Source organism: Aurantimicrobium minutum, assembly GCF_002355535.1.
Classification (GTDB): Bacteria; Actinomycetota; Actinomycetes; order Actinomycetales; family Microbacteriaceae; genus Aurantimicrobium; species Aurantimicrobium minutum.
On the sequence record NZ_AP017457.1, the window covers coordinates 805,842 to 920,756 of the forward strand.

Consider the following 114,915-nt stretch of genomic DNA (forward strand, 5'->3'; position numbering starts at 1 on the left):
CGATCTTGGCTGGGAGCTGCTTATTTCACTTGCTGCTGGCGGTCAGGCCACCGAAGCAGATATTGATGCCTACCTCGCTGAGGACAACACCGCAACCGGAGCCCAGTCTGCCGCTCACGCCAAGGCTGCCCTGCCTGGCTTAGAACAAAAACAAGCAGCCTGGGACTCGGTCTGGGTTGCAGATGACAAGCCCAACTTGATTGTGCGCGCTACCGGTTTAGGTTTCAACAAAGCTCACAACCTCGACGTGTTGGAGCCGTTCGTCAAGCAATACTTCGACTCAATCGAAAAGATCTGGGCAAGCCGCAGCTATGCAATTGCCGAAGAGCTGGTCGAAAGCTACTACCCCGCTCCGCTGGCCAACGAAGCGCTGGCTGAGGCAACACGTAACTACTTGAACAACAACAACCCACCGGCTCCATTGCGCCGTTTGATAGTTGAAAATCTGGCTGGAACCGAACGCACGCTTGCTGCGCAAGCTCGTGACACGAAGGAATCTGCATGAACCTCGCAGAAACATTAGAAGCGATGTATAACTCCGCTTCAATCCCCATCAACATTGCGGTAACCTTCATCACTGCTGCGATTATTCGCTGGACTCTCTTAGCCCTGAGTCGCCGTGTGATTCGCCGCATGGTCTCCGATGCTCATAACAAGAACCAAAAGCACCAGCTTGCTGGTGTTCCCGCCAACATTTCTGCATTGCGTCAGGTTCAGCGCACCCAAACCATGGGAACCGTGTTCAGCAATTCCATTTCCTGGATGGTTATTGCTGTTGCAGCCATTGTTGTTCTTCAAGAGCTGGGAGTCTCTGTCACAGCGATTGTGGCATCTGCCGGTATTGGAGCTGCAGCTTTAGGTTTTGGTGCTCAGAACATTGTCAAAGACGTACTCAACGGAATGTTCATGGTCTTTGAAGATCAGTTGGGCGTGGGAGACCGCGTAGATGTCGGTCTGGCCGTGGGCGTCGTCGAATCGGTGGGTGTGCGCATCACCACCATCAAGGGTGATGACGGAACCATCTGGTTTGTTCGCAACGGAGAAATTACACGCGTAGGAAACATGACCTATGGCCAATCTGCCGAGCCTATTGCTGCTTTTGTGAAGCCCACCAAAAATCCAGCTGCAAAAAAATCGGCAGCCAAGAAGCCCGCTCGCGACACCTCAGCAATTCAGGCCTCTGAGTAATGGGCGACGAACTTCTTTCCTTCTACGAGGAGGTTGGTGGCGAAGCTGTGTTTGCCAAACTGGCACATGAGTTTTACAAAGGCGTAGCCAAAGACCCCGTACTCAAGCCCATGTATCCCGAAGAGGATTTGGGACCTGCCGAAGAGCGCCTCAAGCTTTTTCTGGAACAGTACTGGGGTGGCCCCACGACCTACAGCGACACCCGTGGACATCCACGTTTGCGGATGCGCCATATGCCATACAAAATCAACCCTGACGCCAGAGATCGTTGGTTAGGTCACATGGAACATGCTGTGGACAAACTGAACCTTCCACCTCTGCAAAGAGAAACTCTCTTGGAGTATCTCGAACGTGCCGCCTATGCGATGACAAACACGTTTGAGGATTAACTACTTCACCAGTATGTGACCGCGCTGGGTCGAAATACGCTTCCACGCAGCTGAGCTGGTGACGTGAGCTTCTGCAGTACCTAAGAAACCTAAGCCAAAGGCGGCAAAGGCAACACCAGCAGGGACACTCATTCCGTCTGAGCCGAGAACGTTAAGTGGCCTGCGCCACACCTCTTCGCGCACAGCGGTGACAATGTTTGTTCCCAAGCCGTTGGCCTTGGCCACTTCTTCTATTCCAGATTTGGCGGTGAGCTGAAGTTCTATCTCGCTCATACTTCCCACCGGAGCCCAATTACCTCGCGGTGGTGCAACTCCTGTCCAGGCAATACCTGCTTGCCCGACCGGAAGTGCAATGGCGAGTTCGTCGCGAGCTAATCGATCGAGCATGGCACGAACCTGAACAACCATGTCCAGGTGGTCTGTTTCCACCCGTTCGAAGATTCTTAATCCCAAAACAGTCGGAGCAACATCGAGCAACCCTTGTGGTGTTAACACAGCGACATAAGCGGCTAGAGCGCCACCGGCACCCACTAGCCACACATGTTCACATCCCAGCCGATCCGCTCGTTCTAGATAGGTCTTCAGATCAGCAGCGTCATGTTCGCTAGCAAGGGTCACCGTATTCGTCATCTCGCAACCTAAACTAGCGAATGAATCACTTCTTCACCTCACCGGGGACGATATGCAGCCAGAACATATGCACGAAAACATCGAAGCACTGCTCGAAACTCTTCATCTCACCCCAGAACCCAGCGTCAACGGTGAAGATGTGTTCTCTGCCCCCAACCAGTTCATGCCACATGGCCGGGTCTATGGCGGCCAGGTTCTGGCTCAATCACTCACTGCAGCTTCGTTAACTATTCCGACAGATCGTCCGGTTCATTCTTTGCACGGATACTTTCTGCGTGCCGGAGATATAACTAAACCGATTACGTTCTCCGTTGACCGCATTCACGATGGGCGCTCTTTTTCAACCCGTCGAACCCAGGCCTATCAAGATGGACTTCCCATCTTTTCGATGATTGCCTCTTTCCAGGACGAAGATCCCGGTGTGAATCATCAAATGGGCATGCCCACAGGACTACCTGAGCCAGAAAGCTTGCCCACCGCCGGTGAACTCTTAGGCCCAATTGATCATCCAGTGGCACAGTATTGGGCCACTCAACGCCCCTTTGATCTTCGCCACTGTGAATCACCGATTTACATGAGCGTTGAAGGAGAAAAGGTCGCACACCAGGCAGTGTGGATGAAATCTCTGTCAGCACTCCCGGATGACCCCATGCTGCACCGTGCGGCTTTGGCTTATGTCAGCGACTACACAATCCTTGAACCTATTTACCGCCGCCACGGCATCCCCTGGGCCACACCCGGCCTGAAGGCAGCAAGTCTCGACCACGCCATGTGGTTCCATCGCTTTGGCCGGGTAGACGAGTGGATGCTCTACGTACAAGAATCACCCAGTGCTCAGGGAGGTCGTGGTTTATCCTTGGGACGTATCTATTCTCGAGATGGAATACTTCTTGCTTCCGTTGCCCAAGAGGGCATGGTTCGCGTTCCTGGATTGGACAAGTAATGGCTGCACGTAATCTCACTCCCAAACTTTCCCGCCGTGAAGTACTCGGCCTGGGCGCAATTGGCGCTGCCGGTGTTGCTGTTGCCCTGACAGGGTGCTCCAATGCTGTCAGCGCTAGTGCCGGTGGAAGCGGAATGCTCCCCAAGGGGCTTGAGATTGGGCCCACATCCGATGTTCCCGTTGGCGCGGGACGCAACTTCGAAGTTGAGGGAACAAAGCTTGTCGTCACGCAACCTGTTGCCGACGAATTTCACGCTTTCAGCGCCATCTGCACCCACGAGGGATGTGTTGTGGGATGCCGCGAGAAAATCATCAAGTGCGACTGCCATGAGGCAACTTTCAATCCGGTAAACGGCGATCCGATGAGCGGCCCTGCAAATTCGCCTCTGCCCAGCTTTGCGATTGAAGTCAAAGACGGCGTGATCTATACCGCCTAGTTGCTAGCTAGCTGTTCTAGCTCCGACGCTTGAACTGGATGCCTTCCTCCACATAGGGCGCAATAGCTTCACGCTCGTCGTCAGTCATGCGACGAGGTTTGGTTGTTTTCGAATCCACCAAGACGATGGTTGTCGTTGCACGCGCAAACAGCTGTTGTGGATTTTCTTCCGTGGCAGTTTGTAGCGGGGAATAGATTTCGTAACAGACTTCCAGACTTGCCCCACCGACGTGCCCTAACCACATTTGTAAATCCAATGGTTCGCGCATGTAAGGAATGGGGGCTAAATACTCAATTTCTTGGTGCGCAATGAGCGTGAAGGTATCGGCATCGGGGCCACCCTCAAGAATTCTGGTGGCCATGTGGTCATTTCCATGGCCAGAATCTCCTGTCCAGAAAGCATGAATACGAGCTTCTTCAAGTAAGCCAAACATGGCTGCGTTGTTCACATGCCCGTAGGCATCCAGGTCAGACCAGCGGATGTTGGTGGGGATGTGTAAACGCATAGTGAAGTCCTAGTCGCGCGTGAGCTTGCGGTAGGTGCTGCTATGTGGCTTGGCAGCATCGGGGCCGAGACGCTCAATCTTGTTAGCTTCGTAGGATTCGAAGTTCCCCTCGAACCAGTGCCAGTAGCTGGGGTTCTCGTCGGTGCCTTCGTAAGCCAAGATGTGGGTCGCAATACGGTCGAGGAACCACCGGTCGTGGGTGATGACCACAGCACAACCTGGGAATTCCAGTAGAGCGTTCTCGAGGCTTCCGAGAGTTTCCACATCCAAGTCGTTTGTTGGCTCATCCAGAAGCAACAAGTTTCCACCCTGCTTGAGGGTCAACGCCAAGTTCAGACGGTTACGCTCACCACCGGAGAGCACTCCAGCCTTCTTCTGCTGGTCTGGACCCTTGAAACCAAAGGTAGATACATACGCACGGCTAGGAATTTCCACGTTTCCAACCTGAATAAAGTCCAGTCCGTCGGAAACAACTTCCCAAAGGTTGAGGTTGGGGTCGATGCCGCCACGGCTCTGGTCAACATAGGAAATCTTGACGGTTTCACCAATCTTGACTTCACCGCCGTCTGGCTCTTCGAGACCGACAATGGTCTTGAACAGGGTGGATTTACCCGCACCGTTAGGGCCGATAATTCCGACGATACCGTTGCGAGGCAAGGAGAAGGACAGCCCGTCGATCAGGGTGCGATCACCGAAGCCCTTCTTGAGGTCTTTGACCTCTAGAACAACCGAACCAAGACGAGGACCAGCAGGAATGACGATTTCTTCAAAGTCCAACTTGCGGGTCTTCTCAGCCTCGGCCGCCATTTCTTCATAGCGAGCAAGACGAGCCTTGGATTTAGCCTGACGCCCCTTGGCGTTGGAGCGAACCCAGTCGAGCTCTTCCGAAAGACGACGAGCAAGCTTGGCGTCCTTCTTACCCTGAACTTCAAGACGCTCACGCTTCTTCTCGAGGTAGGTGGAGTAGTTGCCCTCGTAGGGGTAAAGGTGTCCGCGGTCAACTTCAGCAATCCACTCAGCTACATGGTCCAGGAAGTAACGGTCGTGGGTCACGGCGAGAACAGCGCCGGGGTACTTTGCCAAGTGCTGTTCAAGCCAGAGCACAGACTCAGCATCGAGGTGGTTGGTGGGCTCATCGAGAAGCAGAAGGTCAGGCTTCTGAAGCAGAAGCTTGCACAGTGCCACACGACGCTTCTCACCACCGGAGAGCTTGTCTACAGGCCAGTCACCGGGTGGGCAACGCAGGGCATCCATGGCTTGCTCCAACTGGGAGTCCAAATCCCACCCGTTGGCAGCGTCGATTTCTTCCTGCAGGGTGCCCATCTCGGCAAGTAAGGTGTCAAAGTCTGCGTCTGGCTCACCCATGGCGGCAGAAATTTCGTTGAAGCGGTTGATCTTGCCCATGATCTCGCCCACACCGTCTTGCACGTTCTGCAGGACGGTCTTGTTCTCATCAAGTTCAGGCTCCTGCATGAGGATGCCGACCGAGTAGCCGGGGCTGAGCTTAGCTTCACCGTTAGACGGAGTGTCAAGACCTGCCATGATCTTGAGAATCGTTGACTTACCAGCACCGTTGGGGCCAACGACACCAATCTTGGCGCCAGGGAAGAACGACATTGTGACGTCATCAAGAATGAGCTTGTCGCCCACCGCTTTGCGCGCACGAACCATGGAATAAATGAACTCAGCCATGGCTTAATTCTAGGTGTTAGCCCAGGGTTTGAATTCCCGTCCCCAGTAAGCAGCCACCTGAGGCGAGTGCAGGCTCAACATCTGTCTTTACACCAGAAATCTTGGGGCCAAACTGGCCAACTAAACACTCCCCCGCAAAGGGAACCCCAATAAACATTGAGTCAGAGGCCAGCCCGACAGCTGTGCGATCCAGGGTGAATTGAATGCCCGCCGCTCCAAAACCTGAATCAGCAATCTTCTGCGCCATCGTGGTGGCATCAGTTGCAGGGTCAGCTGCAAGAGCTTGTTCCATAACCCACGAGAAGTAGTAGAGGTTATCTTTGGCACTTCCTTCGGGGAGGAATTGTGGTGCTTTCTTAGCCTTCGCGGTTTCACTTGCAGCTGGGCTAGAACTGGGTTTAGAGGATGAGGAAGATTCTGAGGCACCACCTGCACAACCACTCAAGATGAGCGCGCTGGCTGCGGCGAGCGCAAACGCAGCAAGTGCAATTCTTTTCTTCACGGTCATCCCTTTGAGCTTTCTTCTGCACAACACAGAACGCCCCCAAGTCTAAAGGGGGCGTTCTGGGTAGGAGCTGAGACAGGCGTTAGGCGGCAACCTTTTTGCGTGTTTTCGCTGCAAGCGGGAGTTCGTCGTCCTCGTCATTGTCACGGTCTGGCAATCCACCCCAGTCATCTTCGGAGATTGTTGTCACATCGGAGGATGTTGAGTTTCGGGTGTAGTGAGAGATTCCCCAGGTCATGTCATGCCCGAGGACATCTGCTTCAACTTCCACGGTCGTTCCCGAACGGTCGGTATTTTCCCAATCGCGAATGCGCAGCTTGCCTGAGACCACGACGCGGTCTCCTTTATTGACTGATACTGCAGCGTTTTCAGCAAGCTGTCGAAAAGCGGAGACGGTGTACCAATTGGTGTCACCATCTACCCAGCGAGAGGATGCCCGGTCAAAGCGTCGCTGGCTCGAGGCCAAACGAAAACTTGTAATGGCCAAACCTTCACTGGTGGTAAGATGGCGCGGAGTGGTAGCAACCAATCCACTGAGGGTAATCGTGTCAGTCATGATGACGTCCTTCCTAAGTGTGAACACGTCTAGGAAGGATGCTTGGATAGTGATGCTCAGTGAGCGGTTGATTCGGCTTTCGGGGACGAACCAGAGATCTACCCCCTGTGGAGGACTAGTCCTTGATGTAGCTGGCGAAAGACGCGCGAACCTTGTTTACCTTGGGAACAGCAACAGCTAGGCAGTAACCCTGTCCAGGGTTTCTGGCAAAGAAGTTCTGGTGATATTCCTCAGCATTGTAGAAAGCACCCAGTGGCTCTAACGTGGTGACCAGGCCCCCACCCCAATACTCGTTAGCGCGATCAATAGCGGCTTGGAAGAGTTCTTTTTGTGCTTCGCCGTCATAGAACATCGCCGAACGGTACTGCGTGCCAATGTCATTGCCCTGGCGGTTGAGTTGACGTGGGTCGTGCAGGGTGAAGAACACATCCAAGATGACCTCGGCAGGAATGACGTTCTCGTCAAAGACAACTTTCACCACTTCAGCGTGACCTGTGGTTCCCGTACATACTTCTTCATAGCTGGGGTTTTCACTAGTACCACCGGAATAACCGGATATGACATCGGTCACTCCGTTGAGGGTGCGGTACACCGCATCCAAGCACCAAAAGCATCCACCGGCTACTACGAAAGTTGTCATTCCTCTAGATTAGTAACTGACATGGGTTACATCATTGGCTTCCTGGCCGCAATCTTGTTCGGTTCGAACGGAAGCGTGGTCAAACTCGTACTCTCCGAGGGCGTCACTGCCGCGCAGATGACGTTCTTTCGTGCCACAGCAACCATGATCATTGCCGGCATTGTGCTGTTATTCACCGACCGCAGTGCCTTCAAAATAACCTTCAAGCAACTACTCACCATGGCCGCATTAGGTGTTTTTGGTGTGGCGATGCTGCAGTGGTTCTATGCGCTCGCTATTGCACGGATTCCCGTAGGTATTGCACTGCTGTTTGAATACTTGGCTGTTCTAGCTGTTGCCGTCATTGCACGTTTTGTTTTCAAAGAAAAAGTTCGTGCACGTTTATGGGCAGCTATTGCTCTTGTACTTGTCGGCCTGGCCGTCGTTGCCGAAGTATGGAATAGCTCAGTAGATGGCTTGGGCATGATCTTTGCCCTCATCGCAGCCGCTGCGTACACCGTCTACTTCCTCATTGGTGAGCAAGCCCTCAAGGGAATGAACGTCTTAGGGATGACGTTCTGGGCCATGTTGTTTGCCTCGCTGTTTTGGGCATTCTTCAGCGGTTGGCAAAACATGGACTATTCCGTCTTTGCCCACCAGATTTCCCTCTCAGGATCACTTGCAGCCATCTATGTTCCGCTGTGGGTGCCCTTCTTGTGGGCCATCACCATGGGTTCCTTCGTGGCGTTCTACCTTTCCTTCAAGGCCTTAAGCCTGCTCAAGGCGACCTCGGCAGGAATTATTGCGTCCTCCGAGGTGATCTTTGCCTTCATCGTGGCGTGGCTGTGGCTGGGCGAGGCGCTCTCTTTCATTCAGATCATTGGCGCACTGATTGTGACAGCAGGAATCGTGCTCGCTCAAACATCACGTCAAGGCAAGGTGGTTATGGATCTAGACCTAGCCGCAACAACGGGCACTGTACCTGTCACGAAAAACAAATTTCAGCCGTAGCGTAGTGATTTTGTGAATATGACAACTCCAATCACACATGAAATTCATTTCCTATATTTCTGAATGTTTACTGTGAAAAACTGGATTTCAATACAGACAAGTCCACACTTTTGGGAACATTGACAAAAGCTACCCAAACTCAAAAGGAGTGAGTAAAACACCCTCGTGGAACTATTTTTGCTCATCGCCCTATTCGTCGTTAACGGACTGTTGGCCATGTCAGAGGTGGCTCTCCTGACGTCTAAGCGATCAAAACTCAATACTTTAGCTAATCGTGGTAACAAATCTGCGTCGATAGCGCTTCGCATTAGCGAGGACCCAACTCAATTTCTCTCCACCATTCAAATTGGGATTACCTCAATAGGGCTCTTGAGCGGAATTGTGGGAGAGACAATTTTTGCCTCGCCACTTTCTAGTTGGCTGCAGTCTCTTGGCCTGCAACAAACTTTTGCTGATGTTTCTGCAACCATTGTTGTTGTCGTTCTGGTCACCTACCTCTCAATCACAATTGGAGAGCTTGTCCCCAAAAGAATTGGTCAAAGCCAGCCTGAAAAAATTGCCTCCTTGGTAGCAGGCCCGATGCTCTTCCTCTCAAAAATAACTGCGCCTTTTGTCTACATTTTGAGTATTTCTACAAACGCACTTCTTCGACTTCTTGGCATACGGCCCCACCACTCTTCATACGTCACAGAAGATGAAATTGAAGCCATCCTGGAAGAAGGACTAGTTGCCGGGTTGATTGAAAACCAGGAACGCGAATTAGTGAAAAATGTGTTCCGACTTGACGACCGCGCTTTAGGTTCGTTGATGGTACCCCGAACAGAAGTGGTCTTTGTCGATATCAACGACTCGGACGAAGAAAGTTTTGATCTGATTTCACAATCTGTGAGATCAAAGATTCCCGTCTGTGATGGGGATTTGGATTCAATCATTGGAATTCTGAGCGCCAAAACTGCACTCGCCACCGTTGCTCGAGGAGAAAGCCTGAGTCTACGAGAGAATCTCGAGCCAGCGATGTTCGTCCCAGAGACTCTCACTGGAATGGACCTGTTAGAACGGTTTAAGGAAACCAACACACACATCGCCTTTGTTGTTGACGAACACGGTGCAGTCACAGGCCTAGTGACTTTGCAAGACATATTTGATTCCTTGGTGGGAGAAATTCCCGCGGAGGGACAGGAGCAAACTTCTCCTGTTCAACGCGATGATGGCTCCTGGCTCTTTGAGGGCGACACACCAATCCCTGAGTTCAAAGATGCTCTGTCCATAGATGAAGTTCCTGGGGAAAATAAAGGCAAATATCACACTCTGAGTGGTCTAGTTCTGCTCGTACTTGAACGGATGCCTGAGATTGGGGACAGCGTTGAGGTTGATAGTTGGAAACTTGAAGTGATTGATATGGACGGCAAACGCATCGACAAAGTTATGGCTTCGCGGTTGCCCTAGACCTGAAAATAAGTCCATTGCTTCAAAAGGTAAACTAGCTATATAACCCTCCGTAGCTCAGTGGATAGAGCAAGAGCCTTCTAATCTCTTGGTCGCAGGTTCGATTCCTGCCGGGGGGACTTATTTATTCCGTGAATGCGCCGTGAACAGACACAAATCCCTGTTTCTATTCGTGCCCAAACAGTTAGTATCGAATCATCACCATTGACGCCACATAGGAGTGGATATGAGCAAGTACATCGTTACGAACCCTGCTACCGGAGAAAGCGGCGCACCATATGCGCAGGACTCTGACGCACAGATCAGCGCTGCTATCGAAGCAGCCCACAACACTTACCAAAACTGGTCTAAGAAGACCCCTGTTGCTCAGCGTGCAGCACTGATTGAAAAGGTTGCTGAACTTCACCGCGAGCGTCGTGAAGAACTCGCAGAAATCATCGTTCGCGAGATGGGTAAGCCTCTGGCGCAGGCTCTCGGTGAAGTTGACTTCACCGCTGACATTTATTCCTTCTATGCCACCAACGGTGAGAAATATCTGGCAGATGAGCCCATCGTGGAATTCGAAGGTGAAGGCGAAGCCTTCATTCGCCGTTCTGCTTTGGGTGTTCTACTCGGCATCATGCCGTGGAACTTCCCTTACTACCAGGTTGCACGCTTTGCAGGACCCAACCTTGTCTTAGGTAACACCATCCTGCTCAAGCACGCATCTCAGTGCCCCGAATCTGCAGCAGCGATGGAGAAGATGTTCCTGGACGCAGGCTTCCCTGCTGGGGCATACCAAAACCTGTATGCCGACAGCAAGCAGATTGAAACTGTTATCGCAGATGACCGCGTGCAGGGAGTTTCCCTCACCGGTTCTGAGCGTGCAGGTGCTGCTGTTGCCGAGACCGCTGGACGCTACCTCAAGAAGGTTGTTCTTGAGCTAGGCGGTTCAGACCCCTTCATTCTGCTGAGCACCGACGACATGGACTATGCCGTTGACGCTGCAATTGCTGGTCGTAACGACAACAACGCTCAAGCCTGTAACGCAGCTAAGCGTTTTGTCGTTATTGAAAGCCTCTACCCAGAGTTCTTGGAGAAGTTCACCGCCAAGATGATGGAGATGGTTCCTAGCAACCCTATGGACGAGGACACCTACTTAGGACCTTTGTCTTCTGCAGGTGCTGCAGACGGTCTCGAAGAACAGATCTCTCGTGCCGTGAAGCAGGGTGCAACTGTCCATGCACGTGGCGACCGCAACGGAACCTACTTCTCTGGTGTAGTTCTCACTGATGTCAAGCCAGGCATGGACGCTCACCACGAAGAGTTCTTTGGACCTGTTGCCATTGTCTACTCCGTCAAGGATGAAGCAGAGGCTATTGCTCTAGCTAATGACACTCCCTTCGGTTTGGGCTCCTATCTGTTCTCCACCGACAAGGACCAGGTTCTTCGTGTGGCAGATCAGATTGAAGCTGGCATGGTTTACGTCAACGGCGTTGGCCTAGATAGTCCTGAACTTCCTTTCGGAGGCATCAAGCGTTCCGGTTTCGGTCGCGAACTAGGGCGCTACGGAATTGAAGAGTTCGTCAACCGTAAGCTCATTCGTATTCTGAAGTAGAGCAGATAACTCATCAACCGATTCCCTGGCCAGCTGATGGCCAGAGAATCTTTGTCTGTGCTCACACCTAGAATTGTGAGTATGGGAACACCGAATGAGTACATGGTCTGGATCGACTGTGAAATGACCGGACTCAACCTCGATGTTGACGAGTTGGTTGAAGTGGCCGTCATCATTACTGACTCGGAACTCAACGCGGTTCATGAGGGCTTTGATGTTGTCATCAACCCAAGCCAGGCAGCATTGGACAACATGGGTGAATTTGTCACCACCATGCACACCACCTCGGGGCTGATTGACGAAATTCCCAACGGAGTTTCCCTTGCCGATGCCCAGGCTCAAGTTCTTGCTTACATCAACGAGCACGTTCCTGAAGGCCAGAAGCCCCCGATGTGCGGCAACTCCATTGGCACCGACCGCGCATTTATTGTTCGCTATATGCCTGAGGTGGATGCTCGCCTGCATTACCGCAACATAGACGTTTCCTCGTTGAAAGAGCTGGCTCGCCGCTGGTTCCCTCGGGTTTACTTCAACTCCCCCACGAAAGATGGTGGCCACCGCGCTTTAGCGGATATTCAAGAGTCGATTCGTGAACTTGATTACTACCGTCACGCGCTCTTGATTCCGAGCCCGGGGCCTTCCAGCGAAGAGGCCGGCAAAATAGCAGCCGAAGTCGTTGCCAAGTACTCGTAAACCAAGTTTTTCTCCCTGCGTCAAGCGTGTAAGATTATTGAGTTGACGGTTCGCCGGAAACACCCTTGGTGGGTATAGCTCAGTTGGTAGAGCACCTGATTGTGGTTCAGGGGGTCGCGGGTTCAAGCCCCGTTACTCACCCCAAAATCGAAGTCCCGGAAAAGATTACATTTTCCGGGACTTCGCTAGTTAACACGTAAAAACCCACTATTTGACAGGATTTATTCCCCAGTTGATAGGTGTTTTCCCCTATACTTTGAAGTGATTTATCTAGGGGAATAAACACTATGAATGCATCGCCTTCACCTGCGCCAGACGCACAGGATGCATTTGATGACCTCCTCAACGATTTCAAGAACCGCAACAAGGCACGCACCAGCCCGGAGTATGTTCTCGAGACGATGGATACTGAGTCCATCTCGAACAAATACATTCGCCTATTACGCAATCCTTCCGCCGTCAACGAAGATCTTGACGTCGGTGAGAATCCCGCTGAGGTCACTGAGACGGTAAGTACCGATACGGACAGCAACAAAGGCCTAGCTCTGCTATCTGAGAACTACACAAAATCGGCGAGGACCAAAGATAACGTCAGCGCCTTTTCAGGCTTTGCGGCGATAGCGGTATTGATAATTGGTGTTGTTGTTCTCGCCGTTATGGCACAGGCGCTGCTGATGGGCTTCACCCTTGTGGTGTGTGCTGTGGCGCTGTGGATTGTTCGAGCAGTTACTGCACGTCAAGCCCAGGCAACTAGAGAGATTGCTTCTGCGTTGGTGGAAACCGAAGAGAGCTAACTAAAGCAAAAAATAGCCCCAGAACTTTTTGTCCTGGGGCTACTTTTTTAGTTGGGGGAACGTCTATTCGTTCTCGTCTTCTGAGGTGTAGGTGTCGCTCGCTGGCTCGTTGAAGGTGTAGCGAACGTGAAGTTTGCCAGCAACCTCTCGGCTGTCTACCGCGAAGTAACGGAAGATTGACTCAATACCGTCGACGAGGGCGACCTCGCTGAGCTTCTCGTCGTGAGTGCCACGAACGAGGACACGTTCCTCAGCGGTACCTGCGAGTGGACCGTCAATGAACTCGGCGGTGAAGTAGACGTCGGTGTGATCTGGTGTAGTCATACTTCTAGGCTACTCGGTTGAGCGCACCTGAAGTGTCGCAATGGACTGCGGGTTGTGGATACGCACATATTCTTCAAATTGGGCATCCCAGTCACTCCAATGCTCGGCAAAGTTCTCACCCGTTCGAGAAAGAGCGCGTTCCCTGCGCAGTTCTGTGTCAGCATCGAGCCACAAGCGCACCTGTGAAAGGTTCTGTGCTCCTTGTGGCAGTGCCCCGCAGCCTTCAATAAGCAGTGGTTCACGGGCATCCACTGAATGCCACTGCGTGAGCTTTTCCTGCGACCAGTCATATTGCTGCCAGTGGGTGTCTTGCCCAGCTGAACGCTCATTAAGCATGCGGGCTGCTGTGCTAACTCCCTCGAGGAGACCATTCCAGCCTGGATACAAATCATCCATGTGCACAATTTGTAGTTTTACTGCCGAATTCCAGTGCTTTTCCAGCTCGGCAGAAAGTGTGGTTTTTCCAGCTCCACTAGGACCATCGAGTAGGAACGTGGGTGCCGGAGCACCACGAGTGTGTTTCACACTCTCGTTGTAGGCCGTGGAGAGCTGATAGATGTGAGCAATAATCTGCTCGATATCAGGAGATAACAAAATTCCACGCTCCCGTCATCACAGCAACAGTGACAGATATTCCTGCCACAAAGAATGCTCCAGCAATAAACCAACCATCTTGCACCCGCCACTCAGACTGTCTTGCCCAGGTTCTGGCAATCGGTGAATCAAATGCCCGAGCTTCCATAGCAGTTGCCAGCAGACTACCTCTGCGGATTGCCAAAGTGAGTAACGCCAAAGCCAAGCTCAACAACCGGGCACTTGCCCTGATTGACCCAACTCCATCAGCAACTCCCCGAGCACGGCGGGCAAGTCTGAGCATGTTCCAGTCCTGACGCATCAGACCCAACATGCGAATTGCCGCAAGCGCGCCTAGGACGAACCGAGCAGGAAGCTTCCATAACTGCGCCAGTGCATCAGCTAAATCAGTGGGGTCTGTTGTAGCAAAAAGCACAATTGCTGGAAGTGCCACAGCCAGAATGCGCAAAGTAATGGTTACTGCCAGAGCAACCTCGCCCTGAGTTATGTTCCATGGACCGATAACAACAAACGTGTTGCCTTCATCACGCCCATACAGCAAACCTGATAATCCTGCGAAGGGTGCAGCAATGAGTAACGGCGAGAGAATCTTGATGAGTTTCTTGGCAGGAACCCCAGCAAAAGGTAACAATGCACACTCAAAGATCAAAGCAACAACCGCTGAAACTGGATCGAGCGATAACAGCAGCACCACGCCAAGAATGGCTGCTGCACATAGTTTGGCAATCGGGTTAATCGAGGACATGCTCACCACCTACTCTCACAACCCGATCGGCAAGAGCAGAAACAAGAGCCTCATCATGAGTGATGGTAACGATGGCATGGCCCTCATCACGAAGCTCACTCAGCAGCTTCACCATCTGTGACCAGGTTGCGGCATCCTGGCCAAAGGTAGGCTCGTCCAAAATCAGCACCGCAGGTTGTGCAGCTAATGCAGTTCCTACAGATAGTCGTCGCTGTTGCCCACCAGAGAGCGTAAATGGATGCGCATCCGCCAGATCTGAAAGATGTAACCGTTGCATGAGCGAATCGACGAGAGTAAGGATCTGGGTCTCTGGAAGTTTCAGCGCCCTCGGCCCAGCCGAGAGTTCTTCTCGAACAGTTGCTGCAATAAATTGATGTTCGGGTGCCTGGAAGACACTGCCAATACGGCTCAAGAGTTCGCGGGAGCGCCATTGAATGGGTTCATCCGATCGTGCAGTTCCACGCAGCTGTGCAGTAGCAACAACCTTGCCTGATGGCGCGGGTATGAGCCCACCTAAAGTCAAGGCGAGAGCGGTTTTCCCAGCACCATTGGGTCCCATGATGGCCAAGACTTCACCGGCGTGAACATCGAGGTCCGCAACGGGAAGGGGGGCTGTAGAACCCGGATATCCGACCTCAAGTTGTTGGGTTATGAGGAGTGTTTCCCCTGTTGTACCTCGGCGCGGAACTGGTTTGGTCACATGCGGGAGCCAAATGCCAGTCTTCTCGAACTCACTAGCTTTCTCCTGGGGTAACTGTGCCGGCGGCCCATCCCACATCACACCGTTTCGCCCCAGCACAATAATGCGCGTGGCAAAATCCCACCACAGCTCCACACGATGCTCAACCATCACGATGGTTGCACCGGTAGCATCAACGACCTTGGTTAACGCATTCTTCAATGCGAGAGCTCCTGCAGGATCAAGATTTGCCGTGGGCTCATCTAGGGCAATGATTTCTGGTTGCATTGCCAGTACACCAGCTAATGCCAGTCTCTGTTTTTGACCGCCGGATAATGCGGAAGTTGAGTGGTTGAGTGGAACATTCAGCCCGACAAGATCACAGGCTGCCTCCACTCTCTGCCAGATTTCTTCACGAGGAATGCCGAGATTTTCACAACCAAAAGCAACATCGTCACCGACGCGTTCCAAAATGACTTGGTTCTCTGGATCTTGTAACACGAGACCAATGCGACCACGGGAATTGAGCGGGGGCAGCCCATTGAGTAGGACGGAACCCTGTTCTGTTCCCTCATCCTCACCGAGCACACCCGCGAAGGCCCTGAGTAGGGTACTTTTACCCACACCAGAGGCCCCAAGGAGCAGAACCCGCTCGCCCTGAGCAATCTCGCAAGAGATATTGCTCAGCGTAGGGGTAGAGCGGGCAGCGTACTGCCAGCCCCACTCCTGCGCTGAAAGAGTTGCCACCTAGCTGATACGCCCTGCAGCGAATCTGCTCAGTGCCCCAGCCCTGGCTAAACCTCGAACAATAAACCAGGACATCAATCCGCCGATGACGGCACCAGAAATCACCCCACAGATGACATAAGTGACCTGGAATCCGAAGTCGACACCGGGGTACCAAACAACTAAGTCATTGATACTCATCGCGACACCCGCTCCAGCACCAGCAAACACAGCTGTAAAAACAGACCAGTTGGCGTAGAGGAATAGGGCAAAGACAATCTCAGCACCGAGGCCTTGAACAAGACCTGAGATGAGCGTTCCAAAGCCCCACTGGCTACCCAACAGCGCTGAAACGGTTGCTGCAATGAGTTCGGTATAGATTGCGGCGCCAGGCTTGCGGATGATCAAACCACCCAGGACAGCGGCGAACAGCCACCCACCACCGAGTAGTGCAGTGAAGCCTGGTGTTGCAGACAGTGCTGCCGAGAGTGGCCCATAGGCCAAACCCCAGGCCCAGAAAATGATGCCGGATGCGACACCAATCACACTTGCGACGACGATATCGACAACGCGCCAGCGGTACTTACTTACAGTTGTTGCGTGCACTTGCGTGCCCCTTTCGGTTGAAATGAGGGCACGGGATTATTCGTTGAGAATGCCTCCCTGCGCTGGCATGATCCAGATCAGGTTCGACGGTCGAAAGTTACGAAACTTTCCTCTCAGCCCGGTGTACCGGACTCCCGTGTTCGTTCAATCTTACGCAAGAACGAGGCGGGACGAACACTATCGGGGCCAAACTTTTCTCCCACCTGATCCATCACAATCTCTGCTTCTTTCCAGGCGTCAGCCTCGTCGCCCCACAACGAGAGTTGTTGCGTACCTGCATCCACCAAGGATGCAGCGCGAACACCAATGAGACGAATCGCTCTGCCGCCGGTTTTGAGCTCGTCGAGAAGTTCACACACCACCTTGTGTATTTCTCGTCCGACACTGGTTGCTTCTGGCAGTGTGCGACTGCGGGTGAGCGATTCAAAGTCTGAGAACGTGACCTTCAAGCCGATTGTTCGAGCCTCGAGCTGCGCTTTGCGCAGCTGGGCTCCAACATGGTCGGCTTGGAACAACAGTGTGGCTTTGAGCTTCACAGCGTCCGTGACGTCCTCATTGAAGGTGTGTTCTTTGCCAATGCTTTTTTCTGCCCGCTGGGTTGATACTGGGCGCGGGTCCCGCGCCCACGACAATTCATAGAGGTGGGTCCCTGCGGCCTGGCCTAGTGCTGAAATCAAACTAGCTGGAGGCGACTGGGCAATATCTGCAACAGTGTGTAACCCTCGCTTGTGCAACACCTCAGCTGTTTTCTTGCCCACACCCCAGATTGCTTCAATTGGGAGGGGATGCAAAAAAGCCAACGTTTCTTCTTCTGGAATAACCAGCAAGCCGTTAGGTTTCGACTTTGTTGAGGCAAGCTTTGCCACAAACTTTGTACTCGCTACTCCCACAGAGCAGGGCAATCCCGTCTCATCACGAACACGATCTTTTATTTGCTGGGCAATCTGTTCTGGAGTGCCAAAAATTTTCTGTGCACCTGAGACATCCAAAAAAGCTTCGTCGATAGAAAGCTGTTCAACGACGGGCGTGAAGTCATAAAAGATAGACATCACTTTCTTGGAATACGCCCGATACTTCTCAAAGTGGGGTTCTAAAACAATGACATCTGGGCACAGCCGCTTGGCAGTGACTAACGGCATCGCCGAACGAATACCTAAAGCCCTAGCTTCATAGGTTGCACTCGTGACAACAGAGCGCGGCGAATCGTGTGCAACAACTGCAGGTTTGCCGGCAACTTCGGGTCGATCCAATACCTCCACGGACGCGAAGAACGCGTCCATGTCGATGTGAAGAATGTTAGGCGCGGTTCCACCTAGAAGCGAGACCGAATGCGAGGGTTGCACCGAGAACTCCAGCGGCGAAGATCCATGCGCCGTATTCGGGGTAAGCGAATGCCTGTCCCATGGTCCAGCAGGAGCCAACAGAAAGTGCCATCACGACGATAAACAAGAGAACTCGCATGGAAGCTCCTTCATATCAGGGCGTGTGCTCACGCCAACCACACATTTAGTTTAGAGCGCTTCGGCCCGTTCAAGCACGAGTTCACGAACGCGTGCCGCGTCCGCCTTACCCTGCATAGCCTTCATGACAGCACCAATAACAGCACCAGCTGCCTGAACCTTGCCGTCCTTGATCTTCTCGAGGACATCCGGCTGAGCGGAAAGAGCTTCGTCGATCGCGGCAATCAGTGCGCCGTCATCACTGACCACAGCAAGACCCTTGGTCTCCACGATCTCACGTGGCGAACCTTCGCCGGCAGCAACTGCTTCAAGGACCTGACGAGCCAAACGGTCCGTCAGAGTGCCCTCGTCCACGAGCTGCTGGAGTTCAGCAACCTGCGCAGGTGTGATGTCGATACCGGCATCTCCCTCAGCTGCGTTAGCCAAACGAGCAATCTCACCCGTCCACCACTTACGTGCTGCCTGAGGAGTAGCACCCGCAGCAACAGTCTCCGTAATCTCGTTAAGCAGACCAGAGTTCACCACATCCTGGAATTCCAGGTCGGTGAAACCCCACTCAGCTTTGAGGCGACGACGGCGCTCAGCTGGCTTCTCGGGAAGTGCTGCACGCAACTCTTCAATCAAAGCTGGGTCTGGCACTACAGGAAGCAGGTCAGGCTCTGGGAAGTAGCGGTAGTCATCAGCATCAGACTTGGGACGACCGGCGCTGGTTGCTCCGGTGTCTTCGTGCCAGTGGCGGGTTTCCTGAATGATGGTTCCACCATCAGCAAGGATCTGCGCCTGGCGCTGAATTTCGTAGCGCACTGCCCGCTCAACCGAACGCAGGGAGTTCACGTTCTTTGTTTCGGTGCGGGTGCCGAGCTTGTCGGATCCACGAGGACGCAGTGACACGTTTGCGTCACAGCGCAGGTTTCCGCGTTCCATCTTTGCGTCAGAGATACCGAGAGCCAGGACGATGTCACGAATGGTCGCAACATACGCCTTGGCCAGTTCGGGGGCGTCGTGTTCGGCGCCCTCAATCATGCGGGTCACAATCTCCACCAGGGGAACACCAGCACGGTTGTAGTCCACGAGGGAGTATTCCGCGCCCTGAATACGACCGGTGGAACCACCTACGTGGGTGAGCTTTCCCGCGTCTTCTTCCATGTGAGCACGCTCAATGTCGACCTGGATGATTCGACCGTTAGGCAGCTCTACTTCCACGTTTCCGTTAATCGCGATGGGCTCATCAAACTGAGAGATCTGGTAGTTCTTCGCGAGGTCAGGGTAGAAGTAGTTCTTGCGCGCGAAGGAAGAAGATTCTGCAATCTCACAGCCCAGGGCAAGGCCCAAGCTGATGGAGTAGCGCACAGCTTCTTCGTTCACGACAGGAAGTGAACCAGGCAAACCTAAGCAGGTGGGAGTGATGTTGGTGTTGGGCTCGCTACCAAAGTTGTTGGGTGCTGCTGAGAACATCTTGGTCTTTGTCGAAAGTTCAACGTGAACTTCAAAACCGAGCACGGGCTCGAACAGTTCGAGCGCCTTGTCATAGTCCATGAGCTTTGCCTGAGCCATTAGAGCGCCCCTCCCTTGAGTTCTGGTGCTTGGCTGATCAACGTGTGACCCCACTTCTGTTCCAGCAGAGCTTCGAGTGCGCCACCAACGTTATACAGGCGTGCATCTTCACGAGCGGGGGCAAGGAATTGGATGCCGACAGGTAATCCGTCCTCGTCCGCGAGACCAGCAGGAATGCTGATGCCAGGAATACCTGCCATGTTGGCAGGAATGGTCGCAACATCTCCACGCCACATTGCAACGGGGTCGTCGAGCTGTTCACCGAGCTTCCACGCCGTGGTGGGTGCAGTGGGCGAAGCCAGAACGTCAACCTTGCTAAACGCATCTGCAAAGTCGCGCTGCACGAGCGTGCGCACCTTCTGAGCAGAGCCGTAGTACGCGTCGTAGTACCCAGCAGAAAGTGCATAGGTACCCAAGATGATGCGTCGCTTTACTTCAGCACCGAAACCAGCTTCACGGGTTGCAGACATCACCTGCTCCACGGTTCCACCGCCTTCAGGGGTTACACGCAGGCCAAAGCGAACGGAGTCAAACTTGGCCAAGTTGCTGGATGCTTCCGCAGGAAGGATCAAGTAATACGCAGCAACCGCATATTCCAGGCTGGGCAAAGAAACAGGAACAATTTCTGCACCATTTTCTTTGAGAAGTTCCAGAGCATCGTGGAAACGAGCAAGAACACCAGGCTGGAAGCCCTCACCGTCGAGCTGTTCGATAACACCAATCTTGAGGCCTGCAACGTTGGCATTCTTGACTGCTTCCACAAAGGAAGGCCATTCGTCCTTCAGTGAGGTGCTGTCATGCACATCGTGACCCTTGATCACATCGTGCAGCAAGGCAGAGTCCATTACGGTTCGGGTAACGGGACCAATCTGGTCCAGGCTGGATGCCAGAGCAATAGCACCGTAACGAGAAACACCACCGTAGGTAGGCTTCACGCCCACAGTTCCCGTGATGTGTGCGGGCTGGCGAATAGAACCACCCGTGTCTGAACCTAAAGCGAGAGGAGCTTCATACGCGGCCACTGCTGCAGCAGAACCACCACCGGAACCGCCAGGAATACGGTCCAAATCCCACGGGTTACGTGTTGGACCATATGCGGAGTGTTCGGTGGAAGACCCCATAGCGAACTCATCCATGTTGGTCTTACCCAGAGGCACCAACCCTGCTTCACGGACTTTGGTCACCACGGTGGCGTCATAAGGTGACATCCACCCTTCAAGAATCTTGGAACCCGAGGTGGAGGGCATATCGGTAGTTACGAGAACATCTTTAATGGCGATGGGAACACCATCGAGAGAACTCAGTGGTGCTCCAGCAGCACGGCGTGCATCTGAAGCTTTCGCTGCTTCTAACGACACCTCAGCGTTGACATGCAAGAAAGCATTGAGGTCGCCATCAACTTCAGCAATACGGTCGAGGTGTGCCTGGGTGATCTCAACAGAAGTTGTGGTTCCCGCCGCGAGCATTTCTGCGAGCTCGGCAGCAGTTTTGTGAATGAGGTCAGACATGATTACTGCTCCTCCCCCAAAATTGCCGACACCTTGAAGCGCGAACCATCGTGCTCGGGTGCAGAGGCCAATGCCTTGTCGGTAGCAATCACATCAGCGACAACATCGGGACGGTAAACGTTCTTGAGGGGAATGGGGTGGCTGGTTGCAGGCACATCGGGAGTAGCAACAGCCTGCACAGAAGCAACAGCTTCCATGATCTGGCCCAACTCAGTGGTCATCGTCGCGATTTCCGCGTCGGAAAGGTCAATACGAGCCAAGTTTGCCAGGTGGCGCACTTGCTCGGCAGAAATGTCAGACATGATTCTCCGTGCACTACAAACGAACCTGAAAGTTCGGGTGATTGAGTATTTAGTCTACCGAGCCAAAGGCACTGGGTCCTTCGGCAAGAAGCTTCTCGAACCCTTCAGCATCCAGAACCGGAATACCCAGTTCTTCTGCCTTCGTAAGCTTTGATCCAGCACCTGGTCCTGCGGCAACAAAGTCTGTCTTCTTCGACACACTCGATGCGGGCTTGCCACCTGCAGAGATGATTGCTTCCTGAGCTCCCTCGCGAGTGAATCCTTCGAGAGATCCCGTGGCAACTATGGTCAGTCCAGAACAGGGGCCTTCAATCTCTGCAACAGCACCAGGGCCCGCGTGTCCAGGAATTGCAAACTGAACACCAGCTACCTTCCATTGCTCAATGATGTCCTGATGCCAGTCAACATCAAACCAATTCTTCAATGACTCAGCAATGATGGTGCCGACGCCATCGACAGCTGCAAGCTCGTCAATGCTGGCGGAACGAATGGCATCCAGAGAACCGAAATGATTTGCCAGTGCTCTCGCGGCAACAGGCCCAACGTGGCGAATATTGAGCGAAACAAGCAAACGCCACAGCGGCTTCGTTTTTGCTAGCTCCAAATTCGCAATGAGCTCCACTGCGTTTTTGGATTCAGTGCCGTCAGCATTAACGAAGTAGGGAACTTTTTTGAGATCTTCTAAGGTCAACGCAAACAGGTTGGCTTCGGTTTCAAGCGGGGGCTGTTCGCCATCTTTATGGTTTGTCAGTGCCGTTGCAGCTACTTCGCCGAGACCTTCAATGTCGAGGCCACCTCGTGAACCGATGTGTTCGACACGGCCACGAACCTGGGCAGGGCAACTCTTTTGGTTAGGGCACCGCAGATCAATATCACCCTCAGAGGCAGGTGCCAGCTTTGCACCACACTCTGGGCAGCCTTCGGGCATCACGAACGCACGCTCAGTGCCATCACGCAGTTCCAGCACGGGGCCGAGAACTTCAGGAATAACATCGCCAGCCTTGCGAATGACGATGGTGTCACCGATGAGCACACCCTTGGCCTTGACCACGTCTTGGTTGTGCAAAGTAGCGAACTCTACGGTGGAGCCGGCAACCTTGACGGGTTCGACGACCGCATAGGGTGTGGCCCGTCCGGTGCGACCCACGCTGACCCGAATATCGACCAGCTTGGTGTTGACCTGCTCGGGTGGGTATTTGTAGGCGATAGCCCAACGTGGCGCGCGAGAAGTGGATCCCAGCTCACGCTGAGTGGCCATGTCATCGACCTTGATGACGATGCCATCGATTTCGTGTTCTACAGAATCCCGAGCTGCACCCATCTCTCGGATGAAGGCGGCCGCCTCTTGTGCGGAGCTGACTACGCGGTAATGCGTTGATGTGGGAAGTCCCCAGCTCTTCAAGAGCTCATACACCTCTGACTGCGTGGGGACGGGAGTGTCTTCCCACGCACCAATTCCGTGCACCAGCATGCTCAGAGGGCGTGTAGCAGTTTTTTCTGGGTCTTTTTGCCTGAGGGACCCACTTGCGGCGTTACGCGGGTTAGCGAAGACCTTCTCACCAGCCTGAGCTAATTCCACATTCAATTTTCGGAATGCTTCTACGGGAAAGAAGATTTCTCCGCGCACTTCGACCAGTGCCGGGTGCCCTTGCCCGGCAAGACGCGTGGGAATGGACTTGATCGTCAACACATTCGCAGTGACATCTTCTCCAACAACACCATCACCTCGGGTTGCAGCAGAAACGAGCACACCGTTTTCATAGCGAAGGTTGATGGCCAAGCCATCTATCTTCAGCTCGCAGAGATAGTTGACCTCACGCCCAGTGTCTTTTCGAATACGTGCCGCCCAGTCCATGAACTGTTCCTCGGAAAAAACATTGTCCAGGCTCATCATGCGTGCGGCGTGGGCAACTGGAGCAAAAAGCTCAGTAGCCTTCCCACCAACAGACAATGTGGGGCTGTCTTGTCCCTGAAGCTCGGGATATTCGCGTTCGATTTCTTCCAGACGGTGAATCAGTGCGTCGTATTCAACGTCAGCAATAAGGCTTTCGTCTCGCTCGTAATAGGCGTCACGAGCATCCAAGATTTTGGAAGTCAGCTCTTCGGCTTCGTGTTGAGCTTTCTCGAACTCACTGAGTTCGGGAACGATTTCTAAATCATCACCGAACAGAGCGTCCCCACTCATGTGGTGGCCTTCTCGGTGAGCACAGTGTTGAGATCACTGACGGTGCGAGAAATGGTGAACTGGCCCAACACCCTCGTACCCACATAAATGACTGCTGTTTGCCCTGCTGCGACAGAGTTCAGTGGGGTGGTCGGACGAACGACAAGTTCGTCACCAACCAACTGAGCTATCGCAGGTACAGGATCTGCGTGAGCACGAATCTGAACATCAACCTCAAAAGCAGTTTCAGGGTTTTCTTGAGCTTGGCCACACCAGGTGTAACTGGTGCCTGCAATCTCAGTGATGTCCAGTGCTTCGCGAGGACCAACAACAACAGTGTTGGACTTGGGCCGAATTTCTAGAACAAACCGAGGCTGACCATCTGGGGCGGGGGTTCCAATGTGAAGACCCTTGCGTTGACCAATGGTGAATCCCGGGGTTCCTTCGTGTGTGCCTAGTTTGTTGCCCTCAGTGTCAACGATGTCACCCTCGCTGATGCCCACTTTGTCTGCCAACCAGCCTCGAGTATCTCCATCTGGAATGAAACAAATGTCATGACTGTCTGGCTTTTGCGCAACACTGAGGCCGCGCTGTGCAGCTTCTGCGCGAATGAGATCCTTGGACGGAGTGTCCCCGAGCGGGAACATGGCATGAGCTAACTGCTCACTGGTAAGGACCCCCAAGACATAGGACTGGTCTTTAGCCCAGGCACTTGCCCTGTGAAGTTCAAGATTGCCGTGGGCATCTGGAACAACATTGGCGTAGTGGCCAGTGCAGACCGCATCAAAACCTAAGGCCAGTGCCTTCTCCATCAGGGCAGCAAACTTGATCTTCTCATTGCAGCGCATGCAGGGATTTGGCGTGCGGCCAGCTTGATATTCAGAGATGAAATCTTCCACCACATCTGATTTGAAGCGTTCGGAGAAGTCCCACACGTAATAGGGAATGCCCAGCATTGTGGCAGCACGCTGGGCGTCCATCGAATCTTCGATCGTGCAGCAGCCCCTGGCTCCGGTGCGCAAAGTTCCGGGCATACGGCTCAGGGCAAGATGAACGCCAACAACGTCATGGCCCGCTTCAACAGCGCGCGCAGCAGCAACGGCAGAATCTACTCCACCGCTCATCGCCGCTAAAACTCGCATAAACCAAGTTTAAGCCGTGACCGGGTGCCCCAGCTGACCAAAGCCTAGGAAGTTGTGCCGGCCCTTCGTGCACGCTCATATGCCTCAGGCAGTGCGGCAAAGAATTCTTCAAGTTCTTCTTCGGTTGTGCTGTGACCTAGTGAGACGCGGATAGCAGAAGATGCTCCCTTTTCGTCATAGCCCATCGCCAGTAATACGTGGGAAGGCTGCGCCACGCCAGCCTGACATGCTGAACCGGTGGAGACTGAGACCCCCATGGCATCAAGCAAGAAGAGTAGGGAATCACTCTGGCAGCCCGGGAAGGTGAAGTTGACGTTGTTATCGAGGCGGTTGACGCGATCACCACTGAGAACAGCCTCAGGAACCAACTCTTGGATTTTCGAGATTGTGAGATCACGCAGTGTGCTCAATCGCCGAGTTTGCTCAGCAAACCCTTTATCTGTCATCAACGCGGCAATAGCCATAGAAGAGATGGCTGGAGCATCGAGTGTTCCACTGCGCAGGCCACGTTGCTGTCCCCCACCATGAATGAGGGGTTCCAGCTGGGCGTGCCTGCTGGCGATGAGCAGACCGACACCGGGCACGGAACCGAACTTGTGGCCAGAAAGACTCATAGCAACAAGACCAGTTGCTCCTTCTGCACCTGTTTCTTCGCGCAGCTGGGCAAAGTTGATGGGGATATGGCCAAATGCAGAAACCGCATCGATATGGAGAGGAACCTTGTATTGTGCGGCGAGCGCGGCAACTTCCGCCGCAGGCTGGATGGTGCCCACCTCGTTATTGGCCCACAACATGGTCATCAGAGCTACAGCACTACCGGCACGCTCGAGCGTCTCTTTAAGTTCAGTGACATCTATGCGTCCCAGGCTGTCGACGGGAATCCACTCAAGTACTGCACCCTCGTGCTCTTGCAACCACAACACGGTGTCTAAGGTGGCGTGGTGTTCTGCTTCAGGAACAATAATGCGGTTGCGCTTAGCGTCTTTCTCAACAGATGCCCGAAAGAGCCCGACGAGGGCGAGGTTGATGGATTCGGTGCCACCGGAGGTAAAGATGATTTCAATGGGTTCACACCCGAGCACGGTGGCCAGATATTCTCTGGCGTCTTCAACAAGTGCTCGAGCCGCTTGACCGTGGCGGTGAACAGAAGAGGGGTTTCCTGCCAGGTGGAGGGCATCTGTGAATGCTTGAGCTGCTTCGGGGCGCACTGGAGTGGAGGCGGCATGGTCGAGATAGGCCACGGGTGTTCTCCTCTCCTTCAAGCTGTTGTTGAACCAATTTTCTGCCAGGTCACCGCGTTCGAAACATACTGGCAATGTATCTGGATAGTCTATTTCGAGTGACTATCCCTCCTGCACTGAACAACCTTGGCGTGCGCCAAACCGGAAACGGTGGCGAGCTCAAGGTTTTTAGTGCGCATGCTGAGGGAATTGACCTACTGGTCTATGAGGCTCCCGGCAGCAACCACATAGCTGAACGCCACTCGTTGAAAAAGGGAAAGGCAGGGGTGTGGAGCACCACATCCTCCAAGCTCATTCCTGGTGCTGAGTATTCGCTGCAAGCATGGGGCCCTGCAGGTCCGCAAGATTCCTTCTCGGTTGAAGAACTCCTCATTGATCCCTACGCCAAAGGTTTGAGCAAGGTTGGTAACCAGTGGCGCAATGTCGTAGTAGACACCAGCTTTGATTGGGAAGACTCGACCAAACCACAGACCCCACTGGATCAATCCGTCATTTATGAGGCACATGTTCGAGGTCTAACCAAGATGCATCCGAGTGTTCCGCTCGAACTGCGCGGAACATATGCCGGTCTTGGTCACGAAGCGATGACGACCTACCTCACCGAGCTGGGCGTGACCGCAGTTGAGCTACTGCCGGTGCACACCTTTGTCTCCGAAGAACACCTTCTTCGACAGGGCCTGACCAACTACTGGGGTTACAACACCCTTAATTTCTTCACTCCCCACGAGGCGTATGCCACCCATGAATCTCGCGCAGAGGGACCATCTGCGGTGCTTCGCGAATTCAAACAGATGGTCAAGGACCTCCACGCTGCTGGATTAGAGGTCATTCTTGATGTGGTGTACAACCACACTGCTGAGGAAGGTAAGTTCGGCCCACGTCTGAGCTTCCGAGGCTTAGACAACGCGAGCTACTACCGCCAAACACCCGATGGTGAATATATCGACACCACAGGGTGCGGCAATTCTTTGAATGCCTCTGAGCCTGTTGTCCAAAAACTGATTCTTGATTCGCTGCGTTACTGGGCCGAAGAGGTTCAGGTTGACGGGTTCCGTTTTGACCTTGCTGTGACCTTGGGTCGCAATGAGGATGCAGAGTACGAAAAAGACCACCCACTGCTCGAGGCAATACGAACTGATCCTGTGCTCTCCAACACCAAGCTCATCGCGGAGCCGTGGGATGTTGGCTTAGGCGGCTGGCAGACCGGAAACTTTGCAGATGGCTGGCACGAATGGAACGACCGCTACCGCGATCGCATCCGTAACTTCTGGCTTCCTGATATTGCACAGGCTCGAGAGACCGGCATTGCACCCACCGGTGTGGGCGGTTTCGCCACCCGTCTGGCAGGATCAAGCAACACATTCTCTGCTGAGCGCGGCCCGGTCGCCTCCGTGAACTTCATCACCGCACATGATGGCTTTACGTTGAACGATTTGACGATGTACAACTACAAGCACAACATCGGTAACGGTGAAGATAACCGTGATGGAACGGATAACAACCGCTCCTTCAATCATGGTGTGGAAGGCCCCACAGATAATCCAGATGTGATTGCTGCACGCCGGCGCACGATGCGTAATTTGATGGGCACATTGCTTCTGTCCGCAGGTATCCCCATGATTACCGCCGGCGATGAATTCGGTCGCACCCAGCACGGAAACAACAACGCTTATTGTCACGACTCCCCCTTGACCTGGGTGAACTGGGAGCTCCAGGAGTGGCAGCAAGACATGCTCGCCACCACCAAACACCTTACAAAGATGCGCCAGGAACATCCGGCACTGCGTCCAACAAAGTTTGGTGTCTTCGGCGAGCGCATTCCCAGTGCCAGTCAGGTTGATTGGTACAACACCCAGGGCGAAATGATGGAGTTGGAGGATTGGGAAGATCCTCACAACCGCACGCTGCAATATGTTGCCGCGAGCACCCCAGAATCTGGTGATTTCAACCGTATTTTGATGATCATTCACGGAACCGAACAACCCACTTCTGTGGTGGTCCCCAAACATGAGGGGGTTCTCTTCTACGAGCCACTGTGGTTTAGTCCCCACCACACTCCTCGAGATGTTCCCGGCGTGCTTCGCCCAGGTGAGACGTTCAAACTCACGGGAACATCCATTTTGTTGTTCAACGCTGCAAACTCGTAGTTTCCAGAACACACTGCAAGAGAGTAGTTTTCGATTATGGAACCCTCATCCATCGGCCGCATTCCCATTCTCGACGTTCGCCCTGATCTGGGGGTGCCTGAGCTTTCTGCGAAATCGTTTGTCGGAGAAGTTGTCCCTTTCAGCGCGACATGTTTCCGTGAAGGTCACGACCTGATCGGTGTTGCACTGCATTTACGCAACCCCGAAGGAAAGTCTTCGAGGCTTCAGATGCACTCTGCAGGTCCTGGCACCGACAGGTGGATTGTTCAAGCACAGCCAGATAAGCCTGGTGCGTGGACTTTCACCGTTGAGGCCTACTCGGATGACTATGCAACATGGCATCACAACGCTGAGGTTAAGATTCCTCTAGGAATTGATGTGGAGTTGATGCTGACCATCGGCTCCGAGCTGTTCACTCGAGCTTCCAAGGAGCCCTCGAGGACCGCTACCCACCGCAAAAAACTGGCGGCTGTTGCAACCGCATTGGCAGATACAACTATTGACCCACTGATTCGTTTTGAAAAAGCCAGTGGCGAAGAAGTTGATGCCCTGCTTTCACACGCCCCGATTTCTAGCTTGGAAACCTTCTCCGCTGAATACCCACTTCGTGTAGAGCGCGTGCGTGCCGGGTTTGCTAACTGGTATGAATTCTTCCCCCGCTCCGAGGGGGCCAAGCTCAATGCAGATGGTTCCTGGACGTCGGGTACCTTCCGCACGGCAGCCAAACGTTTAACGGCTGTGGCAAAAATGGGCTTCAACGTTTTATACATGCCCCCCATTCACCCCATCGGCACCATCAACCGTAAAGGCCCCAACAACACCTTGGTCACAAACCCAGGTGACCCAGGCTCTCCGTGGGCTATTGGTTCTGCAGACGGCGGCCATGATGCTATCCATCCCGACCTGGGTGACTTTTCTGACTTTGCCTTTTTCCTCAAAGAAGCAAAAAAGAACGGGCTCGAGGTTGCATTAGATCTTGCCCTGCAAGCAGCTCCTGATCACCCGTGGGTAAAAACAAACCCTGAATGGTTTACCACCCTGCCCGATGGCAGCATTGCCTTCGCAGAAAACCCACCCAAGAAGTATCAAGACATCTACCCCATCAATTTTGATAACGACCCTGAAGGCATTCGTGCTGAGGTTCTGCGGGTGGTTTTGTTCTGGATTTCTCAGGGAATCACCACATTCAGGGTTGACAACCCACACACCAAACCAGTCGATTTCTGGGAATGGCTGATTGCTGAAGTTAACAGCAAACATCCCGAAGTTGTTTTTTTAGCTGAAGCGTTTACTCGCCCAGCCATGATGCAAACTCTTGCCAAAGTGGGATTCCAGCAGTCATATTCTTATTTCACCTGGCGCAACACGAAGTGGGAGTTGGAAGAATTCTTCCGCTCGATTTCGAATGACACGGCAGATTTCATGCGGCCTAACCTTTTTGTGAACACGCCAGATATTCTCACCGAATACTTGCAATTCGGGGGGCCTGCCGCCTTCACTATTCGCGCCACGCTCGCGGCAACAGCCGCACCACTGTGGGGTGTGTACACCGGTTTTGAGCTCTATGAATCTGTTGCCCGCCCAGGTGCAGAGGAATATATCGATAACGAAAAGTTCGAATATAAATTCCGCGATTGGGCTGCCATCGACAAGGCCGGGACCTCCCTAGCTCCCTATCTGACACAGTTGAACACAATCCGTGCAGAACACCCTGCTTTGGGACAACTGCGCAACATCACCATTCAGCGCACTGACGATGATGCAATCCTGTGTTACAGCAAACACTTGGATGCCCAATTTACGGGAACCGGAAGCTCCGACACCCTCATCATCGTGGTGAACACTGACCCTCACTCAGTGCGTGAAACCACCGTGCATTTGGATCTCACCACGCTCGGCGCCACACACGGTGACACCCTCACCGTAACCAACCTCATCACCGGCACAGAATGGACTTGGGGTGCAGATAACTACGTACGCTTGGATCCTTTCACTGAGCCAGTCCATATTTTGCATGTGAGCGGAGTGAACTCGTGACCGAGAAAAAGCCAGCCGTGAAAAGAGCTGCAGCCAAAAAAACTACTACGAAGAAAACTGCCCTCTCGGATTGGCACACACCCCAGCTCGATGACGGCCTGCTTGCGTGGGTTGCTCAGGGAAGCCATTACGACCCGCACAGTGTGTTGGGACAGCACCTGATTGCTGTCGAGGGCTCAACAGATCACGTCACGATTATTCGCACTCGACGCCCCTTGGCTTCTGAGGTCATCGCCATATTGGGCAGCAAAGCCCGTATCGAGCTCAGTCACGCCGGTCACGGCATCTGGGAGGGTGCACACACTCTCGGTTTGCAGGATTACAAAATTGAAACCCGTTACCCCGACGGCTCGGAGTGGATTGCAGAAGACGGCTACCGCTTTGCCCCCACCGTTGGTGAGCTAGACCTGCACTTGATTCGTGAAGGAAGACACGAGCGGCTCTGGGAAGTACTCGGTGCTCGCTATATCGGCCATGGCGGAGTCAAGGGGACAGTTCAAGGAACCGCATTTAGTGTGTGGGCTCCTAACGCTCAAGCCCTGCGTGTGAAAGGAACATTCAACAACTGGAACGGCGAAGGCCACTCGATGCGTTCACTGGGCTCGAGTGGCGTCTGGGAACTGTTTGTGCCCGATGTGCACCCCGGTGAGGTCTACAAGTTTGAAATACTCACCAAAGCAGGCCACTGGGTTGAACGTGCCGATCCAATGGCGCGCCAAACTGAGTGCCCACCACTGACGGGCTCCATCATTGCTCACTCCACCTACAAGTGGGGCGATAAGAAGTGGCTGACCAAGCGAGCAAAAACTGCTCAACATGCTGCCCCCATGAGTATTTATGAACTGCATGTGGGTTCATGGCGCCAAGGATTGTCTTACCGCCAGCTAGCAGATGACCTCATTGGTCACGTTCTTGAAACTGGCTTTACCCACGTTGAGTTTATGCCGTTGGCAGAACACCCTTATGGGCCTTCCTGGGGATACCAAGTCACTGGCTACTACGCTCCAACTGCACGCTTTGGCGACCCAGATGATCTGAAGTATCTCATTGACCGCCTGCACGATGCGGGAATCGGAGTGCTCCTGGACTGGGTTCCCGGCCACTTCCCCAAGGACGAATGGGCTTTGGCACGTTTTGATGGTCAGCCTCTCTACGAACATGCTGATCCTCGCAAGGGTGAGCATCCCGACTGGGGAACCTACATCTTTGACTTTGGTCGCAATGAGGTGCGCAACTTCCTCGTGGCCAACGCACTGTATTGGATCGAAGAGTTCCACATTGATGGTTTACGCGTCGACGCCGTCGCATCCATGTTGTACCTGGATTACAGTCGCGAAGATGGCCAGTGGCTGCCCAACCAATACGGCGGACGCGAAAACCTCGAAGCAATCAACTTCCTGCAAGAAGCCAACGCCACCGTTTATAAACACCACCCTGGTGTCATCATGGCAGCCGAGGAGTCAACTTCCTGGGGTGGTGTCACCGCCCCAACCGAAGGTGGCGGTTTGGGCTTTGGTTTCAAATGGAACATGGGCTGGATGCACGACAGCCTCGAATACATCCACACCGATCCGATGTATCGGGAGTATCACCACTGGGATATCACTTTCTCATTCCAGTATGCGTTTAGTGAAAACTTCATCCTGCCGATCTCTCATGACGAGGTCGTTCACGGTAAGGGATCACTTCTAGCCAAAATGCCAGGCGACCACTGGCAAAAGCTGGCAAATATGCGCGCATATTTGGCATTCATGTGGGGCCATCCTGGCAAGCAACTTCTCTTTATGGGGCAAGAGTTCGGTCAGCCCTCAGAGTGGAGCCAGGAACGCTCCCTGGATTGGTGGATTTTGGACCAGCCTGCCCACCAAGGTTTGCAGCGGATGGTGAAGCAGCTCAATAAGGTCTATCAGGACACCCCCGCACTGTGGCAGCGCGATAGCGAGCCTGAAGCCTTCCAGTGGATTGATGGTGCAGATAACGGCCGTAATGTTGTCTCATTTGTTCGCTATGACTCCAAGGGCAACGCGTTAGCTGTGGTATCGAACTTTGCGGGAAACCCTCACCATGATTTCCAGCTTGGTTTGCCCTCAGGTGGAGTCTGGACTGAGCTGTTCAACTCTGATGCTCAGGACTTTGGTGGTTCCGGTGTGGGCAACATGGGCAAGGTGACTGCAACCAAGGACCAGTGGAACAATTTCGAACACTCCGCTCGAATTACCCTGCCACCTTTGGGTGTTCTCTTCTTCTACAAGCCTGCGAAGTAGCTAGTACAGTAGGTTCGTCAGTCGCATCCGTGCGGCATTGACGACAGGGTCAGTCACACCGACAACCTCAAAAAGCTCAAGCAACCTGGCACGAACGACGTTCTTACCATCTTGATCCAAGGTGGGAAAAAGCACGAGAAGACGATCAAAAGCGTCCTCGATGTGACCGCCGGAGACGTCGAGATCTGCAACATCGAGCTGCTGCGCTAACCCCTGAGGGTTAGCTGCAGCTGCAGCACGAATATCTGCCATCGCTTTGCCTTGCAGACGGTGCAATAAGGAAATCTGGGCAAGCCCCGCCTTCGCATCTGCGTCGTTAGGGTTTTGCTTCAGAGCCTTCTCCCACGCCACGATTGCAGCTGGATAGTCTCCTCGCTCTGCAGCATCAAAAGCTTCTTGGTGCAATGGTGGCAGAGCAGGTGCTGGTGGCTCAACTGGAGCACCTGCTTCACCGGCAGGAGCTCCTGCAGGTTTGGCAATGCCCACAACACCGTTTTGTGCAGCAAGTTCCAGAACTTGTTCAAACAGGTTCTGAATGTCCGCTTCTGCGGCAACCCCAGCAAAGAGTGGAAGAGGTCTACCAGCAAGCACTGCAGCAGTCGTTGGAACGGTTTGTGCTTGGAAAGCTTGCGCCAGTTGAGGGTTCTCGACGGCGTTCACACGAACCAAGATCAGGCGCCCCTCAAATGCCAGTACAACCTTTTCCAGAATCGGAGAAAGTTCAGCACACTGGGGGGCTTCGTCTGCCCACAGGTCAACAATGACGGGTACTTGGTTCGACAGATCCAAGATGGCAGTGAAGTTGGTGTCTGTTCCTTCGAGAACCAATTGTGGAACTGGAACCGATGTTCCCGCAGAAACTGGAGCAGAGGGTTCGCCCGGTGCTCGAGTTCCACCAGCGGTGTTCACCGATCCAGGCGCTGGGCGGTTTACCAGTGAACTGAGGTCAACCGCGCCACGTAGGTTAGGAAGTGACGGCATCGACATTAGAGTCCCTTTGCTGCAATCAGGCCCTGGGTGTATCCCAGGAGGCGAATCTTTTCTGTGCTGCCCAATGGCGGAACGTAGAAGGCAAGTTGCAAGCCATAGGTGGATTCCACACCTGTAGGAGAAGAGGAAATACCGCTTAGTGTTTTAGCTTGGCCTTCAAGGCTGACCGATGCTCCTGCTTCGGTGGGCTTGACGGTTTCAACCTCGTTCAAACCGACGGTCACTATGGCACCAGAGTCGAGTGTTGCCAAGCCCATGGGAACTCCAGTTCCCGGTGACTGACTGAATTCAACCGATGCACGACCAGAGAGTGAACCAATCTTTTGGTCTTTGTATGTCTTACCCACCTGCGTTACGAGGGTGTCTGCAGTAAGGTCGAACAAACCGTAATAGGGGCTTGCTTCACCTTGCATCAGGACTGAACCATATGCGGCAGAAAGCTGGTCAGGTGAAATCATGAGCAGTTTGGAATCTGGCATGACCAAAGCGGAACCAACATTTGCTGGCGCAACGGTTGGTACGGAGGCATTTGGTTCCAGCGTGACCAAATACTCAATGTGGTAATTATCCCGAGGAGAATTCTGGATCATCATCAGCCCCATGGTGGGAACGGAAGGATCTTTCTCGTTTTGCACAACAGCGATGACCTGGCGGGGCCATGCGTTAGTTGCCTGAGGCATAACAAATGTAATGGGCGATGCTGCCAGAGCAGGCAATGCGGGAACACCGCCGTCAACCTTGCGGATGGCATAGTTAGCCGCGCGAATTTCCTGAGCAGGTCCAATCAATCGCGTTGCCGACAGGTTTGCATCGAGTGTGGAATCTGCCGAAGAAACGACGGTAGAAATCTTCTCCAGAATCACACCAAGCTGGCGTTCAGTCACAGCTGGGGGTTCACCTTCGATACCAGGAGTTGGCGTCGCTGAAGGAGTTGCTTGCTCAGCTGGTGCCTGTGGAGCTTGGAAAGGACTGCACGAGCTCAATCCCACCGTCAGCACACCTGCGAGGCCCAGAGCCACGAAGCTAGAGCCCCGTGGCAGTGCACGGCGGCCCTTGGCCGCGGCACTTACCAAAGATTTAGGTTTCGGCATGCTCAAGCTACGAGGCTTAGGTGGCTTAGGACCTGATCCCCGACGCCTGGGGCCTTGAGAGTTGCGGTCATGGCGCAATGCCCACAAATACAAAATCAAGCCCACCAGTGCCAACACACCACCGATGATGATGAATCCCGTGGCAAACGGAACAGCGCTCGGCAGTGGCCATGAAATTGTCACGTCACCTGGAGCATTAGCTGTCCCATCCGAAGCGATGATGACAGACATGCTCTTGTCCAGTTCGGTAGGCACGGTCGCAGCCTTTTGAGCGTTTGCTTCTCCAAGCCAGAGATCACTGCCAGCAGGAGAGATAACAGTCTGCTCAGGAAGTTCTGTCAAAGCAGGGTTTTCTGGATCCTCGACTAGGGGCTTGCCTTCAGCGAGAACAAACTTGCTCTGGTTTGTGGAGTACCCCAAGGCGTCAAAGTCATCTGAGCCGATCCAGGCTTTAACGTCATCTGTGCGACCGTAGCCAACAAAGTTTCCTTTACTGGCTCCAGAAACTGTGATGTAGGGGGTGTTTCCGTGGAGGGTAAGAGTCTTACCGTCGATGACCATGTAGGGAGTATTTGGATTTACTTCCGCACTGAGGGTGATCATTTCGGGGCCGGAGAAAAAAAGTTTCTGGGTTACACCGATGCCAAGCAGAATGGCCGCTACGACGAACACGCCAATAGCAATAATGAACCGCACGATTTGTCTCCTAGTACGTATGCACGTTCATGACACCAGATTCGGTCACCAACGTCACGTTAAGTCCTAATAAAGATACCCGAAACACGTGAGGGAAACCTGTGAGGGGCTTTTTCCCCTTATCCGGCGCAGATTATGGCTTCACACCTAGGTAGACTCACAGGGTTGCTTTCTCCCGAAAGTCGGGAGTATGGAAGGGAACAGTGTCTTCTGAATCCTCGTTTTCTCGCGTCTTGCGTGGATACGATCCTCAGCAAGTAGACGCGTTAGTGCAGAAACTTCGCCGCGAACTGCTCGCCGCCAAAACGCTGCACGATGACACTCTCAATCAACTGAAAGCCCTAGAAGAGCGGGTAGCTGAGCTCGAACTAGAACTCAACAATCAGGCAAGCCCCACGCCAGCCGGACTCACAGCACAACTGGCCAAGAAATTCGCTCAAGCAGACAAACAAGCACGCCAGATTATTCTCAACGCGGAAAGTGATGCCCTGCTGATTCGATCAGCGGCTGAGAAAACCTCAAGCCAATTCATAGAATCTGCGCGCGAAGGGTATGAGCAGGTTCGAGCTGAAGCTCTTCAGAATGCTCACGAACTTCGCGAGGAAGCAACTGCTGAAGCTGAAGAAATTATTTCTTCCGCACAAGCTGAAGCAGATCGCATCATTGCCGAGGCCCAGGCTGAAGCAAAGAAAATTCATGGTGACAGTTCAACGCTGAGCGCAAAAATGCGTGCTGAGTCACGCAATGAAGCAAGTCGGATCATTGCTGATGCCCAGCGTGAAGCTGCCGAGTTGCGTTTGGTCCTCGTAGCTGGCCGAGACAAAGGAGTCACGGTCAGCGACGAGATTATGCAGATTCTCAAGCTCAACGCTGATGGCGCTGCTGTTCGCGCTCAGATGGAACACGATATTGAACAACGACACCAAGAATCTGTTTTGCAGACAGATAAGTACCTCGCCTCTGCAGAGGCACAGCTAGCGATTTCGAGAACCGCACAGCGCGAACTGGAAGCACAGTTAGCTGCACAAGAAAACACTGCTGATAAAGATGCACAGCACATTATTGAGCAGGCACGCAAGAAGGCAGCTGCTACCGAGGATGCGGCCACTACTCACGCCCGCAAAATCATTGCTGATGCCGAAAAGTATGTTGCTGCTGTTCTTGCCTCGATTTATACCCAGCTTGAAGACATACGTCTTGAGCGTGAATCCGTCGCTTCATTCTTTGACGCGCTACGGTTGGAGTTAGAGAAAACACTTCCGGTGGCACCGCGCCCCACGAAGCGTGCCACGAAAAAGGAGCTTTCCCAGTGAAAATTCAAAACGCATTCCGCGCCGGTCTGATCGGTAGCTTGGGCGTTGGTCTAGGAATCATCCTGATGACTGCAGTGCAGTCCTTGGCAACAGTTCTCACCTACATCTTTATTGCCATGTTCTTATCTTTGGGTCTTGACCCTGCAGTGAAGTGGCTTGAAACCAAGAAATTCCCTAAGTGGGCCGCAATTGCCACCGTAGTCGTGGGAGTTCTGGGCGTTTTCGTCGGTGTCTTATTCGCCATTGTTCCCGCGATGATTGACCAAATGGTCTCATTGTGGACCCATTTGCCAGCAGAAATAACTCAACTGCGAACTCAGGATTGGATTGCTTTCCTCGATAAGCAGTTTGGCGATGTTGTCGACATCAATGCGGTAATTGCTGAAATAGGGAAATTCTTTAGTGACCCAGCAAACATCAGCAAGATTGCCGGTGGTGCATTAGCTGTAGGAGTTGGCGTAGCTAACGCAATCAGCGGAACGCTGATTGTGGTTATTTTGACCTTGTACTTCACCGCTTCACTGCAGCTGGTGAAGGACACCGTTTACAAGTTTGTTCCTAAGAGCCGTCGCGACAACTTCATTCGCATGAGCGAGGAAATTACCGGCGGTGTCGGTAAATATGTTGTGGGACAGATTTCGTTGGCTGTCCTCAACGGTTTCCTCGCATTCTTGGTGTTGACACTCATCGGTGGAAAGCAAGCCCTGCTCTTTGGTTTCCTTGCGTTCTTGTTCGCACTGATTCCTCTCGTTGGTACAGTGCTTTCCTGGATCTTGGTGACCTCCGGTCAGCTTCTTTTGGCCGGACCTGAAACAGCCTTGATTATCTGTATCTACTTCTTGATTTACATGCAGATTGAGGCCTACGTGCTCAGCCCACGCATCATGAACAAGGCCATTTCTATCCCTGGTTCCATCGTCGTTATTGCCGCACTGGCTGGTGGAACATTGATGGGAGTTCTTGGAGCACTTGTTGCGATTCCTATCGCAGCGTCAATTGTGCTGGTGGTCAAACAGGTCGTTTACCCAGCACAAGACCAGATCTAACCTCTTTATTTCGCTGAGCCTTCGAACTCGCCTTCCCAGAACTCTGGCAAAGGCGCGGCAGAGGGGTTGACTCTTTCGACGATTTCGTTGAGGACACGCTTTGTTTGGTTCTCGCCCACCCACAGGTGCTTTCCGCCTTCAACCTCAACGATGTCAATGTGAGAGACCGTAGAGAAGCGCTCACGCGCTTCAGGTCCCTGCAAATAGTCATCATGCTCGGGGACGAGGGCAACAAGCTGACGGTGGTCGTTATTCCATGCAGCTACTTCCTCTGCTGTAGCACGATGCAATGGCGGGGACAGCAAAATGGCGCCATCGATAGCGTGCTCCCGGCCATATTTCAACGCCAGCTCAGTTCCAAAAGACCAGCCGACAAGCCAAGGGTGTGGAAGTCCTCGCTGGTGAACAAAATCCATTGCGGCAGCGACATCAGCGCGTTCATCAACGCCGTGGCCAAATTCGCCGTGGCTGTGTCCGCGAGCAGACTTCGTGCCACGGGTGTTGAATCTCAATACGGCTAACTGCGCTAGCGCGGGCAGTCTGCCAGCAGCTTTACGCAGGATATGGGAGTCCATGAAGCCACCTGCGGTAGGCAGAGGGTGCAAGGTCACCAAAGTTGCAACCGGGTCACCTTCGAGAGGGAGCGCTAACTCCCCCACCAAGGTCAGCCCATCACTGGTGTGCAGTTCAATGTCTTCTCGACGTGCGGGCAGGTTGATCCCGCCACGAATTTCAACAGCCATAACTAACTCATCTTCCAACATGCCTGGTGCCAGTGGCGCCGTGCTTCCACATCTGCTTTGTCACCCAAGATTCCATCGTTACGCCACGCAACGAGGTGGGCTACGCCCTCCTGGATCATTAGCGAGCATCCTGGGCAGGTATAGGTCTTGTTTGCATTGAGGGCTGAAATAGGCTGTACGGTCCATTCACGCCCGTTACGCACCTCTGTACGACGAAATCCCGTTGTGAGACGTTCAACGTCTAAGGGCTCATACTCCGCATCCCGTTTGCGGGAACGGTTGTTCTTGGCCATTAGTACCAGTGAACGGCTTCAGAGTGAGCCCACGCACCGCAGGGTGAACCGTAACGACCCTGGATGTATCGAAGTCCCCACTCAATCTGTGTTGCCGGATTGGTTTGCCAGTCATCTGCCACGGTTGCCATTTTTTCGCCCGGCAGAGACTGTGGGATGCCGTAGGCGCCACTGCTCTTGTTGTGTGCGTAAACATTCCAGTGGGATTCGCGGTTCCACAGTGCAACGAGGCAATCAAACTGTTCCATACCCCAGCCACGTGCCAACACGGCCTGGAGACCAATCGCCTGTGCCGTATCAGGATCAGGAATTCCAGCTGCAGGTGCAGAAGCAGAAGCAGCCTTGGCGGCAACTCTGGCACTGATACTCACACCATCACGGCCTGCGGCAGTGGTGTAGGTGCCGTCGACATCAATATCTTGACCATCTGGAGCCACGATGGTTGCCGGAATGTAATATGGCGAAGCCACAGCACCAGAATAAGGATCAACTACGTTGACCAGCAGCAAACCGATGGTGACAAGAAAGGCTGAAGAGAACAGCTTGAATGAACGCTGAGATGGGAACAGCTGTGGGCCTGAGAAGCGTGGCAGGGCAAGCGAAAAACCTCTGCGCGCCGATGAAGCTGAGGCTGCAGAGTCACCCGTGGCGCGTGGAACCGAACGGTTCGACGCGCGAGTTACTTCTGAATGTCTACCCACAGTGCTCCAATTTTAGCCCAGAAGGCTGAGAATCAGCCAATAGAGAGCCTCTGAACAGGGGTTTTAGTTGTTTCCGAGGGCTAACAGCAGCTCAACAAGAGCATCAAGGACAGCATCAACCTGTGCCTCGTCGTATCCCCCACGACCAGGTCGGAAGGTAACCGAACGCACATCAGCAACACTCAGAGGTTCGCCAGTTGTCAAGAATGCATTGACCCGCTCGGCAAACGCATCCACGTCCTTGACCTTGTAACCCTGGGCAAGGAATTTAGCTTTGTTAAATCGCTGTCCAGGCTTGCGTGCAAAACGTGACGTGAGGGCAGCAGAAAGCTCGCTGGTTTGTTGAAGCCATGCAGCTTCACCCATCGTGGCCAATGCAACCGCTCGTTCACGCTCTGCAAAGGCTGTTTCTAGTCTCTCTAGAGCACCATCAACATGACGGGTGGAGTACCCGCCCTTTTGCAACGAGAAAGCAGTGTTGCGAATATCTGTTGAGGTCAGAGTCACCGCCCCAGCAATGTTGCTGTCATAGGCAACGCGTGCTTGCGCAATAAATGCATCGACTTGCTCTGCGTTGTATCCGCGGGCGCCGCGCTTGACGCGGGGAAATGACATACTCACAAGACTTATTGTTTCAGAGAATTATGTGCCTTAGTGCACAACCAGGACATAGATCACATATGTCACCAGCGCTGAAGGCAAAATCGAGTCCAAACGATCGAGAAAACCACCGTGGCCCGCAAGCCAGGAACTCATGTCCTTCACGCCGATCGTGCGCTTGATGTGAGATTCTCCCAAATCACCCAAGGTTGCAGTCACGAGCAGGATGGGGCCCAGAATCAAACCAAACCACCACGGCTGTCCGAGCATAAAAATACTCAGCAGCACTGCAGCAATAATCGCTGCTACACCAGCACCAGCAAAACCTTCCCAAGTTTTCTTGGGACTAATCTTGGGCGCCATGGGGTGCTTGCCAAAGTTCAAACCGCTGACATAAGCACCAGTGTCCACCGAGACAACAATAATCAAGAAGGCGAGGGTCCACCATTGACCGTTAGGTTGTGACACCAATGCCACGGCAAAGCTTCCCAACACGGTGACGTAGGCCTGAACAAAAGCAGCAGCCTTGAAGTCCCTAAATAAGCTCACATCCGCTATGGCGTGAACCCCACGCTTGATTTCGAGAGCTCTCCAGGCAGATACAAAAACCACGCCGATGATTGCCACCCCAATGGCAGCGAAAACACCGAAGTAATAGGCGACAGGAACGGCAACAACTGCGGTCACTGCGGTTGGAATGCGGGGAACCCGACGGCCCATCGCGCGAAGCGCAGTAGAAAGTTCGACCGAAGAAATCCCCAACAAAACTGCCGCAAAGAGCATGAACAAATCTTTGTTGACCAACAGGCTCAACAGCAGAATTGCTCCTAGAGCAACACCGATTCCAATAGCACCTAGGAGATTACGGCCGGATTTTTGCTTGATTTTTTCGTTCGTTTTTTCGAACTGGAGACGCCGAGCTTCAAGTTGGCGCTCAAAATCTGCCCGGGTAGCCCTTAATTGGGCATGTAATTCTCCAGCAGGATTTCTCTTGCTGTGTTCATCGCGATGTGGATTCTCGTTCATGGCAGGAACCAGAGCTCACTAAACCTTGAGTAGTTCAGCTTCCTTGTGCTTGAGAGCCTCATCGATAGCGTCAACGTACTTCTTAGTGAGCGCTTCGAGTTCCTTCTCGCCACGAGCACGCTCGTCATCGCCGAGTTCACCCTTGAACGCATCAATGCCGTCCTTGGCACTGCGTCGGATGTTCCGCAGAGAAACTTTGGCGTCTTCAGCTTTAGCCTTCACAATCTTGACGTATTCCTTACGTCGCTCTTCAGTGAGCTCCGGCATGGTCACACGAATGACATTGCCGTCATTGGTGGGGTTAGCATCCAGGTTTGGTACGTCGCGAATGGCCTGCTCGATGTCACGCAGTGCGCCCTTATCAAACGGGGTGATCAGGAGCGTGCGTGCTTCAGGGTTCTGCATAGAAGCCAGCTGAGCTAGAGGCGTAGGGCTTCCGTAGTAGGTCACCATGACCTTTTGAAACATGGCTGGGTTAGCGCGGCCAGTGCGAACGCTCGAGAAATCTTCCTTGGCTACTTCAACAGCCTTGGCCATACGCTCTGAAGCATCTGACAATACATCCGCAATCACGGTAACTCCTTGAAATTTGGTGCGAGAATGCCAGTCTAGTTGGTGACCAGCGTGCCGATCTTTTCTCCCAGGATTGCCTTGGTGACATTTCCGGAAGGTTCCATACCAAATACTCGCATGGGCATCTTGTTATCCATGCACAGGCTGAAGGCGGTGGAGTCAACCACTTTGAGTCCACGCTTGAGTGCATCCCTAAAGGTGACTGTCTCGAGTTTTTCAGCACTGGGGTCTGTTTTGGGATCTGCAGTGTAGACACCATCGACGCCGTTCTTTGCTACGAGTACCTCATCAGCGTGAATTTCGAGTGCACGCTGGGCCGAGACGGTATCGGTAGAGAAGAAAGGTAAACCAGCACCGGCACCGAAGACGACAACGCGTCCCTTTTCCAGGTGGCGAATAGCTCGCAAGGGCAGGTAGGGTTCAGCAACCTGACTCATTGCGATAGCAGATTGCACGCGGGTAGCAGCACCTGCTTGCTCTAGGAAGTCTTGCAGCGCGAGGGCATTCATAACTGTTCCGAGCATTCCCATGTAGTCAGCTCGCGCACGATCCATACCTCGCTGAGACAGCTCAGCTCCGCGGAAGAAGTTTCCACCACCGACGACAACCGCAACATCTACCTTTTCTGAGGCAACGGCAATCTCTCTGGCAATGGCGCTGACAACGTCAGGGTTGACGCCAAGTCCACCGCCACCAAAGGCCTCACCCGAAAGCTTGAGAAGTACTCGACGGCGGGTGTTTGTCGGCATGAGAATCCTTATCTAGTGAAGTAGCGCTGGTACTAATTTACTCTGGTGCAAGGTGGTGCCCACCACGGCACACATGAAAGAAGCCCAATCCAATGGGATTGGGCTTCTTTACGAATAGTGCGTGTGACTATGCGCCAACCTTGAAACGTGCAAAGCCGGTGATGGTCAGGCCAGCGTTGTCAACGACCTGCTGAACCTTGAACTTGTTGTCGCGAGAGTATTCCTGCTCGAGCAAAGCAATCTGCTTGATGTAGGCGGTGATACGACCGTCAACGATCTTCTCCAGCTGCGCTTCGGGCTTGCCCTCGTTGCGGCTGATTTCGGTAACGATTGCACGCTCCTTCTCGATGTCCTCTGCAGGAACATCTGCGCGGCTGAGGTACACAGGGTCAGCGAAGGAGATGTGCTGTGCAATTGCACGAGCAGTTTCTGCGTCATCACCGGTGTAGGCAACAACAACACCAACCTGTGGAGGAAGGTCCTGGCTGGTCTGGTGCAGGTAGATAGAGAACTTGTCGCCGCTGAATGATGCGAGACGACGAAGTTCAATTTTTTCACCAAGAATTGCTGCTTCATCTGCGATGAGTTCAGCAACAGTCTGTGAACCGGCAGGAGCTGCCAGTGCTGCTTCAACACTGGTTGCGCCAGCTGCGGAAACTGCGTCAAGAACCTTCTCAGACAGAGCAACGAACTTGTCACCCTTGGCCACGAAGTCGGTCTCGCAGGCGAGCTCGATCATGGTTGCGGTGCCATTTTCTTCCTTGGCAGCAACGAGACCTTCGCTGGTGGAGCGGTCGGCGCGCTTAGCGTTACCCTTTGCTCCCTTGAGGCGAAGAATTTCGGTTGCCTTTTCCAAGTCACCGTTTGCTTCGGTGAGGGCATTCTTGGTGTCGACCATGCCGGTGCCGAGGCGCTCGCGCAGGGTCTTGAGGTCTTCCATGCTGAAAGATGCCATAGTTTTATCTCCTATTTAAGGATTGAGTGTCGGAAATTATTCGGCAGCTGGCTTCTTGGCAGCTGGCTTCTTAGCGGCAGGCTTCTTTTCTGCAGCGTCAGCCTTGGGAGCAGCAGCCTTCTTTGCAGCAGGCTTCTTCTCTTCTGCAGCTACTTCAGCTGCAACTTCTGCTGCAACCTCTTCTGCCACAGCTTCAACAACTGCTGCTTCAACTACTGCCTCAGCGCTTGCTTCGAGGAGTTCGCGCTCCCACTCAGCCAGTGGCTCAGCAGATTCGCCCTCAGCAGGTTTCTGGTGACGCTGAATCAGACCCTCAGCAACTGCATCTGCAATCACACGAGTGAGCAGACCAACAGAGCGGATTGCATCATCGTTACCAGGGATGGGGTATGTCATCTCATCTGGGTCACAGTTGGTGTCGAGGATACCGATAACAGGGATACCAAGCTTCTTAGCTTCCTGAATAGCCAGGTGCTCTTTCTTGGTGTCAACAACCCAGATAGCGGAAGGGGTCTTGGTCAGGTTGCGGATACCACCGAGGCTCTTGTGGAGCTTGTCGAGTTCACGCTTCTTGATCAGAAGTTCCTTCTTGGTGAAGCCACTCTTTGTGGTGTCTTCGAAGTCGAGCTCTTCGAGCTCCTTCATGCGAGCAAGGCGCTTACCAACGGTGTTGAAGTTGGTGAGGAGGCCACCGAGCCAACGCTGGTTGACATAAGGCTGACCTACGCGAGTTGCCTGCTCGAGGATTGCTTCCTGAGCCTGCTTCTTGGTTCCTACGAAGAGGATAGTGCCGCCGTGTGCGACAGTTTCCTTGACGAAGTCGTAGGCGTTGTCAATGTGTGCCAAAGACTGCTGCAGGTCGATGATGTGGATACCGGAGCGCTCTGCGAGAACGAAACGCTTTACTTTAGGGTTCCAACGACGGGTTTGGTGTCCGAAGTGAACACCGCTGTCAAGCAGCTGGCGGATAGTTACGACGGCCATGGCCATCTCCTTTTCTTGGCATGTTTTGTGCACAGCACAACACACCGCTTGCGGTTTTGTCGCAGATAACCGGTTGGTTTCTGCCCTAGTGCCCGATGCAATTCCCGCGAATCTGATTGCTCAGTTTCGACCGAAGGGTTTTGTCATACGTGGTGGGCACGCGAAGTCACCCCATAAATGGAGTGCTACCCAAGCATAACAGGCACAATAGGGGTATGGCATCTTCAGCTCCCGTTACACTACCCACCAGCACTTCCCCAAAGAATGCTGCCCTCATCCTCACCGCCCTCATTTTGGGTGCTGGCGTTGCCAACATGAACTTGTCGGTAGCTAACGTTGGGCTTCCCGACATTGGTCGTGACCTGGGAGCATCTCAGGCCGGACTTAACATCGTTGCTGTCGGCTTTTCTTTGGGTCTTGCTGCCACAGTTCTGTATTTAGGTGCTCTCGGTGACCGCTACGGCCGCAAGGGAATGCTGTTACTGGGTTTAATCATTGGCATTCCGGCCGCGTTAATGTCGTCCCTGTCCCCCACGATTGAGATGTTGGCACTTTCTCGCCTCATCGGTGGTTTTGCTGCAGGTATGGCATATCCCACGACTTTGGCTTTGATTACAGCATTGTGGTCTGGTCCGGCCAGAACGAGGGCTATTGCACTGTGGTCTGCCATAGGCGCAGCAATGTCCGCCTCATCCACACTGCTTGCAGGCGCTGTTCTGCTCGTTCTCCCCTGGGGATACAGCTTCCTCATTGCAGTTCCCTTTGCCGTTGTGGCTATCTTCATGGTGTGGCGCTTAGTGCCTGCCCACGTCAATGAGACCGACGACAAAGTCGATCACCTTGGCGGTGTGCTTTCTGCTTTGTTTATTGGTTCATTGGTGCTGGGAATCAATTACCTCGCCCTGGATTCTCAAGAAGGCATTGCCCTGGGCATGCTCGGTTTTGCTGCGGTGATGGGAGTTCTCTTCTTCTGGCGACAAAAACGTGCTAGCGAACCCCTCTTTGACCTGCACTATGCCGCAAGGCCACCTTTCTGGGTTGCGGCGGTGTCCGGAATTATCGTCTTTGGTTCACTGATGGGCGCAATGTTTGTTGGACAGCAGTTTCTCCAAAACGTTTTGGGATACAACACGCTAGAAGCCGGTGCTGCGATCTTGCCCTGTGCAATTTCGATGGTCATGGTGGCTCCATTTTCAAGCCGCATGATTGAGCGCTATGGATCACGCACAACTCTTCTCATTGGTTTTGTTGTGTGCATGCTTGGCTTCGTCAGCATGCTCCTCTTGTGGAATATCCACACCCCAGTTTCCTTTGTCATGCTCAGCTACATACTTGTCGGCATAGGAGTGGGCTTTGCCGGAACACCCGCATCTCACGCACTCACCGATTCTGTTCCGGTTACCAAAGTGGGTATGGCATCGGGTACCGGTGATCTACAACGCGATCTCGGTGGCTCAATCATGCAGTCGTTATTGGGCGCGATTTTGGGTGCTGGCTACGCTTCAGCTATTTCCACAGCAATCGCTGATGCTCCAGAAGCAACAAAGTCACTCATCACCTCGGATGTCAGTCAGGCATTACAGAAATCTTTTGGAAGTGCCGAGGATGTTGCGAAGCAATATCCCGACTATGCCACTGCAATTGTGGATGCAGCTCAAGCATCTTTCCTCGCAGGTGCTAACTGGGCTTATGCCACAGGCATTTTCGTCATGATTATTGGCATGTTCATCACGTTCTTCTTCTTCCCCCGCAAGAACCAGGAACGTGAACTGTATGCCGAATACGCCAAGCAGTCCTCAACAACCAACTAAATGTGATGTTGTGCTCAAAGAATGCTGAGCACCACCTTATAATGTCGACATTCCCGCATGCTCGTGCGCATGTGGAATGTCAAAGCAATTCGTTTACTCGCAACAAGCCTGTTAGCTATCACTGTTGCGGTGAGCTTCAATGCACAAAGCGCACAAGCCTTACTATCAGGAACGTGGTCGTGGCCACTGTCTGGTCAGCGCTCAGTACTGCGACACTACGAGGCGCCTGAGCGCTTTTATGCACCTGGTCATCGCGGCATTGACCTACCTGCAGTCACAGGCCAAGAAGTTGTAGCCCCAGCAGACGGCGTTGTGCACTTTGTGGGACATGTGGTCAACCGCGATGTCATCTCTGTTCAACACGGGCAGTATCTCTCCAGTTTTGAACCGGTCAGCTCAGGGTTGAAAAAGGGAGACCTGGTAGAACGCGGTCAGGTTATTGGGACGGTTTCAGCAGGGTCTCACTGTGAGTGCCTGCATATGAGTGCCCGTAAAGGTGAGAACTATCTCTCGCCCCTCGCTCTTTTGGCAACCATTCCACCCGCCGTGTCACTTCCCTGGGATGACTAGCTACGCAGGATTGGCTTTGTGGAGAGAGATTGCAGTTCGAATAGCATGACGAGCTCGCTTGCGATCACCCGAAGCGTCATAAGCCATTCCCAGTTCAAACCAGGCGCGCCAGCTTTCTGGATCCTTCTCCACCGCCGCCGCATAGCGAGGAAACTCCTTATCGGCATCCTCGCGAAGAGGCCGCCCACTGGGGCGGTGACGAATTACTTCTCCGGGGAGAGAACCTTCAGCCTGCAAGATTTTGACGAGTTTGCTTGTGGTAAACCCAAATGCAAGTTCTCGCCACAAACCCCAGGCACCCACCAAAGGCAACACAATGAGGGCATACCCCATCACGACTGCCACAGGCACTCCGGTGGAAATCAAGATGATGCCTTGGTAGAACGCAGCCCATAAATACAGCACCAGCAGCGCTGCCATCAGGAGTACTCCGAGGAAAGTGCGCACGTTATTAGAGAGAAATGACGCGGTCGAGGCCGACGATTTTTCCAGAAAGCCCAGGAAGTGCTCGGATTGCGGCCATGATGCCCGCCTCATAGGAACGGTCCGAAAGCGTGGTGTGCGTGATGGTTACCGTTTCACCGTTGCCACCAAAGATCACATCCTGCTTGGCAACAACACCCTCCATGCGCAGAGAGTGCACAGGAACACCGGCAACGAGCTGGCCACGGGCACGCTGGTCAGCATGAGGAGCTTGGATGTCCTGGTCTCGAACCTTGCCGATTCGCTCGGCGGTGCTCACTGCGGTGCCCGAAGGGGAATCAACCTTGTGAATACCGTGGGCTTCGATAATTTCAATGGAATCAAAGTGCTTGGCTGCAAGGGTTGCCAGGTGAGCAGAAAGAGCTGAGCCGAGGGAGAAATTGGAGATAAAGATCACGCCAACCTCTGGGTGCTGATCAATCAACGGCTCAACCTGGTTGATCCGCTCGGCAGACCACCCTGAAGTTCCGATCAGAATTGACTTCCCGTTCTCCACAGCGAATTCGAGAACCTTACGGCTAATGGAAGGAAGTGACACATCCACCACGATGTCTGCAACAAGCATCTCGGACAGATCACTGGAGGAACCCAGCTGAGCTGCAAGTTCAAAATCTTCTGACTCAGTGATCAGACGGCATACCAAAGACCCCAGTTTGCCTGAGGCGCCAACAACAGCAACAGAAGTAGTCACGAGATAAGTCTAGATTGTGTAGGCGTCTGGAATACCCGAACGCAATTCCACAGGCAAGTGACCGAGGTCATTGTGCGAGACAAGCGCCCAGGGGCGACCTGGCCGCTGCTGCAGAACAGTAATGCCGCAGTAGGCCTGGTTCAAGGTGACCCACTTCCAGGCAGGTGCTCCTAGTGCTTCGAGAACAAACCACGCAATGACGTTGTTGTGTGTCACGAGAAGATCTGTTTCACCCTGTCGGCCAGGAGCAAGGAACTCGGCAACAGCATCCGCCATTTGAGCAGAGCCTGCTTCAATATCTGCTTCGGTGACAGACCCAAAAAAGGGATCAAACACCGAGGGCGTTTCCTCGCTCTTGCCTGCCGGAATGCAGTCCATGAGAAGTGCTGAAGGTTCTGTGGTGACGCCCTGCATCTGTTCGCTCATGACGCGCACGGTTTCCCATGCACGCTCCAAAGGTGAGTGCCATACGTGGGAGAACTCAACGTCAGCAAGGCGACGCCCCACTGCTTCTGCCTGTGCGATACCGCGAGGTGAGAGCGGACCGTCAATAACGCCGTGTTCGGCGTCGAGTTGTTCGCCGTGACGAACCAAGATGATGTTATGTGCCATGAATTACCCCTGAGCAAGGATACGCGATAACGCGGCCTCATCAGCGTGCCCAACAGAAACCACAGAGAGCCTTCCTGCTGCGAGTTCCTGTGCAAGTTCTTGAACTCGCTCAACAGTGACGGCATCAAGGAGTTCGAGGGCCGCGTCGTAATCGACGAACTCTCCAGAAGAAATTTCAGACTTACCTAGGCGTGACATCCGGGTGTCCGTGTCTTCGAGTGCCAAGGCTGAACCCCCGGCAAGTTGTCCTCGAGCCCTGGAAAGCTCATCCGCAGTAACACCATGCTCTGCAAGCTTGTGGAATTCACCAATCAACAGCTCGGCGACCTCGGGTGCTTTCTTTGGTGACGTTCCAGCAAACAGCCCAAAGGCTCCAGCATCTGAATAGGACGATGCAAAAGAGAAGACCGAGTAAGCCAGGCCACGTTTTTCGCGGATTTCCTGGAAAAGACGCGAGGACATTCCACCACCGAGAATGGAATTCATGACCGTTTGCACGACACGACGTTCGTCCGTGGCAACAATACCCGGGACACCGACCATGATGTTTGCTTGCTCAATGGGGCGTTCGATCACCTGCAGCGGTTTTCCCTGTGTAATCAGAGCGGGGGTAGTAGAACGACGAGGAACAGGGGTTGCCTCCACACTCAAGTCCCAGCCAGCTGCCTCAAGAGTGCGTTGCACCTGTGCGACAAGTTCATCATGATCAAGCGAACCTGCAGCCGTAATCACAAGGTCATTGGGGCGATAGTTGGCTCGGTAATGAGCTACAACTGCTTCTCTGGTTGCAGAGCGAATAGTCTCGGGATTTCCACCGATTGGACGCCCAAGCGGGTGATCTCCGAGCACTCCTTCAAAGAATCTTTCCTGAGCAACATCCGAAGGATCATCTTCTGCCATGGCGAGCTCTTCGAGGATTACACCACGCTCAGTTTCAAACTCGTCTGGATCAATCACGCTCGAGGTGAGCATGTCGCTCATCACATCAATAGCCATGGGAAGATCCTGATCGCGCACCTTGGCGTAGTAGCAGGTGTACTCCTTGGCGGTCGCGGCGTTGTGTTCACCGCCAACGGAGTCGAAAGCAATCGCAATATCTAAAGCAGAACGAGTGGGGGTTCCCTTGAAGAGCAGGTGTTCCAGAAAGTGAGTGGAGCCCAAGCTGGCAGGGTGAGCGGCAACACCATCGTGTGCTGATTCTGCAGGCACCTCATCGCGTGAGCCGACGGCAACCCAATACCCCAGGGTCACACTGCGTGCACCGGGAACACGTTCGGTCAAAATACGGACACCGGAGGGTAAAACGCTACGGCGAACTAAGGCATCACCGGAAGCAACGAAGCTCAGTTCTGATTGGTCTAAAGGAAAAGCAATGGGTTTATTCATACGGTGCTCAAGCCTAGAGCACAGCACTGACTTTGTGCCGGCCTATTACGAACGAGTGAGGGAAGGAAGCCAGTTCCGCCCCTGCTCAACAGAAGCACGATCAAGGTCAGCAATCTGCTGACGAGAAAGCTGAAGATGTGGTGCATGCATGAGTGCCTCGAGCTCACGAATAGATTCAGCACCGATTGTGGGAATTCCCACCGCTGATCTGCCCAAAACCCAGGCGACCGCGACAGTAGAAATATCAACTCCCTGAGCCATAGCAACGTTGTCTAAAACTCTGAGCACGTGAGTGCCGTGTCGACCACCGTGTTGGGCAGCACGACGTGAGCGGGTGTCATTTGGGTTAAACGATTTAATATTGCGGTGTCGCCCTAAGAAACCATTTGCCAAAATGAAATAGGGCATGATTGACATCTGCTGTGCAATAGCCATCATGGTGATGTTGCCTTCCACGATGTCTCGTCGAAGCAGTGAATATTCCAAAGCAACTGCTTCAAAACGCGGTAAGCCGCTTGCCGCAATGATGCGGGCCTCGAGCAAACGATCGGCAGAAAAGTTGGAAGCGCCTAAAGCTCTCACCTTGCCGGCTTGGATGAGGTTCTCTACTGCAGAAAGGCTTTCTTCCATCGACACGTCAGGATCTTCAGCATGGAAATACAGAAGATCGATGTAATCGGTCTGTAGTCGCTCCAACGAAGCATTGACTGCCTCCACGATGTTGGACGCAGACAAGCCAGAAAAATCGGGGTGGCGTCCCACTTTTGTTGCCACAACAACATCAGAACGGTTGCCTCGCTCGCGCATCCATTTTCCAATGATCTGCTCGGACATCCCGGAAGAATACGAGTCAGAGGTGTCCACCATCTGGCCGCCCAGCTCGACAAAACGGTCAAGAAGATCAACGGAGCGACCGCTAGGAAGTGTCCAGCCAAATACGGCACCCCCAAGAGCGAGAGGGAACACACTCATATCGGTTTGGCCGATGGTACGAGAGACATCTGGGGCATCAGCGGCAGGGGTTACTCCCCCCGGTGTACCGATGTTTTCCCCACTCATAAATCTGACATTAGAGCAGAAATGTCACAGCAATGTTACGACAGACCTTAAGTCCAGCAATATGTAAAAACTGTCCCCCGCACTCTCTAAAAACGTCCCCCAAAAACAGGAATAAATCCCTACAACGCAGTAATGCCCGCCCACTTATGTGGGCGGGCATTACGTGAGGAGTTGAGGTTACTCAGCGTCGCTTTCAGCAGCTGCTTCGCCCTCTTCACCCTCGAGAACGGGCTCAAGCGAAAGCTTGCCACGGTCATCAATCTTGGTGATCTTGACGAGAACCTTCTGGCCAACAGAGAGAACGTCTTCAACGTTCTCAACACGCTTGCCACCTGCAAGCTTGCGCACCTCAGAGATGTGCAGCAGGCCGTCCTTGCCAGGAAGCAAGGAGACAAACGCACCAAAGGTTGCGAGCTTGACGACCGTACCGAGGAACTGCTCGCCAACCTCAGGGTTGGTGGGGTTCGCAATGGCGTTAACCTGTGCGCGAGCTGCCTCAGCCGAAGGACCATCGGTTGCACCGATGTAGACGGTTCCATCATCCTCAATCGAGATGGTTGCACCAGTCTCGTCCTGGATGGTGTTGATTGTCTTACCCTTAGGGCCGATGAGTTCACCGATCTTGTCGACAGGAATCTGAACGCTGATCACGCGAGGAGCAGTAGGCGCCATCTCGTCAGGACCATCGATTGCTGCGTTGATGACAGCGAGGATTGCGGTACGAGCTTCCTTCGCCTGAGTCAGCGCACCGGTCAGCACTGAGGCAGGGATGCCGTCGAGCTTGGTGTCGAGCTGAATCGCGGTGATGAATTCGGAAGTACCAGCAACCTTGAAGTCCATGTCGCCGAGAGCATCTTCTGCACCGAGGATGTCAGTCAGAGCTGCATAGCGAGTCTCACCGTTGACCTCGTCAGAGACGAGACCCATAGCGATACCTGCAACGGGCGCACGCAGTGGCACACCAGCGTTGAGCAGCGACAGAGTCGATGCACAAACCGAACCCATCGAGGTCGAACCGTTGGAGCCCAGAGCCTCAGATACCTGACGGATGGCGTAAGGGAACTCTTCACGACCTGGAAGTACGGGCACAAGTGCACGCTCTGCCAAGAATCCGTGACCGATTTCGCGGCGCTTAGGCGTTCCCACACGACCGGTTTCACCGGTGGAATATGGAGGGAAGTTGTAGTGGTGCATGTAGCGCTTCGAGGTGATTGGAGACAGCGAGTCAATCTGCTGTTCCATCTTCAGCATGTTCAAAGTGGTGACACCCATAATCTGGGTCTCTCCACGCTGGAAGATAGCTGAACCGTGAACGCGAGGGATGACCTGAACTTCAGCATCCAGCGCACGGATGTCGCGCAAACCACGGCCGTCCATACGAACACCCTCAGTGAGGATACGTCCGCGAACTACCCTCTTGGTGACCGACTTGTAGGCAGCACCGAACTGGTTGAGAGCAACCTCTTCGAGCTCGCCTGCTTCAACCTTGGCAACGATTGCTTCCTTGACGCGTGCCTTGACCTCGTCGTCAGCGTTCTGACGCTCGATCTTGTCAGCGATGAGGTAAACCTTCTCCAGGTCAGCCAGAGCAAGTTCGCTCACTGCTGCATAAAGCTCGTCAGAGTAAGGCAGGAATACGGGGTAGTCCTGAACTTCCTTAGCCGACTGACGTGCGAGCTCTTCCTGAGCCTTGATCAGTGCGGTGAGGAAAGGCTTCGAAGCTTCGAGGCCCTGAGAGACGATTGCCTCGTCAGGCTTGATGCCACCAGCCTTGATGAGGTCCCAGCTACCTTCGGTAGCTTCTGCCTCAACCATCATGATGGCGACGTCTTCCTTGCCATCCTTGTCCACAACGATGCGACCAGCAACGACGAGGTCGAAGACGGCGTCCTTGAGCTGGTCAACGTTGGGGAATGCAACCCACTGGCCGTCAATCAGGGCCATACGGATACCACCGATAGGGCCAGAGAAAGGCAGACCGGAGATCTGGGTTGATGCGGAAGAAGCGTTGATGGCCAGTGCGTCATAGAACTCACCAGGAGCAATAGACAAAACGGTCACAACGATCTGAACCTCGTTACGCAGACCATCAACGAAAGATGGGCGCAGTGGGCGGTCAATCAGACGGCAGACCAGGATGGCCTCAGTCGAGGGACGGCCTTCACGACGGAAGAACGAACCGGGGATCTTGCCTGCTGCGTAGCTACGCTCTTCTACATCCACAGTCAGTGGGAAGAAGTCGAAATTATCCTTGGGCTGCTTGCTGACAGAAGTAGCTGAAAGCAGCATAGTTTCGTCATCCAGGTAGGCCGCAACTGCGCCCTGAGCCTGCTGTGCGAGACGACCGGTTTCAAAGCGGACGACGCGCTTACCGAACTTACCGTTGTCAATTACGGCTTCGGCGAATTTGATTTCTGGACCTTCCATTAAGGTCTTTCTCCTTTGTTTATCGTCGTTACCCCGTGTGGGTACCGACTCATACATCCGGAGCGAAGCATGGCAGAACGAAGTGCGTTCAAACACGAACATACGTTGCACGAGTATCAGACTTCGTGCTGGCCACCAGTAGAAATCCACCAACATCTGTTGGTAAACCACCACCGAAGACCAGCGAACTGCCTGCCTGCTCTACCTCAAGAGTACCCCAAAACCCTCAATAAGCCCATGAAGGCTGGAATCAGAGGGTGAATGTCGGCTTAAATGCCAGATGCCACCGCGAACGGTGGCATCTGGTGAAGAACGAAAAGTCGACTATCGACGCAGTCCGAGACGCTCGATGAGCTTACGGTAGCGGTTGATGTCTACGTCAGCTAGGTAGCCGAGAAGACGACGACGCTGACCAACGAGCAATAGCAGTCCACGACGTGAGTGGTGGTCGTGCTTGTGCTCCTTGAGGTGCTCGGTCAAGTCCTTGATGCGCTTGGTGAGAAGAGCAACCTGAACTTCAGGAGATCCAGTGTCACCGGGGTGAGTTGCGTATTCGTCGATGATCGCCTTTTTGACATCTGCTTCAAGTGCCATAGTGGGATCCCCTTTCTTAGTACCTCGTTGCGCGGCGCCCCATGCCTTGTGCCTGGAGCTCTCTGTATCCGCGGCCGTTAGACGGCAACCTCACAAGATTAGCAGAGAAATAGCTGACCATTTGACGCCCGAGGAGTACTCTGTGTGGCAAGGAAACACTCACCTTCATCTCGAGGTAAGGGGAAAGAAATGAATTTCACAGAATCAATCAAAAGTGTCTTTTCGAAATATGCCACATTTAGTGGCCGCGCCAGCAGATCAGAATTTTGGTGGTGGTACCTCTTTGTCTCCCTGGTGAACATCGTGATGAGTTTCATTTGGAACATGAGCACCATGGGCATGTTGAACAGCGCAACCAGTGTTGAGGCCATGCTCGCAGGAATGTTTAACTGGGCTTATTACCTGTGGATCGTTGTCTCACTTGCGCTTCTGCTTCCAACCCTCGGAGTGATCTGGCGTCGCCTTCATGACACCAACCGCTCAGGTGGTTTCTATTTCCTGGGCTTGATTCCCATTGTGGGAATTATCGTTTTGCTCGTTTTCTGGGTTCAGGATTCAACCCCCGGAGCAAACAGGTTCGGTGAAAACCCCAAAACTTCCTAAGTTCCCTCAAACGATTCACTGCTGCCTCCGATTATTCGGGGGCAGCAGTGTCTTTACCGAAACACGTTCACGGCGCAGATACTCTGAATGTCGAGGTTGTGACCGACGCAACCGAATTAATAAGGAGATTCATCATGAATTTCGTTGAATCCATCAAGTTTGGTTTTAGCAACTACGTCAACTTCCAGGGACGAAGCCGTCGTTCGGGTTTCTGGTACTGGTACCTTTTCACCGTCCTTGTGTCACTCGTGTTCAATGTCCTATCTGGAGGTAAGTCAGAGAGCTTCTTTGGCTTCTTGGGAGGACTGGCTGCTCTAGCAATCTTCTTGCCATCGCTGGCTTATTCTGTCCGTCGCCTGCACGACATCAACAAATCAGGATGGTTCATTCTCTTTGCTTTGATCCCACTAGTTGGCTGGATCTTCCTGCTGGTGTGGTACGTCAAGGACAGTGACCCCGCTGACAACCGTTTTGGGCCCAACCCAAAAGCCGCATAAACATCTCTCACTGTCACTGCTGCCTCCCACAATGTGGGAGGCAGCAGTCGCTTAATGCGAGAAGATGGAAGCATGAGTTTTGCAGAAGCTATTCAGTCTGTCTTTTCCAAGTTTAATAAGCTCCAGGGCCGCTCCCCTCGCTCAGAGTATTGGTACTGGAGATTGTTCGTTTTCATCGTCTCTTTAGTAGCAGTTATCCCCGTTGTCCTTGTCGCCATGATGGTGCGCCAGGGTGATGTCTGGGCATTGTTCCCTTTCCTCATTGCAGCGGGTGCTATTGCCGTTTTCTTGTGGCTACTGACCATCACTGTGACCGTGCGTAGACTTCACGACCAGGGCGTTAGCGGTTGGTTCTTCCTGCTCTTTCTCATTCCCAGTGTGGGCTGGATTATCGAGCTGGTGTTCATGTTGCAGCCCAGCCACCCTGGCTCAAACAAGTACGGCGCCCCCTACCTCGCCAAGTAATTTCCATGCGCATTGTTGTTCGGGTTAAACCCGGCAGCAGCAAAGGACCTCTCATTGAAGAGGATGCCGAAGGACTTTTTGTCTTTGTGAGAGAAAAAGCAATCGATGGCGGCGCCAATGAGGCTGTTGTGAAATTGATTGCTGAGCACTACAGCACTGCCAAGTCTCGCGTTCGAGTGGTGCGTGGTCACACGTCACGCATCAAACAGATTGAAATTGACGACTAAAGCCCAACGTGCTTTCTGAGGAAGGCGGTAGCGTCTTCAATTTCTTCAAGGGATAGCCCGTGCCCCACGTGAGCATAAAGCTGTGCGTCAACGTCAAAATGCGCCGGAAGCCAACGACGAGTGAAATCAATGAGGTCGGGGGTAATCACCGGATCTTGTGGATCTCTGCCCCAAAAAATGGGTGGCTTAACCTCAGCGAGCGCAGCATCCCGCTCGAGGCCACCTGCTGTTGTGTCATCGACGGCGAAGCTAGCTAGAAATACTCCAGCGCCATATCGCTCGGGCTGATGGCGGAAGAGCTGCGTGAGCATAACCCCACCCTGGGAGAAGCCCAGAAGGGCAACATCTTGAAAACCGCCAACTTCGTCCTCGAGTTCATTGATCCAGGAAATAAGTTGGTGCGTGGAGCGCGTAACCTCGTTCACGTCACGTCGAAGAGTCGCATTCTCGGCGTCGTAGTCAATCTGGAACCAGGCAAAACCTGGTCCAGCGCTCAACGGAGCGCGTAGAGAAGCAATCACAAATTCTTCGGGCATGTATTGCCCCAACGAGAAGAGGTCGCCCTCGTTCGAGCCGTAGCCGTGCAACATCAGAAGCAGGGGGCGTTCGGCCAGAGCGGAGGCGACCTTTTCGCGTGGTACTGACCAGCGCACAGCGGTGCTGTCGATGGCAGGGAAGGTCATGCTTAGCTAACGCCTAGCAGGTCGATAACAAAGATAAGTGTCTTGCCAGAGAGGCGGTGTCCGCCACCAGCAGGACCATAAGCCTTCGCAGGAGGGCACACGAGCATACGACGTCCGCCCACCTTCATTCCTGGGATACCTTCTTGCCATCCGGAGATGAGGGCTTGCAGGGGAAAGTTGATGGATTCGCCACGGTTCCAGGAAGCGTCGAACTCTTCACCGGTTTCGTATTCAACACCGACGTAGTGAACGTCAACGGTGGCTCCGGGAGTTGCTTCAGCACCGTCACCCACGACGATGTCGGTGATCACGAGCTCTGAGGGAGCTGGCTCCATAGGAGCGTCGATTTCTGGCTTTGTGAGGTTGTGTTCAGTCATACGTCAATACTGTCAGAGAAAAGGGGGCCGGTTCCTTTAGGAACCGGCCCCCGACTGCGTTGTGGTTATTTCTTGTCGTCGTCTACGCCGTCCATGGCGAGGAGTTCTTCCTCAACCTTGCCGCCGTAGCCTTCCTTTTGTGGGTCACCGTGAAGACCACCGGAGACTGCGTACTCCTCTTCGGGAGAAAGAATCAGGTTCTTTCGACCGTAGATTGCGAAGCTCAGCAGCATGATGGCGTAGATCACTGCGATGGCAATGATTGCTGGTCGTGCGGGTTCGTTGATAAAGAACCCGAAGAAGATTGCAATCGATACCACTGCTGCGATAACAGCACCTGGAATACCCCAGGGGCTCTTGTAGGGGCGGTTTGCCTTGGGGAACTTCTTGCGCAGAACGATGAAGGAGATCATCTGCAGCACGTAGGCAATCACAGCACCCCATACAGCGATGTTCAGCACGATTGCTCCAGCAACACCACCGGCACCACCCAAGCTGTCAACAGTGACCAAGGCAACAAAACCGATAATGGCACCCACGGTCAATGCAACATAAGGGGTCTGGCGCTTTCCAGTGAGAGAGAACACCTTGGGGTAGTAACCAGCACGAGACAGGGAGTACATGTTACGTCCGTAGGCGAACATGATTCCTTGCAGTGAAGCTAGTAGACCAATGAGTGCGAACAATGCGAGAACTGCCGCAGCACCGTCACCAACCATGGCGCGGAAGCCGTCGAGCAGTGGCTCACCTGCGGCACTGATTTCTTCAGCACCAACCAGTGCAGTGTTGAGGAAGAGTACCAAGAGACCGGTGATGATCAGTGTTGTGCGAGCAATCAAACCAGCACGTGGGATATCACGAACGGGGTTGTGAGATTCTTCTGCTGCCAGAGGAAGCTCTTCAATACCAAGGAAGAACCACATTGCGTAGGGAAGAGCGAAGAGGATTGGCAACCAACCATATGGCAGGAATGCGGTCTGTCCTTCTTCAGGAGCGATGTTCCACAGCGAGTTGAAGTCGAGCTTGCCGGAGAACATCGCCATTGCTGAGAAGACCAGCAAGATAGCAATCGAGATGATGGACACCACAATTGCAAACTTGAACGAGATAGCGGAACCCGCAGCATTCAATAGAACGAACACCGCGTACAAAATGATGTACCAGACGAACATGGGCAAGGACAGTCCCAGGAGTTCTGCGGTAATGCTGTTCGCATAGGAAGCAGAGAAGAACACGATAACGGCCGTGGTTGCCACGTACTCGATCGTTTCCGCAAGCCCAGTAGCCAGACCACCCCAGGGACCAAGGGCAGAACGGGCAAAGGAGTAAGCACCGCCGGAGTGAGGCATCGCAGCGGCCATTTCACCGATGCTGAACATCATTCCGTAGTACATGAAGATCAAAACGGCGAATGCGATCAGCATTCCACCAAAGCCAGCGAAGCCAATTCCGAAGTTCCATCCGGAGAAGTCGCCAGAAATAACTGCTGCGACGGCGAGACCCCAGAGGCCCCACAATCCAGCAGAACGCTTGAGCGTCCGTTTCTTGAAATAGTTGGCGTCTGCGGTTGTGTACGTCACACCCGAGACGTTCAAGGTGTCTTTGGACATTTACAATTTCCTTCTGCTCGGGTTGAGCACCTCAATACGAGGCGAGGCACACAACGCTGTGAGATTCCTTGGAGATGACTATATGCCTCAAATTGGTTCTTGTAACTACCTTTAACAAAAATTTTTTCAAAAATAAATCTGTTATTTACCCGATAACACTTGACAGTAATCACCCAATAGGGTGGTCTAATGGTTGAAATACCTACCTCAAGGAAGAGAGTGACGATGTCTAGTGCCGCAGGAAACCTCACCCCTGAAGGGCTCAAAGCCCTCGTCGAGGACGGAAGCATCGACACTGTCATCGTGTCGTTTACTGACATGCAAGGCCGCTTGGTAGGTAAACGAGTTTCTGCGCGTTTGTTTGTGGAAGACGTGATGGCACACGGAGCCGAGTGCTGCAACTACCTGTTTGCTGTCGACGTGGAAAACAACACCGTCGACGGTTATTCGATCTCCAGCTGGGAACGCGGTTATGGCGATATGGCCATGATTCCCGACATGAGCACCCTCAGAACTGCACCCTGGCTTGAAGGAACTGCCATGGTGATGGCAGACATGCAATGGCTGGACCACACCCCCGTGAAGCAGTCCCCTCGTGAAATTCTGCGCACCCAGATCAATCGTCTAGCTGAGCTGGGACTGGTCCCCTATGTTGGAACAGAACTTGAATTCATTGTTTTTGATGACACATACCGTGAGGCTTGGGCCAAGGGCTATGACAACCTTCGCCCCTCCACTGACTACAACGTGGACTACGACCTCCTTGCCTCGACCCGAGTAGAGCCTCTCCTGCGAGACATTCGTAACTCGATGGATGCTGCAGGAATGTATTGCGAAGGCGTCAAGGGCGAATGCAACCTGGGACAGCAAGAAATAGCTTTCCGCTACGACCACGCTCTTGTTACCTGCGATAACCACTCTGTTTACAAAAGCGGAGCAAAAGTCATCGCTGACAAGCACGGCAAATCATTGACCTTTATGGCTAAGTTCAATGAGCGCGAAGGAAACTCGTGCCACATCCACATCAGCCTGCGTGACAAGGACGGCAACCCTGTCTTTGCCGATAAGAGCCAAGATCACGGAATGAGCAAACTGTTCCGCCACTTCCTAGCAGGGCAAATTGCTGCCATGCGTGAACTGTCCTTGTTCTTTGCCCCCAACATTAACTCCTACAAGCGTTACGTTGACGGCAGCTTTGCCCCCACCGCAGTTGCCTGGGGTCTAGACAACCGCACGTGTTCATTGCGCGTGGTGGGCCAAGGCCACGCGATGCGTGTGGAGCAGCGAGTTCCTGGTGGAGATGTGAACCAGTACCTCGCGGTTGCCGCATTGATTGCAGCAGGACTGCACGGCATCGAAAATGAACTGGAACTTGAACCCATCACAACCGGAAACGCCTACACCGGCGGCGCTCCCCGTGTTCCTTCGACCCTCCGCGAAGCCGCTGAACTCTTCGCGCAGTCAGAGATTGCCAAGCAAGCCTTTGGCCAAGAAGTAGTGGATCACTATCTCAACTACGCCCGTATTGAAGTTGCTGCCTACGACGCGGCTATCACCGACTGGGAGCGTGTCCGTGGCTTCGAACGACTCTAAACCACAGCCTGTTATCGGGCTCACTACCTATCTCGAACAAGCCAAGTCGGGCGTGTGGGACGTTCAGGCTGCCTTCCTGCCGAAGGTGTACTTTGACGCAGTCAATAAAGCTGGCGGCATAGCTGTTCTCATCCCGCCACAGGCCGTCAACGCAGAGATTGCCAATACCATTCTTGACGGCCTCGATGGCTTGATTATTTGTGGTGGAAAAGACGTGGACCCAGCTCGTTATGGTCAAACACCCCACCCACTCACTGATGAACCGCGCCCAGATCGTGACAGCCTCGAGGACGAACTCCTCACCGCCGCTATTGAACGAGAGCTCCCCTTCCTTGGCATCTGCCGTGGTGCACAAATGCTCAACGTGATTCGTGGTGGAGATCTCATTCAACACTTACCCGAGGTTGTTGGGGATGATCGATATCAAAAAGGTCAGGGAAACTTCAGCCACATCCCCGTCAACGTCAAAGAAGACTCACTTTTGGCAAACGTATTGAACAATGACTCCCCTGTGGGTGCGATGTACCACCACCAAGCCATCGGGGAAGTCGGCGAAGGCCTTTCTGTCGTTGCCACAACCGAAGACGGTGTGATTGAGGCATTGCAGCTTGATGACGTTCCGTTTGGGCTAGCTGTGCAGTGGCACCCCGAACAAACTCCAGAAGATATTGGCCTATTCCAAGGCCTTGTTGAGGCAGCTCGAGAGTATGCCCTCACCCACCGTCGCAGTCTTTCCTCATCACAAAGGAGCTCATCGTGAGTTACACCATCATCAATCCCGCAACGGAAGAAGCCGGGGAAACAATTGAGCACCTCAGTCTGGAACAAACCGATGAGGCCATCAATAAGGCCCAGAAAGCACAAAAAGAGTGGGCAGCACGCAACCCAGCAGACCGCGCAGCAGCGCTGCGTTTATTCGCTGATGCGGTTGATGCAGATGTAGAAAATCTGGCACAACTCGAAGTTCGAAACTCAGGCCACCCCATTGGTCAAGCACGGTGGGAAGCAGAACACGTGCGCAACGTCCTGGAGTACTACTCAGCAACGCCTGAGCGTCTGTTTGGCAAACAGATCCCAGTCGCCGGCGGCCTCGATGTCACCTTCCAAGAACCTCTTGGGGTTGTCGGCGTGATTACGCCCTGGAACTTCCCGATGACCATTGCTTCGTGGGGTTTTGCTCCCGCATTGGCGGCAGGAAATGCAGTCGTTCTCAAACCAGCCGAGTGGACTCCCCTCACCAGCATTCGCTTAGGGGAACTCGCGCTTCAGGCTGGATTACCCGAAGGGCTCTTCCAAGTCTTGCCCGGTAAGGGTTCTGTGGTCGGCGAGCGCTTTGTTACAAACCCGACTGTACGCAAAGTAGTGTTTACCGGCTCAACTGAGGTAGGCAAGCGGATCATGGCAGGCGCTGCAGACCAAATTAAGCGCGTCACGCTGGAACTGGGCGGTAAGAGTGCCAACATCGTCTTTGCTGATGCTGACATCGAAAAAGCGGCGGCAACTGCTCCCTACGGAGTTTTTGAAAACGCTGGGCAGGATTGCTGCGCTCGCAGTCGCATCTTGGTTCAGCGAAGTGTGTATGAAAAGTTTATGGAATACCTCGAACCAGCAGTCAAGGGTGTGAAGGTTGGTGACCCGCGTGATGAGGCAACCGAAATGGGGCCTCTGGTTCACAAGAACCACTTCGAGAGTGTTTCTCGCTATGTCCCCAGTGACGCACCCGTGGCATTCCGTGGCACCGCACCCGAGGGTGCTGGTTATTGGTTTGCTCCCACCGTTCTTACTCCAGGATCTCGTGACCACGTCAGTGCGACCGAGGAAATCTTTGGTCCTGTTGTCACAGTGCTTCCTTTCGATGATGATGCAGACGCTATTGAGCTCGCTAACGCGACAGAGTATGGCCTGTCTGGTTCCATCTGGACTCGAGACGTGGGGCGCGCAATACGCATTTCACGCGGTGTGGAATCAGGAAACTTGTCCGTGAATTCGCACTCGTCTGTGCGATACAACACTCCCTTTGGCGGCTTCAAGCAATCCGGTTTGGGTCGTGAGCTGGGCCCCGATGCGGCTTTGGCATTTACGGAGACGAAAAACGTCTTCATCCCCGCTGACTAAATATTTTTCATAAACCTCACAAAGGAGAAAACAATGAGTATCGAAAAAATTGACCTCACCCAGCGTCTCGCTGGCAAGGTTGCTGTCATTACCGGTGGTGCAAGTGGTATCGGTTTTGCCACCGCAAAGCGCTTTGCAGCTGAAGGCGCAACAGTTGTCATCGGCGACATGGATCCCGTATCTGGCGAGAAAGCGGCAGCTGAAGTTGGTGGCCTGTTTGTTCTCGTAAACGTTACAGACGAGGATCAGGTTAACAACCTCTTCGATACTGCATTCAAGGTTTATGGCTCGGTCGATATTGCCTTCAACAACGCAGGCATTTCTCCTCCCGACGATGACTCCATCGAAACAACCGAACTTCCTGCTTGGAACAAGGTTCAGGATGTCAACCTCAAGTCTGTGTACCTGTGTTCTCGTGCTGCACTGCGCCATATGGTCAAGCAGCAAAGCGGATCAATCATCAACACCGCATCCTTTGTTGCCGTGATGGGTTCTGCAACCTCTCAGATCTCCTACACCGCGTCCAAGGGTGGTGTCCTTGCAATGAGTCGTGAACTGGGTGTCCAGTTTGCTCGCCAGGGAATCCGCGTTAACGCACTGTGCCCTGGGCCGGTGAACACTCCCCTGCTTCAGGAACTCTTTGCTAAGGACCCCGAGCGGGCACAGCGTCGTCTGGTTCACATCCCTATCGGCCGCTTCGCCAAGCCGGAAGAACTGGCTGCAGCCGTCGCATTCTTGGCAAGTGATGACTCCTCCTTCATCACAGGATCAACATTCCTGGTTGATGGCGGAATTTCATCTGCTTACGTCACTCCTCTGGACTAAACCACCTCCAATGTCTCCAGAGCTTCACTCCGAACAGGCCGTCGCAGCAAATCCTCTCAACGGGGATTTGTTACTACGGCCTGTTCGTGGTGGAAACACCTATGAAGAAACTGTGGAGCGACTTCTTCAAACTATTCGCTTAGGTCTTGCACTTCCCGGGGCACAGTTTCCTCCCGAGCGAGAACTTGCCGCGATGCTTGAGGTCAGCCGTGACACCGTTCGCTTAGCGATCTCTGCGCTGGTTGATGCTGGTTATCTTTTCGTCAAACGCGGTCGTTATGGCGGAACTTTCGTGGCGGAAAATCTGCCCAGCCAACCCCTTCGAATGGGTCGTGATGGTGAGCTCACCCATAATGTCGAGTTCACACACGATGAACTCGAGGATGCCCTCATCTTGCGTGAAATTTTGGAGTGTGGCGCCGCCGAGTTCGCTGCTGTTCGAAGCTTGACCTCGGTTGAAAGAGAACAGCTCTGGGCAGTGTTAAAGGAAACTTCTCTGTCTACGGCAGAGAACTACCGCATGCTCGATTCCAGACTGCATTTGCTCATTGCAGAGCTCACTGGCTCACCCTCGTTACTCTCCGAGGTTGCCTCCTCACGCATGCGGATCAACGAATTGCTCGATGGTATTCCTTTGCTGGCACCAAACATCTCCCACTCCAACGAACAGCACGAGGCAATCGTGTTGGCCATTTTGACGGGTGATTCGGAAAAGGCACGTGCTGCGATGGCTGATCACGTTTCAGGTTCCGCTGCGCTTCTTCGCGGCTTCCTCGGTTAGCTCCGTATGAGATGTCGCATGTGCGGGCTCGAAAAGTCCTGGCAGCACCTGTTTTCATGGCAGAGTGAGTAAGTGAGCGAACACAAAGGCACCTTAGGTATTGCGCAAGGAACCGCTCTCTACATTGCCAGCGTTCTCGGCACCGGAATTTTGGTTTTGCCTGGTTTGGCCGCACAGGTTGCAGGACCCGCCTCAATTCTTTCGGTTGCCATCATCTTCTTTCTTTCCATCCCCCTGGCTGGAACCTTTGCCGCTTTAGCTGCTCGCTATCCAGACTCTGGTGGTGTTGCCAGTTATGTGCGCAAATCGATGGGTAACACCTGGGCACGCGTAGCTGGGTATCTTTTCTACTTCGGTGTTGCTGCTGGCGAGCCGGTGGTCGCGGTGATGGGTGCTGAATATGTCATTGCTATTACTGGCGCTGACCGTGCTCTACTGCCATTAGTTGCCGGGGTGTTGTTCTTAGTTCCTTTCACCCTCAACCTGTTCGGAGTGAAAGTTGCCGGCTGGGTTCAACTCGGTTTGAGTGCGCTCCTCGTTGTTGTCGTCGTTGGCGTGATTGCCTATGGTGCACCAGCGGTGCAGGAAGAAAGCTTCACTCCCTTCATGCCACACGGGTGGATTGGTGTGGGTGTGGCCATCAGCTTGTTCGTGTGGGCTTTTGCTGGTTGGGAAGTTGGCACCCACATCGCCGCCGAGTTTAAGAACCCTCGCCGCACAATCCCTATAGCAACAGCAATTGCACTCGTAATTGTCGGCCTGGCATATTTGGCACTGCAGTGGGTGACCATTGGTGTTCTGGGTGAAGACGCCGGTAAGGGCAGTGTTCCATTACTCACCTTGGTGAATGAAACAGCCCCCAAAGCAGGCTCCATCATTATTGCCAGCATTGCCGCCATCGTGTCTTTGGGGGTGCTCAATGCTTATCTGGCCGCCATTGGCAAGCTCGGTGCTTCACTAGGCCGAGACGGAGATCTTCCCCGCTATCTCGCCAAAGGCGCTGAACCAGATGAGATTCCTCGCCGAAGCTTGATGTTGTCACTGTTTATTTCGATTGTTTTCTTTGGCGTTCTTTTTGCCCAAGATTTCCAATTACTCACCCTCATCCCTATCCACTTGAGCTCCATGGTGGCTATCTATGTATTAGGTATGACTGCCGCGGTGTTGATCTTTCCCCGCTGGAGCTGGGATTGGTGGGTTGCCATCGTGGCTCTTGCGATGACCATTGTGTTGCTCATCTTGAACGGCCCCAACGTGTTATTTACCCTCGGGGTGGTTATCGTTGCCGTGATTGTGACAGTGGTTAAGCGTTCACGTTCTGCTCGAACGTAATCTTTCCATCCATCATGGTGAGCAGGATGGGCGTTGAATGAATCTCGTGAGGGTCAATCTCAAACAGGTTTCGTCCGAGAACGACAAGATCTGCCCGCTTGCCCACCTCAAGTGAACCAATCTGGTCTTCCATTCGTATTTGATACGCAGCATTGATGGTGACTGCAGCCAAAGCTTGCTCAAGATTCACCCGCTGCCGCTCTATAAAGACACGATCGTGGGCGAATCCCGGACGCTGCCTTGTTACAGCTGCTTCTATCTGAATCAAGGGAGCGATTTCTGAGATGAGAACCCCTGGAATATCGGCACCATAGGTGACGACAGCGCCGCTTCTGACCAGATCGCCATATGGAAAAGATTCCAATTCGACGCGCTCTGGCCCAAGTAGTTCTTCATAGACATCGATGTAGACACCGTTGTAGTTCGTTCCCCACATCGGTGTCACATTCGCAATAACGCCCAGCTCGGCAAAGCGTGGAATATCGTCGGGGTGAACCAACGTGTTGTGACAGACGGTGTGACGTGAATCACCACGCCCAATACGTTGTTGCACTCGCTCTATGGCATCCAGGATTACTCGAACAGAGCCATCACCGTCGTTGTGGATGTGCATATCAAAACCAGCACGTTGAGTCGCTTCAATTTGAGCCTCGATGTGCTCCGGTGTGAAGGACATGGTGCCGCGGCCATGACTTCCCGTGCAGAAAGGCTCCAAAAGCAAGGAGCCAAAGCTCATCATGGTTCCATCTGCCCAGAGTTTGTTGACACTGACGCTGACATGCTCTGAAGCGTATTTCTTATTCCACTGAACCAACGTGTCCGTGACGTGCTGGGGCACATCATCTGCGTTCCTAGTCCACACCGAACCAACAATTCGAATTGGCAGATTGCCAGCTTTGTCTCGCTCGACGAGCATCTGGAAGATCGGTTCTGACTCGTCTTGCTTTTCTCCGATGAGAATTCCCGCGTCATAGGTCGCAGTTATCCCCCAAGATGGGGCGGGATCAACCGTGAGCTTCATTGCTTCGGTGATGCCCTCGGGTGAAAAGAAACCTAAGCGTGAGCCGATTAGCAAACAGGTTGCACCCTCAACACCATGGCCTGTTGGCCAGCCGTCCTCATCTCGGACAAAATACTGTGCACCAGGCACCGGATCAGGGCTGTCCTTGGTCAGTCCACACACGTTCATTGCAGCAGTGTTGAACCAGATGTCATGAGCATCGGCCGACAGCAGTGCCATCGGGCGGTCACCGGTAATCTCATCGAGCCATTGCCTGCGTGGTGTTCCCTCTTCGAAGGATGCTGGCATCCACCCGTGACCTCGAAGAAGTGTTCCTTCAGGTGCTGCATCGACCCACTCTGTGATGGCAGCACACACCTGCGCAGTCCCGGTTATCCCGCTGAGGTCAACTCCCACTTTTGTGGCAGCACCCATAATCAGATGATCATGTGCGTCAATAAACCCTGGGAGCAACATGCCGCCGGCGAGATCTATCTCCCTCGTGTCTTCTGTGACAAACTCACGTGCACCTGAGAGATCCCCGACATAAACAATGCTCTTACCCTCAACCACCAAGGCGTCGGCAACAGGTTGTTGAGGGTTGAGGGTGTAGACGGTACCGCCACTGAAGAGAAAACGAGAATCGTGCGCAGACATCTTAGAAAAACTTTCTAACTGGGAATTTCCCGGTTACATTTCTTCATGAGTGTTGGGGTCTCCGCCCCACAGGCGACCACGTTCAAGGCTGGAGATGAGACCAATCTCCTCATCAGTAAGGTCAAAACCAAAGCTGTACAGGTTCGAGGCCTGACGTTCAGGGTCGGCAGATTTGGGAAGAGGAATCAAGCCTTGCTGGGTGTGCCAGCGAAGTATCAGCTGAGCTGGTGTCACGTCACGGGCCTGAGCAAGATCAACAATGATCTTTTCCTGGCGCAGTTCGTCAGTCTTACCCAGTGGACTCCAACTTTCCGTCTGGATGCCCAGCTTGGCATGGACTTCACGCATGTGGGCTTGAGGGAAGTAGGGGTGTAACTCAATTTGGTTGACCGAGGGCACCACACCGGTTGCATCGATAATGCGGGTGAGGAACTCCTCTGTGAAGTTACACACCCCAATGCTTCTAGCAAGACCGTCATCTTTGAGCTCAATCATGGCCTGCCAAGAATCGAGATAGCGATTCACGCTGGGATTAGGCCAGTGAATAAGAAATAGGTCAATGTAGTCCATGCCCAACGCTTGACGGCTGAGCTCAAATGAAGCCATGGTTTCATCAAAACCGTGTGCAGCACCTGGAAGCTTGGTGGTAACAATAATCTCTTCGCGTGGAACACCCGATTCGGCGATTGCCTTGCCTACTTCAACCTCGTTGTTATAACGCGTTGCCGTATCAATCAGGCGGTATCCCGAGTGAATGGCAGACACAATCGAGGCAATGCCGTCATCGTCGGTGAGCTTGTATGTTCCCAAGCCAATCTGGGGAAGAACGAGGCCATCATTAAGAGTCACGGTAGGGATTGTCATGACTCTAAGCGTAGAGGTTTGAAAGGGGTTAGAGAGTAAGAAGTGAATGAATCTCTCGGCCTGCTAATCGCTGGCGCCCCTCAAGGGCTTCCAACTCCAACACCACTGCAATTCCTGCCACTGTCCATCCTGCCCGCTCAATGAGCGACACCGACGCGTTGATGGTTCCACCGGTTGCCAGCACATCATCCAACACCAAAACACGAGCACCTGCTGGAAGCGAAATTGGGTTGACCTCCAGTGTGGCGGTTCCATATTCAAGGTCATAGGTTTCGCCAATGATGTCGCCAGGGAGCTTGCCACCCTTACGGATAGGAAGAACACCCACACCCCCATCGATTGCTGCGGCAGCGGCAAGCAGGAAGCCGCGGGCTTCCAGACCGGCAACTGCATCAAACTTGCCGGTAAAAGGCTCGATGAGCCCATCTACTACAGCTCGGAATGAAGGGCCGTGGGCAAAGACCGGAGTCAAATCCCGAAACAAGATTCCTTTCGAAGGAAAATCCGGAACCGTCAGCATACGTTGCATCACAACTTCAGTGGGTGTACTCACGATAAGTAAGCCTAGCTAGGCTGGAACCCATGACGAACATTTCGCGCTCCAACTATGACCCTGAGGTCGAAGAAAGCGAATACGACCGCTTGGAGCGCAGGTGGACAGAACAGCTCAGCGAACTGCGTGTGACCCAAGCCGGAACACAAATCATGATGGGATTCTTGCTCACGCTCAGCTTTCAACCCTCATTTGAGACGATCAGCTTATTTGAACGCAATCTCTACCTGTCTCTGGTCATCACGGCAACATTGGCTACCGTGCTCGCGATTGCACCTGTGAGTTTTCACCGCATACTCTTTGGCCACCCTGGAGCAAAAGCCCGGGTGGTGTCGATAACTCAAGTACTGCTCCGTCTGACCCTGATTTTGGTCGCGCTTGTGCTCTCCGGCACGGTAGCCCTCATTTTCAACATGGTTTTAGGCACCACGGCAGGAATCATCGGCGGAATCTGTGCAGTGGTGACTATCACCACGATTTGGATCGCACTGCCGATTACAGTGCTGCGTAAACTGCGCTGAGTTTAGGCTTCCATTCCTGAAATCTTGGCTGGGGAGAGCTCACGCAAGACATCCTCTTTGGACATCAATCCTGCTTCAACAACGAGGTCTGAAACGGGACGTCCAGTCTTGAGAGCCTGTTTAGCCAGCTCTGCTGCAGGACCATAGCCAATGAATGGAATCAGTGCGGTGATAACACCGACACTGGAGGCAACCATTCCTTCGAGACGTTCAACGTTGGCGGTGATTCCTTCGACACAGTTCACGCGCAGTGTCATGCAAGCTTGGGCTAACCAGCTAATGCCCTGCAGAAGTGAGTAGGCAATCACAGGCTCAAAGGCGTTGAGCTGAAGCTGGCCGCCCTCAGCTGCCATAGTTACCGTGACATCATTACCAGCGATTGCATACGCAACTTGGCTAACCGCCTCAGGAATTACAGGGTTCACCTTGCCGGGCATGATGGAAGAGCCTGCCTGCTGGGCAGGAAGGTTAATTTCTCCCAAACCTGCCTGGGGACCAGAAGAGAGCAATCGAAGGTCGTTACTAATCTTGGAAAGCTTGATGGCAGAGCGCTTGAGCGTTCCAGAGAAGCTCATGAAACCACCGGCGTCGCTAGTCGCCTCAATGAGATCTGGGGCGCTTTGAATGTCGAGACCAGAAATCTGCGCCAGGTGGCGCACGGCTGCTTCGCGATAGCGAGGATCAGCTGTAATTCCGGTACCAATAGCGGTAGCACCAAGGTTGATTTCACTGAGCATCCACACGGTCTCAGTCAAACGGTCATAGTCCTCGCCCAAGGTGGTTCCAAAGCCATGGAATTCCTGCCCCAGAGTCATGGGGACAGCATCCTGAAGCTGGGTGCGACCAACTTTGAGGATGTGCTTGAATTCTTCACCCTTAGCGTTGAACGCATCGCGAAGCAGACCCAATTCCTTGAGAAGGTGAGGAAGTGCAAAAGCCAAAGACAGCTTCACCGCGGTGGGGTAGGTGTCATTGGTGGACTGGGACTTGTTCACATCGTCAATGGGGTGCATGTATTGGTATGCGCCCTTGGCGTGGCCCATCAGCTCCAAACAGCGGTTCGCAATAACCTCATTGGCATTCATGTTGGTGCTGGTTCCAGCACCACCTTGAATGATTCCCACAACGAACTGTTCGTGCCAAGCACCGTCAATGATTTCTTGGCAGACGCGATCGATGATTTCGGCCTTGTGGGGATCGAGCACACCAATTTCTAGGTTGGCACGGGCAGCCGCTTGCTTGACGCAAGCCAGGGCAACAATAAGTTCAGGGAAAACTGAGATAGGACGCTTAGCAATGGGGAAATTCTCCAAAGCACGAGCGGTGTGAACACCCCAATATGCGTCTGCTGGAACCTGCATGGCTCCGAGTGAGTCGGTTTCTGTGCGAGTAGCTGCCGGCGCGATGGGCAGTTGCGCATTCCCCGAGAAATTGCCCACCTTGTCGGTTGAGGACAATCCCAGAGTGTCGATTGGACGTGTTGAAGGTGTTGTCTGTTCAGACACTGGTTATCAGCTCCATTGCTGTGTTGAGAGGACTTTGTGGGTCGACTTTGAGTCTATGTCTGTCTTTTGGAGCCAAACAAGAAGACTGTCCAGTTTTTCAGACAAAAAACAGCGTTTTTTGACAAACAGTCAGCTTCGGTTCTTATTTAGCTCAGTTTGCGCAGCAAACCACGAATTATTTTCTTTTTTGACTCGGTATACGGAGGGAAAATGAGTGCAAGAGTTTCCGGCTTGAAGGACTTGGCAAAGACGGCTTTCTCATGGCTAAACGTGTCGAAAGAGCGTTTGCCGCGATAGGCGCCCATGCCGCTGGCACCTACTCCCCCAAACGGAAGCTCGGGAACACTCAGCTGCACCACAGCAACGTTGAAAGCAAGAGAGCCTGAACTGGTTCGTTCGGTGAAGGCGCGACGCACCAGAGTGTTTTCGCTGAAAACATATAGAGCTAACGGCTTCGGCTTGGAATTGATGAAATCAATGGCGTCATCAAGGTCTTGCACGGTAATCATCGGCAAAATAGGCCCAAAGATTTCATCCTGCATCACGGGTGCATCGCGGGAAACCTCAGCGAGCACGGTTGGTGGAATGAACTTCTGTTTCATATCCGGGGCACCGTCAGCAACAACGCGTCCGTCTTGGAGGAGCCCGGTGAGACGTTCGAAATGTCCCTGATTGATGATCCGGCCATAGTCGGGAGAATCCTTGGGTACAGGGACATACAGGGAAGCAATAGCGGCAACCAGGTGAGCTTCCAACTCGTGTTGCACAGCTGAAGTGGCCAGCACATAGTCCGGAGCAACGCAGGTTTGACCGGCATTGAGATATTTTGCCCACGCGATGCGCTGCGCGGCTGCCTCGAGGTCAACCGTCTCATCGACATAGATGGGAGACTTTCCGCCAAGCTCGAGAGTGACGGGAGTCAAGTGTTTGGCTGCAGCCTCGAGAACTATCTGGCCGACCCGTCCGTTGCCGGTGTAAAAAATGTGGTCATAGCGTTGCTCAAGTAGCCAACCGGTTTCTTTCGCGGCGCCCTCCACGATTGCCACGGCACGAGTGTCCAGATACACCGGAATGAGCTTGGCTAGGGCAGCTGAGGTTGCTGCAGCCATTTCGCTGGGTTTGAGAACCGCAGCATTACCCGCTGCAATGGCACCAATCAACGGTGCAAGCAAAAGCTGCAGAGGATAGTTCCAGGGCGCAATAATCAACACCACACCCAAGGGCTCGCTCACCACGAAGGCTTTGCCCGGCATCATCGCAAGCGGGATAGAGACTTTCTGAGGCTTCAGCCACGATGACAAATTCTTCAGCGCATAATCAATGTCACCGAGGATGATGCCAATTTCTGTCAGCTGTGCTTCGGTGGCAGATTTCCCAAGGTCAGTAGCAAGTGCTGCCTCTAGAACACTCTCATTGTCCGTAATCAGCTGTCTCAGTGCAGTGAGCTGGTTGATGCGCCACTGGCGCTTCTTTGTCAGACCAGAATCAAAACTCTCACGGAGTTGGGACACTAGCTTGGTGGCATCAGATGCTTTCTTGAGCGTGCTCATGAAGTACACACTACGCCTGAGAACCTGTGAATTCCTGCTGGGTTCTAGGTTCGAGGCGTGACGCTATAGCGACGAAGTTGAAGAGAGGGGTTTTGTGCCCGCGCATCTTCAACCGCCTTCACGTTGACGGTCGCAATGGAAACACCCATTTGCTGACCCATATCGATCAGGGTCTCACCAAGCGGAGAAATAACGCGAGACATTCCCACAGCGATAGGTGGAATCTGATCGGCTGCGGCGAGATACACGGTGTTTTCAATAGCTCGAGCGGAGGTGAGTGCTGCCCAGTGGTGGGCTTTCTTCGGTCCTGAAATCCACTCTGCTATGAGTGCAACCAGGTGCACGCCGGCATCAACGAGCTCCCGGGTGGTCTCCGGGAACCTCAAATCGAAGCAAGTTTGCATACCAACGACAACACCATCAATCTCAAACACTTCTGGAGCATCGGCAGGATTACCTGCTTGCATCCACTCGCTTTCTTTGTAATCGAAAGCATCAAAGAGGTGAACCTTGCGATACTTGGCCACCAACCCAGCACCGGGGAGAACTGCAACGGCAGTGTTGAAGGGCAGCTTGTTGGAAGGATCAGAGGATTGCTCGAGCATGCCAACAACAATGCCGATATTGCACTCTTCCGCAAGATCCGTCATTGCCTCAACGAATGGGCCATCAAGCGGCTCGGCATAGTCAAAGACCCAATCCCCCAGTTTTCCACCGAGAACTGAGGAGTATTCCGGCAAGATCACTAGCCGAGCACCATTGTCGGCGGCCGCGTGAACGAGAGCTTGAATGGTTTTTACGTTCTCGGCAACGTTAGGACCAGGACCAAACTGTGCGACAGCTATTTTCACTCCGCCGACATCTTGGGACTCACCCAATTCATCATTAGTGGTGTTGAATTCTTCTGTCATTGCTTTCCCGATCCCACGAGCTCTCTCGTGATGCGTACATCGTCGTGCATTTGTTTCACAAGCTCTTCAACCCCGTTGAAAGCAACCATTCCTCGAATGCGTGCGACAAATTCAACAGTGGCCATGTGGCCATAGAGGTCAAGGTTTTCATCGAGGAGATAAGCCTCCACGGTGCGAGACATATTTCCTTCAAAGGTCGGGTTTGTTCCCACAGAAATAGCTGCGGGGTACCGCTTTCCTTCATCCACAAACCAGCCTGCATAGACTCCGTCACCGGGAATCACAATTCGTGCATCATGACCAATATTGGCGGTGGGGAAACCGAGTTCACGTCCGCGCTTGTGTCCGTGAACAACTTCACCGCTGACCCTGGGGTAACTTCCCAAAAGTTCAGTTGCCTGAGCAACCTCTCCTGCGGAAATGAGCTCACGAATATGTGAGGAAGAAATGCGGCCATGGCCGTCTTCTTTCACATCCTCGATGAGGACAACATCAAAACCGAGCTCATGACCTAACTCGGTCAACAGTTCCACGGTCCCTTGTGCATTCGCACCGAAACGGAAGTCGTGACCGACGAGTACTGCTTTGGCGTTGAGGGTGCCTAGGAGGATCTCGGTCACAAACTCTCGTGGACTCACCGCAGCAAGCTCCTGGTCAAAGGGAAGCACGAGTGCTGCTGTAACACCTTGCTGCGCGATGAGATCGAGGCGTTCCGCATCGCTCAGAATTTCAAGCGGTGCAGCATCCGGTGCCGTTACTTCTGCAGGATGACGATCAAAAGTAATCAGCGTAGAGGCTAAACCTCGAGAATCAGCAAGTTCGCGCAACTGTCGGAGAATTTCACGATGGCCCAGATGCACACCATCAAACTTCCCAATGGTGACCGCACTTGGGCCCCAACCTGCTGGGACTTCTGAGAGCGAATACCACCGCTCCATTATCGAGCTGCCTTCTCAGGGTGCTTACGCAGCCACAACAACCCCCAAATGGGCATGACCAGTGGGACGAAGAGGTATCCAGCGCCAAAGTATGACCACACCGTGGGGTGAGCAAAAATCTCTGGCATCACCAGGCTGAGCATTCCCACCACGATGACACCGGTGAGTTCGAAACCGATTGTCCACTTCGCTACCGAATACCAGATTGGTCCCGGAGCAATCAGTGCAATGGTGGCAAAAATATACACAACTGCAGCCACTGCAGACAGCGAGTAGGCAAGCGGAGCTTGTTCAAACTTTTCAATGAGTTGATAAACCGAACGCCCCGTGGCAGCTAATGCCAACACGATATAAATCGCGATAAGGATGCGCCCAACACCTGAGCGACGGTCAGCCTGCTGGGGTGTGGTGTGGTCAGTCATGTCGTGAATGAGTCTAGTTCGCGCCTAGGCAACCTGAATAAACCAGATTTGGCCCATGCGATAAAGCATGATGGCAACAGCCAACTGGCCAACACCCAAAATGATGGTGCTCCATCGACTGCGATCTATGAGCGCCCAGAAGCCTGTCGCAATCGGAATAAAGATGGCGCTAATGAGGTAGATGTAAAACTCAAACAAGCTGCCCGTTGGCTCATTTCCCATCAAAGGAGAAGCAATAGTGACCGCCAACTGAACGATCAGCAGAAGTGCAACCACACCGGCAAAAGCCATGGTGAGGTCACTTGGCCTGCGACCAATAGCTCCCAACACAACAGCTAACAGGCCGCCGGTCACAGCAACGCCAATTTGCAGGGCAGTAAACCAGTCGATCATGACCTAGGAACTTTCCGTTTCTGTGGGGAAATTGACAACGACACGGGAGAGGTTTTTCTTCACTGTAATCAGCCCAATCAGCCTATCTTGTGGGCCTATTGCTGCGACCGGCTCAGCGCTATCGGGATAGCCCTCTAGTAGAACTCTCTTTCCTTGGCTCAGTTCGAGAGCTTGGGTCTCATTCAGGTCAATAGCGGGGAAAATCCTCCGTGCAACATCCGAAGGTTTCTGCAACTGAGGAGCACCGGCCATGCTCTCAATATCGACGGCATCCATCACGTGGAAGTCACCGATGCGTGTTCGACGCAACGCAGTGAGATGTCCTCCGACTCCCAACTTGAATCCCACGTCACGGGCGAGGGCACGAATATATGTTCCTGAGGAACACTCGACTCGAACCTGAACATCGATGTAACCATTACCTGCATCATCTTGACCGAACTCAATGTTGTTGACTTCGAAAGAGTAGATCGTGACTGGACGAGCCTTGAGTTCAACACTCTCCCCTGCTCGAGCGAGGTCATAGGCGCGTTTTCCGTTAACTTTGATCGCGCTGACCGAACTAGGTATTTGCTCAATTTCACCGGTCAAAGAGTGAACTCCAGCAAGAATGTCTTCCTCAGTGACCTTGCTCAATTGAGTCTGCGGGGCAAAGCCGAGTAGCTCTCCTTCCGCATCGTCTGTAGTGCTGGAGGAACCTAAACGAATGGTGGCTAAATATTCCTTACTCAGACCGACGATGTACGTCAGAAGCCGAGTAGAGGGCCCTAACCCCATGATGAGCAGTCCGGTAGCCATGGGATCTAACGTTCCCGCATGGCCAACCTTGCGAGTCCCGGCTAAGCGGCGAACACGCGCAACCGCATCATGACTGGTAAAACCTTGAGGCTTGTCGACTAACAAAATGCCGTTGGGGGCAGAAGTCGAGGAGGAAGCCATAGTTCAATTATCCCAGTAGTGACCTTGATAAAAGTCAGAGCTTCACCCTCTTTCAGGAGATAGAGTAAATCAACTTCACCCCGACAAGGTTGGAACACCATGACCTCTGCAACTCGTTCCACAATTCGCAGCACCCGCGGCCTCTGGATTCTTCTCGCACTCTCCTTCGCAGCCGCATTTGTCCCTGCAGGAACCCCCGGAAGTATCACTCTGGTCGTCGGGTTTATGCCAGTTATTTTCTCCATCTGGCATTTCACCTGGTGGGCTGGCGCAGCAACAGCCTGGTTGTCATTTCTTGCCGTCGTCGTGGTGAGCTTCACAGGTGAGGCACTTGGTGTTGCTACTGGATTAGTTTTTGGAAACTACTACTACCCAGATGGGCCTCTGGGGCCCCTCCTGTTAGGCGTTCCTCCCCTGATTCAATTCCAGTACTTTGCCATGGCATATGCCGCACTCATGGTGGCTAGATCCATTGGTGGAGTCCTCACAACAGCCGCCAGAGGTTGGTTGTTGGTGGGAGTTTCCACCATGGCCGCCTTCGCCATGACACTTCTGGACCTGGCAAGTGACCCCTGGCATGCCACTGTTTTGCAACAGTGGATTTGGCGCGATGGTGGTTCTTACTTTGGCGTTCCCATTCACAACTTCTTTGGCTGGTTCTTTGAAACCTTGGTATTCCTGCTGATCATTCAGGCACTGCTCAATCGCACAAAAACACTGGTCACCATTGCTGAACCCAAGCCTCGAGGTTTCTGGCTGCAAGGCGTCTTGCTCTATGGAACATTCCCCTTCACTATTGCGTTGACTCCCCTGGTTCAAGGCTCTGCCTTTGACCATGACGCCCTCGTGATTGCTGATGCCATGGTCGGCGTTGCCCTCTTTGCTGTCGTGCCATTGTGGCTTGCCGCAATTCTGAGCCTGCGAACAGTCAAAACTCAGACCCTGTAAAAACCCTCTACGCTTGAGCGCGTGCAGCAAGAGATTATTGACTGGTTTGAAGCCGAGGGCAGAGATCTTCCTTGGCGCCAACCTGGCTTCACCCCGTGGGGTTCACTGGTCTCAGAATTTATGCTGCAGCAAACCCCTGTCGCTCGTGTCATTCCCAAGTTGGAGGAATTTCTCCAACGCTGGCCAACGCCAGCAGCGCTCGCGGCATCACCATCTGGGGATGCTGTGCGAGCGTGGGCGAATCTCGGCTATCCCCGCAGGGCACTATGGTTACACCAGTGTGCCGTCACGATTGTGGAGAAGTTCAAGGGTGAAGTCCCCCGTGATGTTGAGGACTTACTCTCTCTTCCCGGCGTCGGACCCTACACCGCCAGAGCAGTAGCGGTCTTTGCTTTCGGTGCTCACGAACCTGTCGTGGATACAAACATTCGCCGCGTTATCGCCCGGCACAATCAAGGAAATGCTGACCAGGGACCACCTTCAACACAACGTGATCTTGAGGCAATGAAAGCGCTGTTGCCTTCGCCGGAGAAATCCCCTGCTTTCAACGCAGGAATCATGGAGCTGGGTGCTCTGGTTTGCACAGCGCGAAACCCCCGCTGTGACGTGTGCCCCATAGCCCACACCTGCGCATGGAAAAAGGCGGGCTATCCCGAACACGTGGGGCCTAAGAAAACTGTGCAGAAAAAGTATGAGGGCAGTGATCGCCAAGCTCGTGGTGCCGTAATGGCGCTACTGAGACAGGCGCAGCACACAGTGAGCTCAGAGGAACTTCAGGCGTGCTGGCCAGATCATGCACAGCTCGGACGAGCGATAACGGGACTATTACAAGATGGTCTCATGGAGCTTGTCGCTGATGACAGCTACCAATTGCCGGCGTAGAGTGAAGTCATGAAAGATGAAGAACTTCGCGAAGTTGCTCGCAAGCAATTGAAGAAAAAGGCCGATTTCAAGCAATACTTGTGGGTCTGGCTCGCTGTTTCCATTCTCCTTACCGGAGTGTGGTTCCTCACCTCCCCTGGCCAATACTTCTGGCCTATCTGGGCCATCTTTGGCATGGGTATTGGGGCATTGTTCACTGGAATTGATGCTTACTCCAAGAACCCCAAGATCATTACTGATTCACAGATTGACGCTGAAGTAGAGCGCCTGAAGAAAAAGTAAATGACCAAAAACCATAAAGGCCCAGAGAAATCTGGGCCTTTATTGATATCTAAGCTTCGTCAGTTTCGCGAGGTTTGATGTAGGGGTCCTTCTCGCCGGCATACTGTGCTTTCTTGGCCAAAGCTTCAACTTCTTCATCTTGAGCATGTGCCTTGGCCAGCAAGTCGTCGATGGACTTTGCTGTGTCAGGGAGTGCATCAAGAATGAATTCAATAGTTGGGGTAAGACGAACAGTCAGACCTCGGCCAACCTCGCCGCGGATACGACCAGTGTTTGCCTTCAGCGCTGCAGCAGTCTCTTCACGCTCTTCATCCGTGCCATAGACGGTGTAGAAGATGGAGGCGTGCTGCAAGTCACCGGTCATGCGTACATCAGTGATGGTGACAAAACCGAGACGCGTATCAGTAATGATGCCGCGCTCGAGTGCTTCAGCGACGATGACCTTAATCAGTTCGCCGAGTTTACGTGCTCTTGCGTGATCAACCATGATGTTCCCTTACCTGCGAGTAATGAGGGGCCGTGTTGAGAGTGTCTCAACCAGGCCCCTCATCTCACATTTAGACGCGGGGCTTTTCCTTGAGTTCGATGGTCTCGATCTCATCGCCGATTTGGATGTCGTTGTACTTACCCAGACCGATACCACATTCGAAGTCAGTCTTGACTTCGGTGGCATCGTCCTTGAAGCGACGCAGAGACTCGATGGCCAGGCCATCGGCGATAACGATACCCTCGCGGATAACGCGTGCCTTCGAGTTACGTGTAATCGTTCCACTGCGCACGATACATCCAGCAATGTTGCCGAACTTGCTCGAGCGGAAGATTTCGCGAATCTCTGCAACACCGGACTGAACTTCTTCGAACTCTGGCTTGAGCATGCCCTTGAGGGAGTTCTCAATATCTTCCAGTGCTGAGTAGATGACCGAGTAGAAGCGGATATCAACACCTTCACGCAAAGCACGCTCGCGTGCCTTGGTGTCGGGTCGAACGTTGAAGCCGATGATGACTGCGTTGTCGACTGTTGCCAGGTTGACATCGCTTTCGGTAACAGCACCAACACCGCGGTGGATGATGCGCAACTGTACGCTCTCATCAACCTCAATCTTGAGCAAGGACTCTTCCAGAGCTTCAACAGCACCGGAAACGTCACCCTTGATGATGAGGTTGAGAGATTCAACCTTGCCATCCTCAAGTGCCTTGGTGAAGTCTTCAAGCGAGATGCGCTTACGAGCCTTAGCCAGCTGAGCGTTACGTTCAGCGGCCTCACGCTTTTCAGCGATCTGACGAGCAGTACGGTCATCTTCGGTAACCAGGAAGGTGTCACCGGCGCGAGGAACTGAAGACAGACCCTGAACCTGGACAGGACGTGATGGGGTTGCTGCTTCAACTGCAGTGCCGTTCTCGTCCACCATGGCACGAACGCGACCGTAGGCAGTACCTGCCACGATGGCGTCACCGACGCGAAGAGTTCCAGACTCAATGAGCACGGTAGCGACAGCACCGCGACCCTTGTCCAGACGAGCTTCAATAGCGATACCGCGGGCGTCCTTATTGGGGTTAGCGCGCAGATCCAGACCTGCATCTGCGGTTAGTAGAACAGCATCCAGAAGTTCGGTAATACCCAAACCAGAAAGTGCAGATACGTCAACGAACATGACGTCTCCACCGTATTCTTCGGCTACGAGGTTGTACTCGGTGAGCTGCTGACGAACCTTTGCAGGGTTCGCATCAGGCTTGTCCACCTTGTTGACGGCAACCACGATAGGCACATTAGCTGCCTGTGCGTGGTTCAAAGCCTCAATGGTCTGAGGCATGATGCCGTCATCTGCAGCAACAACGAGAATGGCGATGTCAGTTACCTGCGCACCACGGGCACGCATAGCGGTAAACGCTTCGTGACCAGGGGTGTCAATGAAGGTGATTAGACGGTCAACACCATCGTGGTTTGCGTGAACCTGGTAGGCACCAATGTGCTGAGTAATTCCACCGGCTTCGCCCGCGATGACGTTGGTCTTACGGATGGCATCGAGCAAACGAGTCTTACCGTGGTCAACGTGACCCATCACAGTAACAACGGGTGGACGAATTTCGAGATCTTCATCGCTCTCGTCAGCAAGTTCTTGCTCAAGGTCGATGTTGAATGCGTCGAGCAGTTCTTTGTCTTCTTCCTCAGGGGAAACAATCTGGATTTTGAAGCCCAGTTCTTCACCGAGAATTTCGAAGGTCGCTTCGTCGATTGATTCAGTTGCTGTTGCCATCTCACCAAGGTGGAACAGAACAGTTACCAAGTTTGCTGGGGTTGCATTGATCTTGTCGGCAAAGTCAGCAAGTGAGGCACCGCGGCGCAAACGAATAACAGTGTTGCCATCACCACGAGGAACACTTACGCCACCAAGCGATGGTGCCTCGCGGAGTTCAAACTCTGCTCTTTTTGTTCTCTTCGACTTACGTGCTTTGGACTTTCCGCCGCCACGACCGAACGCACCAGCGGTTCCACCGCCGGGGCCACGGCCACGACCGCCACCGCCACCTGCTGGTGGACGGTTAGGGCCAAAACCTGGACGAGCTGGTGCACCAGCACCACCTGGGGCTCCACCAGGAGCACCCTGACGGAATCCGCCACCACCACCTGGGCGCTGGAATCCAGCACCTGCACCTGCGCCACCGCGACCTGGACCACCGGGACGACCTGCGCCACCGGCTCCACCGGGACGTGGCATGCCACCTGGGCGAGGAGCCATCGGGCGAGGAATACTTCCGGGGGAAGGTGAACCTGCGGGGCGGGTTCCCATACCTTGTGCGGAAGCGAAGGGGTTGTTACCTGGTCGTGGTGCACCGGCAGGGCGTGTTCCCATGCCTTGTGCAGAAGCAAAGGGGTTGTTTCCGGGGCGTGCGCCACCGGCAGCCTTAGGTGCTGGTGCATCAGCAGCTGGAGCTTGAGGAGCTTCTGGTGCGGGAGCGGGCTTTTCTTCCGCCTTAGGTGCAGCCGGACCAGGTGTGGGGGCAGCAGGTGCCGCTGGAGCTTCAGCAGCAGGCGCTGCCTTGGCAGGCGCCTTTGCTGCGCTCTTCGCAGCGGGTGCAGCTTCGCCAGCAGGAACTGGCTTCATGCCCTCTGCCTCTAAAGCGTTACGTAGCTTGCGTGCTACGGGAGGCTCAATTGTTGACGATGGTCCCTTAACGAACTCACCAAGATCTTTCAGCTTGGCTAGAGCAAGCTTGCTATCGATGCCGTATTCGGCAGCAACTTCGTGTACGCGTGGTTTGGCAGCCACAATTCTCCTGTCTTAGGGCCTGAGCCCTGATAAACAGGACCAGACCATTACTTACGGACGGTACTCATTTCGAGCCGCTCATTAGTTGTCCATTAGCCGTTCAGCCTTTGTGTGATGGTGTCAGTGTTAGTAATTTCTGCGCGAAGTGCGCGGCCAAAAGCCCGGCGCTTCACTGCTTCATTGCAACACTCTGGTGTGGGGTGTAGCCACGCACCGCGACCTGGCGCTGAACCGGATAAATCCGCTTCAACACGGCCATCAACTTCAATAACCCGCAACAAAGCGGACTTCTCAGATCGTTGACGGCAGCCGATGCACGTCCTTACAGGTTCCATGATACCCCAGTACTGCCTGGGCGGGGTGTCCCGCCGTGCGGTACGGCCTAGTCTTCGTCCATTACGGAGTCAGGCTGGATGTCGATCTTGGCTCCGGTGAGCTTTGCTGCCAGGCGAGCGTTCTGACCTTCCTTACCAATAGCTAGCGAGAGCTGGTAGTCAGGAACGAGGGCACGAACTGCCTTAGTAGCCGCATCCAAGATGAATGCGCTGGACACCTTTGCAGGTGACAGAGCATTCGTCACGAAGGTGGGCAAATCTGCTGAGTAATCAACGATGTCAATCTTTTCATCGTTGAGTTCTTCCGTCACCGCACGCACACGACGACCCAGTTCACCGATGCAGGCGCCCTTAGCGTTGATTGCTGGATCGGTTGCCTTGACCGCAATCTTGGTGCGGTGACCTGCTTCACGAGCTAGAGCAACAATTTCAACGAGTCCGCTTTGAATCTCCGGAACTTCCATTGTGAACAGCTTGCGCACAAGCTGAGGGTGGGTGCGCGAGACGGTAACCTGTGGGCCTTTAGCACCGCGGTTGACCGCAGTGACGTAGACACGAATACGGTTTCCGTGTGTGTAATCTTCGCCAGGAACCTGCTCTTCAGGTGGCATTACTGCTTCAACAGTGCCCAAATCAATGAAGACCATCTTGGGGTTTTGTCCCTGCTGAATTACACCCGAGACAATGTCACCTTCACGGCCCTTGAATTCACCAATAACTGCGTCATCAGCTAGGTCACGAAGACGCTGGTTAATGACCTGCTTTGCCGCAAAGGCCGCAATACGGCCAAAGTCATCTGGAGTTGCCACTGCTTCACCGATAACAACACCCTCTTCGTCCTTCTCAGGAACGTAAATGGTGACGATACCGGTCTTGCGGTCTAGTTCAACACGTGCTTCAGGAAGTTCAGGTGCGACGCGTGGTGCGCGAGGCGCATCATCGTCGTCCTTAGAGGGCTTCACGGGCGCAACACGAGGCTCCGACTGGATAACGTGCTTCTGATATGCGGTGAGGATGGCTGCTTCGATAATTTCGACCAACTCATCGAAGGGAATTCCCTTCTCTGATTCCATGAGCTTGAGAACTCTGAGATCGATGTCCACGGTGGGCCTCCTCTATTCGTACCTGTAAGCGTGCGCCTCCCGGCGCCGAACTACAAGGTTACCTGACGAATGTGTGAGAAAAAACCGTGAGGTCCCCAGCTACAGCTTCAGAGCTGAGAAAGTACGTCTCCGACAGGAACGCTGGTGCGCTCGTTGGTGCGACGATCCCACAGCTCAACAACGCCGTCTGATAATCCCTTACCAACAATGAGAATCTTGGGCACACCGATCAGTTCAGCATCACCAAACTTCACGCCGGGTGAAACCTTGGGGCGGTCGTCATATAAAACCTCGTAGCGCGCGCCTTCAAGCTCAGCAACCAGTTTCTCTGCGGCTTCGAATACCTCATCATCTTTACCGGTGGCGATGACGTGTATGTCGAATGGTGAGACGTTTTCTGGCCAGATCAAACCCTTGTCGTCATTGTTGGTCTCGGCAATCACGGCGAGGATACGTGTCACGCCAATTCCATAAGACCCCATTGTGACGGTGACAAGCTTGCCGTTTTCGTCAAGAACCTTCAGACCAAGTGCTTCGGCATACTTACGTCCCAGCTGGAAAACGTGACCGATTTCCATACCACGTGCAATCTCAACAGGTCCTGAACCGTCGGGTGCCGGATCACCATCGCGAACATCCGAGGCTTCCACAACACCATCTGCGATGAAATCGCGACCAGCAACAACATTGAGCACATGCTTCTGATCTACATTGGCACCGGTAACCCACGCGGTTCCATCAACTACGCGAGGGTCAACGAAGTAGCGAATTTTGCTGCTTCCCTTTTCTCCCAGAACGGGACCATTTTCTGACCATGGGCCGATGTATCCCTTAACCAGAGCCTTGTTCTTGGCGAAATCTTCTTCCGTTGCTGCTTCAACTGCAGCAGGGGAGAAAGCCACTTCAACGCGGGCAAGTTCAACTTCACGATCGCCTGGCAAACCAATTGAGATCAGTTCACGCCTGCCATCAAGGTGGGTTAGTGCCAACACAACGTTCTTGAGGGTATCTGCCGCGTTCCAGCTGCGACCATCTTCACGAGGCTCGTTCTCATTGAGGTGATTCACCAACGACTCGATTGTGGGCGTGTTGGGTGAATCAAATACCCGAGCAGCAGGCTGTCCCTCGATGGGGCGTGATGCAGGAACAACTGTTGTAAACGCTTCAATGTTGGCGGCGTATCCACCCGCGCTGCGCACAAAGGAGTCCTCACCAACCTCGGTGGGGTGCAGGAACTCTTCCGAGCGCGAACCGCCCATGGCTCCGGCGTCTGCTTTCACAATGACGTAGTCCAGGCCAAGGCGGGTAAAAATACGCTCGTACGCATCACGTTGAGCTTGGTAGCTTTGCGCCAGTCCTTCATCAGAGATATCGAAGGAGTAGGCGTCTTTCATAGTGAATTCGCGTCCACGCAACAGACCTGCACGGGGACGTGCCTCATCACGGTACTTGTCCTGGATTTGGTAAAGGCACACTGGCAAGTCTTTGTAAGAGTTGTATAGGTCCTTGACCAAGAGAGTGAAGACTTCTTCGTGCGTAGGTGCCAGAAGGTAGTCAGCTTCTTTACGGTCCTTGAGGCGGAAAATTCCATCGCCATATTCGGTCCAGCGACCGGTGATCTCATATGGCTCTTTAGGCAGCAACGCAGGGAAATGAACTTCCTGCGCTCCAGCTGCCGTCATCTCTTCACGGATGATCTTCTCAATGTTGGCCTTCACGCGAAGCCCAAGCGGCAACCATGCAAAAACACCCGGAGCTTGACGGCGAATGTATCCAGCGCGGAGCAAAAGCTTGTGGCTGGTTACTTCAGCTTCAGAAGGGTCTTCGCGCAGAGTACGCAGGAACAGGTGAGATAGACGTGTAGGCACGCTTTCAATCTTAAGCGGTGTGCACGCTCTTGTTGCGCCAGCCCAACAGGAGGACCGAAATAGCAACCAGCCCAACTAGGCACATCACCCACACGTTCAGCAGGCCATATCCCACAGCCGCAAGGACCAGACCAGCAAGTGCCCCTCCGCCAGCGCCAGCAAAACTCATTACCGAGTCAGAGAAACCTTGAACTGTTGTTCGATTTTCTGCCGCAACAGATTCAGTCAATAACGCGCTGGCGGAAACAGTTGAGGCAGACCAGCCCAGACCTAACAGCACCAGCGCAATAGTGACAGCACCGACAGAATCTGGCGCTGAAAAGTTCACAACCAATGAAGAGAAAAGAATTGCTTGGCCAATCAAGATGGTTGTGGTGCGACCAATGCGGTCTGCAAGCCATCCGAATACCGGCGAAAAGGCATACATTCCAGCGGTATGCAGACTGATTACCAAACCAATCATCGGAAGGACCACATCGTGCAAAGCCAAGTGAACCGGGGTCATGGCCATCACGGCAACCATCGTGGCGTGGCTCATTGCGAGCGTAAACACGGCAACTGCACCGGCGGGAGTCTCTGCCAGGATCTTGACGGCAACGCCAAAACCTCTGCGTGCCGCAGGAGCGGGAACGCCCTCGTCAATAGCGCGTTGTTTAGCAAGTAGCAGCGGGTCTGGACGAAGAGCAGTAAGGAAAAGAACAGCCGAACATAGTTGCGCAAAGGCTGCGATGGCGAATGCACCGGTAAACAATGGCAATCCCAGGGAGTCCCCTAAAGCATCTCCAGGGCCAACCAGGTTGGGCCCGGCAACTATGCCAATTGTTGTGGCCCACACCACCAGCGAAAGATCACGAGCGCGAGTTTCAGCTCTTGCTAAATCTGCAGCCGCGAAGCGAGTCTGCAGATTCACTGCCCCGCCGGCTCCGAGGGTCAACATGCTCACCAACAGCAATGGCAAGTTCGACATACCGGCAGCAACAATCACCATGACGGCTCCGACGAGACCAATGGCACCTCCGGTTGCGAGCGCATAACGTCGGCCCACGCGACCAGCTAAACGAGCCAGAGGAATCGCAAAAAGAGCAGTACCTAGCGTGGACATGGTGGCTGAAAGGCCAGCATAAGCAGGAGAGCCACCAACTTCCGCGGTGAGCAATGAGCCTAAGGAAAAGGCTGCACCCATTCCTAGCCCACCGAGTATTTGGCCGGCGGCCAATACGCGCAATGAGCGACGTTGAATTGCTCGATAGTCGGTGATGCTCACCACTTCAAGCTATACCCCCGGGGGTTACTTCATACGCCTAAAGATGACAACACCAACGGCCATCAGGACAAGAAACACGAAGGCTGCAACAAGAAAAGGACCTGACATGTTCTTATTCCTTAGGGAGTAATGACTTCGACAGAACCGATTTCTCCCGCAGGCATTTCTGCAGCAAGACGGTTGGCTTCTTCAATCAGCGTGGCAACAATTTCACTCTCAGGAACAGTTTTCACAACTTCACCCTTGACGAAAATCTGGCCTTTACCGTTACCGGAGGCAACACCAAGGTCAGCGTCACGAGCTTCACCGGGTCCGTTAACAACACAGCCCATAACTGCCACACGCAGGGGAACCGTCATGCCTTCCAGACCAGCAGTGACGTCGTTGGCGAGCTTGTAGACGTCAACCTGTGCACGTCCACAACTGGGGCACGAAACAATCTCAAGCTTGCGCTCACGCAGGTTCAATGACTGCAGGATCTGCAGACCAACCTTGACCTCTTCGGCTGGTGGGGCAGAAAGGGAAACACGGATGGTGTCACCGATTCCCTCACCCAGGAGGATTCCGAAGGCGGTGGCAGACTTGATAGTTCCCTGGAAGGCAGGGCCTGCCTCGGTAACGCCTAAGTGCAGTGGCCAATCCCCACGTTCAGCGAGCTGGCGATACGCCTTCACCATCACAACGGGGTCGTTGTGCTTGACGGAGATTTTGAAGTCGTGGAAGTCGTGTTCTTCAAACAGGCTTGCTTCCCACATAGCGCTTTCAACAAGAGCTTCTGGGGTTGCTTTGCCATATTTCTCGAGCAAACGAGGGTCAAGAGAGCCCGCGTTGACACCAATACGAATACTCACGCCAGCTTCTTTGGCACGGCGGGCAATTTCACCCACCTGGTCATCGAATTTACGAATGTTGCCAGGGTTCACACGAACTGCGGCACATCCTGCGTCGATTGCTGCGTAAACATAGTTGGGCTGGAAGTGGATATCCGCGATGACAGGAATCTGGCTCTTCTTGGCAATGATGGGCAGAGCCTCAGCATCGTCACGACTGGGCACAGCCACGCGAACAATGTCACAACCTGAAGCAGTCAACTCTGCAATCTGCTGCAAGGTCGCATTGATGTTCGTGGTGGGGGTGGTGCACATCGACTGGACGCTAATGGGTGCATCCCCACCGACAAGAACTTTTCCAACTTTGATCTGACGGGTTTTACGACGTGGCGAAAGAACTTCAGGAGTCTTCGGCATTCCAAGATTTACAGCAGGCACGGCTTTAGCTTACGCGTGAAGTGGAAAGTTCTTTAGCCAAAAATGCTCACCGGCTTGAAGATGTCTGCATAGAGCAAGAGTGCGCTCATTGATGCCAGCAAGATAACGACCAGCAATGTCAAGGGCATGAGCTTTGCTGTATCGAAGGGTCCAGGATCTGGACGCTTCCGTATCTGAGCAATCTTGCGACGTGCTGCTTCATACAGAGCACCCGCAATGTGACCGCCATCAAGAGGGAGCAGTGGAACCATATTGAATACGAACAAGGCAATATTCAACGATGCCAAAATACCGATCAGCGTGGCACCCTTTGCTGTGTCATCCACCATGTTGGTGCTCGCAACTTCTCCAGCCACACGGCCAACACCCACGATGCCGATGGGGCCATTGATGTCTCGTTCTTCAGGACCGAAAGCGGCGTTCGCTACATCAACCATGCGCTGCGGCAGGTGCAAAATCATGTTGGTGACACCGGCAATATTTTCACCCATCATGGGGAACACTTCAGTAATTGATCCAGGTGTCATGGCGTAGTCAGGTGAAATACCAACAAAGCCAACTTCTTCAACAACTGGTTGCCCGCTGGAGTCCAGCACTGGATTACCTTGATCATCAACTTTGGTGCGCTCAGCTAGAACGGGAACAACGCTGAGTGAAACTTCTTGGCCGTCACGGTCGACAACTACGGTGAGAGTTTCGCCAGCAGAAGAGCGAATTACCTCAGTTCCTTCATTCCAGTTGGTCACCTTTTGACCATTGATGGAAAGAATGGTGTCGCCTGCTTGAAGACCAGCTGTTACACCCGGAGCCTCAACTGTTGAGTCAGAGCATTCGGCAGGAATACCTTCAGCAGTCACACACTGCGTGATGGTGGCAACTTGAGTTGTGGGGGCTGGTTGCCCGTATCCAACAACCAAGATCGCAAACAACACGAATGCGAGCACCAAGTTCATGAATGGGCCACCCACCATGATGATGATGCGCTTCCACACTGGCAGGTTATAAAACGCTCGTGATTTATCCAGGTCAATCATGGACTCATCACTGGCTTGACGTGCGTCCTGAACGAGCTTGCCGAAAAGTCGACGAACACGATTCTTCGAATCTACAGGTTCATCTCCGGGAGGATACATACCTGCCATCGAGATGTAACCGCCCAAAGGAATGGCCTTGAGGCCGTATTCGGTTTCGCCAACTTTGCGAGAAAACAGTGTGGGTCCGAAGCCAATCATGTACTGGCCCACCCTCACGCCAAAGAGTTTGGCAGGCAGGAGGTGCCCGATTTCATGCAGACCGATGGAGACCGCCAGTCCAACTGCAAAGATGACGACGCCGAGGAAGTAAAGCCAGAAAGTATCCATTAGAAAAAGATTAACCCGACCGTCTGACAATCAACCGAGAACAAGGTCAGGAACCAATGACTTCATCAGCACGCTGACGTGCCCAGCGCTCTGCTTCAAGGACTGCTTCACGTGTCAGTGCCCCGGATGCGGGAGTGTGTTCATCAACGACGCGCTGAATCGTCGTGAGGATATCCAAGTAGCCGATTTTGTCTGCGTGGAAAGCCATGACTGCTTGCTCATTAGCGGCATTGAAAACTGCCGGGAAAGTTGAACCCGCTGATCCAACCTGTTTTGCTAACCAGACCGCGGGGAATGCTTCTTCATCTAACGGTTCAAAAGTCCAGGATTGTGCTTTTGTCCAGTCTAAAGGTTCGCCAACACCAGCGACACGGTGTGGCCAGTCCAACCCCAGAGAGATGGGCAGACGCATATCAGGCGGAGATGCTTGAGCAATGGTTGAACCGTCCACAAACTCCACCATGGAGTGCACGATTGACTGGGGGTGAACAGTGACATCTATTCGATCAAAAGGAATATCAAACAGCAGATGGGCTTCGATAACCTCAAGACCCTTATTGACCAGCGTTGACGAATTCGTCGTCACAACAAGACCCATATCCCACGTGGGGTGAGCAAGGGCTTCCTGGGGCGTGACAGAAACTAAGGATTCACGGCTACGTCCCCTGAAAGGGCCACCGGAAGCAGTCAAGACTAGGCGTCGAACTTCGGCGTGCGTTCCCGAGACGAGTGCCTGCGCGATAGCGGAATGCTCTGAGTCAACTGGAACTATCTGGCCTGGCTTGGCGAGGTCGGTTACGAGAGTTCCGCCGACAATGAGGCTTTCTTTGTTGGCCAGCGCAAGCGTTTTCCCAGTTTCTAGCGCCGCTAGAGTAGGACCTAGACCTACAGATCCGGTAATGCCGTTGAGGACGACGTCAGCATCAACACTGCGAACAAGTTGTTCAGCTTCTTCGTGGCCGATGGCAATGTTGCTGACACCGAACTCGGTGGCTTGGTGGTGAAGAACTTCGCGATTTGACCCAACGGAAAGTCCGACAACTTCGAAACGGTCACGGTTGGCACGGATCACATCCAAAGCCTGAGTTCCGATAGAACCTGAGGAGCCAAGAATGAGGACGCGACGCATAATCTCCATCTTTCCACCACTTTCGAGCTAGCAATATTGTTCGGGTACGAACTATCCTTGAAATCTGTGAGAAAAACTGGACTTTTTTCTTCCACACCCACCATTTACCTCAGTGCCGAGGAAGTTAGGATTGCACTATGACGAACACTTCTGCCCCCGCCGCAACCGTTGTTACACAGGAACGCAAGGTTGTTACCGCAATCCCTGGACCCAAGTCACAAGAAATGATGAAGCGACGTAACGCTGTCGTTTCTGCAGGTGTGGGTGCCGCACTTCCCGTGTTCATTGAGAACGCACACGGCTCCATCGTGGTTGATGTGGACGGCAACCAGTTCATCGACTTTGCCGCAGGTATTGGTGTGACCACAGTGGGACACAGCAACGACGGTGTCGTTGCCGCTGTAGCTGAGCAGGCCGGTCACTACACCCACCTGTGCTTCACCGTGACCCCCTACGAAGGTTATGTGGCAGTAGCTGAGCAGCTCATCAAGCACACTCCCGGTAACCACGACAAGCGCGTCATGCTCGCCAACTCGGGTGCCGAGGCAGTAGAAAACGCCGTCAAGTTTGCCCGCAAGTTCACAGGCAAGAACGGTGTTGGCGTTATCGACCACGCCTACCACGGTCGCACCAACCTGACCATGGGTATGAACTTCAAGAACGCCCCTTACGGAACCGGATTTGGTCCACTTGGAAACTCTGTATTCCGCGCTCCCAGCTCCTACCCTTTCCACGACGGGCTCAGCGGAGCTGAAGCGGCCAAGCGCACCCTCTCCTATTTCGAAAAGATTGTCGGCGCTGAGGATCTCGCTTGTATCTTCATGGAACCCATTCAGGGTGAAGGTGGATTCGTTGTTCCAGCCGATGGCTATCTTGCAGCTATCCAGGAATGGTGCACCGCGAACAATGTTGTCTTTGTAGCTGATGAAGTTCAGAGCGGTATTGCTCGAACCGGGGACTACTTCGCCACCACAAATATGGGTGTCGTTCCTGACATGATGACCGTTGCCAAGGGTATTGCTGGCGGTATGCCACTGTCTGCTGTCGTCGGTCGCGCCGACATTATGGATTCTGTTCACGTAGGCGGTATGGGTGGCACCTATGGTGGCAACCCCGTTGCCTGTGCTGCAGCACTGTCTGTTTTCGAACAGCTCGAAGACGGAAAGCTCTTTGCTGAAGCCAAGCGCATTGAAAAGACTCTTGGTGGTGGCCTGCGTCAGCTGCAGGAAAAGTACCCTGTGATCGGTGATGTCCGTGGCCGTGGCGCGATGCTCGCCATTGAGCTCGTCCAGCCCGGCACCAAGGACCCCAACCCTGATGCAGTCAAGAAGGTTATTGCTTATGGCGCCCAGCACGGTCTGCTCTTGCTCAGTGCAGGAAGCTACTACAACGTGCTGCGTTTCCTTCCTGCAGTGACCACCAGTGATGCACTACTCGAAGATGCACTGAGTGTCCTCGATGAAGCACTGGCTTCACTGTAAATAACAAGTAGATTGTGAGGGGTCACCAGATACTGGTGACCCCTTCCTTTTTGGACAGAACTAGGAATACTCATGGCAGAAACAGGCAGCGTCGCCACATCCGAAGAATTAGCCGTTCTCGTTCGTAACGACTTCATTGAATCTCGCCACGCAGGAAGCGTGGTCGTGGTCAACCCACAGGGCGATGTCATCTTCAGCAAAGGCGACCCATCTGCGCTTGTGTTCCCCCGCTCTGCCATGAAGCTATTCCAGGCCATGGGTATCTTCTCGACCGGGATTACTCTCTCTCCCGAGCACACCGCTTTAGCAACCTCCAGCCACACAGGTTCGGCAGCACATGTGGAGATGGTGCGTGAAGTGTTGAGCTTGGGTGGTTTCACTGAAGCTGATCTGCGTTGTGCCACAGAATGGCCAGTCAACAAAGAGATGCTCAAGCAGGTGTACAAAGCAGATGGATCGGCTCTGCCGATTTATCACTGCTGTTCAGGTAAGCATGCAGCGATGCTGCTGGCGTGCCAGGCCGAAGGCTGGCCTACTGACAACTACACCGATCCAGGCCACCCTCTTCAACTCCGCATTCGTGAAGCGGTGGAATACCTCACGGGTGAGACTGTGACAGCCACCGCCGTTGACGGTTGCGGTGCTCCCGTCCACGCCATGCCCTTGGTTGCCCTTGCTCGTGGTGTGGCCAAGATGCGCTCAGCGAATGAATCCGCTCCCATGAACATCGCTTCCTCTGCACAGAAACTGTTCTCTTCCATGCTCGAGCACCCGTGGGTTGTGGGAGACCACGGTGAGCCTGACACACTCATCATGGAAGAACTCGGCTTTGCCGCGAAGTCAGGTTACGAAGGTGTGTTCCTTGTTTCCACACCGGATGGAACGACAGTGGCGACGAAGATTCTTGATGGAAACTTGCGCACAGCCCCTATTGTTGCCCTGCAGGCTCTGGTGCGCGCGGGCGCTCTCGAACAAAGTGCGCTAGATGCACTCATCCCCCGCTTGCACACCGAGGTTTACGGCGGCGGCAAAGTTGTGGGACAGCTCACAACAACCTTTAGCTGAAAGCGTCCGCGGGGACATCCTTTTCATCTGCTGTGATCGCGGTGACAATACGCGTTGCAACAGCATCTGGCGAGAGTCCTTCAGGCATCGTCGGTGCAATACCGGCGATAGCGCGAGAGGCAAGACCTGTTTCGGTGTGAGGCGGACGCGTGTCCACAATGCGAATACCTTCACGACGTAATTCTCGCTGTGCTGCGCTGACAAAGGCCCTTAATCCTGCTTTGCTGGCGCCATATGCGGCCATACCGGCTGTAGGCATATCTGCGATCACTCCAGAGATGGTGACGATGAAAGGATCACTTCCGGCAGCCTTGGCAGAAGCTAAAGCGGGGATAGCTGCTCGAATAAGTTCGATAGCGCTGGTTTCATTCACGGCAACCAGGGTGCTCAGCGTTCCCACCTCGAGTTCGGAAACTGGTCCAAAGGCAACCAAGCCGTGAGCAATCACAATTCCATCCAGCTGGCCAGCAGAGGTAACTGTATTCACCAGGGATTCCGCAGCGCCGGGCAGAGCCAAATCAAGCGTGAAGAGCTCACTGGAGATACCAAGTTCCTGGAGCTTTGCGCCATCGCGTCCCGTGAGAACAACCTGAGCACCAGCTCCAGAAAGTTGACGTGCAATACGGGAGCCGAGCGCACCGGTTCCACCGGTGACGAGAATACGCTTACCTGCTAGTTCAGTCATGAGCTCAGTCTGTCAGCCAAGGCCCGTAAAGCGCGAGAGCGATGACTTAATTGATTCTTCTCATCGGGATCCAAGATTGCCGCAGTGACCTCATACCCTTCAGGAATAAAAACGGGGTCATAGCCAAAACCGTTTGCTCCGTGAATTTCACGGGCAATGCGGCCAGGCCATTTCCCTTCGACCACATATTCCTCATTGGTCACAGGGTTCACCACAGCAATAGTGCATTGGAAGTGAGCGCCGCGGTCTTCATCTCTGACATCACTGAGTTGATCCAGTAGGAGTTGAACATTCGCGGCGTTGTCTTTGGCGGATCCTGCCCAGCGGGCAGAAAAGATTCCTGGGGCACCGCCTAAAACATCGACACAGATACCGGAGTCATCCGAGAGGGACGGTAGTCCTGTGTGAGCGGCCGCTGCACGCGCTTTAATGAGCGCGTTCTCGGCAAAGCTCACACCATCTTCGATGGGCTCAGGCCCGTCATAGCCAATCACCGTAATGCCGGGAACAAGAGAACCCAGAATGGCATTGAATTCCTCAATCTTGTGCAGATTGTGGGTTGCCAACACGAAAGTGTTCATGATCTAGGCAAGTGCTTGTCGCTGGAAGTTGGTGAGGTCGTGTGCCCCAGCAACGGCGAGATCCAGCAACGAGTTCAGCTCGTTGCGATCGAAAGGAGCGCCCTCAGCAGTTCCTTGAACTTCAACAAAGAGTCCGCGACCGGTGACTACGACATTCATGTCGGTCTCCGCGCGGACATCCTCAACATAGGCAAGATCTAGCATGGGCACACCGTCAATGATTCCGACCGATACGGCCGAAACGCTGTCGATCAGTGGTTCTGCAGAAGCGGGAATGAGTTTTTGTGATTTACCCCACGCAATGGCCTCGGCGAGCGCCACATAGGCGCCGGTGATTGCAGCGGTGCGGGTTCCCCCATCAGCTTGGAGAACATCACAGTCGATCACGATGGTGTTTTCACCGAGTGCTTTGGTGTTGACCACGGCGCGCAGTGAGCGGCCGATGAGGCGAGAGATTTCGTGGGTGCGCCCACCAATTTTGCCTTTGACCGCTTCACGATCCATGCGCGAGTTGGTCGAGCGAGGAATCATCGCATATTCGGCTGTCACCCAGCCTTTACCGGATCCTGTCATCCAGCGGGGAACACCACTGGTGAATGAGGCGGTGCACAGAACCTTGGTTTTGCCGAAGGAAATCAGTGCTGAGCCTTCTGCCTGTTCACTCCAGCCACGCTCGATGGTGATTTCACGAAGTTGGTCGACGGCACGGCCGTCAGCACGGGTGATGTTCTCAGACATAGATTCCTTTAGTTGAGGGGAAGATTGATGGCCCCTGTTGGGGTGTAGTCCACAGAAACAACCTGGGGACCTAAAAAGAGTGACGATAAGCGAAGAAACTCAGCTGTGTTATCGCCAGTTGCTTCATAAATGTAGGTGGGCGCAGCGGGATCGATGCGGTCTAACTCTCTAGTGACCAATTCCCGATATACGTCCTTGGCTGTTTCGTTATCACTGGAGACCAGTCGAACATGATCTCCCATGACGTAGGAGATTGCTCCTCGGAGGAAGGGGTAGTGCGTGCAGCCGAGGACAAGGGTGTCAATGTTGGCGGTGATTAAGGGCTGCAGGTATTCCCTTGCAACTCTCAGGACATCTGCCCCGCTGGTTTGACCGGCTTCGACAAATTCCACAAATTTGGGGGCTGCCTGAGTGAAGAGTTCCAAATGGGGAGCGGCAGCAAAAGCGTCGTTGTATGCCCTGGAGGTGATGGTTGCTGTTGTGCCAATCACACCAATGCGGTTGTTGCGTGTGGCAGCGAGAGCACCACGAACAGCTGGCTGAATAACTTCAACCACGGGTACGTCGTAGCGTTCGCGCGCATCACGCAGCATGGCCGCGCTGGCTGTATTGCAGGCAATGACAAGCATTTTGACGCCCTGCTCAACCAGCCCGTCCATGACATCGAGTGCATAGGTGCGCACATCAGCGATGCTTTTGGTGCCGTAAGGCGAATGGGCGGTGTCGCCGATGTACGTGATTGATTCGTGTGGGAGTGAATCACGAATGGCCCTTGCGACGGTGAGACCACCCACACCAGAGTCAAAAATGCCGATGGGCGCATTGCGGTTGAACCGGCCGCTAGTCATCTTGGAGCTTTTCGTAAATCTCTTTGCAGGTTTGGCACACGGGGAACTTCTCTGGATCACGTCCAGGCGTCCACTTTTTTCCGCACAGTGCGCGAACTGGCTTTCCTGAGAGGGCGGACTTCATGATGTCGTTCTTCTTCACATAATGAGCGAAACGATCGTGATCGCCTTCATCCAATTGCTCGTTACGCAGCAGCTCTTCGAGTTCACGGTCAAGGGTGGCAGTACCACCGCCGGTCTCCAAGGGTGTGCCGTCAGGAAATGTCGAGCTCATATGCCAATTCTATGAGGCGGAAGCCTCCTGAGTGAACCCTGTGAAAAGTGTCACGAAAAGGCAACAAGCGGGCTTAACTTCTGGCTTTTTCGCATTAACGGCGGGTAAACTAAAGGAGACATAACGGGGTGTCGTTCTCATCGACATTTTCTGGTGCCCGTTTCTCTTGTTCTTCTGGTGCATCTGACACCACTCAAGGAGCTTTATCGTGACTACACAGGTAGTAATTCTTGCCGCTGGCATGGGTAGCCGTCTTGGCCGCTCACTGCCTAAGCCGTTGACTGAACTCAGCGACGGCCGCACCATCATGCAGCAGCAGATGGAAAACATTCGTCACGCTTTTGGGAACGACGCACACATCACTGTTGTGGTTGGTTACAAGCTTGAGCACATCATCGAGGCTTTCCCTGATGTGAACTTCGTCTACAACGAGCAATACGACACCACCAACACCTCGAAGTCCCTCATGCGTGCACTGCGTGCATCTAGCAACGGTGGCGTGCTGTGGATGAACGGCGACGTTGTTTTCGATCCAGCTGCTCTCGTGCGTGCGTCTGAACTCATTGTGCGCGACCAGTCTTTTGTGTCGGTGAACACTTCTTCCGTCTCCGACGAAGAGGTCAAGTACACCACCACAGCTGAGGGCTACATCAACGAGCTGTCCAAGACCGTCAAGAATGGTCTGGGAGAAGCCGTTGGTATCAACTACATTTCTGCCAAGGACAAGCCCGTTCTGCTGCATCACCTCACCAAGGTCAACGACCAGGACTATTTTGAGCGTGGACTTGAACTGGCTATCGAACAGGATCGCCTCCTTGTTGAGCCCATGGACATCTCTGACCTCTACGCAGTCGAAATTGACTTCGCTGAGGACCTCGAGCGCGCCAACCTCTTTGTCTAACCTGCGCACTTTCCTCTAAGGCCTTAGGCTCTAAGTCGTGAGCGCACCGGTAGAACAGTCTCCGTATCAGCGGTCTTCTTTTGCGCGCTATCGTCACGCTCTGTGGCTGTTGACTCGTCGTGACCTGAAGGTTCGTTACTCAACGAGTGCTCTGGGCTATCTCTGGTCCATTCTTGATCCGCTGATTATGAGCGGAATCTACTGGTTTATTTTCACCCAGGTTTTCCAGCGCGCAGCCGGTACAGAGCCCTACATCGTCTTCTTGCTGGCAGGGTTACTGCCCTGGATGTGGTTCAACAGTGCCGTTTCAGACTCCACCAGAGCATTCATCAAATCAGCAAAACTGGTCCGTTCCACAGCTATTCCTCGGAGCATTTGGGTTGCCAGCATTGTGCTGGGTAAGGGTATGGAATTTCTGTTTTCCCTGCCGGTGCTTGCAATCTTTGCCGTTGTCGCCGGTGCACAGCTGGGCTGGGAAGTGGTCTTTTTCCCACTGGCGATTCTTATTCAAGCAATCCTCACCTTTGGAATTGGCTTGATTGTTGCTCCGCTGGTTGTGTTTTTTAGGGATTTGGAACGGGTCATCAAACTCTTTCTCCGTTTCCTCTTCTATGCCTCCCCCATCATCTATGCCTTCGGTGATTTGCCTGCCGCGGTTCAGCCCTGGATGGCGTTCAACCCACTTGCGGGAATCTTTGACCTCTATCGCGCTGCCTTCTTCCCTGAAGAGCTCAACTGGAGCGTTGTGGGAATCTCTGCGGCAATGTCGGTGATTATTCTTGGCCTGGGCATCTGGGTTTTCTCCCGTGCTGAGCGTTCTGTATTGAAGGAGATCTAATGAGTACTCCTTCTGTGATCACGGTTAACAATGCCGGAATTCGTTTCCGTCGCAACCACAAAGGACGTCGCTCCCTCAAAGATTTGTTTGGCTCCAAAACCCGACGCTCTAAGCCCAATGAGTTTTGGGCTTTGCGCAATGTGTCTTTCACCGTTGCCCCGGGTGAAGCCATTGGTGTGGTGGGCCGAAACGGTCAAGGTAAATCAACTTTGTTAAAGTTGGTTGCCAACGTGCTCATTCCCGATGAAGGACACGTGCAAGTTCACGCTGGCGTTGCCCCACTGATTGAAATCACCGGTGGGTTTGTCGATGACCTCACCGTGCGCGATAACGTCTACCTCACCGCGGGACTGCACGGCATGACTCGGGAACAGGTTGCAGCAAAGTTTGATGACATCATCGACTTTGCTGAAATCGAAGACTTCCTCGACACCCCCTACAAGCACCTCTCCAGCGGCATGAAGGTGCGCTTGGCTTTCTCTGTGGTCACCAGTTTGGAAGAACCTGTTCTTCTCGTCGATGAGGTCCTGGCCGTGGGAGATAAGTCTTTCCGCAACAAGTGTTACCGCCGCATCGAAGAAATGCTGGGAGAAGGCCGCACCCTGTTCTTTGTCTCCCACAACGAAGGCGACCTCAAACGTTTTTGTACCCGAGGCCTCTATCTCGACAAGGGCACCCTCAAACTCGATGGCCCCATCATGGATGTCATCAATGCCTATAACGAGGACTACCCAGGCCTATAAGACCTGGGTAGCTTCCGCTCAGAACTCTGGGGTTAGCTAAACGCGTTCAACCCTGTCAGAGCACGACCAATCACCAGCTGATGAATTTCATCCGTGCCCTCATAGGTGCGCACGGCCTCAAGGTTTGCCATGTGTCGCATCACAGGGAATTCGCCAGTGATGCCATCCCCGCCAAGAATCGTGCGAGCTTCGCGGGCAATCTTGAGAGCTTCCCTGACGCTATTGAGCTTGCCGACACTGATTTGTGTGAGGTTCAAGGTTCCTGCATCCTTCTGACGGCCAATGTGCAGTGCGAGCAGAACACCCTTCTCGTATTCGAGAGTCATATCTGCCAACTTGGCTTGAGTGATCTGGAAAGAACCAATCGCTTTGCCAAAAACTTCTCTCTCTTTCGAGCGGGAAATAGCGGCGTCTAGACAGGCACGGGCTGCTCCCATGGCACCCCAGATGATGCCGTAGCGTGCCTCATTCAAGCATCCAAACGGTCCAGATAATCCCTGTGCTCCCGGCAGAATTGCGTCAGCAGGAAGACGGACATCGGTCAATTCGATATCGCATTGAATTGAGGCACGCATAGCGAGTTTGCCATCAATGGCTGTTGCTACGAATCCGGGGGTGTCAGTAGGAACAATGAAGCCTCGAACACCCTCATCAGTCATGGCCCACACGATGCACAGATCAGCCACAGTGGCGAGACCAATCCAGCGCTTGGCTCCGTTGAGAACCCAGGTGTCCCCTTCTAGCACTGCTGTGGTTTTCATGTTTGCTGGATCACTTCCGCCATGAGGCTCGGTCAGACCAAAGCAACCCAGCTTCTCACCCTTGGCCATCTGTGGCAGCCAGTAATTCTTCTGTTCTTCGGTGCCATATTTCGAGATGGCAGACATGGCCAACGAGCCTTGGACAGAAACAAAGGTGCGCCATCCGCTGTCGACCGCTTCCATCTCAAGACACACAAGTCCGTAGCTGACCGCGGAAGCACCAGCGCAGCCATAGCCTTTGATGTGCATTCCGAGGAAGCCTTGCTGAGCAATGAGGGGAATGAGTTCGTTGCGGAAATACTTCTTATCGAAATCGTCCTCAATCACGGGACGGATTTCTGTCTGAGCAAAGTCACGGGCCTTCATAGCCCACTCTTTTTCTTCTGGGCTCAGCAGCGCGTGGAAGTCAAAGACCTCATCAGCGAGAGATACGTCAGGATATTTAGCGGTGCTCATCTGATTTCCTTACTGTGTATCGGTTGACGAAAGCCAACCGACCTTTTCACTATGCTCTCCCAACGCTGGCGGAGCAAGCCGGTAGGTCGCTTCACGACCTGGAATATGAATGGGATTTGTCACTTGTCTTGTGCTGTGTGAACCCTGGGGGTAGGCGATTTCCACCACAGGATTAAGCCCCAGATCACTAGCGAAGTCGAATGCCTCAGGAATGGTGTTGACCAAACCAGCAGGAACTCCTTCCCCGCTGAGGAGGGCAACCCAGTGCGCTCCGGGTTCTGCAACCAGGACCTTTTCGAGTTCTTCTCGCAACTCAATCCGATGTGTTGCGCGACTGGGGTTATCAGCAAAGCGATAATCCGTTGCTAGCTCTTCACGGCCCAACAAGCTCACGAGGGTCTGGAACTGCCTATCGTTACCCACAGCAATCAAAAGTGGACGATCCTGGGCATCAAAGAGCTCATACGGGGCAATGCTGGGGTGTGCATTGCCGAGGCGTTGTGGGGTTACTCCTGCATTGAGTGCCGCACCAGCTTGATTCGTGAGGGCACTGAGCAAACTGGTCAGCAGATCAACCTCGACAAGTTGGCCGCTCCACTTTTCCGCAGGTGCATCATCGCGAGCTTTGAGGGCAAGCAAAATGCCCTGAACGGCATTCATGCCGGTCAGGATGTCCACAAGCGCAACACCAACCTTGGTGGGCCCGCCATCTTGAGGTCCAGTAATACTCATCAAGCCACCAACTGCTTGGACGAGCAGATCATATCCAGCAAGGGAGGCGCCTGTGCCGCTTCCAAAACCAGTGATGGAGCAGTAAATAACTCCAGGATTAATCTTTCGCGCCTGGTCAAAGTCCAGCCCCAATTTGGTCATCACACCAGGGCGGAAATTTTCAATCACAACATCCGCCGTGGCAAGAAGTTCAGTGACGTGAGCACGACCTTCTTCGCTACGTAAATCGATCACAACAGAACGCTTGTTGCGGTTCACGCTCGAAAAATAGGTGGAGACACCTTGCTCGTCGGCTGGAGGCAACCACGCCCTGGTGTCATCCCCGCTGTCGCTTTCTACTTTGATGACATCGGCACCAAAATCTGCCAGGGTCATCGTGGCATAGGGGCCAGCGAGTACTCGAGAGAAATCAAGCACTCGCAAACCGGAAAGTATGCCGCCCTGAGGAGCGGAAGCTGTTGCCATAACGCTTATCTTACGGGCCCAAATAATGTTGTGACAGTTACTCTGTTGGCGAAAGCAGGCCCTTCCAGCTTTGGCACACACTGCTTATGTCATAGTGTTGGCTTGTTCGATACCAGAAAGGTCTTCTCATGGAAATTCGCATCGGCATGATCAACACTTCCCGCGAAATTGGCTTGGAGACCAGCTCTTCTGTTGCAGAAGTTGAAGCACTCGTTGCAGATGCTCTCACCGGCAAGACTCCCCTGCTCAAGCTTTCTGATGAGAAGGGCAAGGTTTACCTTGTCTCTTCAGCAAACATTGCTTTTGTTGAGGTGGGTTCTGACCAGTCTCGCCGAGTCGGCTTCGTAGGCTAACGCCAACTTTTCTTAGGCTGTCAGGCCTAATTCATCCATGCGGCGCGAGTGCGCGGCAATGAGGTCAGTAAAGACAGGCTCCAGACGCTGTTCGTCGTCATCGTGGTTGCCAGATAGTTGCAAGGCTGAGCGCGCAACTAGCTGAGTATCGCCCACAAGGCGACGTCCCCACAGTGCCAACTGTGATGCAAGCTTGGGATCTGCAGCAATGCCTTCCTTGAGTAGATTCACAATCACATCAGCGGTGCGATCTGTTTTGAGTATCTCTTCAATACGTGGACGAAGTGCTTTAGGCAGACTAGTTACGAGACGAACAAAGAAATCATCGAGGAAACCTGCGGTGAGATACACTCCCAGCAGCATTTCATACCAGTTACGGCCTGAGGTGAGTTCTTCAAAAGTGTCAATGGCTGGCGCAAACGGTGCCATTGCCACTGCTGGGTCTACTTTTTTCTTGCGAAGTTCAGCAACCAAACCGTGGTGTTTGGCTAAAACCTCTCCCGCTGCAGCGCTGAGTCCCTCTTTAGCTTCTAGGTTGGGAGCTGCGGTCACAGCGCGGGTGAGAGATTCGAAGACAGCGAGTTCAAAATAGGCAACCTGCCCCAAATATGGCACCACATCAGGGGTCATATCGGAGAGATCTACCTTGTCTTCACGCTCAACCTTCTCTTGACGAGGTTTGAGGGTAGGGGCAACGACACGTCGCTTGCGAAGACCGAACCATGAAAAGACCACGTATCAAGCCTATTCCCTTGCGAGCATATGAGCGAGACGCCGATAGGCTTAGAAGGTCGCTACCGGCATCGGATCGGTAGCCCTACGCCTGGGTGACGAATAAAAAGGCGTAGAACCTTTTTAACACGACAGGCACACACGTGACTTTTGCAGACTTAAACATTGACGCTGACATTGTTGAAGCGTTGGCTTCTAAGGGAATTGTTGAACCGTTCCCCATTCAGGAACAAACAATTCCCCTTGCTCTGGGCGGCCAAGACATTATTGGTCAGGCCAAAACCGGTACCGGTAAGACCTTTGGTTTTGGGTTGCCAATTATTCAACGCCTCGGAACCAACCCCGGCCCCGGCGTAAAGGTGCTCGTTGTTGTACCCACCCGTGAATTGTGTGTTCAGGTTGCTGAGGACATGGAACTGGCCACCTCCAACCGTGAAACTAAGGTTGTCTCCATCTACGGCGGCAAGTCTTATGAGAGCCAGGTTGAACAGCTCAAGGCTGGTGCCCAGATTGTGGTAGGAACCCCAGGTCGTTTGCTCGACCTCGCCAATCAGCGCCTGTTGAGCCTGTCCGAAATTCAAGAAATTGTGCTCGATGAAGCAGACAAGATGTTAGATCTTGGCTTCCTGGCAGATATCGAGAAGATCTTCTCGCAGACTCCGCCTAAGCGTCACACCATGCTCTTCTCTGCAACGATGCCGGGACCCATTGTGGCACTGGCTCGTCGATTCATGAACAGCCCCATCCACATCCGTGCAACTGATCCAGATGAGGGCCTTACTCAAGCCAACATTAAGCACGTTATTTATCGTGCCCACAACATGGACAAAGATGAGGTCATTGCCCGCATTCTGCAGGCAGAAGGCCGAGGCAAGACCGTCATCTTCACTCGCACCAAGCGTGCAGCGTCACGCTTGGTTGAAGAACTCACCGACAGAGGCTTCCCAGCTGTGGCGGTGCACGGTGACCTCAACCAGGAACAGCGTGAACGTGGCATGGCACAGTTCAAGTCGGGCAAGAAAGACATCCTCATCGCCACCGACGTTGCCGCCCGCGGTATTGATGTGGACGACGTGACTCACGTCATCAACCACACCATTCCGGACGAAGACCAAACCTATTTGCACCGCGCTGGCCGAACCGGTCGCGCAGGTAAGACCGGTACCGCAGTGACATTCGTGGACTGGGAAGACCTCCACAAATGGTCACTGATCAACAAGGCTCTCGAATTTGGCCAGCCTGAACCCACTGAGACCTACTCGTCTTCACCACACCTCTACACCGACCTCAACATCCCTGCAGATGCGAAGGGCCGACTCAAGTCCACACCGCCCACCAAAACGGCAGAAGGTCACACTGGTCGTCAACGTGAAGGCCATGGTGGTCAGAAGTCAGGTGGCGGTGACCGTAACCGTCGTAGAACAAACAACCCGCCTAAGCACGTCAGCCCTGAGGGCAGTCACGGCGTTGCCGGCGGCGCACATGATGGCCGCGGAGACGAACACCATGACGGAAACAACCCGTCACGCACACGCAATCGTACCCGTCGCCGTGGCCCAGGTTTGGGCTCTACTCAGGGCTAAATTTTATGGGTAAGGAAGAAATAGAGTTACTTTTCCGAGTGATTCCTCTGGCTATTGGTGCCGCTTTCACTCCCTCGCTATTTGGTTTGCAGCTTGTGGCTGCCGTATCTCCACGCTGGGTCTCTCGGACTATTGCCACAGCCATTGGTGCCGGTCTTGCATTTGCCATCGCTATTTCTCTCTTGTTGTTCGGGTTTGCTTCATTGCCTGCGGATAACAGAGGCCAAGATTCGCCCCTCAGTGGAGCTATCTGGCTCATTGTTGGCATCGTGTTAGGCGCCTCGGCAACGTGGCTGTTTATGCCTCACCCTGAACTTGCGAAAAGTTCCGAAGTTCGCCTCACCGAAGGCCTCAACAAGGCACGACCAGTCACTTTCTTCGGCGTTGCTTTTGCGTTGAGCATCAAGGATGTCACCAGCTTTGCCCTGTTGATTCCCGCACTCCATGACATTGCCGCAAGCAAAGTTGATATTTGGTTCAAGGTTCCCACGGCGTTGCTTGTCTATCTGATCGCGCTCATTGGCGTTATTTTGCCCCCCATTTGGAGACTGATTAGACGCGAGCATGCCGAAGTCTTTTTGGACAAAATGTTCCGGTTCACCATGGATCACCAGTTCAAAATCCTGGGCGTTGTAGCAGTCTTCTTTGCTATTTACTGCATCATCATTGCCGTAGGCACTGGAAAATTCGGCTGGGTCAGCTGGTAGTTATTCCTTGCTCACTGTTTTCACGCGCGCACGAACTGCCACTGCAGCACAGGCAATAACTGCCGCTGCCGCAACCCACTCAGCGAAACCTACACTCTCGCCAAAAAACAGTGCTGCCCAAAAAATCGTCAAAAGCGGTTGGAGTAATTGAATCTGACTCACTGACGCCATGGGCCCAATAGCGAGTCCCCGATACCAGGCAAAGAATCCCAGATACATCGAAATCACCGCGATATAGGCAAAACCAATCCACGCTAAAGCAGGAACGCTTGCCCACTCCAAACCGGAGACACTTGTGATGGCCATGGGTAACATCACCGGCAATGCCACAATCAGTGCCCAACTAATTGTTTGCCATGATCCAATTTCTCGAGAAAGCATGCCACCTTCGGCATAACCAATAGCTGCCATGACAACGGCAGCTAGGAAGAACACATCACCCAGCTCGAGTGAGAATCCAGCTCCTGATGTGAGTCCTGAGAAGACAACAACTGCTATCGCCCCAAGTATCGAAGCAACCCAAAAGGTTTTCGAGGGGCGTTCCTTGCCGCGAATGACTGCAGCAACTGCCGTTGCTGCGGGGAGTAACCCGATCACCACTGCACCGTGTGAAGCAGGTGCGTGCTCAAGCGCAAACGAGGTGAAGAAAGGGAAGCCCACCACAACACCGAGTGCAACGACCCCCAACCGAACCCACTGCTTTCCGCGTGGAAGTGCGGAGCGCGTCACAGCGAGAACAATCGCAGCAATACCTGCCGCTACTGCTGCCCGGCCAGCGCCCAGAAAGACCGGAGGGAATCCAAGCAAAGCGATCTTTGTCATTGGCAAAGAGAAAGAGAAGGAAGCAATTCCAATAAAGCCAAAGATGAGGCCGGCATATTTCTTACCAAAAGACGTGTTTTTTGCTGCAGAACGATGACCGGGGGTCACTGTACTGTGATTAGGCATACTGTTCACTCTATTTGGAAGCCAACTTATGTACGCTGTCCAGTTCATATTTAATCCTGGAACCTACGATGACGAGTTCCATGTCCTCGATGACTCAATAGAACAGTTCGTCGCTGAGCTTCCCGGTTTTTTGGGTGTGGAAAAGTGGGTTAAACCCGAGACGGATATCAAGAATTCGATCTACTACTTCGAAACCAAAGAAGCGCTCACTCAACTCGCCCGATTTGGAAATCATCGAGAAGCTAAGGGGAAAGTTGCTCGCTGGTATGACGGCTACCAGGTAGTGATTACTGAAGTTATTGCTGCCTACGGCGATGGCAATATCCCGAGCATCGCTTCGACAATAAAAGGCAAATCTGCCTTTTACTCTGGATAACTTGGTTCAGAACCTGTTCCCTGCTCAATAATGCGAGCAAGCATTTCAGGTTCTGTAGTGTTCTCTCCTGGCTGGTTGGGTTTACCCGTGCCGTGGTAATCACTGGAGCCAGTGATAATCAGACCGCGTTCCTCACACAGTTCACGAAGAATCGTTTTGCCTGGTTCCATATTTTCCCGGTGTTCAATTTCGTAACCACCGAGACCTGCATCAATCAGGCGATCAATGTATTCCATCGGAGCCACACGCCCCTTCGTGGTGGGGTGAGCCATCACGGGAACACCACCGGCAGATCTAATCAGTTTCACAGCAGAGAGAGGGTCGAGGGCATATTGAGAAACGTAGTACGGCCCGTCTTTAGAGAGGATTCCTGAGAATGCTTCACTACGTTCAGAAATAATGCCCCGAGCAACCAACGCATCAGCAAGGTGGGGGCGACCCACGGATTTCCCAGAGGCTGAGACCTGCTCCAAAACATGGTCCCAAGTGATGTCGTAGTCTGCAGAGACGTTTTCTGTCATTTGGCGAAGACGATTTTCGCGGTCACTTTGTAGTTTCTTGAGTTCCTCAACCAAAGGTGCATAGTTGGGGTCGAAAAGATACGCCAGAATGTGGATGCTGCCGTATTCAATACGAGATGTGAACTCCATACCGGGGATGAAAGTCATCCCCAAACGCAGGCATTCTTCACGCGCTTCATCCCAGCCAGCAGTGGTGTCGTGGTCTGTCAACGACATCGTGCGCACACCAGCAGCGTGTGCCTCGCGCACCACGTCTGCCGGAGAGCCAGTGCCATCTGAGACATTGCTGTGGAGATGCAAGTCGATAGGACTTTGGGCTCGTAAAAATGCTTCCACCCTTTCACTCTATGCCTGGCTGGGGACATGCTGAGCCTTTTCCCAACAGACGGTGACAGACTAGAAGCATGAACGCGGAAGATGCCCAGCACGAAGCCCCTCTCGGCACCGAAAACAGGTCGACTACTCCGGCATCAGATACTTTCCAGAAATACATCGGGAGCAACTGGGCAGATCGGCCAGAGCAGATTCCCTCACCGCGTGAACAGGCCTCATATGCCGCTGCGCGTCGTGGGGCGCTGAGTAAAGCTCACCCGGGAAAGCGCATTGTTATTCCTGCCGGGCCAATGAAACGTCGTAGTAATGACACCTTTTATCCGTACCGTGCTGATTCAGCTTTTAGTTGGCTCACGGGATGGGGTTCAGATTCTGAACCTGACTCAGTTTTGGTAATGGAACCCACTGCCACAGGTCACGCAGCAACTTTGTATTTCCGCGAACGAGCAGGTCGTGACTCGGATGAGTTTTATGCAAACAGTGACATTGGTGAGTTTTGGATAGGCCCACGGCCCTCCTTAGCTCAGGTTGCCGGTGATCTGGGTATTTCAACCAAGCACCTCGATGAGCTTCCGGAAGCAGATAAGTCCGTGACCGAAATTCCTGAGGACCTTGCTCGCGATCTTTCCGAGATGCGTCTGGTCAAGGACGAGTATGAGATCTCGGAAATGCGCGAAGCAGTAGCCTCCAGTATTCGCGGGTTTGCAGATATTGCTCGTGTTCTGCCAGCAGTTGCTGGGAATACTCGCGGAGAGCGTCTCATCGAGGGAGCTTTTGCCTCTCGCGCTCGGTTGGAGGGTAATGGTGTTGGTTACGGCACTATTGCTGCCAGTGGTGCGCACGCCTGCATCTTGCACTGGGTCACTAACGACGGCGTCGTGAATGAGGGCGACCTCATTCTCATTGATGCAGGTGTTGAACGCGATAGCTATTACACCGCTGATGTGACACGAACACTGCCCGTCAGTGGCACCTTTACCCCGGTTCAGCGCAAGGTTTATGAAGCCGTGCGCGAAGCCGCAGATGCTGCCTTCGCCATTGTGAAGCCGGGGATTACTTTCCGTGATGTTCACAACACCGCGATGGCTGTTATTGCCCAGAAAACCTCAGAGTGGGGTCTTCTTCCGGTCACAGCTGAAGAGGCGCTTCTTCCCGAGAACCAGCATCACCGGAGATATATGGTGCATGGCACCAGCCACCACCTCGGTATTGATGTGCACGACTGTGCTCAAGCCCGCCGTGAAATGTATATGGACGGCATCGTTAAGGAAGGCATGATCTTCACGATTGAACCCGGACTGTACTTCCAGCCCGATGACCTCACTGTCCCCGAGGAATATCGCGGAATTGGTGTGCGCATTGAGGACGATATTTTGGTGACCGCCACCGGTGCGGAAAACCTGACCATTGCACTTCCGAGAACAGCGGATGACGTTGAGGCCTGGCTCGCCCCCCATGTGGCGGCAACCAAGGCAGCTAAAGCAGCACAGCTCAAAGTAGAGTCACTGGCCAAGAAGAAGCGGAAGTAACTATGACTAAGCGCGGTGTTGGTAGTTGGATAGTCATTGCGCTGTTAGGTCTCAGCGGTTTTCTCCACCTTGTTACTCCTCAAGGATTTCTGTGGTTGATGCCACCTGAATTGGGGGAAGGAGTCAACCTCGGGGTTGTCTATGTCAGCGGCGTGGTCGAACTGGTGTGTGTTGTCGGACTTCTTCTCAGAGCCCGTTGGGCGCCCACGGTCACGGTGCTAACGCTTCTGGCAATCTGGCCTGCCAATATTTGGTTTGCCTTCAGCACAATTGGGGCAGGGAACACCCTGTTGACGGTTATCGCGTTTGTGCGTCTGCCTTTGCAGCTGCTGTTGCTGTGGTGGGCGTGGAAGTCTCCGGTTAACGCGCGGCAGGGTTAACCAGTTCTGCAGTTCTTGAGAGAACATCCCGACAGACTTGGATAGCGGGGCTTCCCGCACTTGCCCTGCGTGCTGCCGTGAATACTGTTCTGCGCGGGTTGCCGGGAAGATCAATCAAATCGACGGTCACTTTTCGTCCGACCCAGGCAAGACCTGTCAGTAACGCAACTGCGTTACCGGACTCGACCAAGCGAATATGGGCTTGGATGTCAGCAGTTTCAAATTGCACATCAGGTTCAAAACCTGCTTGGCGGCAGGCTTGTTCTGCCCAGTGACGCGATGCCGTTCCGCGTGGCTCCATGACCCAGGGAAGCCCAGCAGTGTCAGCAAGTGACGAAATCGAATGTTCTGCTCTGAGTTTCGAGGAAACCCCCAGTCGAATGGGGTCAGTGGTGAGGTCAATACGATCCAACTCGGGATGCCGAGCAGCAGCATGGCCCGGATATTGCTCCGCAATAACCAAGTCATAGTCTCTAGCCCAGGTGGCATGCAGTGCTGCTTCTGGTTCTTGCTGGGTTATTTCTAAACGAAGCTGCGGATGTTCTTTCTTCAGTAGCGTCAATGCCTCTGGGAGTAATGCCAGGGCTGCTGACTGGAAGAGGGCGAGTCGAACTAAACCAGCAGGGCGCTCGAGAGAGGTCGTGATTTCTGATTCTGCTTGCTCGAGCACTTCCAGCACCGTGGAGGTGTGGCTTACAAGAATCTCTGCTTGCGGCGTCAAGATAACCCGGCGTCCACTCTTGCGCAGCAAGGGGACGCCCACCTCTTTCTCTAAGAGCGCGAGCTGTTGTGACACAGCAGAGGGGCTGTAGTTGAGGGCCTCTGCTACCTCGGCCAGGGTGCCGCGCAGCTTAACCTCCCGTAGCAGACGCAGTCGTCGCAGATCAAGCATGAGCACCTCTCAATAGTTAAGTATTACTAATGAGTAATAGTAACTAATGTGCGCTTTATCTAAAGTCTTTTGCCCACCAGACTATACACATGACCGCAGACGCATACTCTCCTGAACTGGCCAATGATTCCATCGCGCTTGTGCGCAAATGGCTCACGGAAGCACAAGGATTCCCTGTTGATTCCAGCGCTGTCATGCTGGGGGGAGTATTGAAAGATCCCACCGGACTGGCCTTCACCGTGGGCTTCGTCGATGGCGTTGTTCGCCCCGAAGATCTCAAGGTCGCAGCACACAACCTTCGTGAACTTGCCCCCAAGGTCCCTGGCTTCCTCCCCTGGTACATGCGGGCCGCAGTGCGCCTCGGTGGCGCATTTGCACCCCTGATGCCAGGAGTGGTTATTCCTATCTCTCGCAAGGTACTGCGCAACATGGTTGGGCACCTCATCGTGGACGCAACCGACGCCAAACTCGGTGGAGCTATTGCCAAGCTCCGTAAGCCAGGCATTCGCCTCAACGTCAACCTGCTTGGTGAAGCCGTCCTCGGCGAGCGCGAAGCAGCTCGCCGCTTGGAAGGCACACGCGCACTTCTGGCCCGCGATGATGTCGACTACGTCTCCATCAAAGTCTCTTCCACTGTTGCACCTCACTCTGCTTGGGCTTTTGAGCAGGACGTTGAGCATGTGGTTGAGCGCTTGCTCCCCCTGTTCCACCTTGCTGCTGAAAGCCCCACTCCTAAGTTCATCAACTTGGACATGGAAGAGTTCAAAGATCTCGACATCACCATCGCGGTGTTTACCCGCATCCTGGACCGTCCAGAGCTTTTGAACCTCGAGGCAGGCATTGTGCTTCAGGCATACTTACCAGATGCTCTTGCTGCCATGATGCAGCTCCAGGAGTGGTCTGCTGCGCGCCGTGCACGCGGCGGTTCCGGCATCAAGGTTCGTGTGGTGAAGGGAGCCAACCTTCCCATGGAGCGCGTTGAGGCAGCACTGCACGACTGGCCTCTAGCGACCTGGCACACCAAGCAGGACAGCGACACCAACTACAAGCGCGTGATTAACTACGCCTTACACCCAGAGCGCATTCAGAATGTCCGCATTGGTGTTGCCGGCCACAACCTCTTCGATGTTGCCTACTCGTGGCTTCTGGCAAACAAGCGTGGCGTGCAGTCAGGAATCGAATTCGAAATGTTGCTGGGTATGGCTCAGGGGCAAGCCGAAGCGGTCAAGAAGGACGTCGGCGGACTTTTGCTCTACACCCCTGTTGTGCACCCTGCAGAGTTTGATGTCGCTATTGCCTATCTAATTCGCCGCCTTGAAGAGGGCGCCTCTCAAGACAACTTCATGTCTGCCGTGTTTGAACTGGCAGCTAACGAAGCGCTGTTTGAACGTGAAAAGACACGCTTCTTGAACTCGCTTGCAGAGCTCGATGACAGTGTTCCTGCCTCGCACCGCGTGCAAGACCGCACGAAGCCTGCCGAGCCTATGCCTACTGACTCGTTCAAAAACGCTGCCGATACTGACCCTGCCATTGCTGCAAACCGTGCCTGGGGTGATGGAATTCTTTCCCGTATTGCTTCCTCTCAGCTGGGCAATGAGACCGTTGCGCAGCACACCATCACCACCGAAGCACAGCTTGAGCAGGTTTTTGCAACCGCGACCGGCCCCGGTGCGAGCTGGCGACAGAAGTCTGCCGCTGAGCGTGCAGAAATCCTTCACCGTGCCGGTGAAGTTCTTGAAGCACGCCGCGCAGAACTGATGGAAGTTGCTGCTAGCGAGACAGGGAAGACACTCGACCAGTCCGACCCTGAAGTAACCGAGGCTATTGACTTCGCTCACTATTACGCCGAGCAAGCTAAAAAGCTCGAGCGCATCTCCGGTGCGAGCTTTGTTCCAGCCGGACTGACAGTGGTCACCCCACCCTGGAACTTCCCCGTTGCGATTCCGGCCGGCTCGACACTGGCAGCTTTGGCCGCAGGATCCCCCGTAATCATCAAGCCTGCAGCACAGGCGCGACGTTGCGGCGCGGTCATGGTGGAAGCTCTCTGGGAGGCCGGTGTTCCTCGTGATGTACTCCAACTGGTCAACATGGGCGATCGTGCCCTGGGCAGCAAGCTGGTCTCGGACCCCCGGGTTGATCGCGTGATCCTCACCGGTGGTTATGAAACAGCTGAGCTATTCCGTTCTCTGCGCAATGATCTGCCTCTACTGGCAGAAACCAGCGGAAAGAACGCCATCATTGTCACCCCGAGCGCAGACCTCGACTTGGCGGCAAAAGATGTTATTTACTCTGCCTTTGGTCACGCCGGTCAGAAGTGTTCAGCAGCATCGCTGGTGATCTTGGTCGGTTCTGTGGCCACTTCGCAGCGATTCCGCAACCAACTACTTGACGGTGTTGCCAGCCTCAAGGTTGGCTACCCGCAGGATGCCACCACCCAGATGGGCCCCATCATTGAACCTGCCAAGGGCAAACTGCTCTCCGCTTTGACCTCCGTGGGCAAGGGCGAGAAGTGGCTTGTTGAGCCCAAGCAACTCGATGACTCCGGCAAGCTGTGGTCTCCTGGTGTGCGAGATGGCGTCAAGCCTGGCAGTGAATATCACTTGACCGAATACTTCGGCCCCGTTCTCGGAATCATGACGGCAAAGACACTGGAAGAAGCCATCGACATGGTCAACGCCATTGATTACGGCCTCACCTCAGGTTTGCACTCTCTCAACTCAGATGAGATTGGGCTCTGGTTGGAGAACATCCAAGCCGGCAACCTCTACGTCAACCGCGGTACCACCGGTGCAATCGTGCAACGCCAGCCCTTTGGCGGCTGGAAGAAGTCTGCTGTTGGCGCGGGTACCAAAGCTGGTGGACCGAACTACCTCATGGGCTTAGGGAACTGGGAAATTGCCCCCACGCAAGACATTGGTATTGCTCCCGTCTCGAAGTTTGTCACCACGCTCATTGACGCTATTGAGCGCTCAGAAACTCTCAATGGTGGGGAACTGTCCTGGATTCGCCAAGCAGCGAGCCTGGACCAGTTCGCCTGGGCCACCGAGTTCGGCGAAGCAATTGATGTTTCCCAACTGGGCGTCGAGCGCAACGTGTTCCGCTACCGCAGCGTTCCCACCAAGATTCGCCTGATGGAGCAGGGAAACCCGGTAGAGCTCTTCCGAGTTGTGCTGGCTGCACTACGTGCCGAATCAGACTTCACCATCTCTGTTCCCACCACATTGGGCGAGAAGTACCTGTGGGCTTTGCAGGCAACAGGTATTCGTGTTGACCAGCGCTCAGACCAGTCCTGGCTGGCCAGCTTGGCAGAAACAGAGCTGACAAATGCTCGCATTCGCCTCATTGGTGGAAGCGCATCACAGGTGACCGCAGCAACCAACGGCCGCCCCGACTTGGCTGTCTACGCCGGACCGGTGCTGCTAGCAGGTCGTATTGAAATGTTGCCCTTCTTGCGCGAGCAAGCAGTGAGCATCACAGCACACCGCTTTGGTACACCCAATCACCTCAGTGATGCACTGATCTAAACGCAGAATTCACCACCTGTTTGCGCCTCTCAAGGGGCGCAAACAGGCCTTAACGGGCTAAGTTAGAGACGTGACTGGAACACGAGTATTTGTTGCGCGCCTGACTGGTAGTGGCGTATTCGACCCCGCGGGTGACCGCCTGGGTCGCATTCGCGATGTCCTCGTGGTGTACCGCAAAGACAATGCCCCCCGCGTGGTGGGTTTGCTCGCTGAGCTGCCCGGTAAGCGTCGTGTCTTTATCTCGATTGGTCGCGTGTCCAGCATCGGCAGTGGACAGGTCATCACCACCGGCCCTATTTCCGACCGCAAGTTTGAACAGCGCGGCGGTGAAGTTCGCCTCCTTGCAGAATTCTTAGGCCGCAAGGTCACCTTCAATGACGGCTCCGGTGAAGGAATCATCGAGGACGCCTCGATTGAAGAAACCGGTCCAGGCGAGTGGGAAATTAACCAGCTTTTTGTTCGCCGTCCCCGTCAAAGCGGCGCCCCTTTTGCTAAGGGTCCCACGGCACTTGTTCCCTGGTCTCTCGTTACCGAGAAAACCAACGACGGTGAATCACAATCTGCTGAAGCACTGATTGCGTCCTACTCTGAGCTGCGTCCTGCTGACTTGGCAACAACCTTGCTGGATCTGCCTCAAGAGCGCATGCTCGAGGTTGCTGAAGAACTCCCAGATGACCGCCTTGCTGACGTCCTTGAAGAGATGGACGAGAGTGACCAAGTCGAGATTATGTCTCAACTCGACGACGAACGTGCTGCTGACGTTCTCGACGAGATGGAACCTGACGATGCTGCCGACCTCATTGCACAGCTTCCTGAAGAACGTGGTGAGCACCTCCTTGAGCTGATGGAGCCTGAGGAAGCGGATGACGTTCGTCTTCTACTCAGCTTTGGTGCTGATACCGCCGGTGGTTTGATGACGCCTGAGCCCATCATCCTCTCGGCTGAGTCCACTGTCGCTGAAGGTTTGGCCATGATTCGCCGTAATGAGACTGCTCCTGCTTTGGCAGCGGCAGTCTGCATTACCTTGCCACCCTATGAAGCACCCACTGGTCGCTTCTTAGGAATGGTGCACTTCCAGCGCATGCTGCGCTATCCCCCACACGAGCGCCTCGGGGCTCTCATCGATCCAGGTCTTGAGCCCATTTCGGTAGATACTCCAGCGCCTGAAGTGTCACGTATTTTGGCCAGTTACAACCTGGTTTCTGTTCCAGTTATTGATGAGAACCACCGCCTTGTTGGTGTGGTCACCGTCGATGACGTTCTTGACTACCTGCTGCCAGATGACTGGCGTAGTCACGATGATGACGAAACAGAAACCACACCGAATAAACGCACGCCTAAAAAGCGTCCAGTAAATAAGAGCGCTGCACCAGCAGCTAAGCCCGCAAGCCGAGGAAGGAGGGGCTGATATGGCACGATTCAACCGTCACGATGAAAGCTTCGACTCCCCCAAAGGCTTCAGCGCGCTCAACCCACGCCCCAACCGTTCTCGTGACCGTTTCGGGCGCTTCACTGAAGCAATCGCTCGCGGCATGGGTACGCCCTGGTTTCTTCTGGGTCTCACCATCTTTGCCATTGTCTGGATGGGATTTAACACGTTTGCTCCACCTGCATGGCGCTTTGACTCCTATGCCATCGGCTTCACCGCACTGACACTGATCCTGTCGCTACAGGCTTCCTATGCAGCGCCGATGATTCTGCTTGCACAGAACCGTCAAGATGACCGTGACCGCGTGCAATTTGAGCAGGACCGTCAGCGCGCTGAGCGTAACCTTGCTGACACCGAATACCTCGCTCGCGAGGTTGTAGCACTGCGCCTGGCCATGAAAGATGTTGCCACCAAGGACTTCATCAAGGCTGAGCTTCGCGCTCTCTTGGAAGAGTTGGACAAGGAAGAAACTCCCGCCCCCAGCAAGCCTGTTGCAAAAGCCCCCACCAAACCTGCCGCCAAGAAGGCTTCCGCTAAGCCAGCGACTCGTCCGGCTTCACGTTCGACTACCTAACACGTGACCAACCTTTCTCACGCTGTTCGCGAAGCTGCGGGATCAGTTATTGATCCCGAGCTTCGTCGTAGCTTGGCTGAGTTGGGGATGATTGGTGCTGTTTCTGCTGAGAATGGCGTTGCTCAAGTCGAAGTGCGCCTCACTATTGCTGGCTGCCCAGCAGCACAGAAAATCGAAAGCGATGTTCGTGCTGCCGCAGCCAGCGTCAGCGGTGTAACCGAGGTGGCTGTTGATGTTCAAGTGATGACCGCTGAGCAGCGTGCCGAACTGCTCGCACACCTTCGTCCCGGTGGTCCCAAGCAGAACCCGTTCGGTCCCGGCACACTCACCCGTGTGATTGCTGTCACTAGCGGAAAAGGCGGCGTGGGCAAATCAACCCTGACAGCGAATCTGGCCGCCTCCCTGGCCCATCAAGGATTCCGCGTGGGAATCCTTGATGCCGATGTCTATGGTTTCTCGATTCCTGCTCTGATGGGGCTAGCTCCAGACGGGGTCGCCGCTAAGCCCACGCGACTTGATGACATGATTGTTCCCCCTGTAGGTCACGATGTGAAGGTCATCAGCATTGGCATGTTCGTGGAGAACGCTAATGCTGCTGTTGCGTGGCGCGGACCGATGTTGCAGCGCACCATTACGCAGTTCCTCACCGATGTTTACTTTGGCGACCTCGACTTCTTGTTGTTAGACCTTCCACCTGGAACCGGCGATGTGGCCATCACGGTCGGCCAGCAGCTTCCCAATGCCGAGGTGCTCGTTGTGACGACGGGGCAAAGTGCTGCCAGTGAGGTTGCCGTGCGGGCCGGCGTCGTGGCACGCCAGACAGGCCAACGCATCCTGGGCGTTGTTGAGAATATGGGTCCTCTGGTGTTGCAAGATGGTTCAGCCATAGCCCTCTTTGGTCAAGGTGGCGCCGATGCCGTTGCCCACGAGCTGAGCATCGGCCAAGACAAAGCAATAGAAGTTCTGGCCAGAATTCCGCTGAGCTTGGGTTTGCGTGAAGGCGGAGATCAGGGGACACCTATTGTCCTTTCACACCCAGCAGACCCTGCAGCACTCGCCATTAACGAGTTAGCCCGCGTGATTGCTCACAGCGGGCCATCTCGTGCAGGTATCAACCTGGGTATTTCACCGGTTTAGTCTCCGATGTAACTCATCACGTGCTTGATACGTGTGTAGTCATCAAAGCCATATCCGGAGAGGTCCTTGCCGTAACCGGAGTGCTTGAAACCACCGTGAGGCATTTCAGCAACGATGGGGATGTGAGTGTTGATCCACACGCAACCAAAGTCCAGCTTTTTTGCCATGCGCATCGCACGGCCGTGGTTTTGGGTCCACACAGAGGACGCTAGTGCGTAGTTCACGTCGTTCGCCCAGGTGAGTGCCTGCGCTTCATCAGTGAACTTCTGCACAGTCATCACGGGGCCGAAGATTTCGTTTTGAATAGCCTCGTCGTTTTGCTTCAGCCCAGAAATGATGGTTGCTTCATGGAAGTAACCCTTATCTCC

At 53.7% G+C, this 114,915-nt stretch carries 117 protein-coding genes, 2 tRNA genes and 1 riboswitch (2 of these 120 running past the window's edge); of the genes, 48 read left to right on the top strand and 71 right to left on the bottom strand.

What is annotated here, in order from left to right:
* The 3 genes in view from pepN to AUMI_RS03925 are tightly spaced (each overlapping or abutting the next) and all read left to right on the top strand, a layout consistent with a single transcriptional unit that may run on beyond the window.
* Positions 1-505, top strand: the end of a protein-coding gene (gene pepN, locus AUMI_RS03915) for an aminopeptidase N (protein ID WP_096381533.1). It extends 2,048 nt beyond the left edge of the window; 505 of the gene's 2,553 nt are visible here — the last part of the coding sequence; its start codon lies beyond the left edge, outside the window; it ends in the stop codon at positions 503-505.
* A complete protein-coding gene (locus AUMI_RS03920; protein WP_096381536.1) occupies positions 502-1,188 on the top strand; it encodes a mechanosensitive ion channel family protein in 687 nt (228 codons plus the stop codon). The genes pepN and AUMI_RS03920 overlap by 4 nt, the downstream gene beginning before the upstream one ends.
* Positions 1,188-1,577, top strand: coding sequence for a globin (locus AUMI_RS03925; protein ID WP_096381538.1), 390 nt, complete (start codon positions 1,188-1,190; stop codon positions 1,575-1,577). The genes AUMI_RS03920 and AUMI_RS03925 overlap by 1 nt, the downstream gene beginning before the upstream one ends.
* Here the strand turns inward: AUMI_RS03925 and AUMI_RS03930 are convergent, their stop codons facing one another.
* Entirely contained in the window at positions 1,578-2,207 is a 630-nt protein-coding gene (locus tag AUMI_RS03930) for a DUF8185 domain-containing protein (protein ID WP_096381540.1), read from the bottom strand. It abuts the gene before it with no gap.
* A gap of 67 nt (positions 2,208-2,274) precedes the next feature.
* Here AUMI_RS03930 and AUMI_RS03935 point away from each other — a divergent pair, with 67 nt between their 5' ends.
* Together AUMI_RS03935 and AUMI_RS03940 are read left to right on the top strand one after the other, a co-directional pair.
* Positions 2,275-3,150 (top strand): acyl-CoA thioesterase, encoded by an 876-nt coding sequence (locus AUMI_RS03935; protein ID WP_096383448.1) that lies wholly within the window; start codon positions 2,275-2,277, stop codon positions 3,148-3,150.
* On the top strand, positions 3,150-3,587 hold the full coding sequence (locus AUMI_RS03940; protein WP_096381542.1) for a Rieske (2Fe-2S) protein: 438 nt from the start codon (positions 3,150-3,152) through the stop codon (positions 3,585-3,587). Before AUMI_RS03935 ends, AUMI_RS03940 begins: the two co-directional genes overlap by 1 nt.
* Positions 3,588-3,603: 16 nt before the next feature.
* Here the strand turns inward: AUMI_RS03940 and AUMI_RS03945 are convergent, their stop codons facing one another.
* From AUMI_RS03945 to msrA, 5 genes are all read right to left on the bottom strand, one after another.
* The gene (locus AUMI_RS03945; RefSeq protein WP_096381545.1) at positions 3,604-4,092 is read right to left on the bottom strand and encodes an acyl-CoA thioesterase; all 489 of its coding nucleotides are present in this window, start codon (positions 4,090-4,092) and stop codon (positions 3,604-3,606) included.
* 9 nt (positions 4,093-4,101) lie between these two features.
* Positions 4,102-5,784, bottom strand: a complete 1,683-nt coding sequence (ettA, locus tag AUMI_RS03950; RefSeq protein ID WP_096381547.1) for an energy-dependent translational throttle protein EttA — start codon at positions 5,782-5,784, stop codon at positions 4,102-4,104.
* Between the two features lie 16 nt (positions 5,785-5,800).
* Positions 5,801-6,292, bottom strand: coding sequence for a DUF6993 domain-containing protein (locus tag AUMI_RS03955; protein WP_096381550.1), 492 nt, complete (start codon positions 6,290-6,292; stop codon positions 5,801-5,803).
* Between the two features lie 79 nt (positions 6,293-6,371).
* Positions 6,372-6,845, bottom strand: a complete 474-nt coding sequence (ssb, locus tag AUMI_RS03960) for a single-stranded DNA-binding protein (RefSeq protein WP_096381552.1) — start codon at positions 6,843-6,845, stop codon at positions 6,372-6,374.
* Positions 6,846-6,960: 115 nt separating this feature from the next.
* The gene (gene msrA, locus AUMI_RS03965; RefSeq protein WP_096381555.1) at positions 6,961-7,485 is read right to left on the bottom strand and encodes a peptide-methionine (S)-S-oxide reductase MsrA; all 525 of its coding nucleotides are present in this window, start codon (positions 7,483-7,485) and stop codon (positions 6,961-6,963) included.
* Between the two features lie 21 nt (positions 7,486-7,506).
* Between msrA and AUMI_RS03970 the strand changes: the two genes are divergently transcribed.
* The 7 genes from AUMI_RS03970 to AUMI_RS04000 all read left to right on the top strand — a co-directional run bounded on the left by AUMI_RS03970 (position 7,507) and on the right by AUMI_RS04000 (position 13,005).
* Positions 7,507-8,475, top strand: coding sequence for an EamA family transporter (locus AUMI_RS03970; RefSeq protein WP_096381556.1), 969 nt, complete (start codon positions 7,507-7,509; stop codon positions 8,473-8,475).
* A 165-nt stretch (positions 8,476-8,640) separates the two neighbouring features.
* Entirely contained in the window at positions 8,641-9,921 is a 1,281-nt protein-coding gene (locus AUMI_RS03975; RefSeq protein WP_096381559.1) for a hemolysin family protein, read from the top strand.
* Positions 9,922-9,967: 46 nt separating this feature from the next.
* Positions 9,968-10,040 (top strand) — tRNA-Arg (locus AUMI_RS03980).
* Between the two features lie 107 nt (positions 10,041-10,147).
* Positions 10,148-11,518, top strand: a complete 1,371-nt coding sequence (locus AUMI_RS03985; RefSeq protein WP_096381562.1) for an NAD-dependent succinate-semialdehyde dehydrogenase — start codon at positions 10,148-10,150, stop codon at positions 11,516-11,518.
* An 81-nt stretch (positions 11,519-11,599) separates the two neighbouring features.
* Complete coding sequence (gene orn, locus AUMI_RS03990; RefSeq protein WP_096381564.1) at positions 11,600-12,211, top strand: oligoribonuclease; 612 nt, start codon at positions 11,600-11,602, stop codon at positions 12,209-12,211.
* Positions 12,212-12,279: 68 nt separating this feature from the next.
* Positions 12,280-12,355 (top strand) — tRNA-His (locus tag AUMI_RS03995).
* Between the two features lie 143 nt (positions 12,356-12,498).
* The gene (locus AUMI_RS04000) at positions 12,499-13,005 is read left to right on the top strand and encodes a hypothetical protein (RefSeq protein ID WP_096381567.1); all 507 of its coding nucleotides are present in this window, start codon (positions 12,499-12,501) and stop codon (positions 13,003-13,005) included.
* 63 nt (positions 13,006-13,068) lie between these two features.
* Here the strand turns inward: AUMI_RS04000 and AUMI_RS04005 are convergent, their stop codons facing one another.
* From AUMI_RS04005 to AUMI_RS04060, 13 genes are all read right to left on the bottom strand, one after another.
* Entirely contained in the window at positions 13,069-13,329 is a 261-nt protein-coding gene (locus tag AUMI_RS04005) for a hypothetical protein (protein WP_096381569.1), read from the bottom strand.
* 9 nt (positions 13,330-13,338) lie between these two features.
* The gene (locus AUMI_RS04010; protein WP_096381572.1) at positions 13,339-13,923 is read right to left on the bottom strand and encodes an AAA family ATPase; all 585 of its coding nucleotides are present in this window, start codon (positions 13,921-13,923) and stop codon (positions 13,339-13,341) included.
* Positions 13,910-14,668 carry an energy-coupling factor transporter transmembrane component T family protein gene (locus AUMI_RS04015; protein WP_096381573.1) on the bottom strand — a complete coding sequence of 253 codons (759 nt, stop codon included), beginning with the start codon at positions 14,666-14,668 and terminating at the stop codon, positions 13,910-13,912. The genes AUMI_RS04010 and AUMI_RS04015 overlap by 14 nt, the downstream gene beginning before the upstream one ends.
* A complete protein-coding gene (locus tag AUMI_RS04020; protein ID WP_096381576.1) occupies positions 14,655-16,094 on the bottom strand; it encodes an ABC transporter ATP-binding protein in 1,440 nt (479 codons plus the stop codon). Before AUMI_RS04020 ends, AUMI_RS04015 begins: the two co-directional genes overlap by 14 nt.
* Positions 16,095-16,679: an ECF transporter S component gene (locus tag AUMI_RS04025; RefSeq protein ID WP_231951690.1), complete on the bottom strand. Its 585-nt coding sequence runs from the start codon at positions 16,677-16,679 to the stop codon at positions 16,095-16,097. It lies immediately after the preceding gene.
* A 37-nt stretch (positions 16,680-16,716) separates the two neighbouring features.
* A riboswitch (TPP riboswitch) is annotated at positions 16,717-16,827 on the bottom strand.
* Positions 16,793-17,959, bottom strand: a complete 1,167-nt coding sequence (gene dinB / locus AUMI_RS04030) for a DNA polymerase IV (RefSeq protein WP_148664049.1) — start codon at positions 17,957-17,959, stop codon at positions 16,793-16,795. Its footprint overlaps the riboswitch before it by 35 nt.
* Before the next feature lie 16 nt (positions 17,960-17,975).
* The gene (locus AUMI_RS08160; RefSeq protein WP_172418252.1) at positions 17,976-18,140 is read right to left on the bottom strand and encodes a hypothetical protein; all 165 of its coding nucleotides are present in this window, start codon (positions 18,138-18,140) and stop codon (positions 17,976-17,978) included.
* A gap of 50 nt (positions 18,141-18,190) precedes the next feature.
* On the bottom strand, positions 18,191-19,693 hold the full coding sequence (gene gatB / locus AUMI_RS04035) for an Asp-tRNA(Asn)/Glu-tRNA(Gln) amidotransferase subunit GatB (RefSeq protein WP_096381581.1): 1,503 nt from the start codon (positions 19,691-19,693) through the stop codon (positions 18,191-18,193).
* Positions 19,693-21,201, bottom strand: coding sequence for an Asp-tRNA(Asn)/Glu-tRNA(Gln) amidotransferase subunit GatA (gene gatA, locus AUMI_RS04040; RefSeq protein WP_096381584.1), 1,509 nt, complete (start codon positions 21,199-21,201; stop codon positions 19,693-19,695). Before gatA ends, gatB begins: the two co-directional genes overlap by 1 nt.
* A 2-nt stretch (positions 21,202-21,203) precedes the next feature.
* Positions 21,204-21,503, bottom strand: coding sequence for an Asp-tRNA(Asn)/Glu-tRNA(Gln) amidotransferase subunit GatC (gene gatC, locus AUMI_RS04045; protein ID WP_096381586.1), 300 nt, complete (start codon positions 21,501-21,503; stop codon positions 21,204-21,206).
* Positions 21,504-21,552: 49 nt separating this feature from the next.
* The gene (gene ligA, locus AUMI_RS04050) at positions 21,553-23,688 is read right to left on the bottom strand and encodes an NAD-dependent DNA ligase LigA (protein WP_096381589.1); all 2,136 of its coding nucleotides are present in this window, start codon (positions 23,686-23,688) and stop codon (positions 21,553-21,555) included.
* Positions 23,685-24,809, bottom strand: a complete 1,125-nt coding sequence (mnmA, locus tag AUMI_RS04055; RefSeq protein WP_096381591.1) for a tRNA 2-thiouridine(34) synthase MnmA — start codon at positions 24,807-24,809, stop codon at positions 23,685-23,687. Before mnmA ends, ligA begins: the two co-directional genes overlap by 4 nt.
* Positions 24,810-24,853: 44 nt before the next feature.
* Positions 24,854-26,050 (bottom strand): cysteine desulfurase family protein, encoded by a 1,197-nt coding sequence (locus AUMI_RS04060; RefSeq protein WP_096381594.1) that lies wholly within the window; start codon positions 26,048-26,050, stop codon positions 24,854-24,856.
* Between the two features lie 98 nt (positions 26,051-26,148).
* Here AUMI_RS04060 and glgX point away from each other — a divergent pair, with 98 nt between their 5' ends.
* From glgX to glgB, 3 genes are all read left to right on the top strand, one after another.
* Complete coding sequence (glgX, locus tag AUMI_RS04065; RefSeq protein WP_231951692.1) at positions 26,149-28,197, top strand: glycogen debranching protein GlgX; 2,049 nt, start codon at positions 26,149-26,151, stop codon at positions 28,195-28,197.
* A gap of 36 nt (positions 28,198-28,233) precedes the next feature.
* Positions 28,234-30,234, top strand: coding sequence for an alpha-1,4-glucan--maltose-1-phosphate maltosyltransferase (locus AUMI_RS04070; RefSeq protein ID WP_096381599.1), 2,001 nt, complete (start codon positions 28,234-28,236; stop codon positions 30,232-30,234).
* 98 nt (positions 30,235-30,332) lie between these two features.
* Complete coding sequence (gene glgB / locus AUMI_RS04075) at positions 30,333-32,498, top strand: 1,4-alpha-glucan branching protein GlgB (RefSeq protein ID WP_425338943.1); 2,166 nt, start codon at positions 30,333-30,335, stop codon at positions 32,496-32,498.
* Here the strand turns inward: glgB and AUMI_RS04080 are convergent, their stop codons facing one another.
* On the bottom strand, positions 32,499-33,485 hold the full coding sequence (locus tag AUMI_RS04080) for a tetratricopeptide repeat protein (RefSeq protein WP_096381601.1): 987 nt from the start codon (positions 33,483-33,485) through the stop codon (positions 32,499-32,501).
* A complete protein-coding gene (locus tag AUMI_RS04085; RefSeq protein WP_096381604.1) occupies positions 33,485-35,275 on the bottom strand; it encodes a DUF8094 domain-containing protein in 1,791 nt (596 codons plus the stop codon). Before AUMI_RS04085 ends, AUMI_RS04080 begins: the two co-directional genes overlap by 1 nt.
* 203 nt (positions 35,276-35,478) lie before the next feature.
* On the opposite strand from AUMI_RS04085, the gene AUMI_RS04090 reads away from it, so the two are divergent.
* Positions 35,479-36,588, top strand: a complete 1,110-nt coding sequence (locus AUMI_RS04090; RefSeq protein ID WP_096381606.1) for a DivIVA domain-containing protein — start codon at positions 35,479-35,481, stop codon at positions 36,586-36,588.
* Positions 36,585-37,634 (top strand): AI-2E family transporter, encoded by a 1,050-nt coding sequence (locus tag AUMI_RS04095; protein ID WP_096381609.1) that lies wholly within the window; start codon positions 36,585-36,587, stop codon positions 37,632-37,634. Before AUMI_RS04090 ends, AUMI_RS04095 begins: the two co-directional genes overlap by 4 nt.
* Before the next feature lie 5 nt (positions 37,635-37,639).
* On the opposite strand, the gene AUMI_RS04100 is transcribed toward AUMI_RS04095, so the two are convergent.
* The 9 genes from AUMI_RS04100 to rpsB all read right to left on the bottom strand — a co-directional run bounded on the left by AUMI_RS04100 (position 37,640) and on the right by rpsB (position 44,258).
* Positions 37,640-38,377 (bottom strand): alpha/beta hydrolase, encoded by a 738-nt coding sequence (locus tag AUMI_RS04100; protein ID WP_096381611.1) that lies wholly within the window; start codon positions 38,375-38,377, stop codon positions 37,640-37,642.
* A gap of 2 nt (positions 38,378-38,379) precedes the next feature.
* Entirely contained in the window at positions 38,380-38,670 is a 291-nt protein-coding gene (locus AUMI_RS04105) for a hypothetical protein (protein ID WP_096381614.1), read from the bottom strand.
* Entirely contained in the window at positions 38,670-39,371 is a 702-nt protein-coding gene (locus tag AUMI_RS08215) for an aggregation-promoting factor C-terminal-like domain-containing protein (protein ID WP_197702047.1), read from the bottom strand. Before AUMI_RS08215 ends, AUMI_RS04105 begins: the two co-directional genes overlap by 1 nt.
* A 63-nt stretch (positions 39,372-39,434) precedes the next feature.
* Positions 39,435-39,986 (bottom strand): DivIVA domain-containing protein, encoded by a 552-nt coding sequence (locus tag AUMI_RS04115; RefSeq protein WP_096381617.1) that lies wholly within the window; start codon positions 39,984-39,986, stop codon positions 39,435-39,437.
* Between the two features lie 36 nt (positions 39,987-40,022).
* Positions 40,023-40,997 carry a phosphatidate cytidylyltransferase gene (locus AUMI_RS04120; protein WP_096381619.1) on the bottom strand — a complete coding sequence of 325 codons (975 nt, stop codon included), beginning with the start codon at positions 40,995-40,997 and terminating at the stop codon, positions 40,023-40,025.
* Positions 40,998-41,015: 18 nt separating this feature from the next.
* Positions 41,016-41,570 (bottom strand): ribosome recycling factor, encoded by a 555-nt coding sequence (frr, locus tag AUMI_RS04125; RefSeq protein ID WP_096381621.1) that lies wholly within the window; start codon positions 41,568-41,570, stop codon positions 41,016-41,018.
* Between the two features lie 35 nt (positions 41,571-41,605).
* Complete coding sequence (gene pyrH / locus AUMI_RS04130; protein WP_096381623.1) at positions 41,606-42,319, bottom strand: UMP kinase; 714 nt, start codon at positions 42,317-42,319, stop codon at positions 41,606-41,608.
* A 127-nt stretch (positions 42,320-42,446) separates the two neighbouring features.
* Entirely contained in the window at positions 42,447-43,274 is an 828-nt protein-coding gene (tsf, locus tag AUMI_RS04135; protein WP_096381626.1) for a translation elongation factor Ts, read from the bottom strand.
* 36 nt (positions 43,275-43,310) lie between these two features.
* A complete protein-coding gene (gene rpsB, locus AUMI_RS04140) occupies positions 43,311-44,258 on the bottom strand; it encodes a 30S ribosomal protein S2 (protein ID WP_096381628.1) in 948 nt (315 codons plus the stop codon).
* Positions 44,259-44,473: 215 nt separating this feature from the next.
* On the opposite strand from rpsB, the gene AUMI_RS04145 reads away from it, so the two are divergent.
* Positions 44,474-46,069, top strand: a complete 1,596-nt coding sequence (locus AUMI_RS04145; RefSeq protein ID WP_096381630.1) for an MFS transporter — start codon at positions 44,474-44,476, stop codon at positions 46,067-46,069.
* A 57-nt stretch (positions 46,070-46,126) separates the two neighbouring features.
* Complete coding sequence (locus tag AUMI_RS04150; protein ID WP_096381633.1) at positions 46,127-46,639, top strand: M23 family metallopeptidase; 513 nt, start codon at positions 46,127-46,129, stop codon at positions 46,637-46,639.
* On the opposite strand, the gene AUMI_RS04155 is transcribed toward AUMI_RS04150, so the two are convergent.
* The 7 genes from AUMI_RS04155 to rpsO form a co-directional block, all read right to left on the bottom strand.
* Complete coding sequence (locus tag AUMI_RS04155; protein WP_231951694.1) at positions 46,640-47,059, bottom strand: tetratricopeptide repeat protein; 420 nt, start codon at positions 47,057-47,059, stop codon at positions 46,640-46,642. It lies immediately after the preceding gene.
* 31 nt (positions 47,060-47,090) lie between these two features.
* On the bottom strand, positions 47,091-47,813 hold the full coding sequence (gene dapB, locus AUMI_RS04160) for a 4-hydroxy-tetrahydrodipicolinate reductase (RefSeq protein ID WP_096381638.1): 723 nt from the start codon (positions 47,811-47,813) through the stop codon (positions 47,091-47,093).
* A gap of 9 nt (positions 47,814-47,822) precedes the next feature.
* Entirely contained in the window at positions 47,823-48,425 is a 603-nt protein-coding gene (locus AUMI_RS04165; RefSeq protein WP_096381640.1) for a histidine phosphatase family protein, read from the bottom strand.
* Positions 48,426-48,428: 3 nt separating this feature from the next.
* Positions 48,429-49,811, bottom strand: coding sequence for a M16 family metallopeptidase (locus AUMI_RS04170; protein WP_096381643.1), 1,383 nt, complete (start codon positions 49,809-49,811; stop codon positions 48,429-48,431).
* A 45-nt stretch (positions 49,812-49,856) separates the two neighbouring features.
* Positions 49,857-50,870: an aldo/keto reductase gene (locus AUMI_RS04175; RefSeq protein WP_096381646.1), complete on the bottom strand. Its 1,014-nt coding sequence runs from the start codon at positions 50,868-50,870 to the stop codon at positions 49,857-49,859.
* A gap of 177 nt (positions 50,871-51,047) precedes the next feature.
* On the bottom strand, positions 51,048-53,297 hold the full coding sequence (locus AUMI_RS04180; RefSeq protein ID WP_096381648.1) for a polyribonucleotide nucleotidyltransferase: 2,250 nt from the start codon (positions 53,295-53,297) through the stop codon (positions 51,048-51,050).
* Between the two features lie 324 nt (positions 53,298-53,621).
* On the bottom strand, positions 53,622-53,891 hold the full coding sequence (rpsO, locus tag AUMI_RS04185; RefSeq protein WP_096381651.1) for a 30S ribosomal protein S15: 270 nt from the start codon (positions 53,889-53,891) through the stop codon (positions 53,622-53,624).
* A gap of 189 nt (positions 53,892-54,080) precedes the next feature.
* Between rpsO and AUMI_RS04190 the strand changes: the two genes are divergently transcribed.
* The 4 genes from AUMI_RS04190 to AUMI_RS04205 all read left to right on the top strand — a co-directional run bounded on the left by AUMI_RS04190 (position 54,081) and on the right by AUMI_RS04205 (position 55,683).
* Entirely contained in the window at positions 54,081-54,494 is a 414-nt protein-coding gene (locus tag AUMI_RS04190; RefSeq protein ID WP_096381654.1) for a DUF805 domain-containing protein, read from the top strand.
* Between the two features lie 134 nt (positions 54,495-54,628).
* Positions 54,629-54,991, top strand: coding sequence for a DUF805 domain-containing protein (locus AUMI_RS04195; protein ID WP_096381656.1), 363 nt, complete (start codon positions 54,629-54,631; stop codon positions 54,989-54,991).
* Positions 54,992-55,063: 72 nt separating this feature from the next.
* Entirely contained in the window at positions 55,064-55,456 is a 393-nt protein-coding gene (locus tag AUMI_RS04200) for a DUF805 domain-containing protein (RefSeq protein ID WP_096383452.1), read from the top strand.
* 5 nt (positions 55,457-55,461) lie between these two features.
* Positions 55,462-55,683: a DUF167 domain-containing protein gene (locus tag AUMI_RS04205; RefSeq protein ID WP_096381659.1), complete on the top strand. Its 222-nt coding sequence runs from the start codon at positions 55,462-55,464 to the stop codon at positions 55,681-55,683.
* Here the strand turns inward: AUMI_RS04205 and AUMI_RS04210 are convergent.
* The 3 genes from AUMI_RS04210 to AUMI_RS04220 form a co-directional block, all read right to left on the bottom strand.
* A complete protein-coding gene (locus AUMI_RS04210; RefSeq protein ID WP_096381661.1) occupies positions 55,680-56,366 on the bottom strand; it encodes an alpha/beta hydrolase in 687 nt (228 codons plus the stop codon). The two genes, AUMI_RS04205 and AUMI_RS04210, sit on opposite strands and share 4 nt — an antisense overlap.
* Before the next feature lie 2 nt (positions 56,367-56,368).
* Entirely contained in the window at positions 56,369-56,743 is a 375-nt protein-coding gene (locus AUMI_RS04215; RefSeq protein WP_096381664.1) for an FKBP-type peptidyl-prolyl cis-trans isomerase, read from the bottom strand.
* Between the two features lie 65 nt (positions 56,744-56,808).
* Complete coding sequence (locus tag AUMI_RS04220) at positions 56,809-58,353, bottom strand: amino acid permease (protein WP_096381666.1); 1,545 nt, start codon at positions 58,351-58,353, stop codon at positions 56,809-56,811.
* Positions 58,354-58,578: 225 nt separating this feature from the next.
* Between AUMI_RS04220 and AUMI_RS04225 the strand changes: the two genes are divergently transcribed.
* The 6 genes from AUMI_RS04225 (at position 58,579) to AUMI_RS04250 (ending at position 64,999) form a co-directional block, all read left to right on the top strand.
* Positions 58,579-59,946 carry a glutamine synthetase family protein gene (locus AUMI_RS04225; protein ID WP_096381669.1) on the top strand — a complete coding sequence of 456 codons (1,368 nt, stop codon included), beginning with the start codon at positions 58,579-58,581 and terminating at the stop codon, positions 59,944-59,946.
* The gene (locus AUMI_RS04230) at positions 59,927-60,706 is read left to right on the top strand and encodes a gamma-glutamyl-gamma-aminobutyrate hydrolase family protein (RefSeq protein ID WP_096381671.1); all 780 of its coding nucleotides are present in this window, start codon (positions 59,927-59,929) and stop codon (positions 60,704-60,706) included. Before AUMI_RS04225 ends, AUMI_RS04230 begins: the two co-directional genes overlap by 20 nt.
* Positions 60,700-62,061: an aldehyde dehydrogenase family protein gene (locus tag AUMI_RS04235; protein ID WP_096381674.1), complete on the top strand. Its 1,362-nt coding sequence runs from the start codon at positions 60,700-60,702 to the stop codon at positions 62,059-62,061. The genes AUMI_RS04230 and AUMI_RS04235 overlap by 7 nt, the downstream gene beginning before the upstream one ends.
* A gap of 33 nt (positions 62,062-62,094) precedes the next feature.
* The gene (locus tag AUMI_RS04240) at positions 62,095-62,886 is read left to right on the top strand and encodes a 3-oxoacyl-ACP reductase (protein WP_197702048.1); all 792 of its coding nucleotides are present in this window, start codon (positions 62,095-62,097) and stop codon (positions 62,884-62,886) included.
* A 10-nt stretch (positions 62,887-62,896) separates the two neighbouring features.
* Positions 62,897-63,667 (top strand): FadR/GntR family transcriptional regulator, encoded by a 771-nt coding sequence (locus AUMI_RS04245; protein WP_096381676.1) that lies wholly within the window; start codon positions 62,897-62,899, stop codon positions 63,665-63,667.
* 72 nt (positions 63,668-63,739) lie between these two features.
* Complete coding sequence (locus tag AUMI_RS04250) at positions 63,740-64,999, top strand: APC family permease (protein WP_096381679.1); 1,260 nt, start codon at positions 63,740-63,742, stop codon at positions 64,997-64,999.
* Here AUMI_RS04250 and AUMI_RS04255 read toward each other — a convergent pair.
* The 3 genes from AUMI_RS04255 to AUMI_RS04265 are packed head-to-tail and all read right to left on the bottom strand — an operon-like array spanning position 64,971 to position 68,049.
* On the bottom strand, positions 64,971-66,656 hold the full coding sequence (locus AUMI_RS04255) for an amidohydrolase (RefSeq protein WP_096381682.1): 1,686 nt from the start codon (positions 66,654-66,656) through the stop codon (positions 64,971-64,973). The genes AUMI_RS04250 and AUMI_RS04255 overlap by 29 nt on opposite strands.
* Before the next feature lie 33 nt (positions 66,657-66,689).
* A complete protein-coding gene (locus AUMI_RS04260; RefSeq protein ID WP_096381684.1) occupies positions 66,690-67,520 on the bottom strand; it encodes an aldo/keto reductase in 831 nt (276 codons plus the stop codon).
* 28 nt (positions 67,521-67,548) lie between these two features.
* Entirely contained in the window at positions 67,549-68,049 is a 501-nt protein-coding gene (locus AUMI_RS04265) for an adenine phosphoribosyltransferase (RefSeq protein ID WP_096381687.1), read from the bottom strand.
* Between the two features lie 53 nt (positions 68,050-68,102).
* Here AUMI_RS04265 and AUMI_RS04270 point away from each other — a divergent pair, with 53 nt between their 5' ends.
* Positions 68,103-68,594, top strand: a complete 492-nt coding sequence (locus AUMI_RS04270; protein ID WP_096381689.1) for a DUF6328 family protein — start codon at positions 68,103-68,105, stop codon at positions 68,592-68,594.
* 2 nt (positions 68,595-68,596) lie between these two features.
* Here AUMI_RS04270 and AUMI_RS04275 read toward each other — a convergent pair whose 3' ends face one another.
* The 7 genes from AUMI_RS04275 to truB all read right to left on the bottom strand — a co-directional run bounded on the left by AUMI_RS04275 (position 68,597) and on the right by truB (position 75,252).
* Positions 68,597-69,955 carry an aspartate ammonia-lyase gene (locus AUMI_RS04275; protein ID WP_096383455.1) on the bottom strand — a complete coding sequence of 453 codons (1,359 nt, stop codon included), beginning with the start codon at positions 69,953-69,955 and terminating at the stop codon, positions 68,597-68,599.
* A gap of 290 nt (positions 69,956-70,245) precedes the next feature.
* On the bottom strand, positions 70,246-71,649 hold the full coding sequence (locus tag AUMI_RS04280; RefSeq protein ID WP_096381692.1) for an aldehyde dehydrogenase family protein: 1,404 nt from the start codon (positions 71,647-71,649) through the stop codon (positions 70,246-70,248).
* 44 nt (positions 71,650-71,693) lie between these two features.
* Positions 71,694-72,560: a carbon-nitrogen hydrolase family protein gene (locus tag AUMI_RS04285; RefSeq protein WP_096381694.1), complete on the bottom strand. Its 867-nt coding sequence runs from the start codon at positions 72,558-72,560 to the stop codon at positions 71,694-71,696.
* Complete coding sequence (locus tag AUMI_RS04290) at positions 72,557-73,498, bottom strand: bifunctional riboflavin kinase/FAD synthetase (RefSeq protein WP_096381697.1); 942 nt, start codon at positions 73,496-73,498, stop codon at positions 72,557-72,559. The genes AUMI_RS04285 and AUMI_RS04290 overlap by 4 nt, the downstream gene beginning before the upstream one ends.
* Entirely contained in the window at positions 73,498-73,920 is a 423-nt protein-coding gene (locus AUMI_RS04295) for a hypothetical protein (RefSeq protein ID WP_096381699.1), read from the bottom strand. Before AUMI_RS04295 ends, AUMI_RS04290 begins: the two co-directional genes overlap by 1 nt.
* A gap of 24 nt (positions 73,921-73,944) precedes the next feature.
* On the bottom strand, positions 73,945-74,313 hold the full coding sequence (locus AUMI_RS04300) for a hypothetical protein (protein ID WP_096381702.1): 369 nt from the start codon (positions 74,311-74,313) through the stop codon (positions 73,945-73,947).
* Positions 74,314-74,316: 3 nt separating this feature from the next.
* A complete protein-coding gene (truB, locus tag AUMI_RS04305; protein WP_096381704.1) occupies positions 74,317-75,252 on the bottom strand; it encodes a tRNA pseudouridine(55) synthase TruB in 936 nt (311 codons plus the stop codon).
* A gap of 99 nt (positions 75,253-75,351) precedes the next feature.
* Here truB and AUMI_RS04310 point away from each other — a divergent pair, with 99 nt between their 5' ends.
* The 3 genes from AUMI_RS04310 to AUMI_RS04320 are packed head-to-tail and all read left to right on the top strand — an operon-like array spanning position 75,352 to position 77,364.
* The gene (locus AUMI_RS04310) at positions 75,352-76,200 is read left to right on the top strand and encodes a carotenoid biosynthesis protein (RefSeq protein WP_096381707.1); all 849 of its coding nucleotides are present in this window, start codon (positions 75,352-75,354) and stop codon (positions 76,198-76,200) included.
* 21 nt (positions 76,201-76,221) lie between these two features.
* On the top strand, positions 76,222-77,082 hold the full coding sequence (locus tag AUMI_RS04315) for an HhH-GPD family protein (protein ID WP_231951696.1): 861 nt from the start codon (positions 76,222-76,224) through the stop codon (positions 77,080-77,082).
* A 9-nt stretch (positions 77,083-77,091) separates the two neighbouring features.
* Positions 77,092-77,364: a 2TM domain-containing protein gene (locus AUMI_RS04320; protein ID WP_096381708.1), complete on the top strand. Its 273-nt coding sequence runs from the start codon at positions 77,092-77,094 to the stop codon at positions 77,362-77,364.
* 49 nt (positions 77,365-77,413) lie between these two features.
* Here the strand turns inward: AUMI_RS04320 and rbfA are convergent, their stop codons facing one another.
* From rbfA to dxr, 9 genes are all read right to left on the bottom strand, one after another.
* Positions 77,414-77,851: a 30S ribosome-binding factor RbfA gene (gene rbfA, locus AUMI_RS04325; RefSeq protein ID WP_096381712.1), complete on the bottom strand. Its 438-nt coding sequence runs from the start codon at positions 77,849-77,851 to the stop codon at positions 77,414-77,416.
* A gap of 70 nt (positions 77,852-77,921) precedes the next feature.
* Entirely contained in the window at positions 77,922-80,633 is a 2,712-nt protein-coding gene (gene infB / locus AUMI_RS04330) for a translation initiation factor IF-2 (RefSeq protein ID WP_096381715.1), read from the bottom strand.
* A 92-nt stretch (positions 80,634-80,725) separates the two neighbouring features.
* Entirely contained in the window at positions 80,726-80,968 is a 243-nt protein-coding gene (locus AUMI_RS04335; RefSeq protein ID WP_096381717.1) for a YlxR family protein, read from the bottom strand.
* A 47-nt stretch (positions 80,969-81,015) separates the two neighbouring features.
* Entirely contained in the window at positions 81,016-82,071 is a 1,056-nt protein-coding gene (gene nusA / locus AUMI_RS04340; protein WP_096381720.1) for a transcription termination factor NusA, read from the bottom strand.
* A gap of 107 nt (positions 82,072-82,178) precedes the next feature.
* On the bottom strand, positions 82,179-83,939 hold the full coding sequence (locus tag AUMI_RS04345) for a proline--tRNA ligase (RefSeq protein ID WP_096381722.1): 1,761 nt from the start codon (positions 83,937-83,939) through the stop codon (positions 82,179-82,181).
* Between the two features lie 10 nt (positions 83,940-83,949).
* A complete protein-coding gene (locus AUMI_RS04350; protein ID WP_231951698.1) occupies positions 83,950-85,203 on the bottom strand; it encodes an MFS transporter in 1,254 nt (417 codons plus the stop codon).
* Between the two features lie 119 nt (positions 85,204-85,322).
* On the bottom strand, positions 85,323-86,471 hold the full coding sequence (gene ispG, locus AUMI_RS04355) for a flavodoxin-dependent (E)-4-hydroxy-3-methylbut-2-enyl-diphosphate synthase (protein ID WP_172418254.1): 1,149 nt from the start codon (positions 86,469-86,471) through the stop codon (positions 85,323-85,325).
* Between the two features lie 32 nt (positions 86,472-86,503).
* Positions 86,504-87,832: a M50 family metallopeptidase gene (locus AUMI_RS04360; RefSeq protein ID WP_096381730.1), complete on the bottom strand. Its 1,329-nt coding sequence runs from the start codon at positions 87,830-87,832 to the stop codon at positions 86,504-86,506.
* A gap of 46 nt (positions 87,833-87,878) precedes the next feature.
* Positions 87,879-88,961, bottom strand: a complete 1,083-nt coding sequence (gene dxr / locus AUMI_RS04365) for a 1-deoxy-D-xylulose-5-phosphate reductoisomerase (RefSeq protein ID WP_096383459.1) — start codon at positions 88,959-88,961, stop codon at positions 87,879-87,881.
* 137 nt (positions 88,962-89,098) lie between these two features.
* Here dxr and gabT point away from each other — a divergent pair, with 137 nt between their 5' ends.
* Together gabT and AUMI_RS04375 are read left to right on the top strand one after the other, a co-directional pair.
* Entirely contained in the window at positions 89,099-90,442 is a 1,344-nt protein-coding gene (gene gabT / locus AUMI_RS04370) for a 4-aminobutyrate--2-oxoglutarate transaminase (RefSeq protein WP_096381732.1), read from the top strand.
* A gap of 72 nt (positions 90,443-90,514) precedes the next feature.
* Complete coding sequence (locus tag AUMI_RS04375; RefSeq protein WP_096381734.1) at positions 90,515-91,507, top strand: asparaginase; 993 nt, start codon at positions 90,515-90,517, stop codon at positions 91,505-91,507.
* Here AUMI_RS04375 and AUMI_RS04380 read toward each other — a convergent pair.
* Genes AUMI_RS04380 through AUMI_RS04400 form a run of 5 tightly spaced genes read right to left on the bottom strand, consistent with a single transcriptional unit; the run spans position 91,500 to position 94,633 of the window.
* Entirely contained in the window at positions 91,500-92,192 is a 693-nt protein-coding gene (locus tag AUMI_RS04380; protein WP_096381737.1) for an SDR family NAD(P)-dependent oxidoreductase, read from the bottom strand. The two genes, AUMI_RS04375 and AUMI_RS04380, sit on opposite strands and share 8 nt — an antisense overlap.
* Entirely contained in the window at positions 92,189-92,773 is a 585-nt protein-coding gene (rdgB, locus tag AUMI_RS04385; protein WP_096381739.1) for an RdgB/HAM1 family non-canonical purine NTP pyrophosphatase, read from the bottom strand. The genes AUMI_RS04380 and rdgB overlap by 4 nt, the downstream gene beginning before the upstream one ends.
* A gap of 3 nt (positions 92,774-92,776) precedes the next feature.
* Positions 92,777-93,511 (bottom strand): ribonuclease PH, encoded by a 735-nt coding sequence (gene rph, locus AUMI_RS04390; RefSeq protein ID WP_096381742.1) that lies wholly within the window; start codon positions 93,509-93,511, stop codon positions 92,777-92,779.
* Positions 93,512-93,519: 8 nt separating this feature from the next.
* The gene (murI, locus tag AUMI_RS04395) at positions 93,520-94,359 is read right to left on the bottom strand and encodes a glutamate racemase (protein ID WP_096381743.1); all 840 of its coding nucleotides are present in this window, start codon (positions 94,357-94,359) and stop codon (positions 93,520-93,522) included.
* Positions 94,352-94,633: a DUF3039 domain-containing protein gene (locus AUMI_RS04400; RefSeq protein WP_096381746.1), complete on the bottom strand. Its 282-nt coding sequence runs from the start codon at positions 94,631-94,633 to the stop codon at positions 94,352-94,354. The genes murI and AUMI_RS04400 overlap by 8 nt, the downstream gene beginning before the upstream one ends.
* Before the next feature lie 208 nt (positions 94,634-94,841).
* Between AUMI_RS04400 and AUMI_RS04405 the strand changes: the two genes are divergently transcribed.
* The 3 genes from AUMI_RS04405 to AUMI_RS04415 are packed head-to-tail and all read left to right on the top strand — an operon-like array spanning position 94,842 to position 97,115.
* Positions 94,842-95,534, top strand: coding sequence for a phosphocholine cytidylyltransferase family protein (locus AUMI_RS04405; RefSeq protein WP_096381749.1), 693 nt, complete (start codon positions 94,842-94,844; stop codon positions 95,532-95,534).
* A gap of 37 nt (positions 95,535-95,571) precedes the next feature.
* Entirely contained in the window at positions 95,572-96,372 is an 801-nt protein-coding gene (locus tag AUMI_RS04410; RefSeq protein WP_096381751.1) for an ABC transporter permease, read from the top strand.
* The gene (locus AUMI_RS04415; RefSeq protein WP_096381754.1) at positions 96,372-97,115 is read left to right on the top strand and encodes an ABC transporter ATP-binding protein; all 744 of its coding nucleotides are present in this window, start codon (positions 96,372-96,374) and stop codon (positions 97,113-97,115) included. Before AUMI_RS04410 ends, AUMI_RS04415 begins: the two co-directional genes overlap by 1 nt.
* Before the next feature lie 32 nt (positions 97,116-97,147).
* Here AUMI_RS04415 and AUMI_RS04420 read toward each other — a convergent pair whose 3' ends face one another.
* On the bottom strand, positions 97,148-98,332 hold the full coding sequence (locus tag AUMI_RS04420; RefSeq protein WP_096381756.1) for an acyl-CoA dehydrogenase family protein: 1,185 nt from the start codon (positions 98,330-98,332) through the stop codon (positions 97,148-97,150).
* Between the two features lie 9 nt (positions 98,333-98,341).
* Positions 98,342-99,529, bottom strand: coding sequence for a CaiB/BaiF CoA transferase family protein (locus tag AUMI_RS04425; RefSeq protein ID WP_172418255.1), 1,188 nt, complete (start codon positions 99,527-99,529; stop codon positions 98,342-98,344).
* A 128-nt stretch (positions 99,530-99,657) separates the two neighbouring features.
* On the opposite strand from AUMI_RS04425, the gene AUMI_RS04430 reads away from it, so the two are divergent.
* Positions 99,658-99,882 (top strand): DUF3107 domain-containing protein, encoded by a 225-nt coding sequence (locus tag AUMI_RS04430; RefSeq protein WP_096381759.1) that lies wholly within the window; start codon positions 99,658-99,660, stop codon positions 99,880-99,882.
* Positions 99,883-99,894: 12 nt separating this feature from the next.
* On the opposite strand, the gene AUMI_RS04435 is transcribed toward AUMI_RS04430, so the two are convergent.
* Positions 99,895-100,617, bottom strand: a complete 723-nt coding sequence (locus AUMI_RS04435; protein ID WP_231951701.1) for a ferritin-like fold-containing protein — start codon at positions 100,615-100,617, stop codon at positions 99,895-99,897.
* Between the two features lie 140 nt (positions 100,618-100,757).
* Here AUMI_RS04435 and AUMI_RS04440 point away from each other — a divergent pair, with 140 nt between their 5' ends.
* Together AUMI_RS04440 and AUMI_RS04445 are read left to right on the top strand one after the other, a co-directional pair.
* Positions 100,758-102,197 (top strand): DEAD/DEAH box helicase, encoded by a 1,440-nt coding sequence (locus AUMI_RS04440; protein WP_096381762.1) that lies wholly within the window; start codon positions 100,758-100,760, stop codon positions 102,195-102,197.
* Positions 102,198-102,202: 5 nt separating this feature from the next.
* Positions 102,203-102,904, top strand: coding sequence for a GAP family protein (locus tag AUMI_RS04445; protein WP_096381765.1), 702 nt, complete (start codon positions 102,203-102,205; stop codon positions 102,902-102,904).
* Here the strand turns inward: AUMI_RS04445 and AUMI_RS04450 are convergent, their stop codons facing one another.
* On the bottom strand, positions 102,905-103,852 hold the full coding sequence (locus AUMI_RS04450) for a DMT family transporter (RefSeq protein ID WP_096381767.1): 948 nt from the start codon (positions 103,850-103,852) through the stop codon (positions 102,905-102,907).
* Positions 103,853-103,880: 28 nt separating this feature from the next.
* Here AUMI_RS04450 and AUMI_RS04455 point away from each other — a divergent pair, with 28 nt between their 5' ends.
* Positions 103,881-104,228 carry an antibiotic biosynthesis monooxygenase family protein gene (locus tag AUMI_RS04455; protein WP_096381770.1) on the top strand — a complete coding sequence of 116 codons (348 nt, stop codon included), beginning with the start codon at positions 103,881-103,883 and terminating at the stop codon, positions 104,226-104,228.
* Here the strand turns inward: AUMI_RS04455 and AUMI_RS04460 are convergent.
* Positions 104,216-105,085: a PHP domain-containing protein gene (locus tag AUMI_RS04460; protein ID WP_096381772.1), complete on the bottom strand. Its 870-nt coding sequence runs from the start codon at positions 105,083-105,085 to the stop codon at positions 104,216-104,218. The genes AUMI_RS04455 and AUMI_RS04460 overlap by 13 nt on opposite strands.
* Positions 105,086-105,153: 68 nt before the next feature.
* Between AUMI_RS04460 and AUMI_RS04465 the strand changes: the two genes are divergently transcribed.
* Positions 105,154-106,611: an aminopeptidase P family protein gene (locus tag AUMI_RS04465; protein ID WP_096381775.1), complete on the top strand. Its 1,458-nt coding sequence runs from the start codon at positions 105,154-105,156 to the stop codon at positions 106,609-106,611.
* Positions 106,612-106,613: 2 nt separating this feature from the next.
* On the top strand, positions 106,614-106,991 hold the full coding sequence (locus AUMI_RS04470) for a DoxX family protein (RefSeq protein ID WP_096381777.1): 378 nt from the start codon (positions 106,614-106,616) through the stop codon (positions 106,989-106,991).
* Here AUMI_RS04470 and AUMI_RS04475 read toward each other — a convergent pair.
* A complete protein-coding gene (locus tag AUMI_RS04475) occupies positions 106,972-107,883 on the bottom strand; it encodes a LysR family transcriptional regulator (protein ID WP_096381780.1) in 912 nt (303 codons plus the stop codon). The genes AUMI_RS04470 and AUMI_RS04475 overlap by 20 nt on opposite strands.
* Positions 107,884-107,972: 89 nt before the next feature.
* Between AUMI_RS04475 and AUMI_RS04480 the strand changes: the two genes are divergently transcribed.
* From AUMI_RS04480 to AUMI_RS04495, 4 genes are all read left to right on the top strand, one after another.
* The gene (locus AUMI_RS04480; protein WP_096381782.1) at positions 107,973-111,407 is read left to right on the top strand and encodes a bifunctional proline dehydrogenase/L-glutamate gamma-semialdehyde dehydrogenase; all 3,435 of its coding nucleotides are present in this window, start codon (positions 107,973-107,975) and stop codon (positions 111,405-111,407) included.
* A 70-nt stretch (positions 111,408-111,477) separates the two neighbouring features.
* The gene (locus AUMI_RS04485) at positions 111,478-112,815 is read left to right on the top strand and encodes a magnesium transporter MgtE N-terminal domain-containing protein (protein ID WP_096381785.1); all 1,338 of its coding nucleotides are present in this window, start codon (positions 111,478-111,480) and stop codon (positions 112,813-112,815) included.
* Position 112,816: 1 nt separating this feature from the next.
* The gene (locus AUMI_RS04490) at positions 112,817-113,410 is read left to right on the top strand and encodes a DUF1003 domain-containing protein (RefSeq protein ID WP_096381787.1); all 594 of its coding nucleotides are present in this window, start codon (positions 112,817-112,819) and stop codon (positions 113,408-113,410) included.
* 3 nt (positions 113,411-113,413) lie between these two features.
* A complete protein-coding gene (locus AUMI_RS04495) occupies positions 113,414-114,547 on the top strand; it encodes an Mrp/NBP35 family ATP-binding protein (protein ID WP_096381790.1) in 1,134 nt (377 codons plus the stop codon).
* On the opposite strand, the gene AUMI_RS04500 is transcribed toward AUMI_RS04495, so the two are convergent.
* Positions 114,544-114,915, bottom strand: partial view of a gamma-aminobutyraldehyde dehydrogenase gene (locus AUMI_RS04500; RefSeq protein WP_096381792.1) — the final stretch only. Its footprint extends 1,065 nt past the window's final position; only the last 372 of its 1,437 coding nucleotides appear in the window; the start codon falls outside the window, past its right edge; it ends in the stop codon at positions 114,544-114,546. The genes AUMI_RS04495 and AUMI_RS04500 overlap by 4 nt on opposite strands.

Coding starts and splice junctions, on each gene's coding strand:
- AUMI_RS03920 (WP_096381536.1), top strand. CDS start 502: ATGAACCTCGCAGAAACATTAGAAGCGATGTATAACTCCGCTTCAATC.
- AUMI_RS03925 (WP_096381538.1), top strand. CDS start 1,188: ATGGGCGACGAACTTCTTTCCTTCTACGAGGAGGTTGGTGGCGAAGCT.
- AUMI_RS03930 (WP_096381540.1), bottom strand. CDS start 2,207: ATGACGAATACGGTGACCCTTGCTAGCGAACATGACGCTGCTGATCTG.
- AUMI_RS03935 (WP_096383448.1), top strand. CDS start 2,275: ATGCACGAAAACATCGAAGCACTGCTCGAAACTCTTCATCTCACCCCA.
- AUMI_RS03940 (WP_096381542.1), top strand. CDS start 3,150: ATGGCTGCACGTAATCTCACTCCCAAACTTTCCCGCCGTGAAGTACTC.
- AUMI_RS03945 (WP_096381545.1), bottom strand. CDS start 4,092: ATGCGTTTACACATCCCCACCAACATCCGCTGGTCTGACCTGGATGCC.
- ettA (WP_096381547.1), bottom strand. CDS start 5,784: ATGGCTGAGTTCATTTATTCCATGGTTCGTGCGCGCAAAGCGGTGGGC.
- AUMI_RS03955 (WP_096381550.1), bottom strand. CDS start 6,292: ATGACCGTGAAGAAAAGAATTGCACTTGCTGCGTTTGCGCTCGCCGCA.
- ssb (WP_096381552.1), bottom strand. CDS start 6,845: ATGACTGACACGATTACCCTCAGTGGATTGGTTGCTACCACTCCGCGC.
- msrA (WP_096381555.1), bottom strand. CDS start 7,485: ATGACAACTTTCGTAGTAGCCGGTGGATGCTTTTGGTGCTTGGATGCG.
- AUMI_RS03970 (WP_096381556.1), top strand. CDS start 7,507: ATGGGTTACATCATTGGCTTCCTGGCCGCAATCTTGTTCGGTTCGAAC.
- AUMI_RS03985 (WP_096381562.1), top strand. CDS start 10,148: ATGAGCAAGTACATCGTTACGAACCCTGCTACCGGAGAAAGCGGCGCA.
- orn (WP_096381564.1), top strand. CDS start 11,600: ATGGGAACACCGAATGAGTACATGGTCTGGATCGACTGTGAAATGACC.
- AUMI_RS04000 (WP_096381567.1), top strand. CDS start 12,499: ATGAATGCATCGCCTTCACCTGCGCCAGACGCACAGGATGCATTTGAT.
- AUMI_RS04005 (WP_096381569.1), bottom strand. CDS start 13,329: ATGACTACACCAGATCACACCGACGTCTACTTCACCGCCGAGTTCATT.
- AUMI_RS04015 (WP_096381573.1), bottom strand. CDS start 14,668: ATGTCCTCGATTAACCCGATTGCCAAACTATGTGCAGCAGCCATTCTT.
- dinB (WP_148664049.1), bottom strand. CDS start 17,959: ATGGACGCGTTCTTCGCGTCCGTGGAGGTATTGGATCGACCCGAAGTT.
- AUMI_RS08160 (WP_172418252.1), bottom strand. CDS start 18,140: ATGCGAGTTCTCTTGTTTATCGTCGTGATGGCACTTTCTGTTGGCTCC.
- gatB (WP_096381581.1), bottom strand. CDS start 19,693: ATGGCTCAGGCAAAGCTCATGGACTATGACAAGGCGCTCGAACTGTTC.
- gatA (WP_096381584.1), bottom strand. CDS start 21,201: ATGTCTGACCTCATTCACAAAACTGCTGCCGAGCTCGCAGAAATGCTC.
- gatC (WP_096381586.1), bottom strand. CDS start 21,503: ATGTCTGACATTTCTGCCGAGCAAGTGCGCCACCTGGCAAACTTGGCT.
- ligA (WP_096381589.1), bottom strand. CDS start 23,688: ATGAGTGGGGACGCTCTGTTCGGTGATGATTTAGAAATCGTTCCCGAA.
- mnmA (WP_096381591.1), bottom strand. CDS start 24,809: ATGCGAGTTTTAGCGGCGATGAGCGGTGGAGTAGATTCTGCCGTTGCT.
- AUMI_RS04070 (WP_096381599.1), top strand. CDS start 28,234: ATGGAACCCTCATCCATCGGCCGCATTCCCATTCTCGACGTTCGCCCT.
- AUMI_RS04080 (WP_096381601.1), bottom strand. CDS start 33,485: ATGTCGATGCCGTCACTTCCTAACCTACGTGGCGCGGTTGACCTCAGT.
- AUMI_RS04100 (WP_096381611.1), bottom strand. CDS start 38,377: ATGGCTGTTGAAATTCGTGGCGGGATCAACCTGCCCGCACGTCGAGAA.
- AUMI_RS04105 (WP_096381614.1), bottom strand. CDS start 38,670: ATGGCCAAGAACAACCGTTCCCGCAAACGGGATGCGGAGTATGAGCCC.
- AUMI_RS04115 (WP_096381617.1), bottom strand. CDS start 39,986: ATGTCATTTCCCCGCGTCAAGCGCGGCGCCCGCGGATACAACGCAGAG.
- AUMI_RS04120 (WP_096381619.1), bottom strand. CDS start 40,997: ATGAACGAGAATCCACATCGCGATGAACACAGCAAGAGAAATCCTGCT.
- pyrH (WP_096381623.1), bottom strand. CDS start 42,319: ATGCCGACAAACACCCGCCGTCGAGTACTTCTCAAGCTTTCGGGTGAG.
- tsf (WP_096381626.1), bottom strand. CDS start 43,274: ATGGCATCTTTCAGCATGGAAGACCTCAAGACCCTGCGCGAGCGCCTC.
- rpsB (WP_096381628.1), bottom strand. CDS start 44,258: ATGGCCGTCGTAACTATCCGCCAGCTGCTTGACAGCGGTGTTCACTTC.
- AUMI_RS04145 (WP_096381630.1), top strand. CDS start 44,474: ATGGCATCTTCAGCTCCCGTTACACTACCCACCAGCACTTCCCCAAAG.
- AUMI_RS04150 (WP_096381633.1), top strand. CDS start 46,127: ATGCTCGTGCGCATGTGGAATGTCAAAGCAATTCGTTTACTCGCAACA.
- AUMI_RS04155 (WP_231951694.1), bottom strand. CDS start 47,059: ATGGCAGCGCTGCTGGTGCTGTATTTATGGGCTGCGTTCTACCAAGGC.
- AUMI_RS04165 (WP_096381640.1), bottom strand. CDS start 48,425: ATGGCACATAACATCATCTTGGTTCGTCACGGCGAACAACTCGACGCC.
- AUMI_RS04170 (WP_096381643.1), bottom strand. CDS start 49,811: ATGAATAAACCCATTGCTTTTCCTTTAGACCAATCAGAACTGAGCTTC.
- AUMI_RS04175 (WP_096381646.1), bottom strand. CDS start 50,870: ATGAGTGGGGAAAACATCGGTACACCGGGGGGAGTAACCCCTGCCGCT.
- AUMI_RS04180 (WP_096381648.1), bottom strand. CDS start 53,297: ATGGAAGGTCCAGAAATCAAATTCGCCGAAGCCGTAATTGACAACGGT.
- rpsO (WP_096381651.1), bottom strand. CDS start 53,891: ATGGCACTTGAAGCAGATGTCAAAAAGGCGATCATCGACGAATACGCA.
- AUMI_RS04190 (WP_096381654.1), top strand. CDS start 54,081: ATGAATTTCACAGAATCAATCAAAAGTGTCTTTTCGAAATATGCCACA.
- AUMI_RS04195 (WP_096381656.1), top strand. CDS start 54,629: ATGAATTTCGTTGAATCCATCAAGTTTGGTTTTAGCAACTACGTCAAC.
- AUMI_RS04200 (WP_096383452.1), top strand. CDS start 55,064: ATGAGTTTTGCAGAAGCTATTCAGTCTGTCTTTTCCAAGTTTAATAAG.
- AUMI_RS04205 (WP_096381659.1), top strand. CDS start 55,462: ATGCGCATTGTTGTTCGGGTTAAACCCGGCAGCAGCAAAGGACCTCTC.
- AUMI_RS04210 (WP_096381661.1), bottom strand. CDS start 56,366: ATGACCTTCCCTGCCATCGACAGCACCGCTGTGCGCTGGTCAGTACCA.
- AUMI_RS04215 (WP_096381664.1), bottom strand. CDS start 56,743: ATGACTGAACACAACCTCACAAAGCCAGAAATCGACGCTCCTATGGAG.
- AUMI_RS04220 (WP_096381666.1), bottom strand. CDS start 58,353: ATGTCCAAAGACACCTTGAACGTCTCGGGTGTGACGTACACAACCGCA.
- AUMI_RS04225 (WP_096381669.1), top strand. CDS start 58,579: ATGTCTAGTGCCGCAGGAAACCTCACCCCTGAAGGGCTCAAAGCCCTC.
- AUMI_RS04240 (WP_197702048.1), top strand. CDS start 62,095: ATGAGTATCGAAAAAATTGACCTCACCCAGCGTCTCGCTGGCAAGGTT.
- AUMI_RS04245 (WP_096381676.1), top strand. CDS start 62,897: ATGTCTCCAGAGCTTCACTCCGAACAGGCCGTCGCAGCAAATCCTCTC.
- AUMI_RS04255 (WP_096381682.1), bottom strand. CDS start 66,656: ATGTCTGCGCACGATTCTCGTTTTCTCTTCAGTGGCGGTACCGTCTAC.
- AUMI_RS04260 (WP_096381684.1), bottom strand. CDS start 67,520: ATGACAATCCCTACCGTGACTCTTAATGATGGCCTCGTTCTTCCCCAG.
- AUMI_RS04265 (WP_096381687.1), bottom strand. CDS start 68,049: ATGCAACGTATGCTGACGGTTCCGGATTTTCCTTCGAAAGGAATCTTG.
- AUMI_RS04270 (WP_096381689.1), top strand. CDS start 68,103: ATGACGAACATTTCGCGCTCCAACTATGACCCTGAGGTCGAAGAAAGC.
- AUMI_RS04275 (WP_096383455.1), bottom strand. CDS start 69,955: ATGCAGGTTCCAGCAGACGCATATTGGGGTGTTCACACCGCTCGTGCT.
- AUMI_RS04280 (WP_096381692.1), bottom strand. CDS start 71,649: ATGAGCACGCTCAAGAAAGCATCTGATGCCACCAAGCTAGTGTCCCAA.
- AUMI_RS04285 (WP_096381694.1), bottom strand. CDS start 72,560: ATGACAGAAGAATTCAACACCACTAATGATGAATTGGGTGAGTCCCAA.
- AUMI_RS04290 (WP_096381697.1), bottom strand. CDS start 73,498: ATGGAGCGGTGGTATTCGCTCTCAGAAGTCCCAGCAGGTTGGGGCCCA.
- AUMI_RS04295 (WP_096381699.1), bottom strand. CDS start 73,920: ATGACTGACCACACCACACCCCAGCAGGCTGACCGTCGCTCAGGTGTT.
- AUMI_RS04300 (WP_096381702.1), bottom strand. CDS start 74,313: ATGATCGACTGGTTTACTGCCCTGCAAATTGGCGTTGCTGTGACCGGC.
- truB (WP_096381704.1), bottom strand. CDS start 75,252: ATGGCTTCCTCCTCGACTTCTGCCCCCAACGGCATTTTGTTAGTCGAC.
- AUMI_RS04310 (WP_096381707.1), top strand. CDS start 75,352: ATGACCTCTGCAACTCGTTCCACAATTCGCAGCACCCGCGGCCTCTGG.
- AUMI_RS04320 (WP_096381708.1), top strand. CDS start 77,092: ATGAAAGATGAAGAACTTCGCGAAGTTGCTCGCAAGCAATTGAAGAAA.
- rbfA (WP_096381712.1), bottom strand. CDS start 77,851: ATGGTTGATCACGCAAGAGCACGTAAACTCGGCGAACTGATTAAGGTC.
- AUMI_RS04335 (WP_096381717.1), bottom strand. CDS start 80,968: ATGGAACCTGTAAGGACGTGCATCGGCTGCCGTCAACGATCTGAGAAG.
- AUMI_RS04360 (WP_096381730.1), bottom strand. CDS start 87,832: ATGGATACTTTCTGGCTTTACTTCCTCGGCGTCGTCATCTTTGCAGTT.
- dxr (WP_096383459.1), bottom strand. CDS start 88,961: ATGCGTCGCGTCCTCATTCTTGGCTCCTCAGGTTCTATCGGAACTCAG.
- gabT (WP_096381732.1), top strand. CDS start 89,099: ATGACGAACACTTCTGCCCCCGCCGCAACCGTTGTTACACAGGAACGC.
- AUMI_RS04375 (WP_096381734.1), top strand. CDS start 90,515: ATGGCAGAAACAGGCAGCGTCGCCACATCCGAAGAATTAGCCGTTCTC.
- AUMI_RS04380 (WP_096381737.1), bottom strand. CDS start 92,192: ATGACTGAACTAGCAGGTAAGCGTATTCTCGTCACCGGTGGAACCGGT.
- rdgB (WP_096381739.1), bottom strand. CDS start 92,773: ATGAACACTTTCGTGTTGGCAACCCACAATCTGCACAAGATTGAGGAA.
- rph (WP_096381742.1), bottom strand. CDS start 93,511: ATGTCTGAGAACATCACCCGTGCTGACGGCCGTGCCGTCGACCAACTT.
- murI (WP_096381743.1), bottom strand. CDS start 94,359: ATGACTAGCGGCCGGTTCAACCGCAATGCGCCCATCGGCATTTTTGAC.
- AUMI_RS04400 (WP_096381746.1), bottom strand. CDS start 94,633: ATGAGCTCGACATTTCCTGACGGCACACCCTTGGAGACCGGCGGTGGT.
- AUMI_RS04415 (WP_096381754.1), top strand. CDS start 96,372: ATGAGTACTCCTTCTGTGATCACGGTTAACAATGCCGGAATTCGTTTC.
- AUMI_RS04420 (WP_096381756.1), bottom strand. CDS start 98,332: ATGAGCACCGCTAAATATCCTGACGTATCTCTCGCTGATGAGGTCTTT.
- AUMI_RS04425 (WP_172418255.1), bottom strand. CDS start 99,529: ATGGCAACAGCTTCCGCTCCTCAGGGCGGCATACTTTCCGGTTTGCGA.
- AUMI_RS04430 (WP_096381759.1), top strand. CDS start 99,658: ATGGAAATTCGCATCGGCATGATCAACACTTCCCGCGAAATTGGCTTG.
- AUMI_RS04445 (WP_096381765.1), top strand. CDS start 102,203: ATGGGTAAGGAAGAAATAGAGTTACTTTTCCGAGTGATTCCTCTGGCT.
- AUMI_RS04450 (WP_096381767.1), bottom strand. CDS start 103,852: ATGCCTAATCACAGTACAGTGACCCCCGGTCATCGTTCTGCAGCAAAA.
- AUMI_RS04455 (WP_096381770.1), top strand. CDS start 103,881: ATGTACGCTGTCCAGTTCATATTTAATCCTGGAACCTACGATGACGAG.
- AUMI_RS04465 (WP_096381775.1), top strand. CDS start 105,154: ATGAACGCGGAAGATGCCCAGCACGAAGCCCCTCTCGGCACCGAAAAC.
- AUMI_RS04470 (WP_096381777.1), top strand. CDS start 106,614: ATGACTAAGCGCGGTGTTGGTAGTTGGATAGTCATTGCGCTGTTAGGT.
- AUMI_RS04475 (WP_096381780.1), bottom strand. CDS start 107,883: ATGCTTGATCTGCGACGACTGCGTCTGCTACGGGAGGTTAAGCTGCGC.
- AUMI_RS04480 (WP_096381782.1), top strand. CDS start 107,973: ATGACCGCAGACGCATACTCTCCTGAACTGGCCAATGATTCCATCGCG.
- AUMI_RS04490 (WP_096381787.1), top strand. CDS start 112,817: ATGGCACGATTCAACCGTCACGATGAAAGCTTCGACTCCCCCAAAGGC.